The 112,948-nt window shown below is 62.6% G+C and carries 102 protein-coding genes and 3 pseudogenes; 53 read left to right on the forward strand and 52 right to left on the reverse strand.

Features of this window, described 5'->3' with window-relative positions:
• A partial coding sequence (locus Q3C01_RS18290) for an AAA family ATPase (protein WP_458146700.1) occupies positions 1-830 on the reverse strand: 830 nt, incomplete at its 3' end.
• 404 nt (positions 831-1,234) lie between these two features.
• On the opposite strand from Q3C01_RS18290, the gene Q3C01_RS18295 reads away from it, so the two are divergent.
• The 3 genes from Q3C01_RS18295 to Q3C01_RS18305 all read left to right on the forward strand — a co-directional run bounded on the left by Q3C01_RS18295 (position 1,235) and on the right by Q3C01_RS18305 (position 3,189).
• Positions 1,235-1,669: an ABC transporter substrate binding protein gene (locus Q3C01_RS18295; RefSeq protein ID WP_458146701.1), complete on the forward strand. Its 435-nt coding sequence runs from the start codon at positions 1,235-1,237 to the stop codon at positions 1,667-1,669.
• Between the two features lie 272 nt (positions 1,670-1,941).
• Entirely contained in the window at positions 1,942-2,919 is a 978-nt protein-coding gene (locus tag Q3C01_RS18300; RefSeq protein ID WP_458146702.1) for an ABC transporter substrate-binding protein, read from the forward strand.
• A gap of 27 nt (positions 2,920-2,946) precedes the next feature.
• Positions 2,947-3,189 (forward strand): DUF992 domain-containing protein, encoded by a 243-nt coding sequence (locus Q3C01_RS18305; protein ID WP_458146703.1) that lies wholly within the window; start codon positions 2,947-2,949, stop codon positions 3,187-3,189.
• A 352-nt stretch (positions 3,190-3,541) separates the two neighbouring features.
• On the opposite strand, the gene Q3C01_RS18310 is transcribed toward Q3C01_RS18305, so the two are convergent.
• The 3 genes from Q3C01_RS18310 to Q3C01_RS18320 form a co-directional block, all read right to left on the reverse strand.
• Entirely contained in the window at positions 3,542-4,300 is a 759-nt protein-coding gene (locus Q3C01_RS18310; RefSeq protein WP_458146803.1) for a COG4705 family protein, read from the reverse strand.
• A gap of 85 nt (positions 4,301-4,385) precedes the next feature.
• Positions 4,386-4,778, reverse strand: a complete 393-nt coding sequence (locus Q3C01_RS18315; RefSeq protein ID WP_458146704.1) for a hypothetical protein — start codon at positions 4,776-4,778, stop codon at positions 4,386-4,388.
• A gap of 46 nt (positions 4,779-4,824) precedes the next feature.
• Complete coding sequence (locus Q3C01_RS18320; RefSeq protein WP_458146804.1) at positions 4,825-5,574, reverse strand: COG4705 family protein; 750 nt, start codon at positions 5,572-5,574, stop codon at positions 4,825-4,827.
• Positions 5,575-5,856: 282 nt separating this feature from the next.
• On the opposite strand from Q3C01_RS18320, the gene Q3C01_RS18325 reads away from it, so the two are divergent.
• Positions 5,857-6,519 (forward strand): response regulator transcription factor, encoded by a 663-nt coding sequence (locus Q3C01_RS18325; RefSeq protein ID WP_458146805.1) that lies wholly within the window; start codon positions 5,857-5,859, stop codon positions 6,517-6,519.
• Positions 6,516-7,841 carry an ATP-binding protein gene (locus Q3C01_RS18330; protein WP_458146705.1) on the forward strand — a complete coding sequence of 442 codons (1,326 nt, stop codon included), beginning with the start codon at positions 6,516-6,518 and terminating at the stop codon, positions 7,839-7,841. Before Q3C01_RS18325 ends, Q3C01_RS18330 begins: the two co-directional genes overlap by 4 nt.
• Before the next feature lie 12 nt (positions 7,842-7,853).
• Here Q3C01_RS18330 and Q3C01_RS18335 read toward each other — a convergent pair whose 3' ends face one another.
• Positions 7,854-8,519, reverse strand: coding sequence for a GntR family transcriptional regulator (locus Q3C01_RS18335; RefSeq protein WP_458146706.1), 666 nt, complete (start codon positions 8,517-8,519; stop codon positions 7,854-7,856).
• A 120-nt stretch (positions 8,520-8,639) separates the two neighbouring features.
• On the opposite strand from Q3C01_RS18335, the gene Q3C01_RS18340 reads away from it, so the two are divergent.
• From Q3C01_RS18340 to Q3C01_RS18370, 7 genes are all read left to right on the forward strand, one after another.
• Complete coding sequence (locus Q3C01_RS18340; RefSeq protein WP_458146707.1) at positions 8,640-9,437, forward strand: enoyl-CoA hydratase/isomerase family protein; 798 nt, start codon at positions 8,640-8,642, stop codon at positions 9,435-9,437.
• A gap of 10 nt (positions 9,438-9,447) precedes the next feature.
• Positions 9,448-10,707: a CaiB/BaiF CoA transferase family protein gene (locus Q3C01_RS18345; protein WP_458146708.1), complete on the forward strand. Its 1,260-nt coding sequence runs from the start codon at positions 9,448-9,450 to the stop codon at positions 10,705-10,707.
• A gap of 63 nt (positions 10,708-10,770) precedes the next feature.
• Entirely contained in the window at positions 10,771-11,763 is a 993-nt protein-coding gene (locus Q3C01_RS18350; RefSeq protein ID WP_458146709.1) for a Bug family tripartite tricarboxylate transporter substrate binding protein, read from the forward strand.
• A 47-nt stretch (positions 11,764-11,810) separates the two neighbouring features.
• Positions 11,811-12,293 (forward strand): tripartite tricarboxylate transporter TctB family protein, encoded by a 483-nt coding sequence (locus Q3C01_RS18355; protein WP_458146710.1) that lies wholly within the window; start codon positions 11,811-11,813, stop codon positions 12,291-12,293.
• Positions 12,294-12,304: 11 nt separating this feature from the next.
• On the forward strand, positions 12,305-13,843 hold the full coding sequence (locus tag Q3C01_RS18360) for a tripartite tricarboxylate transporter permease (protein WP_458146711.1): 1,539 nt from the start codon (positions 12,305-12,307) through the stop codon (positions 13,841-13,843).
• Positions 13,840-14,844: a 4-hydroxythreonine-4-phosphate dehydrogenase PdxA gene (locus Q3C01_RS18365; protein WP_458146712.1), complete on the forward strand. Its 1,005-nt coding sequence runs from the start codon at positions 13,840-13,842 to the stop codon at positions 14,842-14,844. Before Q3C01_RS18360 ends, Q3C01_RS18365 begins: the two co-directional genes overlap by 4 nt.
• A 562-nt stretch (positions 14,845-15,406) precedes the next feature.
• A complete protein-coding gene (locus Q3C01_RS18370; RefSeq protein ID WP_458146713.1) occupies positions 15,407-15,646 on the forward strand; it encodes a zinc-binding dehydrogenase in 240 nt (79 codons plus the stop codon).
• Positions 15,647-16,605: 959 nt separating this feature from the next.
• Here the strand turns inward: Q3C01_RS18370 and Q3C01_RS18375 are convergent.
• Positions 16,606-16,866 (reverse strand): hypothetical protein, encoded by a 261-nt coding sequence (locus Q3C01_RS18375; protein WP_458146714.1) that lies wholly within the window; start codon positions 16,864-16,866, stop codon positions 16,606-16,608.
• A gap of 392 nt (positions 16,867-17,258) precedes the next feature.
• Between Q3C01_RS18375 and Q3C01_RS18380 the strand changes: the two genes are divergently transcribed.
• Positions 17,259-17,495 carry a hypothetical protein gene (locus Q3C01_RS18380; protein ID WP_458146715.1) on the forward strand — a complete coding sequence of 79 codons (237 nt, stop codon included), beginning with the start codon at positions 17,259-17,261 and terminating at the stop codon, positions 17,493-17,495.
• Positions 17,496-18,865: 1,370 nt separating this feature from the next.
• Positions 18,866-19,059: pseudogene (locus tag Q3C01_RS18385) on the forward strand (hypothetical protein); the annotation flags it as partial.
• A gap of 897 nt (positions 19,060-19,956) precedes the next feature.
• Here the strand turns inward: Q3C01_RS18385 and Q3C01_RS18390 are convergent.
• Positions 19,957-21,384 (reverse strand): annotated as a pseudogene (locus Q3C01_RS18390) (KUP/HAK/KT family potassium transporter); the annotation flags it as partial.
• Between Q3C01_RS18390 and Q3C01_RS18395 the strand changes: the two are divergent.
• Entirely contained in the window at positions 21,293-21,670 is a 378-nt protein-coding gene (locus tag Q3C01_RS18395) for a hypothetical protein (RefSeq protein ID WP_458146813.1), read from the forward strand. The pseudogene Q3C01_RS18390 and the gene Q3C01_RS18395 overlap by 92 nt on opposite strands.
• Positions 21,671-21,814: 144 nt before the next feature.
• Here the strand turns inward: Q3C01_RS18395 and Q3C01_RS18400 are convergent, their stop codons facing one another.
• Positions 21,815-23,056, reverse strand: coding sequence for an ROK family transcriptional regulator (locus tag Q3C01_RS18400; RefSeq protein ID WP_458146716.1), 1,242 nt, complete (start codon positions 23,054-23,056; stop codon positions 21,815-21,817).
• 193 nt (positions 23,057-23,249) lie between these two features.
• On the opposite strand from Q3C01_RS18400, the gene Q3C01_RS18405 reads away from it, so the two are divergent.
• The 3 genes from Q3C01_RS18405 (at position 23,250) to Q3C01_RS18415 (ending at position 26,270) form a co-directional block, all read left to right on the forward strand.
• Positions 23,250-24,269: a sugar ABC transporter substrate-binding protein gene (locus Q3C01_RS18405; protein WP_458146717.1), complete on the forward strand. Its 1,020-nt coding sequence runs from the start codon at positions 23,250-23,252 to the stop codon at positions 24,267-24,269.
• Positions 24,270-24,393: 124 nt separating this feature from the next.
• The gene (locus Q3C01_RS18410; RefSeq protein ID WP_458146718.1) at positions 24,394-25,476 is read left to right on the forward strand and encodes an ABC transporter permease; all 1,083 of its coding nucleotides are present in this window, start codon (positions 24,394-24,396) and stop codon (positions 25,474-25,476) included.
• Positions 25,452-26,270 carry an ATP-binding cassette domain-containing protein gene (locus Q3C01_RS18415; protein ID WP_449382771.1) on the forward strand — a complete coding sequence of 273 codons (819 nt, stop codon included), beginning with the start codon at positions 25,452-25,454 and terminating at the stop codon, positions 26,268-26,270. The genes Q3C01_RS18410 and Q3C01_RS18415 overlap by 25 nt, the downstream gene beginning before the upstream one ends.
• A gap of 82 nt (positions 26,271-26,352) precedes the next feature.
• On the opposite strand, the gene Q3C01_RS18420 is transcribed toward Q3C01_RS18415, so the two are convergent.
• Both Q3C01_RS18420 and Q3C01_RS18425 read right to left on the reverse strand, forming a co-directional pair.
• The gene (locus Q3C01_RS18420) at positions 26,353-27,303 is read right to left on the reverse strand and encodes a carbohydrate kinase family protein (protein WP_458146719.1); all 951 of its coding nucleotides are present in this window, start codon (positions 27,301-27,303) and stop codon (positions 26,353-26,355) included.
• Positions 27,304-27,355: 52 nt separating this feature from the next.
• Positions 27,356-28,585 (reverse strand): ROK family transcriptional regulator, encoded by a 1,230-nt coding sequence (locus Q3C01_RS18425; protein ID WP_458146720.1) that lies wholly within the window; start codon positions 28,583-28,585, stop codon positions 27,356-27,358.
• Positions 28,586-29,010: 425 nt separating this feature from the next.
• Here Q3C01_RS18425 and zwf point away from each other — a divergent pair, with 425 nt between their 5' ends.
• The 3 genes from zwf to eda all read left to right on the forward strand — a co-directional run bounded on the left by zwf (position 29,011) and on the right by eda (position 33,091).
• Positions 29,011-30,495 carry a glucose-6-phosphate dehydrogenase gene (gene zwf, locus Q3C01_RS18430; protein WP_458146721.1) on the forward strand — a complete coding sequence of 495 codons (1,485 nt, stop codon included), beginning with the start codon at positions 29,011-29,013 and terminating at the stop codon, positions 30,493-30,495.
• Positions 30,496-30,587: 92 nt separating this feature from the next.
• On the forward strand, positions 30,588-32,420 hold the full coding sequence (edd, locus tag Q3C01_RS18435) for a phosphogluconate dehydratase (RefSeq protein WP_458146722.1): 1,833 nt from the start codon (positions 30,588-30,590) through the stop codon (positions 32,418-32,420).
• A complete protein-coding gene (eda, locus tag Q3C01_RS18440) occupies positions 32,417-33,091 on the forward strand; it encodes a bifunctional 4-hydroxy-2-oxoglutarate aldolase/2-dehydro-3-deoxy-phosphogluconate aldolase (protein ID WP_458146723.1) in 675 nt (224 codons plus the stop codon). The genes edd and eda overlap by 4 nt, the downstream gene beginning before the upstream one ends.
• A gap of 67 nt (positions 33,092-33,158) precedes the next feature.
• On the opposite strand, the gene Q3C01_RS18445 is transcribed toward eda, so the two are convergent.
• Complete coding sequence (locus Q3C01_RS18445; protein ID WP_458146724.1) at positions 33,159-34,349, reverse strand: hypothetical protein; 1,191 nt, start codon at positions 34,347-34,349, stop codon at positions 33,159-33,161.
• Between the two features lie 146 nt (positions 34,350-34,495).
• Positions 34,496-34,840: a RidA family protein gene (locus Q3C01_RS18450; RefSeq protein WP_458146725.1), complete on the reverse strand. Its 345-nt coding sequence runs from the start codon at positions 34,838-34,840 to the stop codon at positions 34,496-34,498.
• A gap of 86 nt (positions 34,841-34,926) precedes the next feature.
• Between Q3C01_RS18450 and Q3C01_RS18455 the strand changes: the two genes are divergently transcribed.
• On the forward strand, positions 34,927-35,868 hold the full coding sequence (locus Q3C01_RS18455; protein ID WP_458146726.1) for an amidohydrolase family protein: 942 nt from the start codon (positions 34,927-34,929) through the stop codon (positions 35,866-35,868).
• Here Q3C01_RS18455 and Q3C01_RS18460 read toward each other — a convergent pair.
• The 6 genes from Q3C01_RS18460 to Q3C01_RS18485 form a co-directional block, all read right to left on the reverse strand.
• Positions 35,842-36,816, reverse strand: a complete 975-nt coding sequence (locus Q3C01_RS18460) for an ABC transporter permease (RefSeq protein ID WP_458146727.1) — start codon at positions 36,814-36,816, stop codon at positions 35,842-35,844. The two genes, Q3C01_RS18455 and Q3C01_RS18460, sit on opposite strands and share 27 nt — an antisense overlap.
• Positions 36,813-37,775, reverse strand: a complete 963-nt coding sequence (locus Q3C01_RS18465; RefSeq protein WP_458146728.1) for an ABC transporter permease — start codon at positions 37,773-37,775, stop codon at positions 36,813-36,815. Before Q3C01_RS18465 ends, Q3C01_RS18460 begins: the two co-directional genes overlap by 4 nt.
• Positions 37,772-39,277, reverse strand: a complete 1,506-nt coding sequence (locus tag Q3C01_RS18470; protein WP_458146729.1) for a sugar ABC transporter ATP-binding protein — start codon at positions 39,275-39,277, stop codon at positions 37,772-37,774. The genes Q3C01_RS18465 and Q3C01_RS18470 overlap by 4 nt, the downstream gene beginning before the upstream one ends.
• A gap of 25 nt (positions 39,278-39,302) precedes the next feature.
• Positions 39,303-40,352: an ABC transporter substrate-binding protein gene (locus Q3C01_RS18475; protein WP_458146730.1), complete on the reverse strand. Its 1,050-nt coding sequence runs from the start codon at positions 40,350-40,352 to the stop codon at positions 39,303-39,305.
• A gap of 645 nt (positions 40,353-40,997) precedes the next feature.
• Positions 40,998-41,432 (reverse strand): hypothetical protein, encoded by a 435-nt coding sequence (locus tag Q3C01_RS18480; protein WP_458146731.1) that lies wholly within the window; start codon positions 41,430-41,432, stop codon positions 40,998-41,000.
• A 446-nt stretch (positions 41,433-41,878) separates the two neighbouring features.
• A complete protein-coding gene (locus Q3C01_RS18485) occupies positions 41,879-42,163 on the reverse strand; it encodes a DUF6894 family protein (RefSeq protein WP_458146732.1) in 285 nt (94 codons plus the stop codon).
• A 1,113-nt stretch (positions 42,164-43,276) separates the two neighbouring features.
• On the opposite strand from Q3C01_RS18485, the gene Q3C01_RS18490 reads away from it, so the two are divergent.
• Positions 43,277-45,607, forward strand: a complete 2,331-nt coding sequence (locus tag Q3C01_RS18490; RefSeq protein ID WP_458146733.1) for a bifunctional salicylyl-CoA 5-hydroxylase/oxidoreductase — start codon at positions 43,277-43,279, stop codon at positions 45,605-45,607.
• Complete coding sequence (locus Q3C01_RS18495) at positions 45,604-46,782, forward strand: acyl-CoA dehydrogenase family protein (protein WP_458146734.1); 1,179 nt, start codon at positions 45,604-45,606, stop codon at positions 46,780-46,782. Before Q3C01_RS18490 ends, Q3C01_RS18495 begins: the two co-directional genes overlap by 4 nt.
• Before the next feature lie 19 nt (positions 46,783-46,801).
• Here the strand turns inward: Q3C01_RS18495 and Q3C01_RS18500 are convergent, their stop codons facing one another.
• Together Q3C01_RS18500 and Q3C01_RS18505 are read right to left on the reverse strand one after the other, a co-directional pair.
• Entirely contained in the window at positions 46,802-48,811 is a 2,010-nt protein-coding gene (locus Q3C01_RS18500; RefSeq protein ID WP_458146735.1) for a putative bifunctional diguanylate cyclase/phosphodiesterase, read from the reverse strand.
• Between the two features lie 303 nt (positions 48,812-49,114).
• On the reverse strand, positions 49,115-50,263 hold the full coding sequence (locus tag Q3C01_RS18505) for a caspase family protein (RefSeq protein ID WP_458146736.1): 1,149 nt from the start codon (positions 50,261-50,263) through the stop codon (positions 49,115-49,117).
• A gap of 245 nt (positions 50,264-50,508) precedes the next feature.
• Between Q3C01_RS18505 and Q3C01_RS18510 the strand changes: the two genes are divergently transcribed.
• On the forward strand, positions 50,509-50,742 hold the full coding sequence (locus Q3C01_RS18510) for a hypothetical protein (RefSeq protein ID WP_458146737.1): 234 nt from the start codon (positions 50,509-50,511) through the stop codon (positions 50,740-50,742).
• A 265-nt stretch (positions 50,743-51,007) separates the two neighbouring features.
• Here the strand turns inward: Q3C01_RS18510 and Q3C01_RS18515 are convergent, their stop codons facing one another.
• Positions 51,008-52,105, reverse strand: coding sequence for a cyclase family protein (locus Q3C01_RS18515; protein ID WP_458146738.1), 1,098 nt, complete (start codon positions 52,103-52,105; stop codon positions 51,008-51,010).
• Between the two features lie 117 nt (positions 52,106-52,222).
• On the opposite strand from Q3C01_RS18515, the gene Q3C01_RS18520 reads away from it, so the two are divergent.
• Together Q3C01_RS18520 and Q3C01_RS18525 are read left to right on the forward strand one after the other, a co-directional pair.
• Positions 52,223-53,266, forward strand: coding sequence for a CobW family GTP-binding protein (locus Q3C01_RS18520; protein WP_458146739.1), 1,044 nt, complete (start codon positions 52,223-52,225; stop codon positions 53,264-53,266).
• 129 nt (positions 53,267-53,395) lie between these two features.
• Entirely contained in the window at positions 53,396-53,692 is a 297-nt protein-coding gene (locus Q3C01_RS18525; protein WP_458146740.1) for a hypothetical protein, read from the forward strand.
• A gap of 67 nt (positions 53,693-53,759) precedes the next feature.
• On the opposite strand, the gene hisC is transcribed toward Q3C01_RS18525, so the two are convergent.
• Positions 53,760-54,812: a histidinol-phosphate transaminase gene (hisC, locus tag Q3C01_RS18530; protein ID WP_458146741.1), complete on the reverse strand. Its 1,053-nt coding sequence runs from the start codon at positions 54,810-54,812 to the stop codon at positions 53,760-53,762.
• Positions 54,813-55,032: 220 nt separating this feature from the next.
• Here hisC and Q3C01_RS18535 point away from each other — a divergent pair, with 220 nt between their 5' ends.
• Genes Q3C01_RS18535 through Q3C01_RS18550 form a run of 4 tightly spaced genes read left to right on the forward strand, consistent with a single transcriptional unit; the run spans position 55,033 to position 60,823 of the window.
• Positions 55,033-56,508, forward strand: coding sequence for an FAD-binding oxidoreductase (locus Q3C01_RS18535; protein WP_458146742.1), 1,476 nt, complete (start codon positions 55,033-55,035; stop codon positions 56,506-56,508).
• Between the two features lie 51 nt (positions 56,509-56,559).
• On the forward strand, positions 56,560-57,222 hold the full coding sequence (locus tag Q3C01_RS18540; RefSeq protein WP_458146743.1) for a TetR/AcrR family transcriptional regulator: 663 nt from the start codon (positions 56,560-56,562) through the stop codon (positions 57,220-57,222).
• On the forward strand, positions 57,219-59,900 hold the full coding sequence (locus tag Q3C01_RS18545) for a molybdopterin-dependent oxidoreductase (protein ID WP_458146744.1): 2,682 nt from the start codon (positions 57,219-57,221) through the stop codon (positions 59,898-59,900). The genes Q3C01_RS18540 and Q3C01_RS18545 overlap by 4 nt, the downstream gene beginning before the upstream one ends.
• The gene (locus tag Q3C01_RS18550; protein WP_458146745.1) at positions 59,897-60,823 is read left to right on the forward strand and encodes an FAD binding domain-containing protein; all 927 of its coding nucleotides are present in this window, start codon (positions 59,897-59,899) and stop codon (positions 60,821-60,823) included. The genes Q3C01_RS18545 and Q3C01_RS18550 overlap by 4 nt, the downstream gene beginning before the upstream one ends.
• An 18-nt stretch (positions 60,824-60,841) precedes the next feature.
• Here Q3C01_RS18550 and Q3C01_RS18555 read toward each other — a convergent pair whose 3' ends face one another.
• Complete coding sequence (locus Q3C01_RS18555) at positions 60,842-61,624, reverse strand: IclR family transcriptional regulator (protein ID WP_458146746.1); 783 nt, start codon at positions 61,622-61,624, stop codon at positions 60,842-60,844.
• A 179-nt stretch (positions 61,625-61,803) separates the two neighbouring features.
• Between Q3C01_RS18555 and Q3C01_RS18560 the strand changes: the two genes are divergently transcribed.
• The 7 genes from Q3C01_RS18560 (at position 61,804) to Q3C01_RS18590 (ending at position 68,295) form a co-directional block, all read left to right on the forward strand.
• Positions 61,804-62,964, forward strand: a complete 1,161-nt coding sequence (locus Q3C01_RS18560; protein WP_458146747.1) for an aminotransferase class V-fold PLP-dependent enzyme — start codon at positions 61,804-61,806, stop codon at positions 62,962-62,964.
• A gap of 28 nt (positions 62,965-62,992) precedes the next feature.
• Positions 62,993-63,895, forward strand: coding sequence for an amino acid ABC transporter substrate-binding protein (locus Q3C01_RS18565; RefSeq protein ID WP_458146748.1), 903 nt, complete (start codon positions 62,993-62,995; stop codon positions 63,893-63,895).
• Between the two features lie 64 nt (positions 63,896-63,959).
• The gene (locus Q3C01_RS18570; protein ID WP_458146749.1) at positions 63,960-64,754 is read left to right on the forward strand and encodes an amino acid ABC transporter permease; all 795 of its coding nucleotides are present in this window, start codon (positions 63,960-63,962) and stop codon (positions 64,752-64,754) included.
• The gene (locus Q3C01_RS18575; protein WP_458146750.1) at positions 64,751-65,446 is read left to right on the forward strand and encodes an amino acid ABC transporter permease; all 696 of its coding nucleotides are present in this window, start codon (positions 64,751-64,753) and stop codon (positions 65,444-65,446) included. The genes Q3C01_RS18570 and Q3C01_RS18575 overlap by 4 nt, the downstream gene beginning before the upstream one ends.
• A 34-nt stretch (positions 65,447-65,480) precedes the next feature.
• Positions 65,481-66,251, forward strand: coding sequence for an amino acid ABC transporter ATP-binding protein (locus Q3C01_RS18580; protein WP_458146751.1), 771 nt, complete (start codon positions 65,481-65,483; stop codon positions 66,249-66,251).
• 228 nt (positions 66,252-66,479) lie between these two features.
• Positions 66,480-67,394, forward strand: coding sequence for a 3-hydroxybutyryl-CoA dehydrogenase (locus tag Q3C01_RS18585; RefSeq protein WP_458146806.1), 915 nt, complete (start codon positions 66,480-66,482; stop codon positions 67,392-67,394).
• A gap of 505 nt (positions 67,395-67,899) precedes the next feature.
• Positions 67,900-68,295 carry a group III truncated hemoglobin gene (locus tag Q3C01_RS18590; protein ID WP_458146807.1) on the forward strand — a complete coding sequence of 132 codons (396 nt, stop codon included), beginning with the start codon at positions 67,900-67,902 and terminating at the stop codon, positions 68,293-68,295.
• Between the two features lie 50 nt (positions 68,296-68,345).
• On the opposite strand, the gene Q3C01_RS18595 is transcribed toward Q3C01_RS18590, so the two are convergent.
• The 7 genes from Q3C01_RS18595 to xoxF5 all read right to left on the reverse strand — a co-directional run bounded on the left by Q3C01_RS18595 (position 68,346) and on the right by xoxF5 (position 76,357).
• On the reverse strand, positions 68,346-68,606 hold the full coding sequence (locus Q3C01_RS18595) for a hypothetical protein (protein ID WP_458146752.1): 261 nt from the start codon (positions 68,604-68,606) through the stop codon (positions 68,346-68,348).
• A 185-nt stretch (positions 68,607-68,791) separates the two neighbouring features.
• On the reverse strand, positions 68,792-71,104 hold the full coding sequence (locus tag Q3C01_RS18600; RefSeq protein WP_458146753.1) for a xanthine dehydrogenase family protein molybdopterin-binding subunit: 2,313 nt from the start codon (positions 71,102-71,104) through the stop codon (positions 68,792-68,794).
• Between the two features lie 2 nt (positions 71,105-71,106).
• Positions 71,107-71,559, reverse strand: coding sequence for a (2Fe-2S)-binding protein (locus tag Q3C01_RS18605; RefSeq protein ID WP_458146754.1), 453 nt, complete (start codon positions 71,557-71,559; stop codon positions 71,107-71,109).
• 621 nt (positions 71,560-72,180) lie between these two features.
• Positions 72,181-72,744 (reverse strand): S-(hydroxymethyl)glutathione synthase, encoded by a 564-nt coding sequence (gfa, locus tag Q3C01_RS18610; protein ID WP_458146755.1) that lies wholly within the window; start codon positions 72,742-72,744, stop codon positions 72,181-72,183.
• 33 nt (positions 72,745-72,777) lie between these two features.
• Entirely contained in the window at positions 72,778-73,887 is a 1,110-nt protein-coding gene (locus tag Q3C01_RS18615) for an S-(hydroxymethyl)glutathione dehydrogenase/class III alcohol dehydrogenase (protein WP_458146756.1), read from the reverse strand.
• A 61-nt stretch (positions 73,888-73,948) separates the two neighbouring features.
• On the reverse strand, positions 73,949-74,440 hold the full coding sequence (locus tag Q3C01_RS18620; protein ID WP_458146808.1) for a c-type cytochrome, methanol metabolism-related: 492 nt from the start codon (positions 74,438-74,440) through the stop codon (positions 73,949-73,951).
• Between the two features lie 114 nt (positions 74,441-74,554).
• The gene (gene xoxF5 / locus Q3C01_RS18625; protein ID WP_458146757.1) at positions 74,555-76,357 is read right to left on the reverse strand and encodes a lanthanide-dependent methanol dehydrogenase XoxF5; all 1,803 of its coding nucleotides are present in this window, start codon (positions 76,355-76,357) and stop codon (positions 74,555-74,557) included.
• A 501-nt stretch (positions 76,358-76,858) separates the two neighbouring features.
• Here xoxF5 and Q3C01_RS18630 point away from each other — a divergent pair.
• On the forward strand, positions 76,859-77,827 hold the full coding sequence (locus tag Q3C01_RS18630) for a helix-turn-helix domain-containing protein (protein WP_458146758.1): 969 nt from the start codon (positions 76,859-76,861) through the stop codon (positions 77,825-77,827).
• Between the two features lie 225 nt (positions 77,828-78,052).
• Here Q3C01_RS18630 and Q3C01_RS18635 read toward each other — a convergent pair.
• Positions 78,053-78,226: pseudogene (locus Q3C01_RS18635) on the reverse strand (helix-turn-helix domain-containing protein); the annotation flags it as partial.
• Positions 78,227-78,443: 217 nt separating this feature from the next.
• Complete coding sequence (locus Q3C01_RS18640; RefSeq protein WP_458146759.1) at positions 78,444-78,575, reverse strand: hypothetical protein; 132 nt, start codon at positions 78,573-78,575, stop codon at positions 78,444-78,446.
• Positions 78,576-78,743: 168 nt separating this feature from the next.
• Here Q3C01_RS18640 and Q3C01_RS18645 point away from each other — a divergent pair, with 168 nt between their 5' ends.
• Complete coding sequence (locus tag Q3C01_RS18645) at positions 78,744-79,136, forward strand: EF-hand domain-containing protein (protein WP_458146760.1); 393 nt, start codon at positions 78,744-78,746, stop codon at positions 79,134-79,136.
• Positions 79,137-79,163: 27 nt separating this feature from the next.
• Here the strand turns inward: Q3C01_RS18645 and Q3C01_RS18650 are convergent, their stop codons facing one another.
• Positions 79,164-79,430 (reverse strand): hypothetical protein, encoded by a 267-nt coding sequence (locus Q3C01_RS18650; RefSeq protein WP_458146761.1) that lies wholly within the window; start codon positions 79,428-79,430, stop codon positions 79,164-79,166.
• Positions 79,431-79,775: 345 nt separating this feature from the next.
• Between Q3C01_RS18650 and pqqA the strand changes: the two genes are divergently transcribed.
• Entirely contained in the window at positions 79,776-79,856 is an 81-nt protein-coding gene (pqqA, locus tag Q3C01_RS18655) for a pyrroloquinoline quinone precursor peptide PqqA (RefSeq protein ID WP_035663753.1), read from the forward strand.
• Positions 79,857-79,996: 140 nt separating this feature from the next.
• On the opposite strand, the gene Q3C01_RS18660 is transcribed toward pqqA, so the two are convergent.
• Together Q3C01_RS18660 and Q3C01_RS18665 are read right to left on the reverse strand one after the other, a co-directional pair.
• Positions 79,997-83,152, reverse strand: coding sequence for an efflux RND transporter permease subunit (locus Q3C01_RS18660; RefSeq protein WP_458146762.1), 3,156 nt, complete (start codon positions 83,150-83,152; stop codon positions 79,997-79,999).
• Complete coding sequence (locus Q3C01_RS18665; protein ID WP_458146809.1) at positions 83,145-84,215, reverse strand: efflux RND transporter periplasmic adaptor subunit; 1,071 nt, start codon at positions 84,213-84,215, stop codon at positions 83,145-83,147. The genes Q3C01_RS18660 and Q3C01_RS18665 overlap by 8 nt, the downstream gene beginning before the upstream one ends.
• Before the next feature lie 218 nt (positions 84,216-84,433).
• Here Q3C01_RS18665 and Q3C01_RS18670 point away from each other — a divergent pair, with 218 nt between their 5' ends.
• Positions 84,434-84,670 (forward strand): hypothetical protein, encoded by a 237-nt coding sequence (locus Q3C01_RS18670; protein ID WP_458146763.1) that lies wholly within the window; start codon positions 84,434-84,436, stop codon positions 84,668-84,670.
• Positions 84,671-84,679: 9 nt separating this feature from the next.
• Here the strand turns inward: Q3C01_RS18670 and Q3C01_RS18675 are convergent, their stop codons facing one another.
• Genes Q3C01_RS18675 through Q3C01_RS18695 form a run of 5 tightly spaced genes read right to left on the reverse strand, consistent with a single transcriptional unit; the run spans position 84,680 to position 88,334 of the window.
• Positions 84,680-85,030 carry a hypothetical protein gene (locus Q3C01_RS18675; RefSeq protein ID WP_458146764.1) on the reverse strand — a complete coding sequence of 117 codons (351 nt, stop codon included), beginning with the start codon at positions 85,028-85,030 and terminating at the stop codon, positions 84,680-84,682.
• Between the two features lie 21 nt (positions 85,031-85,051).
• Positions 85,052-85,846: a pentapeptide repeat-containing protein gene (locus Q3C01_RS18680; RefSeq protein ID WP_458146765.1), complete on the reverse strand. Its 795-nt coding sequence runs from the start codon at positions 85,844-85,846 to the stop codon at positions 85,052-85,054.
• 49 nt (positions 85,847-85,895) lie between these two features.
• Positions 85,896-86,624: an ABC transporter ATP-binding protein gene (locus Q3C01_RS18685; RefSeq protein WP_458146766.1), complete on the reverse strand. Its 729-nt coding sequence runs from the start codon at positions 86,622-86,624 to the stop codon at positions 85,896-85,898.
• On the reverse strand, positions 86,614-87,351 hold the full coding sequence (locus Q3C01_RS18690) for an ABC transporter permease (RefSeq protein WP_458146767.1): 738 nt from the start codon (positions 87,349-87,351) through the stop codon (positions 86,614-86,616). Before Q3C01_RS18690 ends, Q3C01_RS18685 begins: the two co-directional genes overlap by 11 nt.
• A gap of 2 nt (positions 87,352-87,353) precedes the next feature.
• On the reverse strand, positions 87,354-88,334 hold the full coding sequence (locus Q3C01_RS18695; RefSeq protein ID WP_458146768.1) for an ABC transporter substrate-binding protein: 981 nt from the start codon (positions 88,332-88,334) through the stop codon (positions 87,354-87,356).
• A gap of 149 nt (positions 88,335-88,483) precedes the next feature.
• Here Q3C01_RS18695 and Q3C01_RS18700 point away from each other — a divergent pair, with 149 nt between their 5' ends.
• Positions 88,484-88,780 (forward strand): hypothetical protein, encoded by a 297-nt coding sequence (locus Q3C01_RS18700; protein WP_458146810.1) that lies wholly within the window; start codon positions 88,484-88,486, stop codon positions 88,778-88,780.
• 144 nt (positions 88,781-88,924) lie between these two features.
• Here the strand turns inward: Q3C01_RS18700 and Q3C01_RS18705 are convergent, their stop codons facing one another.
• Together Q3C01_RS18705 and Q3C01_RS18710 are read right to left on the reverse strand one after the other, a co-directional pair.
• The gene (locus Q3C01_RS18705) at positions 88,925-89,749 is read right to left on the reverse strand and encodes a quinoprotein dehydrogenase-associated SoxYZ-like carrier (RefSeq protein ID WP_458146769.1); all 825 of its coding nucleotides are present in this window, start codon (positions 89,747-89,749) and stop codon (positions 88,925-88,927) included.
• Positions 89,750-89,798: 49 nt separating this feature from the next.
• Complete coding sequence (locus Q3C01_RS18710; RefSeq protein ID WP_458146770.1) at positions 89,799-90,725, reverse strand: quinoprotein relay system zinc metallohydrolase 2; 927 nt, start codon at positions 90,723-90,725, stop codon at positions 89,799-89,801.
• 143 nt (positions 90,726-90,868) lie between these two features.
• Here Q3C01_RS18710 and Q3C01_RS18715 point away from each other — a divergent pair, with 143 nt between their 5' ends.
• Entirely contained in the window at positions 90,869-91,753 is an 885-nt protein-coding gene (locus tag Q3C01_RS18715) for a substrate-binding domain-containing protein (protein ID WP_458146771.1), read from the forward strand.
• Between the two features lie 52 nt (positions 91,754-91,805).
• Positions 91,806-92,369: a PQQ-dependent catabolism-associated CXXCW motif protein gene (locus tag Q3C01_RS18720; RefSeq protein WP_458146772.1), complete on the forward strand. Its 564-nt coding sequence runs from the start codon at positions 91,806-91,808 to the stop codon at positions 92,367-92,369.
• Positions 92,370-92,387: 18 nt separating this feature from the next.
• On the opposite strand, the gene Q3C01_RS18725 is transcribed toward Q3C01_RS18720, so the two are convergent.
• The 6 genes from Q3C01_RS18725 to Q3C01_RS18750 all read right to left on the reverse strand — a co-directional run bounded on the left by Q3C01_RS18725 (position 92,388) and on the right by Q3C01_RS18750 (position 97,267).
• The gene (locus Q3C01_RS18725; protein WP_458146773.1) at positions 92,388-92,690 is read right to left on the reverse strand and encodes a copper-binding protein; all 303 of its coding nucleotides are present in this window, start codon (positions 92,688-92,690) and stop codon (positions 92,388-92,390) included.
• 138 nt (positions 92,691-92,828) lie between these two features.
• The gene (locus Q3C01_RS18730) at positions 92,829-93,443 is read right to left on the reverse strand and encodes a hypothetical protein (protein ID WP_458146774.1); all 615 of its coding nucleotides are present in this window, start codon (positions 93,441-93,443) and stop codon (positions 92,829-92,831) included.
• Positions 93,440-94,291: an ABC transporter permease gene (locus tag Q3C01_RS18735; protein ID WP_458146775.1), complete on the reverse strand. Its 852-nt coding sequence runs from the start codon at positions 94,289-94,291 to the stop codon at positions 93,440-93,442. The genes Q3C01_RS18730 and Q3C01_RS18735 overlap by 4 nt, the downstream gene beginning before the upstream one ends.
• Positions 94,288-95,097, reverse strand: coding sequence for an ABC transporter ATP-binding protein (locus tag Q3C01_RS18740; RefSeq protein ID WP_458146776.1), 810 nt, complete (start codon positions 95,095-95,097; stop codon positions 94,288-94,290). The genes Q3C01_RS18735 and Q3C01_RS18740 overlap by 4 nt, the downstream gene beginning before the upstream one ends.
• On the reverse strand, positions 95,094-96,059 hold the full coding sequence (locus Q3C01_RS18745; RefSeq protein WP_458146777.1) for a YVTN family beta-propeller repeat protein: 966 nt from the start codon (positions 96,057-96,059) through the stop codon (positions 95,094-95,096). Before Q3C01_RS18745 ends, Q3C01_RS18740 begins: the two co-directional genes overlap by 4 nt.
• Before the next feature lie 11 nt (positions 96,060-96,070).
• Positions 96,071-97,267, reverse strand: coding sequence for an ABC transporter substrate-binding protein (locus Q3C01_RS18750; protein WP_458146778.1), 1,197 nt, complete (start codon positions 97,265-97,267; stop codon positions 96,071-96,073).
• A 129-nt stretch (positions 97,268-97,396) separates the two neighbouring features.
• Here Q3C01_RS18750 and Q3C01_RS18755 point away from each other — a divergent pair, with 129 nt between their 5' ends.
• Positions 97,397-97,900, forward strand: a complete 504-nt coding sequence (locus Q3C01_RS18755) for a DUF3280 domain-containing protein (RefSeq protein WP_458146779.1) — start codon at positions 97,397-97,399, stop codon at positions 97,898-97,900.
• A 42-nt stretch (positions 97,901-97,942) separates the two neighbouring features.
• A complete protein-coding gene (locus tag Q3C01_RS18760; protein ID WP_458146780.1) occupies positions 97,943-98,089 on the forward strand; it encodes a hypothetical protein in 147 nt (48 codons plus the stop codon).
• Between the two features lie 30 nt (positions 98,090-98,119).
• Here the strand turns inward: Q3C01_RS18760 and fghA are convergent, their stop codons facing one another.
• Positions 98,120-98,965 carry an S-formylglutathione hydrolase gene (gene fghA, locus Q3C01_RS18765; protein ID WP_458146781.1) on the reverse strand — a complete coding sequence of 282 codons (846 nt, stop codon included), beginning with the start codon at positions 98,963-98,965 and terminating at the stop codon, positions 98,120-98,122.
• Between the two features lie 78 nt (positions 98,966-99,043).
• On the reverse strand, positions 99,044-99,664 hold the full coding sequence (locus tag Q3C01_RS18770; RefSeq protein WP_458146782.1) for a response regulator: 621 nt from the start codon (positions 99,662-99,664) through the stop codon (positions 99,044-99,046).
• 200 nt (positions 99,665-99,864) lie between these two features.
• Between Q3C01_RS18770 and Q3C01_RS18775 the strand changes: the two genes are divergently transcribed.
• The 6 genes from Q3C01_RS18775 to Q3C01_RS18800 all read left to right on the forward strand — a co-directional run bounded on the left by Q3C01_RS18775 (position 99,865) and on the right by Q3C01_RS18800 (position 111,045).
• Positions 99,865-101,232, forward strand: coding sequence for a histidine kinase (locus Q3C01_RS18775; protein WP_458146783.1), 1,368 nt, complete (start codon positions 99,865-99,867; stop codon positions 101,230-101,232).
• 156 nt (positions 101,233-101,388) lie between these two features.
• Positions 101,389-103,842 (forward strand): TonB-dependent receptor, encoded by a 2,454-nt coding sequence (locus Q3C01_RS18780; RefSeq protein ID WP_458146784.1) that lies wholly within the window; start codon positions 101,389-101,391, stop codon positions 103,840-103,842.
• 376 nt (positions 103,843-104,218) lie between these two features.
• Positions 104,219-104,818 (forward strand): hypothetical protein, encoded by a 600-nt coding sequence (locus Q3C01_RS18785; RefSeq protein WP_458146785.1) that lies wholly within the window; start codon positions 104,219-104,221, stop codon positions 104,816-104,818.
• Between the two features lie 47 nt (positions 104,819-104,865).
• Positions 104,866-107,574 (forward strand): AAA family ATPase, encoded by a 2,709-nt coding sequence (locus tag Q3C01_RS18790; RefSeq protein ID WP_458146786.1) that lies wholly within the window; start codon positions 104,866-104,868, stop codon positions 107,572-107,574.
• Positions 107,575-107,618: 44 nt separating this feature from the next.
• On the forward strand, positions 107,619-109,007 hold the full coding sequence (locus Q3C01_RS18795) for a tetratricopeptide repeat protein (protein ID WP_458146787.1): 1,389 nt from the start codon (positions 107,619-107,621) through the stop codon (positions 109,005-109,007).
• Between the two features lie 502 nt (positions 109,008-109,509).
• Positions 109,510-111,045 (forward strand): PAS domain-containing sensor histidine kinase, encoded by a 1,536-nt coding sequence (locus Q3C01_RS18800; protein WP_458146788.1) that lies wholly within the window; start codon positions 109,510-109,512, stop codon positions 111,043-111,045.
• Positions 111,046-111,259: 214 nt separating this feature from the next.
• Here Q3C01_RS18800 and Q3C01_RS18805 read toward each other — a convergent pair whose 3' ends face one another.
• Both Q3C01_RS18805 and Q3C01_RS18810 read right to left on the reverse strand, forming a co-directional pair.
• Complete coding sequence (locus Q3C01_RS18805) at positions 111,260-111,781, reverse strand: hypothetical protein (RefSeq protein ID WP_458146789.1); 522 nt, start codon at positions 111,779-111,781, stop codon at positions 111,260-111,262.
• A gap of 240 nt (positions 111,782-112,021) precedes the next feature.
• Positions 112,022-112,552, reverse strand: a complete 531-nt coding sequence (locus tag Q3C01_RS18810) for a Spy/CpxP family protein refolding chaperone (protein ID WP_458146790.1) — start codon at positions 112,550-112,552, stop codon at positions 112,022-112,024.
• Between the last annotated feature and the right edge of the window lie 396 nt (positions 112,553-112,948).

Below are 112,948 nucleotides of genomic sequence, written 5' to 3' on the forward strand. Positions count from 1 at the left end.
TCACCCAGTACCGCTTCACCGGCGTGCAGGGTTTCGTGGAGTGACGTTCCATCGTTTTCCGCCGCCACGAACAATAGAGTACGGGTCGTATCAGGAAGATCGGACACGCGATTTGAGAAGGCGCGCTCCAGGCGCTCCGTCAGCGGAAGCCACGGGGTGCCTTGGGCATCCGCTGCCCGCTCGCCACGCGGCAGTTCCACGAGCGCCAGTGGGTTGCCGGCAGCCTCTTTGAGGAAGCGGTGCCGCAGGCCGACAGAAAGGCCTGGTGCGTGGAAGTCCAGCAGGCGCTCGGCGTCGGCATCGTCAAGTCCCGACAGTCGGTGCCGAATGGTAGAAGCATCTCCGAAGGAGCGACTGAACCCGTCGCGCATAGCCACGAGGAGAACGATGGGATCCGAACTCAGCCTGCGCGATACAAAGGCGAGCACGTCAAAGGTTGCCTGGTCCAGCCATTGCGCATCGTCGGCGATAAGAAGGATAGGCTTGTGTATCGCGCTTTCGGTCAAAAGATTCAACATGGCGAGCGCCACGAGAAAGATGTCGGGCGAGCCTAGGTCATCATGCATGCCGAAGGCGGTCAGCAATGCGGATCGCTGGCGAGGAGCCAAATCCGAAGCGCGCTCCATAAGGGGGCGCAGTGCTTGTTCGAGGGCTGCATACGGCAGGTGGACTTCGGCGAGAACGCCGGTCATGCTCAGCACCGAGACACCGCGTTCTCTGGCCTGGTGCCTAGCCCTTTCGAGGAGCGCAGATTTGCCAATTCCCGGCTCGCCGGTGATAACAAGTGTCGATCCGGCTCGATTGATCCGTTCAATCAGCCCATCGATCATGGTGATGTCTTGCTCTCGGCCCTGCAACACATTGAACGCCGATCGGGCGGTAACAGTGCGCCCCCTCGGGCCCCGCAAGTCGGCTTTTTTCCCCCGCTTTGCCATCCGACAACCGTTAAAGATGTGGCAGTAACAATCTCTTAGCTGCCTGGTCATCTTACCATGCGCCCGGGACCACTGCAGGACCAAATCCGGCGCATGCTTGAACTCGACGTCAACTTGTTGCCCATCAGCGAAGTGGCGGCCGTGCTCATTGAGGTCCGCTCAGTGGGGCATCGCTGACTGAATTTGCTCCCGCTGAGTTCTTCGCATTTTGCCCCAACTGCGACGAGGGGATGCCAGTTCGGTTCTATCAAGGTGCTCGGGAGCCGCTATAATGTCGTTTCTTGAACGATGGGACGAATATGAGGCGGCGGGAATTCATCACTCTTCTCGCGAGTTTCGCCATTGCGATTGCGTTGTCGCGCGCCATCGAAACGGCGATTGCGATGCGTGGATGGGAGCCCGGCGGAGGTCTCGTCGTTCAATCGGATGGATTTATGTTTGTCCATCGTGCAAAGGTCATATCGCTGGCAACGCAACACCATGTTCCTTCGGTTTCAGATCGAACGCTTCCTACCGAACAGGGCGGGCTACTCTCGTATGGCCCAGTAGACGATGACCTGTTTGTTGGGGCCGCCCTCTACGTCGATCGCATCCTCCACGGCATGAACCCGGCAGAGCTTCCGGTTCAGGTGCCGACTAAATTCGAGCTGAGATTAAATCTCAAGACTGCAAAGATGCTCGGCCTTACGATCCCGCCGTCAATCATGACCCGCGGCGACGAGGTTATTGAATGATCCTGCGCTGCATGAGTTCGATGTTGCCCTAAGCTCAACCGCGCTCAAGCCATTGTCACGGCGGCGATCGGCGGTTAGCCGGACGCCGAGTGCGCTTGCCTTGACCGCCGCTTGTGACCTGGGGCGGCGGAACATTCCGCGTCGACGCATGCCGCCATACGCTTGATCAAGTGAAAATGCACATAACCCAAAGATATCCTTTTTGCTCCCACAGGCCCGCCGCCACGGTGGTAATCTCGTATCCATTAGCGTGGTCCTTAGAAGAGCGATATATGCGGCGGCGGGAGTTCACTAAGCTTGTAGTATCAAGCGTCGTCACATTGTCGCAGATCGACGCGCGCGCACAGCAGTCGCCCCCGGTTATCGGCATCCTAGGAAGCTCAACGGCCGACGACTATAGTCCAATGATAGCCGCCTTCCGGAAAGGGCTGAGCGAAACCGGCTATTTCGAGGGAAAGAGCGTTGGCTTCGAATACGCATGGGCTGACGATCACTATGATCGGCTCCCCGCGCTGGCCGCCAAGCTAGCCGATCGACGGGTTAGCCTGATCTTAGCAGCAGCAACACCGTCGGCGGTGGCGGCAAAGTCGGCGACCTCAATTATCCCTATCGTATTCGCGATCGGCGGCGACCCGGTTAGGACCGGGCTGGTGGCTAGCCTCAATAGCCCGGGCGGAAATGTAACTGGCGCGGCGCATATCAACGTCGATACAGCGCCGAAACGGCTGGAACTTCTGCACGAGCTGTTGCCGAGCAGGACTTCGCTTGGACTACTGACGAACCCGACTAATCCGCTCACGTCCTCAGTTGAGAGCGAAGTAAGAGCCGCGGCCGAAGCCTTGGGTATCAAGCTGACTACATTTCACGCGAACACGGACGAGGAGATCGAGGCAACCTTCCAGAACGCTGCCGGGCTCGTCGCCGGCATAGTGATTGGCACAGACCCGCTGTTTACGAGCCGCGCCATGGTGTTGGGCGCGAAGTCCCTCGAATTCAAGCTTCCGGCCGTCTATCAGTACCGAGACTTTGTGGCAGCTGGCGGCATAATGAGCTTCGGCGGCGACATCAAGGATTCCTATTATCATGCGGGAATCTACGCCGGACGAATACTCAACGGCGAGAAGCCGGCCAATCTTGCCGTGCAACTTTCGACACGGGTGGAACTCTTCATAAACCTAAAGACTGCCAAGGCTCTCGGATTAGAGCCACCCGTGGCGTTGATTGTACGCGCCGATGAGGTGATCGAATAAGGGGCAGGATTACTCGCCTGGGTTTGGATGTCGGCGTCACGGGAGGGGGGAGGCTATTCTGGGGGGCTTGCGCCGACGAGCCATATCGGGCCAGGCGCGCTGCGTGGGACTTTCGTAGGTGCAAGCGGCAACGCGTCGCTGGGTTTGGGACTTGGCGCCAATGTGCTTGTAGGAGGATCCCACCGTACGATCTCGCTGCAACCGTTGTCGGTCGAGGGACAATTTGGTGTCAATCTGGCGGTAGGGGTAGCGGGCCTGAGGCTCTACTAGCCGGCAGGCTCGCTACGTCTTAAGCGCGTCGACCTTCGGCACTTGGCGCACGCGGGAGTCTGATCCGCGGCGATGGGCGGGATCGGTGCCCGAGCGCAGGTCACACGGATCAGATATCGGTTCGTTTTGATGTGCAGATGACCGACACGCGGGGAAAACTGGCAGGGCCGGCTTCACGCCGACCGGACATGCAACTTCGTTGGGTGATTTTACTTAGTCGATTACCCCACGAGCCGCAGCCGACCGTGGTCGGTCTGCTTGTGAGGGTAGCATTCGCTGGCCCAAAGCGGCTTCGGTTGGGAAGGCCACAGCCGGAGCAAATCGAAAAAGATCCCCTTAGACCAACTGAGAATTAGGCGTGCTGTCCTGCTCGCTGCGGCAGGGCAAATACAAGCGCTGCAATCGCGAACGCCAGGGCAATGGAGGCCGTGTAGCGACTGAGAGCCATGCCGCCGTGATCCAGCGGCTTGTCCAGGAAATCGCCGACGGTCGCGCCGAGCGGCCTGGTCAGCACGAACGCGATCCAGAATAACAGAGTGCGGGACGTTCTGGTCCACAAGTAAGCGGCGGCAACGATCGCAATGCCGGCGGCGAAGACGATGGCACCGCCGCGATAGCCGAGCCCCGTCGAATCCGCCATCCAGTCGCCAAGGGCCGTTCCAAGCGTCTGCGAGAATAGGATCGTGATCCAATAGAAGGTCTCAGCCGTCTTGCTGTTGATCGATGCGATCGAGACCGACCCCATCGTTCGGTACCAGATTGCGAGTGATGCAACGAGCAGACCCGCGAGTAGAGACGAGCCACCGAGATAACCGATGCCGAGCGATCGATCGACGAAGTCGGCGAATGTCGTGCCGACGGTCGTGGTGGCGACAATGACGGCCCAATATAGAAATGGATGGAACCGCTTGGCTGCCATCTGTGCGGCGACAGCGACAGCGAACGCGATGGCGAATATTGCGGTGCCGACGAGATAACCGAGATCCATCGACATGGTCACGGCATCGCCACCGGTTTCGCCGAGTGTCGTTGCCAGAATCTTGATGATCCAAAAACCCAGCGTGACCGCAGGGACTTTGCCGACGTCATTGGCGACAGCGTTGTCGTTCATTAAATTCATGAGGACCTTACTCCAGGAAGAGGTCGGCGACGGTCGGAACCATCACCGGATGATGTTCGAGATGACGGGAGAGGCCTCAGGCCTTCATCGAATCCATGACCGACAGCAGGTCGGCGAGCGCCTTTTTGCATTTTTCGGTGTCAGGATTGCTTTCGCGAAGCGCCTCGAGAGCCCGATCGATAGCCTTGTCGACGGTGTGCCAGTCAGCTGCCGCGCGTGGCTTCAGTCCCGCTTCCGCCTCGTCCCATCGGGTCTCCAGGTCCTTGATGCGCGTTTTTGCGCCAGCGAGGTCGCCCTTGTCGACGAGAGCCGCCACGTCGGCGGCGATGCTGCGGAATGGAATCAGGTCACCAAGCTTAGGTTGAGCAGCTTCCGCCCGGGGGAGGAGGGAGACTGCGCTCTCACCGTAAGGAAAGGATTGAGCGAGGGTGACTGCAAAGATTGCCGTGGCGCATTTGGATATTGTCATGGTTGCACTCCTTGGATGGTGGATTTGCAGCGTCCGGATGGGGAATTCATTCGCCGACGAAGGCGCTGCGGCTCCGGGCGCGCTCAAACGTCAGCCACGCGACCAGCGCAAAGATGATCGCGAGGAAAACGAGGCTGGTGTAGATCGTGCCGAGACCAAGCCCGCCATAGTCGCGGGACTGGGACAGAAGATCGCCGAGCGAAGCGCCGAGCGGGCGCGTCAGGATGTAGGCGAGCCAGAAGGTCAGTACTGCGTTGGCGCCGAGCGCATAAGCGGCGCCGATCGCCGCAATCAGCGCAGCGAACGCCGCGACGCCGACATTGAAGCCCAGCCCCAGTGCTTCGGTCGCAAGATCTCCAGCGGCGGTGCCGAGGGCGAAAGTGAAGAGGATGGCCGCCCAGTAGAAGAGTTCACGCCGCATTGTGACGATGGTGTGGATCGACAATGTCCGTTCCACCGCGTACCAGACGGCGAAGATCGCTGTCAGGGTCGTCGCGAACGCCGCGGTGCTAACGTAGAGGCTGATCTCGAGCTTGTCAGTGAGCGCATCGGTGATCTGCGTGCCGACGATGCTGAGCAGAACGACCGTCAGCCAGTAAATCCAAGGGACGTTGCGGTTCATCCTCAGTTGCACCACCAGCGCTGCGAGCAGGAAGCCGGCCATGAGAAGTCCGGTTACTGTCGTCCCAAGGCCGACATGAACGGTGAGATAGTCCGCTCCCGTCTCGCCGACGGTGGTCGACATGATCTTGATCGCCCAGAAGACGAGGGTGACCTCGGGGACCTTGTTCAGCATTCCACTATCGATGCGCAAATCATAAGGCACGTCGCTAGGCTCCTGTGCGGGAGAATGGGAGATCGATCCGAAGCGAATGTGCATAGGCAGACTTAGCTCCGCCTTAGGAGGTCTCGGAGGCGGGGCAGGACTTGCGGAACATCCTAAGTCTCTCCTAAGTTTGGGCCGCCACAGTCCGGCGGGGAACAGGAGAGGATTGATGTTCCGTTCACTCCACGCCGCGAGCCCTGCGCTGCTGCCGATAACCGCAGTTGCCTCGGCAGAGGGCCGGCTCGCCGCGTGATGCGCGTCCTCCTCGCAGAAGACGACAAGATGATCGGCGCCGCCGTCGTAGAGGCGCTACGGGATGCCGCCTACGCGGTCGACTGGGTGCGGGACGGCAACCTCGCGATCGAGGCGACTCGCAACGAGACGTATGACATTGTGCTGCTTGATCTCGGGCTGCCGGCCGTCGACGGTCTCGACGTCCTGAAGATCGTGCGCGCCCGCAACGCGCGCTTGCCGGTGATCATCCTCACGGCGCGGGATGCCCTAGACGATCGCATTCGCGGCCTCGATCTCGGCGCCGACGATTATCTCATCAAGCCTTTCGAAATCAGGGAACTGTTGGCGCGCATGCGGGCCGTGATCAGGCGCGAGGGCAGTGGAGCCGCGCCGATCCTGACCAACGGGAAGCTTCAGCTCGACCCGGTGACGCGCGAGGCTACCTTTCTCGGCGAGAAGGCAATTCTCAGCGCTCGCGAATTCGCCCTGCTTCAGGCTCTTCTTCTGCGTCCGGGAATCATCCTTTCCCGGGGCGAGCTTGAACGTCACATCTACGGCTGGAGCGAAGAGGTGGAAAGCAACGCTGTCGAGTTCCTGATCCATGCCGTTCGCAAGAAGGTCGGCGTCACGGCGATCAGGAACGTTCGCGGCGTCGGCTGGATGGTGGACCGTTCAAAATGATCGAGTCGCTGCGCGGTCGCCTTCTCATCGGACTTGCGGCGATCATCATTGTGACCAGCGCGGTCGGTGGCACATTTGCGTACATGTGGGCCTATAGCGAAGCAATTGAGATTCAGGATTCCGTCCTGATGCAGATCGGAACATTTGCGCTGAGTGCGCCGCTCAGGCAGAGCGCGCCCGTACGTGGGGTCGATGCGGACTCCGAGGTTGCGGTCGTCGAGCTGGGAGACGCGCCGCGCGGTCCCGTCGACAACCGTCGACTCTGGAGTCTCAAAGACGGATTGCACAACGATGTCTATCAGGGTCAGCCAGTCCGCGCTCTGCTGCGAACGCGGCCGGACGGCAGCCGGTTTGCGGTGACGCAAGGTACCGAAATCCGCACCGAGCTCGCGGCCGACATGGCAGTGCGCAGCTTGCTGCCAATCGCAGCGCTTGTGCCATGCCTGATGCTGGTGATTGCGGTCGTCATCGCACGATCCCTACGGCCGATGGTTCGCCTCGCGGACGAGCTCGACGCGAGGAGGGCCGATGATACGGGTCAACTCAAAGTGACGGGTGCGCCGAGTGAGCTTCAGCCGTTTCTTGCCTCGATCAACGGATTGCTTGTGCGGAGCCACGCGACGATGGAGCAGCAGCGACGTTTTATTGCGGATGCTGCCCACGAGCTGCGGACGCCCATCACCGCGCTCAGCTTGCAGGCCGAAAATCTCGATCCTCTCGACATGCCGGCGGGGGCGCGCGATCGCCTCGATACCCTGAAGAGCGGCATGCGGCGGGTGAAGCATTTGCTGGAGCAACTCCTGGCGCTCGCCCGCCAGGATTTGGCGCCGGCGGAAGCCAGCGAGACGGTCGATCTGGACAAGATTACCAAGGATGTCGTTGCCGATCTATTGCCGGAAGCAGCGGCGCACCGGATCGATCTCGGCTTTACGCTGGTCCAAGCCGTCGCCGTGCACGGCGATTCATTGGCTCTCGCGTCGGTCATCCGAAACCTGGTCGAAAATGCGGTGAAGTTCACGCCCGACGGTGGCAGGGTCGATATCGGCGTTTTTAGCGAGGCCGGATCGGCCGTCGTCCAGATCGAAGACACGGGGCCCGGGATTGCACCGCCGGATCTCGAGCGAATATTCGAGCCGTTCTTACGCGGCCGGCAAGCGAGCGGCGAAGGGGCCGGGCTCGGTCTTTCGATCGTGAAAGGGATTGTCGACCGGTTAGGCGGCTCGATCGCGCTCGAGAATATGGTTGGTGCCGAACAGTCGGGGCTGCGCGTCACGGTCAAGATGCGGGCGCTTGATGAAACGGGGGGGCGGCTCGGAACGTGAGGCGGCAAGTCCTCACGCAATGCACTGCGTGCGATCGCCGTTATTCGTCTCGGCAAATCCCGCTTGCAAAACCTCGTCGCGCTTGTGGCGGAGATGGGCGCGCAGGATGTGGGAGAGGCCGACGCCGTCGCGCCGCTGCAGCGCGTTGAGGATTGCTTCGTGCTCCTGGACGGCGCGGGCCCAACGTTGCGGCGTCATCGGCGTGACGTAGCGGGCGCGGCGAATGCGCGCCGTGACCGAAGCATAGAGTCCCGCGAGCACGGGATTGCCGGCCGCGGCGACGATCGCTTCGTGGATGGCGCGATTGCCGCGATAGTATCGGATCAAATCGCCTTCGCGATAGTTCTGCACCATCGCCGCATGCGCGGCGGCAATCTCGTCGATCTCGCTATCGGTGATGCGCTCGCTGGCGAGCTCGCCGGCAAGCGCCTCAAGGCCCTGGCAGACCTCGAAGAGGTCGCGCATGTCCCTGTCAGTCAGCTTCGCCGCGCGCGAGCCGCGATGAGGCAGCAGTTGCACGAGACCCTCGGCGGCGAGCACCTTGAGCGCCTCGCGCAGCGGCGTGCGCGAGATCTGGAGCCGCTCGCACAGCTCGCGCTCGGGTATTCGTGCGCCCGGCGGTATTTCGCCGTCGAGCAGAATGGCGCGGATGCGGCTGACGACGTCCTCATGAAGCATAGGACAAGGCTCAAGTTTGCATGCAAAAATGAGACTATAGACTAAAATACAGAAGTTCCAGCTTGAAAATGTCAAATTTTGCATTCAAAAAATGGAAAAGGACAAAAGGGACAAGAGGAAATGGACCTCCAGGTCGCAGAGGCGGAAGGCCTCGTTTTCGAGCGTGAGGACGGCATCGGGTGGATCACTTTCAACCGCCCGCAGGCCCGGAATGCCTTCACCTTCGCGATGTATGAGCGGCTCGCCGCAATTTGCCAGGAAGCCAACAGCGATCATTCCATCAAGGTGCTGTTGCTGCGAGGAGCGGGCGACAAGGCCTTCGCCTCGGGCACGGACATCAATCAGTTCCGCGAATTCAGGACGCCGCAGGACGCGCTCGATTACGAGAACCGGATCGATCGCGTGCTCACCACGCTCGAGCAATGCCGGGTGCCGACGATCGCGGCGATCAACGGCTTCTGCACCGGCGGAGGGGCGGGGATCGCCGCGGCCTGCGATCTGCGCATCGGCACGAAGAGCGCGCGTATCGGATTTCCCATCGCGCGAACCCTCGGCAACTGCCTGTCGATGTCCAATGTCAGCCGTCTCACTGCGCTCATTGGTGCCGCGCGCGTCAAGGATCTGATCTTCACCGCGCGCCTCATTGATTCCGTGGAAGCTGCAAGCGTCGGCCTGCTCAGCGAGGTCGTTGAGGACATTGCGGCACTCGACAAGCGTGCCGGCGAGGTCGCCCGCCTGCTCGCCAGCCACGCGCCGCTGACGCTGAACGCGACGAAGCAGGCGGTGGCCCGCTTGCAAAAGCGGCTGCCCCGGGAGGAGGGCGAGGACCTCATCCTGATGTGCTACACGAGCCAGGATTTTCGCGAAGGGCTCGATGCCTTCCTCAACAAGCGCGCCCCGCAATGGCGCGGCCAATAGGACGAGCCGAATGAAAAAGGATCAATCGCACTCCACCGCTCGCCCCATGGGACCGTTGGCCGGCCTCAAGGTCATCGATCTCACCCATGTCATGGCCGGGCCGACTTGCACCTTGATGCTCGCCGACATGGGCGCTGACGTCATCAAGATCGAGAAATGGCCGAACGGCGATGACACCCGTCATTCGGTGCCGCCAAAGATCGGTGACGAGGCCGCCTCTTTCCTGATGATGAATCGGAACAAGCGCGGCATCGTGCTGGATCTGAAGACCGCCGGCGGCAAGGAGGTGCTGCGACGGCTGATCGCGAGCGCCGACGTGCTGGTCGAGAATTTTGCGCCGGGTGCGATGGAGCGTCTCGGTTTTGGTTACGAGGACCTGCACAGAGAGTATCCAGCGCTGATCTATTGCTCGCTCTCGGGCTTTGGCCGCACGGGTCCCTATAAAGACCGTCGTGGCTTCGATCTCGTCGCGCAGGCGATGAGCGGTATCATGAGTTTTACCGGCGAGCGCCCCGATGGTCCGCCGGTGAAATGCGGCCCGCCGCTGTCCGATATCACCGCCGGCCTGCTCGCGAGCATGGGCATCCTTGCGGCCTACGCGCATCGCCTGAAGACCGGCGAAGGGCAGTGGGTCGAGACCTCGCTCTATGAAGCGGCCCTGGTGCAGACCTATTGGCAATCGACGATTGCGCTCGCCGCGGGCACGGCGCCGCGTGCGATGGGCTCGGCGCATCCGCTCAATGCGCCGTATCAAGCCTTCGAAGCTTCCGACGGCTGGCTGGTGGTCGGCGGCGCCAACAAGAAGCATTGGCTGTTGATGCTGGCGGCCCTCGGCGCGAGCGAGCTCGCATCCGATCCCCGCTTCGTCACCGGCGCCGACCGCATGGCGCATCTGAAGGAGCTCGAGGAGGTTTTGAGCGAACGCTTCCGCACCAGGACGCGAGCGCATTGGCTTGCGGCCCTGGATAACAAGGGCGTGCCGTGCGGACCCGTGCACGACATGCTGCAAGCCCTGAGCGATCCGCAGACGCTGGCGCGCGAGATGGTCGTCGAGGTCGAGCATTCGACCCTCGGCCCGGTAAAGACCATCGGGCTTCCGGTCAAATTCTCGGAGACGCCCGGCAAGGTCCGTTCCGGTGCCCCCGTCTATGGCGAGCATACGCGCGAGGTGCTGACGGAATACGGATTCGATGAAGAGCAGATCGAAGCGCTCGAAAAACAGGGCGCAATCGTTTCGGCGTCCACGAGGCGCGAGGAACGAGTCGCCTGACCGCGCGTCGATACGACAGACAAGAACAACAGACAAAAAGCAAAAAATCAGCCGGAGGATATCATGCGCAGCACGTCGACACTTCTGCTTTCCGCAGCCGCGGTCATCCTCGCAGGCACGATGCCGGCTTTTCCGGCCTGGCAACCGCAGAAGCCGATCGAGTTCGTCGCCACGGCAGGGCCGGGTGGCGGCACCGACAATCTTGCGCGCGCGGTGCAGAACATCATCACCAAGTACAAGTTGACCGAGCAGCCGATCGTCGTCGTCAACAAGGGCGGTGGCAGCGGCGCCGAAGGCTATGTCTATGGCAAGGCCTCGGCGGGCGATCCCTACAAGCTGATCTTCGGCACGTCGAATGCCTGGCAGCAGCCTCTCGTCTCCAAGGTCGCCTTCAACTACACCGACCTCACCCCCATTGCGGCAATGGCGCAGGACGAGTTTTTGCTCTGGGTCAAGCAGGACGCGCCCTACAAGACGGCAGGCGACTATCTGAAGGCGGCGGCATCGAGCGAATTCAAGATGGGCGGCGCACAGTCAAAAGACACCGACGAGGTGCTGACCCGAATGATCGAGAAGGCCGGTCACGTCAAACTGACCTACATCCCCTTCAAGAGCGGCGCCGAGGCCGCCGTGCAGCTCGCCGGGGGGCACATCGATTCCCACGTCAACAATCCCAGCGAAAGCCTGGGACAATGGCGTGGCGGAACACAGCGCCCGCTCTGCGCCTTCAGCCCGAAACGGTTGCCGCAGGGCCCGAAGATCACCGCGACCGAAGGCTGGAGCGACGTTCCGACCTGCGTCGAGCAAGGCCTCGACATCAGGCAATATGAGCAGCCGCGCACGGTGTGGCTGCCCGGCAAGGTCACACCGGACCAGACTGCGTTCTATGTCGACCTCATGAAGAAGGTGCAGGCGACACCGGAATGGAAGGACTACATCGAGAAGACCTCCCAGGTCGACACGTTCCTGATCGGCAGCGACTTCGACAAGTTCATCAAGGAGGACCTCGAGCACCTCAAGCAGGTGGCGAGCGAGCAGGGCTGGCTCATCAAGTGAAAGCCTAAGCTGCAATCCTGATGTCTCCTGTCGGACTGGAGCCCTCGATGATATCGCGCCGCGCCCTTGAACTTTCGACCGCCGTGCTCACCGGCAGCTTTGGTGTTGCGGTGGTCGTCTCCAGCCTCGACAACGGGATCGGATGGTCGAGCGCGGGCGTGGACGCGGGCACGTTCCCGTTCCTGACAGGTGTCATCATCGTTCTTGGCAGCCTCTACAATCTCGTGCGCGGCGCGTTGCCGGCCGTGACTCTCGCGAGCGTTCCCGTGGCGATCACACCGACCGAGCTGCGTCGGCTCGCAAGCCTGTTCGTTCCGGCCGCGATCTTCGTTGCGGCCATTCCGCTGCTCGGGATGTATCTCGCCTCCGCCATCTATATCTTTGCGGTGCTCGCGATCCCCGGCCATCAATCCGTGCCGCGAGCGCTGGCGATGGCGGGGGCGACAGCGCTCGCGCTCTACGTCGTGTTCGAGCGCGTGTTCCAGGTGACGCTGCCGCATGGCGCGCTCGCCGTCGCGTTCGGGTTCTGACGGAGAGGCCGATGGATAATCTCCAAGAGCTCCTGCACGGCTTCACCATCGCGGTCACGGTGCCGCATCTGGCGCTGATGGTGATCGGCGTGCTGCTCGGCATTCTCGTCGGCGTGCTGCCGGGGCTGGGCGCGCCGAATGGCGTGTCGCTGCTCTTGCCGCTGACCTTCGGCATGCAGCCGGTCTCGGCGATCATCCTGCTCTCCAGCATGTATTGGGGCGCGTTGTTCGGCGGCTCCGTGACCTCGATCCTGTTCAACATCCCCGGCGAGCCGTCGTCGGTTGCAACCACCTTCGACGGTTACCCGATGGCGCGCGACGGCCGACCGACGACCGCGCTCGCCACCGCCTTCGGCTCGGCCGCGTTCGGCGCGCTGGTCGGCGTCATCCTGATCACCTTCCTGGCCTCATGGGTGGCGCAGGTCGCGCTTGCCTTCGGGCCGCCGGAATATTTTGCGGTCTATTTCCTCGCCTTTGCGAGCTTCGTCGGCATGGGTGGCGCGGCGCCGATCAAGACGGTCGTGGCGCTCGCGATCGGATTTGCGATCGCCGCGATCGGCATCGACACCGTCTCGGGCAGCGTACGCCTCACGATGGGCATCGACGAACTCGTCAAGGGCGTGAGCTTCGTCGTTGCAGTAATGGGCCTGTTCGGCATCGGCGAGCTCCTGGTCGCCGTCGAGGAGGAGGTTCATGCCCGCGCAGTCTCCTCGAAGATCGACTGGAGCGAGGTGTTTCGCGCGGTAGCGCGCCTGCCGCGGCATGGTGTGGCATTACTGCGCAGTGCTGCGATCGGATGCTGGATGGGGATCACGCCGGGCGGTCCAACCGCGGCGTCCTTCATGAGCTACGGCATCGCCCGGCGCTTCTCCCGCCGTGGCCGCCATTTCGGCTCCGGCGAGGTCGAAGGCATCATCTCGCCGGAGACGGCCGATCATGCCGCCGGCACCAGTGCGCTGCTGCCGATGCTCTCGCTCGGCATTCCCGGCTCCGCCACTGCTGCGGTGATGATGGGCGGGCTGATGATCTGGGGGCTCAATCCCGGGCCAATGCTGTTCGTCGACCAGAAGGATTTCGTCTGGGGCCTGATCGCCTCGATGTATGTCGGCAACATCGTCGCCGTTGCGCTGGTGTTGCTCACGGTGCCGGTGTTCGCCGCCCTGATGCGCATCCCCTTCGCCGTGATCGCGCCGCTGATCGTGATCATCTGCGTCGTCGGCGCCTATTCGGTGTCGAACTCCTATCTCGATGTGGTCATGATGCTCGGCTTCGGGATCGTCGGCTATCTCTTCAAGAAGCTGTTCTATCCGCTGGCCCCGCTGGTGCTCGCGATCGTCATCGGCGACAAGGCTGAGGATGCGTTCCGGCAATCGATGCTGATGTCCAAGGGATCGCTCGGAATCTTCTTCGCCAACAGGCTGGTGACAAGCCTGGTGGTGGCCGGCATCGCGCTGTTGCTGCTTCCGCTCGTGTTGCAGCTCACGCGTCTCTGGCGCAAGCCCACCTCGTCGGCCGCCGAGCCGACAAGCCAGGAAAAGGTGATCATATGACCGCAAAGCCGCTCATTGCATTGGCGATGGGAGATCCCGCGGGCATCAGCCCGGAGTTGACGGCGAGGCTCGTGGCGCTCGACGATCTCCGCGCCCGTGCCCGGCTGGTCGTGATCGGAGACCGCCGCATCTTCGGCGAAGGCGCGCGCGTCGCCGGCGTTACTCCGGAGCTGAGGACGGTGGAGCGGGGCGCTGATTTTCGCGCGGCTGAGTGCGACGCGCTATTTGTCGATCTCGGCCATCTCGCCCCCGCGGATGTCGAACGCGGCGTTGCGAGCCTTGCCGGCGGCCGGTTCGCGCTGGCGAACTACCGGTGCGCGCTCGAGCTTGGCCGCGATGGCCGCGTCGATGCGGTCTGCTTCACTCCGTTCAACAAGCAGGCGATGCGGCTTGCGCGCGCCGACTATGACGACGAAATCGCGTTCTCGGCGGAAGTCGTCGGGCTCAAGACTGCGGCCAGCGAGTTCAACGTGCTGGGCAAGCTCTGGAACGCGCGGGTCACCTCGCACATCGCGCTGAAGGACGTCGCGGCGCGATTGTCCGTTGAGCGCATCCATCGCGCGCTCAAGCTGACCGACAGCTGCATGCGCAACGCCGGCTTTGCGCGGCCGCGCATTGCGGTCGCAGGTCTCAATCCGCATGCCGGCGATGGCGGCAATTTCGGCCGCGAGGAGATCGACATCATCGCGCCCGCGGTCGAAGCCGGCCAGCGTCAGGGCATCGTCGTCGAGGGGCCGTTCCCGGCCGACACGGTGTTTCTCCGTGCGAAGAACGGCGCCTTCGATGCGGTGCTCACGATGTATCACGACCAGGGACAGATCGCGATGAAGCTGATGGGCTTCGATCGCGGCGTGACCCTGCTCGGCGGCTTTCCGTTTCCGATTTGCACGCCCGCGCACGGCACCGCCTACGACATCGCAGGCCAGGGGATTGCAACCACCGGCGCTAGCCGCGCTGCCTTGGTGCTCGCGGCAGAAATGGCCACTCGTCCGTTCGTCTAATTTGTACTCGTGGGAGAAAGGTGCTTGCTGGACGTCACCCGTCTAAGCGAGTTGCCACCAAACAGCATCGGCGGCATGGCGGAGGGCTGCGGGATCCTAGCGGTCCCGATGGGTTGGTGACCAGCTCGAACTTAGTCAGCTCAACCGCACAGCCATCAGAACCGTTCGACGCCCGCGAGAAGAAGCGCGAACATCAAGACGCCAGAGTGCTCTGCTCAACGCTTCGACAAGAACTCGAAGATTGCGCCGGTGAATGCTGCCGAAGCACAACCAACTGTGCCCCCGCAACGATAGGCTCCCACGCGTGAAGGTCGGCGGGCGCTCCATGCACGAAAATCATTGGTTCTCCGGAGCCCTGTTCCACTTATTTCGCGCGAAATCCGTTATTCTCGACTTCCTTGACACCGTGGGTGGCCCAAGGCGTGGTGATTGGGAAGACAAGGCACAGCAAAGGAATAAATGCTGATTAGCGGACCATCGTCTCCTCCTTGGTTGTCTGCTGATTTCCCATTCCTCCGGAATCTTATGCTTCTCTCTTCCGAACTATAACACAAGGTTCCGCGTGAGAGGCAGGACCAAGTCTGGCCGTCGAAGCGGGTTCACATTCAGACTCTTCGCCCAACAAACGATGGCAGCCGCGAACGCAACTCTGTTGGAATTTCTGAAGGAGGGGGCGCTAAGGCCTACGATCAGCAGAGGCTTTCCGCTGTCCGAGGCCGCTGAAGCGGTCTGCCATCTGATCGGTCACAGATCAAACCTCCGGCCCCGGCGGGGCCGCCATCTCTCGACGGTCGGCCCCTAACCGTGCAGGTACGCAGGTCGAGCATCAGACCATCCCGCTCGGCTGCGAGAGACGTTCCTGGAATTACAGTTGCGCGACAACACGAATCCGAAATTTGCGTAAGTGATGAAGCTTAAGGACGCGCACGGCCGCGCTCTCTGTGCCGCGGATACATCGACAAGGTGATGGATCAGATGATGATGGACGGCGAAAGCGCTCGGCGCCGATCGCAAAGAAAGCCCAACCGGAACGGTTGGCGGCACACGCCATCCGCAGAAAGGTCAGATTCACGATCCGGGCGTGATCGGTTCATCCTTGCTTGTGGATAAACGGTGCATAACCGCAGCACCAGAACGTGGCCCGCCGGTTGTTGGCAGTCTGCAAAAAGGCCGCAGCGTCAAATGCCGCTGCGGCCCCGCCGGGTCAAAAAAATAGGTGAAATATGGTCCAGCCCCGGCGCCAATAAAGCTACGCCCCGAGGTTTTGGTGGCGCAAATGAAATCGGCCTGTCGCTTAACGAACCGGACCAACTGTTGCCTGTGGACAACTGAAATCTCAGGAGCCTTGACCAAAGTGGTCGGTGACGCTGGCTGACTTCCGCCCGCCAGAGCCCAACTTGACTGCGTCAGGCTGCCGCGCCGACAAACGCTTACGCCTTCGATATCTGCCGTATGCTTGGCTTGCGCTCGGCGGGGCGTGCTTCAAGAGGGATGGAGCGGCTCCGGCGCTTGCCAGCCCCTGCCGGGGCCGCTTCTCTGGCCTGTCTTCGCGGGCCGCGAACTGGACCCCTTACCTCGACCTGGCCCAAGGCCCCTCAAGCCGACCGGGGGCCTCCTTCTTGGTTCATCTTTTGTCTTAGTGCACACGCCGGCTACGTCGCGCATCATGGCGCCGTCTGCCTCGGGGCTGGCCTGAGCGGACCCTTCGGCCCTGTGCTGCGGATTCGGTGCGGACCTCCAGCGGCACGGGGCCGATTTGGCTTACTCGGTGCGATCCTCGCCTTGGCTCAACAGTCGCATAGGTCCCGCTCTCATGCAGCTCGAGCCAGCCGCGATCGACCGCGTAGTTGATGCCGGCGCCGATCTCTGGGCCGTTGGCTTCAGCGTGTAGAGGAAGGGCGCGTTGAACTTCTCGATGTTGATGCGGCCGTTCTGCACGGGCGTGATGCCCGTGGCGATCTCGACCAGCTTGCGTGCTGCGGCTTCTGGGTTGGCGAAGGGACGTTCGGAGGTGAGCTTCATGCAGCGGATGCTCCGCGTTGGCGGGGGCCCTGGACCTGAGCCCGGGCAAGGTCCTGCCAGGCCAGAGCGACACGCAACCACTTTAAGCGGTCAACGGCGCACGTAGCGGCTACGGCGTGGCGCATCGCCTCTTCGGCTTCCAGACGCGGATCGGCATCTTGGCTCATCCTGCCCCTATAGCCGAAACAGCTTAATGGCCGACGAAAAAGCGCAGCCGGGAAACTACGGCCGGTAGGAGTTCGAGAGGAGCGCGTCCCGGCTTATCAGGCCCAGTTTGGCACGGCGTTCAATGCGCTTGCGCCGCATTGCAAACTGGCCATGGCCTCCGAATTAGACCGGGTTTGCGCCGAAACCGCACGCGTATAGGTTGTAGCCGGGCTGAGGGGGATTCGATGGCTAAGACACCGATTTCTGCCGGTGATTTGGGCTGGATCATTCTCGAAGAGTTGAGGGATTGCGGCGATTGCCCGGTAGGCGTGGCACTTGCAGTCATTCCTGACCCCGACGCTGGTGATTGGCGTGTAGTCATCCAAGCACGCAGCCGCAATGCGATGACAAGAACATGCCTGCGGCGCATTGCAAGTATCGAGAAGAGACTAAAAGTCGTCTATGCGGTGGATGAGGCGTGAAATCATGGGTCAACCCCGCTGATGGATCCTGGCCGAACTTATCAATGTGTGGCATCACGCAAGGTGACGAGCTTGCGCCCGCCAAAACGCGGTCTGGAGCCGGGCCACGATCCTATCAGCGGCGGCGATGGCAGTGGCGGGCTTTCTCCGCACTCCTCAACTTCAGCGGCGGCAATCACCGCCTGCTTTTCCTGACAGCGGCCGCGCTGCTGCTTGCGGTATTGCCGAGCGATCTAGGATATCCGCGGCGCACCGACGGCTGGATCGGGGAGCGACCGACGGATTGAGAGGTTCTCGTCCGATACACCGGCGGATTCCGAGGAAATGTGGATCAACAGTGAATTGCGCAATCAGACGCTACTCGCCCTTCACCGACGCGCTCTTTGTGTCCAAGGGAGAGGGGCTAAACGCAATCTTGGCAAAGCCACCAACAATCCTTTTTACCTCTTCCTCCGCGAGTTCGATTTTGCCGTCCTTTGTGGGTCATGAGTGCCTCCTGGTCCATGGCCAGTCTGGCCGCGCCGAATACCAGTGGAGCCTCCAATCAGCCTACATGACCTAGGTCACAAAAGCCCCACCCCTAACCCCAATCCTCTCTGCTCGCGCAACCCCCTCCGCCGCCCGCTTGCCAAAGCTAGCGCCTCGAACTGGCCGGCGGGCATTCTGCACGACCATGCAGCGCCTTAGTCTACGCCGTAAGGTGGTTACGAACCCTCCATAGAGCAGCACCCCTGTCGCCAAGGTGATTAGACTGAAAACGTGGTCCAAGTTCATCTTCGTCCTCGCCGGCTGCATCAGTGGCCATGAACCGGACAGTGAAGAAACCGGCCCGAATCTTCCGTGACGGCGCTCACAATGTCGGTCGCAGTCCGGACCTTGCCCGGCGGCAATCAAAATGGACTTTTGAACCGCAAGGCTGCTCCTCGCGACAGAACTTATGCTAGGGGCGAACGGGTCGAGTGGTAGCGTCATGCGTATCAAGACACTCGCGTCACATTTCCTCACCTGTATCGTGACCCTCGCCGCTCTCATTGGGGCGCAGCAAGCATTTTCCCGTCAGGCAGATGCCGGCGCGGGAGCTTCCATATTTGTTGATCAGATCGCGAATCGGGCCGTCAAGGGCGACAGGCTACCCTCTGTGCGAGCACTGCCTAACGACGCCCGTTGCAAGCCGCCGATTGACGTCGTGGGACGTTGTTTTGCCGACGCGAGATTGAACCCAGAGCCTAGCCTGACCTGAGTGGCACTCCTTGCCTGCTGAAGCCGCTGCTTCGCGAGGCGATTGCTTCTTATCAACGCGCCTTGATGTCAGCTTCCGGCAGCATTCAGCCTGGATTGGCTTTAGCCTCCGGTTATGCCGGTGAGCCGGAACAGCGAGTGGCGCCGGCGCCGTGTCGCGATTCAACGTGGGACTCGTGATCGCGAGCGGACTTTCGATCGGACGTTGTTTACGCTGTTCGTGGTTTCAGCGGTCTATCTGTTGATCACTACGGATCATTCACGTCAGACCGAGCAGATCGTCTCGCACGCCGTTCCGCAAGGTGATGCTGTGGGGAGGGTCTGAGATCGAAATTTGAGGTGAGGATGGTAGTTGGACCAGCATCTGAGCCGCTCCGCCTTTCTCGCTCGTGCACCTGCTTCCGCGGCTCAGGCATCAGCGCTCCGCGGAAGGAACGTATCGCGATCCATCGTCCGCCGCGGATTCTTTTCTTAGCAAGTCACACGCCTCTTAATCAGCGGGTCCCAGGTTCGAGCCCTGGTGCGCCCACCATACAGTCCGCCGAAACTCGCTGTGGAACGCGAGCCTTCGGAAAGGCCTGTTTTCGGCTGTTTTTCGCGATCGGTGATCACCGTTTTTGCGTCTCTGTCCGCAGGCCCCGTCTCCAGGGCATTTTTGAGCCGTCCGTCTCCGGCGGCGAAAATCCCGTTCCCGGCATGGCCTGTGAGAGGGGTACGGAGCGAGGGGACAGGGCTAAACCGCGCAAGGAGGATCGTGCGGCGGGCGCATCGCGGATGCGTTGGTCGAACGTTGGATGCCCACAGTTCGGCTCTGGGTTCTTGGGTCGCCGAGGCGGTGCTCGATCGAGCTCCAAATCTGATTGTTCGTGTCCGGTAATCCGGCCATGGCCACATTGTTCCCAAGTCGGCTCACCTGGAGCGAGCGCGCGGAGCTTTCCCGCCAAGCTTGGTCACAATTCTATTCTGTGGCCGTCGTGCTGACCTCGGAAGGCACCATCCGCTGGACCGGCGATGCGGTCGCGCGCCTCGTTGCCGCAGAGGAAGCGCTGCATCCGCGATTGCGCATCATTTCCGATGAGCGTCTCACCGGGCCCCCGCGAGAAAAAGTGCAGGCGCGGCTGTTGACGATCATCGGTGGCATACCCGTCCCAAGGCGCGTCAGGAATACGCCGGTCCCGGAGACGCGTGCGATGTTTTCCTTCGCGAGGCGATCGAGGAAGTCTTCAATGAGTTCGGATCGCGCGGTGTTTCGACGGTGCAGCGCGGCTATGCCGTGGTGCCACGTGATCATCACCGTAAACACCAACGCGCCGAAGCCCAGCGGTATCCATCCTCCTTCCATGACCTTCAGCAAGTTGGCTCCGAAGAATGCCAAATCGACGATCGCCAGGCTGCCGGCAACTCCGATCGATTGCCAAAGGCTCCAGTGCCAACGCACTCTCATCACCTCGAACAAGAGGACGGTAGTGAGCACCATGGTCGTGGAGACAGCGGTCCCGTAAGCACCAGCGAGCCGGTCCGAGCTGCCGAATGCAATTGCAAGAGCGACGGTAAAGATCATCATCGTCCAATTCACGAAAGGAGCGTAGATCTGGCCGTATTGATCGGCAGAGGTCTGGAAGATCTGGACGCCTGGAAACCAGCCGAGCTGCATGGCTTGCCTGGTCATCGAGAAGGAGCCGGTGATGATGGCCTGGCTCGCGATGATAGTCGCCAGAGTCGCAAGAGCCACCAAGGGATAGATCGCCAAGGCCGGCGCGAGTAAGAAAAAGGGGTTGCCATTACTGTTCGGCGCATCAACGAAATTGCCGACTTGGCCGGCATAGTTCAGGACCAGGGCCGGAAGGACTATGCCGTACCATGCCAGTCTGATGGGAGTTCGTCCGACGTGCCCCATGTCGGCGTAGAGAGCCTCACCACCAGTCAAGGCAAGAAAGACGCCGCCAAGCAGCATGAAGCCGGCGAGACCGTGACCGAATAGAAGCTTGATGCCATAGCTTGGATTCAATGCGGCCAACACGCCGATATGATGGACGATGCCGAGAAGTCCAAGCAATCCGATGGTGATGAACCAAACGATCATGATCGGGCCAAAGGCTCGGCCGACGGTTGCAGTACCGCGGCTCTGGAGTGCGAAGAGCGCGACGAGGATCGCTACGGCTATTGGCATCGTGTACGGCTTGAAGATCGATGTCGCCACATTCAAGCCTTCGACGGCGCTCAAGATCGAGATTGCCGGCGTGATGATTCCATCCCCGTAGATGAGCGCGGCGCCAAAGAGCCCGACAACGACCAGCCAGCGACCACGGCGCGAACCGTGCGCCCCCGTTATCGCCATCAGTGCCAGAATTCCGCCCTCGCCGTGATTGTCGGCGCGCATGACGAGGATGCCGTATTTGATCGAGATGGTGAGGATCAACGCCCAGACGATCAGCGACAATGAGCCAAGCGCCGCGTCGGCGGAGAAGCCCTGGCCCATGATCTGCTTGATTGCCTGCAACGTATAGAGGGGGCTCGTACCCAGATCGCCATAGACGATTCCGAGCGCGAGCAGAATCGTGGCCGGACTGGGAGACTGCCTGACGCGGGTCTGCGGCGAGCCGGTGAATCCAGTTTTGGCAGAAAGTGCCGAGATAGAGGTGTTAGGCATTGGAGCCACTGGTATCAAGCGGAGCGAGACGAACCCCTTCGTCCTGGGAATTTATCCGTACCTCTCTCTGCCCCGGACGCGATTCATGAAGCTCTTCGGCGAGCCTATCCGCGACCAGCTGAGCGAGTTCGTCGTGCTCGAGCCGCTGGCCGCCTTGATCAGAAACGGTGCTGTGATCCAGCAGGTCGAACCGATGATGAGGCATAATCGATTAACTCGCCTCGCCGAGTTTGTTCCGATCGGTGACGGCGAACTTGCCATTTTGATCAGTTGCCTGCGAAACTAGTCCTCGACACGTGCAGCCTTGACGTCACGACGAAAATCCTGGCCGAATACCGAACGGGCGTTTCCGCGGCGGGTACCAGTCACTGGCCTGCGGCGTATTCGAGCGTCCGATGGGGAGTTGCAGTCTCGGTTGTTAGACCCGCATTCATTCCTTGAATAGAACGTCGTGGTCGCGCGCAAAGGTCGCCAGCAGTGGCAGAGCTGCGCCGCCAATTGCGCGCGCATCGCGACCGACCGAGCCTTCGACCACCACGGCGTCGGTGAGTCCCTGTCGGTCCATTCGTGCCCATTGTTCGTTGGTTCTCTCGACAAGGCGTCGCCGCACGTCGGCTGGAAAGGCGCCGTCGATGACGATGGCTTCAAAGTCGATGACCGCCAGCAATGCAGCGATCGCCTGCGCCAGGGCTTCGGCGGCTTCGGCAATCCAGGCCTCGAGTGGTTCCTCGAAGCTCGACCAATCATCAGGCGAGAGCCAGATGTCAGTGCCGCGTCGACCGGCGGCGATCAGCCGACGCTCTAGTCGATAGATAGAGGCGGTGCGGATTAACTGTTGAAGGCTGGTCTCGCCGCTCTCTTCCCGTCGCATGATCGGCAACGAGCCGAGCGCTCCGGCGTTGCCGCTACGACCCGGAAACAGACTGCCGTTCAGAACGATGCCGCCGCCGACGAATGTGCCGACATAGAAATAAGCGAAGTCGCGGTAGGTTGCTCCTGCACCGAAGGTGAGTTCGGCCGCACATGCCGACGTCGCGTCGTTGTGGACGCGGATCGGCCATGGCCCGAAGCGGCGCGAGAGTTCGGTGGTAACGTTGAAGTCGCGCCACTTGCCGAGCGCGCCGGGTGGCGTTTGCAGATCAGCCTCCCAATTCCACAATTCAAACGGCATCGCGACGCCGATGCCGCTGATCCTGCCATGCAAATTCTCCGGCAGTGCGGCGAGAAGGTTTGGCATCTCGCGTTCCGCAAACGCCATGAGGTCCTCAGGCAAGGGGAAGGCATAGATCGTGCGGCGCCTGGCCCGGATGCCGGCGATGAAGTCCATCAACACCAGATCGGAACTGCGCCGGCCGATCATCAGGCCGAGCCCGAAAGCTCCGTCTGGATTGAGCGAGTAGGGGACAGATGGCTGGCCGATCCGGCCCCGCTGCGGCTCGCCGGCGAGCAGCAATCCGTCGGCTTCCAGCCGGTTGATGATGACCGTCGTAGTCTGGGTCGACAGGCCGGTCAGGCGTGCGATTTCGACCTTCGCGAGGCAGCGATGGCGCCGGATGAGGGAGAGGATCAGGCGCTCGTTGTAGAGTCTCACCCCTGTCTGGGTGGTGCCGCGGCTTCCACCCGGCAAAGTCACCGGCGGGTTGGCCCCGGTAACCGGCGCTGTTTCATCCATCCTCGGCTCCCAAACCCTTGAGCTGTCTAACATTCGCGGCAGCCTAACCGGCACAGTGAACGGAGAGAAGCCGCGCGTCAATTAATAAATCGGAATGATTTATTTATTGACTCGGGGCGTCCTGTGCTCCTAGGATCACCAAACATGCGGGGTCGAACCGCTTACCAAACAAACGTCCCACGGGAGGGGATCAATGCGTCAGTCATTCGGGCTATTCACCGCACTCGTGCTTGCTTTCGGTGCTGCCGGCGCTTCCGCCGCTGACAAGCCGATCGTCGGGCTCATCACCAAGACCAACACCAATCCGTTCTTTGTGAAGATGAAGGCGGGCGCCGACGAAGCGGCCAAGGCCAATGACGTCGAGCTGCGCTCCTTTGCCGGCAAGGTCGATGGCGACAATGAGAGCCAGGTGGCGGCCATCGAGAATCTGATCGCCGCCGGTGCCAAAGGCATCCTGATCACCCCGAACGACTCTCGCGCCATCGTGCCGGCCGTGGAGAAGGCGCGCGCGGCGGGCATTCTTGTGATTGCCCTCGATACCCCGCTCGACCCGCCGAACGCGGCCGATGCGACATTCGCCACCGACAATTTTCTGGCTGGTCAGTTGATCGGGGAGTGGGCCGCGAAAACGCTCGGCGCCAAGGCGGCATCTGCGAAGATCGCACTTCTGGACCTCAACGTGAACCAGATCTCGGTCGACGTTGCCCGGGATCAGGGCTTCCTGAAGGGCTTTGGAATCGATCTCGGCAATCCCGCCAAGATCGGCGACGAGAAGGATGCGCGCATCGTCGGTCACGATGTGACGCTCGGCAGTGAGGAAGGCGGTCGCAAGGCGATGGAAAACCTGCTGCAAAAAGACCCCGGCATCTCGCTCGTCTACACCATCAACGAGCCGGCCGCGGCGGGCGCCTACGAAGCCTTGCGTTCGGTCGGTCGCGACAAGGACGTGCTGATCGTTTCCGTCGACGGCGGTTGCCCCGGCGTGCGCAACGTGAAGGATGGGGTGATCGGTGCCACGTCGATGCAGTTTCCGCTGCTGATGGCGGCGAAAGGCGTCGAGGCGGTGAAGGCCTTCGCCGCCGATGGCGGAAAGCCTAAGGCTTCGCCCGGACTCGACTTCTTCAACACGGGCGTCGAGCTCGTCACCGACAAGCCGGCAGCGGACCTGCCATCGATCGACAGCGCCGCCGCCTTGAAGAAATGCTGGGGTTGATCCCGTCGCTGACTTTTTACCTTTGGCGAGGAGAGGCGCCCGGAATCCGGGCGCCAGACAACAGCGGAGACTTTCGCCCCGAGCGCTATGGGCGCGTCTTACGCATGCAACGAGGAAAACGGCCATGACCGATATCGGCAACAGCCGACCCGCTGCCCAGGCCTTCGAGCTTCTCGTCGACAAGAGCGAGCCGCGCGTGGCCGAATTCGAGGTGCGTGCAAGATCGCCGTTGCAGAAGCTTCAGCACTTTCTGCATGCCAATCCGACCGCGGTGCCGGCGATCGTGCTCCTGCTCGGCGTTGCGGCGTTCGGACTCATCGTCGGCCCGCGCTTTCTATCGATGTTCAATCTGTCGCTGATCATCCAGCAGGTCACGATCATCGGTGTGATTGGCGCGGCTCAGACGTTGATCGTGATCACCGCTGGCATCGATTTGTCGGTTGGGGCCATCATGGTGCTGTGCTCCGTGATCATGGGCAAGCTTGCAGTCACCATGGGACTGGCTGCTCCACTGGCGCTTGTGATCGGCATCGCCGTTGGCGCAGGCTGTGGGGCTCTCAATGGCACGCTTGTCACGCGCGTGAAGCTGCCGCCCTTCATCGTGACGCTCGGGACCTGGTCGATCTTTTTCGCCCTCAATCTCTGGTACTCCGCCTCGGAAACCATCCGTTCGCAGGAAGTGGCGAAAGTTGCCCCGCTGCTCCAGGCGCTCGGAAAACCGGTGGACGTCCTGGGGGCCCGCTTTACCTATGGTTCCTTCTTCATGATGGGGCTCATCGCCTTGATCTGGTTCGTGCTCAATCGCACAGCCTTCGGCCGCCATCTCTATGCGGTTGGCGATGATCCCGATGCCGCGCGGCTCGCCGGCATCAGGACCGACCGCATCCTGTTCTCCGTCTACGTGATTGCCGGCATGATTTGCTCGCTCGGCGCTTGGGCTCTGATCGGGCGCATCGGTTCGATCAGCCCGCAGGCCGGCCAGACGGCCAATCTCGACAGCATCACGGCGGTGGTGGTCGGCGGCGCCAGCCTGTTCGGCGGGCGCGGATCGATCATCGGGACGCTGATCGGTGCCCTGATCGTGGGCGTGTTCCGAAACGGACTCGCGCTGTCCGATGTGGACGTGCTCTGGCAGGAATTCGCCGTCGGCTGGTTGATCATCATCGCCGTGGCGCTTGATCAATGGATTCGCAAGGTGTCGGCATGAGCATAGCTGCGAACGTTCAGAACTCCGAACCGCTCGTGCAGGCGCGCGGCCTCGTCAAGCGCTATGGCCGCGTGACGGCGCTCGATCACGCCGACTTCGATCTCTATCCGGGTGAAATCCTCGCCGTGATCGGAGACAACGGCGCGGGAAAATCCTCACTCATCCGCGCACTTTCGGGCGCACTTGTTCCTGATGCCGGCGAGATCAGGCTCGATGGTAGGCCGGTCGCATTCCGCTCGCCGCTCGATGCGCAGGCCGCCGGCATCGAGACCGTCTATCAAACGCTTGCGCTGTCGCCGAGCCTTTCGATCGCCGACAACATGTTTCTCGGCCGGGAATTGCGCCGGCCGGGCCCGCTCGGTTCGATCTGCCGCATGCTCGACCGGAAGGCCATGCAGCGCATCGCACGCCAGAAGCTCACCGAGCTTGGTCTCATGACTGTGCAGAGCATTAATCAGCGTGTCGAGACTTTGTCGGGTGGTCAACGCCAGGGCGTGGCAGTCGCAAGAGCCGCCGCTTTCGGCTCGCGCGTGGTGATCATGGACGAACCGACTGCGGCGCTTGGCGTCAAGGAATCGCGTCGTGTGCTGGAGTTGATCCTCGACGTGCGGCGGAGGGGCGTTTCCGTGGTCCTGATCAGCCACAACATGCCACACGTGTTCGAGATCGCCGATCGCATCCATATTCATCGGCTTGGTCGGCGATTGACGGTGATAGATCCCAAGTCCTATACGATGTCGGATGCGGTGGCTTTCATGACCGGCGCGCGCGTACCTGCTGAGATTGCGGCCTAAGGGACTCAAGCCAAGATAGATCGCATCCCAATTTGCGATGGGGGTGCGATCCGGGCTGTCGGATGGTTATCGGTGGCCGCACTCATCCACTGATCCATGCCTCGACCTCTGCTTTTCTCGGCAGATCCGCGCCTTGTCGGGAGCAAGTGATGGCGGCCGCCGTCACGGCGAATTCGATCGCGCGAGCCAGCTCCGGCGCGGTCAAATCTGCGATGCATTCTTTGCTCAATTTGCCCGAGCTGCTCAGATGGCTCAAAATCGCGGCGTGGAACGTGTCCCCGGCGCCGACCGTGTCGACGACATTGATCGGTTTCCCCGGCACCGAGAATTTTTCGCCGCTTTTCAGGTAGCTGGTCGCGCCATTGCCGCCGTGCGTGACGAGAACAATCGAAGGACCCGACGCAAACCAGTCGGCGACGACCTCATCGGTCTTCGCATCCTCGCCGTAAGCCGCGGCGATATCTTCCTCGCTTGCCTTGACAATGTCTGCGATCGACAGGAAGGCGCCGAAGCGTCTTTTCCAATCCTCGAGGTTGGGTGTGACGGTCGGACGCAGATTGGGGTCGACGGATATCACGCGGCGGCCAGCTTCGCGCCTGGCGAGCGCGAGATAGGCATCCGCAACGGGGGCCACAGCCAGCGTATAGGATCCGAATGTGAGCGCGCAAACTTCGGCCGGCAATGAACCTGGCAATGCGTCGATGCCGACTTCCCGGTCTGCCTTGCCTTCGCCGTGGAACGAATAGCTCGGCTGCCCCGACGGGTCAGTCGTAACGATTGAAATCGTCGTCAGGCGATCCGAGTTGACGACGTAATCGAGAGCGACCCGCTCCGATTCCAGCTTTCGTCGCAGGGCCATGCCCAAACGATCGGAGGAAATCCCACCGCAAAATGCTGCTGTTTCCTCAAGTCGCGCTAGGCCAATGGCCACGTTCAGTGGGGAGCCACCCAAGGTCACTCGCGCAGTCAGACCGGAATCCGGCCTTTCAACGACGAACAGATCCGCCAGGGCTTCGCCGCAAACAAGGATCATGGGGCGATCGTCCTGGTGGCGCACCTAAGCAAGTGATTGAATCCCTTCGGCACTAGCTGTCCCCCTTGAACAGCACATTTTGGTCGAGGAGAAAGCGGGCGAAGAAGGGAAGACTCGCGGCGCCCATCGTGCGGGCATTGGCTCCAATCGACCCTTCGCCAATCTCGAAAGGTGAAAGCCCTTGCAGATCGGAAGCGCTTTTTTTCTCGCGCACGAGAGTGACGAGCCGCTGCCGGATGTGCGCTGGAAAGCCACCGTCGATGACGACCTGACTGAAGTCGAGCACCGATGCCGATGCGACAATCGCTTGCGCGAGGCTATCCGACGCTTCTTCAAGCCAGTCATCGAGAACCGGGCCGAGGCTTTCCCAGTCCTGCGATCTGAAGAATGCGACGGGGTCAAGACCGGCACCAATCAGACGCTTTTCCAGGCTGTGCAGTGACGCCGAATGAATCAGTTGCCGCCTTTCCGCAGCTCCCGTGCTTCGGTTCTTGACGAGCACCGGCATGGAGCCGAGCGCGCCGGCGTTTCCCTGACGCCCCGAATAAAGCTCGCCGTTGAGAACGACGCCGCCGCCGGCAAAATAGCCGACGAAGACATAGAGGAAGTCTTCATATTCGCCGCCGCTGCCGAAAGTCAGCTCTGCGCCGCAGGCGGCCGTTGCGTCATTTGAAATCGAAACGGGCAGACCGCTGAGAGATTCGAGCTCGGCTTGCAGATTGCAGTTGCGCCAGGCTTCGAGCGAAGCATGAGGTGCGCCGACTTCGCTGCGCCAATTCCACAATTCGAAAGGAACCGCAACGCCAAGACCGGCGATCCGTTGCTTCTGTGCGCTGCCCAACTTTCCAGTCAGCTCAACCAGGCTGTCTGCAGTGAACCTGAGGAGATCGTCGACATCCGGGTAGGCGAAGGAACAATGGATCTGATCGCGCACCGATCCGACGAAGTCCATCAGCATGAGGCTCGCGGTGCGACGGCCGATGTGGAGGCCGAGCGCGAATGCGCCGTCGGGATTCAGCTTCAGGGGCACCGAGGGCTGCCCGACGCGACCGCGATTGGGCTCCATCCGAAGCAGCAATCCGTCCGACTCCAGCGCCTTGACGATGACGGAGGCGGTCTGGGCCGAAAGGCCGGTCAACCTCGCGATCTCAGCCTTCGGTAAACTGGAAAACCGGCGCACGAGAGAGAGAACAAGCCGCTCGTTATAGGCGCGAACGCCAACCAGATTGGTGCCGCGGGATCGCTCGCCAGCCAGGGGCGTCACGGCTCCCTCAGGTGTCATCGGGGCTGTTGAAGGGATACGCAAATTCCGGAATCCGGCTCTGAAGAGACGCAAATGTCCCTTCTTGGGCTGCCTTGGCGCTTAGCATGGCGCCAGCGAGGCGTCAATTAATAAACCAAAATGATTTAGTTATTGACATAGCGCCGGGTGGATGGGAGGGTAAGTCCGCGCCGGGACTCAGGCTTTTTGGACCTTGTGCCGACGTTGAGCCGAAGTCGCTCCCACGAACCGATCGCGAAAGCCGGAGTGATGTTTGCGAGGAGGGCATGTCCGCGTCCGATCAGGTCGCGGCAGTCCCTTCATACGAAGCAGCCGCGGGCTGCTCGCCCGCCTGAGCGGCAGCGTTTCCGCGACGTCAGGCCGACGACGTCTGCCGGTAAGGGTGCAGTCTGATCGCCGCGAAACATGAGGCAGCTGTCTTGAAAATGATCACGCAAGCTCTTCAAGTCGAACCCTTCGATCTGGTGGTTTTCGGTGGGACTGGCGATCTGTCCTACCGCAAGCTCTATCCGGCGCTGTTTCGCCGTCACCATGAAGGTCAGCTTTCACCGGGAACGCGCGTCATCGCCGTGTCGCGGCAGCGGATGAGCAGGCAGGAATTCGCCGTCGCCGTCGGCGATGCCCTGAAACGCTTCGATCCGGCTCGCGCTTGCAATACTGACGCGCTCGCAAGCTTTGTCGACTTGCTGGACTATGTCATCGTGGACGCGGGCGGTGATCTCGGTTGGGCGGACCTCAAAGCTGGTCTCGGCGACGACCCCGCGCGCGTTCGGGCTTTCTACTTGGCCACGTCGCCCGACTTGTTCGGGAGGATTGCCGATCGGCTTTCGGCGCATCAATTGATCACGAACGCGACGCGTGTGATCGTCGAGAAACCCATCGGCAAGGACGGCGCGTCGGCCGCCGAGATTAACGACGCTCTCGGCGAGGTGTTTGCCGAAAGCCAGATTTTCCGCATCGATCACTATCTCGGCAAAGAAACGGTGCAGAATCTCATGGCGTTGCGTTTCGCCAACGCCTTGTTCGAGCCCCTTTGGAACTCGGGTCATATCGACCACATCCAGATTACCGTGTCCGAAAGCATCGGCGTAGAGAGTCGCGCTGGCTATTACGATAAGTCGGGTGCGCTGCGCGACATGGTGCAGAACCATCTCCTGCAATTGCTTTGTCTCGTAGCGATGGAGCCGCCGGCGTCGCTCATAGCCGACGCGGTGCGCGATGAAAAGCGCAAGGTGCTCCAGTCGCTGCTGAAGATCGACGCGAGCAATGCTGCCGAGCGGACTGTGCGGGGGCAATATCGTGCGGGCGCCGCGTTTGGCGAAGCGGTGCGCGGCTATGCCGAGGAAGTTGGCGACCCTGACAGCGCCACCGAGACCTTTGTCGCGCTGAAGCTCGAGATCGAAAACTGGCGCTGGGCGGGCGTGCCCTTCTATCTGCGGACCGGCAAGAGACTGCCCGAACGCATTTCCGAGATCGTCGTCACCTTCCGTAAGGCCCCGCACGCGCTGTTCGCGGCGAGTGCGGGTAAGGTTCATCAGACCAAGCTCGTCATCCGGCTTCAACCTGATGAAGGCATCAAGCTCTGGTTGATGATCAAGGAGCCGGGACCGGGTGGATTCCGACTTCAGCATGTATCGCTCGACATGAGCTTCTCGAAGGCTTTTGGAGGCCATGCACCCGAGGCCTATGAGCGGTTGCTGATGGACGTGATCCGCGGCAACGCCACCTTGTTCATGCGACGCGATGAGGTCGAGGCCGCCTGGGCGTTCATCGATCCGATCCGCCAAGCTTGGTCGGACTCGAAAGAGCCGCCGCGCCCCTATGTCGCCGGCAGTTGGGGACCCTCGGCCGCGATTGCCCTTATCGAGCGCGATGGTCGGACGTGGGTCGAGGACGGTGAATGGGCGTAACGGAGCCAGAGAGAGTTGCTGGCGCCTAAAGCCTTCGAAACAAGCGACACGCTGAGCTCCAAGCAGTTCACACAAGAGACAGAGGTCCAGGAATGGCTACTTTGAACGAGAGAATTGGCGAGGTCACAGAGGCAATCGTCCGGCGCAGCCGGGATGCACGGTCACGCTATCTCGATCGTATCGCCAGCGCAGCGTCCGGGGCGCCTCACCGCCGCCGTTTGGGCTGCGCCAATCAGGCGCATGGTTTTGCCGCTTGCGCGGCAAACGACAAGGATGCGTTGCGCCAGGGCGTGAAGCCAAATTTAGGCGTTGTCACCGCCTACAACGACATGCTCTCCGCCCACAAACCTTATGAGCATTATCCGGAACTGATCCGGTCCGAAGCGCGCGCGATTGGTGCGACTGCCCAGGTTGCGGGTGGTGTTCCCGCAATGTGCGATGGGATCACACAGGGCGAGGCCGGCATGGAGCTTTCCCTGTTTTCACGCGACGTCATTGCATTGTCGGTCGCGGTCGCCTTGTCGCACCAAACGTTCGATGCGGTTGCGCTCCTGGGCGTCTGCGACAAGATTGTACCCGGCCTCGTGATCGGCGCGTTGTCGTTTGGCCACTTGCCGGCGATCTTCATTCCCTCCGGGCCGATGCCGTCGGGCATTCCAAACGCCGAGAAGAATCGCGTTCGCCAGCTCTTCGCCGAGGGCAAGGTTGATCGAACCGCTCTATTAGAAGTCGAAGCGCGATCCTATCATGCGCCGGGCACCTGCACATTCTACGGCACGGCCAACACCAATCAGATGCTCCTGGAATTCATGGGCCTGCAGATGCCAGGCGCATCCTTCGTTAATCCGGACACGCTCCTGCGCGAGGCCCTGACCAGAGCGGCGGTCCGGCAGGTCATCGGGCTCAGCGCATTGGGTTCGCAGTTCTTGCCCGTCGGCCGCATGATCGACGAGCGTTCCTTCGTCAATGCAATGGCTGGCCTCGCCGCGACAGGCGGTTCGACGAACGCTGTGATCCATCTTGTTGCCATGGCGGCAGCGGCCGGACTGACGCTGCACCTGCGCGATTTCGAACAGGTTGCTGAAGTCATCCCGTTGCTGGCGCGGGTCTATCCGAATGGCCGGGCTGACGTGAATCAATTTCATGCTGCCGGCGGCACGATCTTTGTCATCCGTGAATTGCTCGACGCGGGTCTGCTGCATGCAGACGCGGCAACCACTTTTGCAGGGACATTGGCCTCGTACCGCCAGGAGCCGATCCTCAGCAATTCTGGCGCAGTCGTCTGGCGAGAAGGGCCGGCCACGAGCGCCGACGATGCGATTCTGCGCGGCGTCGAGAGGCCCTTCAGCCCCACCGGCGGCTTGCGAATTCTCGAAGGCGATCTTGGCAGGGCGGTCATCAAGACCTCCGCGGTCGCGCCTGAAAGGCATGTTATTGAGGCGCCGGCGCTGGTGTTTCATTCGCAGGAGGAGTTGCAAGCGGCCTTCAAGGCCGGGAAACTCGAGCGCGATTTCATCGCCGTGATCCGCTTTCAGGGACCGCGCGCGATCGGCATGCCGGAACTTCACAAGCTGATGCCGCCGCTCGGCGTCTTGCAGGATCGCGGCTTCAAGGTTGCGCTTGTCACCGACGGCCGGATGTCGGGCGCCTCAGGCAAGGTGCCCGCTGCGATCCATCTCACACCGGAAGCGCTCGACGGAGGCCCGATTGCCAAGATCCGCGACGGTGACTTCATCCGCCTGGATGCAGTCGCGGGAACGTTGACCGTTCGGGTGCCTGCCGACGAATGGGCGGCCCGTCCGCTTGCCAGCGAAGATCTGTCGGCCTCGCAGGTCGGAATCGGCCGCGAACTCTTCTCCCAATTGCGTGCGTCCGTCGGCCCTGCAGATGGCGGTGCCAGCATTTTCTGGGGGGTGAATGCATGACGTCTTTTCTTCCGCAGAGCGGACTCAAGGACATTTTGTGCCGCGCGCCGGTCGTTCCCGTCGTGGTGATCGAAAAGCTGGTCGACGCCATCTCATTGGCGCGTGCCTTGGTCGCTGGTGGTCTGTCCGCCATCGAAGTGACCCTGCGCACGCAGGCCGCACTCGAAGCGATTCGCATCATTGCCACTGAAGTCGAGGGCGCGATTGTCGGCGCTGGTACGGTGCTCAGCCCTCGTCAGCTGGAGGTGGCGCGTGAAGCCGGCGCCCGCTTCGCGGTGTCGCCCGGCGCGACGGATGCGTTGCTCAACGCGGCGGGCGCTTCGGGGATGCCGCTTCTGCCCGGAGTCGCCAGTGCTTCCGAGGCGATGGCGCTGATCGCGCGCGGTTATCGGTTTGCAAAATTCTTTCCAGCGGAGCCGGCCGGCGGGATGCCCTATCTGAAGGCGCTGGCTTCGCCGTTACCTCAACTGCAGTTTTGCCCAACTGGCGGGTTGACCCCGGAAACCGCCCCGAACTACTTCGCACTCCCCAACGTGATCTGCGTCGGCGGCTCCTGGATGCTCAGTCCCGAAGCGATCGCTGCGCGCGACTGGGAGGCTGTGACCGCCGCCAGCAAGCAAGCGGCAGGACTGCAGAAAATGAAACGGCAAGTCGGACCGTTGCCGTTTTGACGCGTAGTCTGCTGGCTCCATCAACTGGCGAATTTGCGCTTCAAACTACGATTTCTTGCGATGGCGTTTACTGGACGGGTAGCCCTTCGAGCGTCCTCCCGATCCAGTCCAGCCGGGGCGCTGGGACCAGACCATAGTTGTAAAAGTTCAGCCCTTTGGCGCCAGCCCTTACGCAGGCGTCGACTTGGCGTCTCAGGCCTTCGGCGCCGGCGACGTCATGTGGAAACACGCGGAGCCCGGCGCCAAGAAACTTTTCGTCCCCAAGCGCTGCTTTGCCCTGCGTCAGGGTCGCGGCGCATTCATCCGGCGAACGTCCATAAACGCAAAGAATCGCCCCGTCGCAGACCTTGCCTATCGCTTCGAGATCGCAGCCTCCGAGCCAGCCGTTGGCAACATCAATCAGGACGATGCGACTATCCGCGTGTGCGCGAGCCTTCATTTCCGCGATGAGACTTGTCACCGGCTCCGTTCGCCAAAGAAGATACTCATACAGCGCTGGAAATTGGCGGAAGCTGTCGAGACCGCGGGCAGGAAACTCCGGAAAACGCGGTTGCGGCGTCTCGCGCTCGCACGCCTCGACGATCCATTGTACGACCAGACGGCGGGCCGCCTCGGCGTCGACGCCGGCCGCCCCGGCACGTGCGCGACAGCACTCGCAGAAGCAAAGCGACAGGGCAAAATCGTCCTCGGCCGTCAGGCCGACGCCGTCCTTCTCGTGATGGAATTCATGAGCGAAGCCCATGAAGGACGGACTCTCGAGTTCGACGATGTCCGGGCGGTAGGCGTGAGTGACGTCCTCGACCAGGGCGCAGACATAGGCGCGCGCGTCGGGATGGGACGGACAGAGACTATAATGGTTCGGATCGCCGAACGCATTGCGCGTCGTAACGCCAGGGTGAAGGAGACCAAGGCGCGTATTGTGCAGGCACACTGTCCAGCAACAGACCTTCAGGCCACCGGTGTCGCGACGCCGCACGAGTTCCCGCAAGACATCTCCGCCCTGCGCGATGATATCGGCGACCTTCGGCCGGATCGCCACCCCGTCCCAACGCGACGGCGTCGGATGAAAGTAGATTGTCCCGTCTTCGGGAAAATAGGCCTTGCGGACCGGGCTGCGCGGTTGAAGGAAGCGGCCCGCGTGGTAGGACGTCGCGAGGCTCACGCTGTTCACGCCAGCGCGGTCTCGCAGTTCGTCGATGACGCGATCGAAGCCCATATCCAGCAGGTCCCAGCCGTAAGTCCACATTGAGCGATGCATTGGTGACCTTTCAGCGCGAAAGCACTTTTTTGCAGAGATAGAATTTGCATGCGTCAATATCATCGCCGCTGCAGACTGAATGATCTTTCATCATCAAGCCAGAATTGCTCGCATTGGGATCTCAAGAGAACAAGGCAAATCGCCGCCTACAGCGCTGCGATGGCGGTTATCTCGATGCGCAAGTCCGGGTCAGCGAGCCGTGCCTCGACGCAGGCCCGTGCCGGCGGCCTCTCTGGATCGACCCAGGCGTCATAGATGCGGTTCATCGCCTCGAAATCGGTGATATGCGGCAGGAAGACGTTCACCGCGACCAGTCTGGACTTGTCGGTTCCGGCTTCGGCGAGCAGAGCGTCGATCTTGGAGAGAACGTCACGCGTTTGATCCGAGATGTCCGCCTTGCGATTGTCGGCGACTTGGCCGGCGATATGAACCGCGCCGTTGTACGTCACCGCCTGCGCCATCCGTGGGCCGACCTTGTAGTATTTCATCATTGCAAGCCCTTGCCATTGTGAGATCGAACAGTTGGACGATATAGTCGAAGCGGGAGGCGCGCGACGACGCCTTTCGGGGAGCCAGAGTGACTTTGAGGTATGACGGTCCGATCATCGACGCGCATCATCACCTCTGGGACCTGAGCCTCGGTCGGCATCATTGGCTCGCGGTCAGCGCCGGCGAGCGTGGCGGTTTCGGTGATCTCGCGCCTCTCAGACGCAACTATCTCCCTGAGGACTATCGACGCGATGCGGCCCGGCAAAACGTCGTCGGCAGCGTTCACGTGGAAGCCGGTTGGGCGAGCGACGACTGCCTCGGTGAAACGCGGTGGCTCGAAACGCTCGACAAGACGAACCGGATCGCGGAGCGCTACGTCGTTCACGTTCCGCTGGCGAGCGCGCAAGCCCCGGCCTTGATCGAGGCGCAGGCGCGCTTTTCCCGCGTTGTTGGCGTCCGTGATATCTTGAGCTGGAACGAGGACCCGGCGCGCCGTTTCGCCGCTCGGGGCGATCTCATCGACGATCCGCAATGGCGCTCCGGCCTCGCACGGCTGGAGCCTCACGCGCTTGCCTTCGATCTGATGGTCTTTCCCGATCAGCTTGCCCGGGCCGAAAGATTGGCGCGGGACTTTCCGAACCAGCTTTTCGTTCTCAACCATTGCGGCAGCCCGATCGACCGCGATCCCGATGGCATGCTGCGTTGGCGGAAGGCTCTCGCGAGGTTGGGTCGCTCGCCCAATGTGTCGATCAAGATCTCGGATCTCGTGGCCTATGACCATCACTGGACACTCGAAAGTCTGGCCGAAGTGGTCCTCCACTGCCTCGAGTGCTTCGGTGCTGAGCGAGCGATGTTCGCCAGCGACTTCCCAGTCGCGGGGCTCCACGCTTCGTTCGATGAGGTGTACGAGGCCTTCAAGACCATCGCCTCCCAGCTTTCTGCCGATGAGCAAACGGCTCTGTTCTTTGCCAATGCAGCGCGCCTCTACCGGTTCGACGATTCCTCATCTTCGGCGCGACTCTCGACCTGAGACCAGGAGTAGAGCGAGGATGAGCGATCCGAAGAGAATGCTTCGCCACCCCGGCGAGGCGTTGACCACCGTAATGAGCGCTGTGATCGTCACGAGAAGTACGGCGCCGGGAATGGAGCCGGCGTATGTGCCCGAACCGCCGAGGATCGACGTTCCGCCGAGCACGACCGCTGCGATCGATGAAAGAAGGTACGGATCGCCGATCCCGACGTAACCCTGGCCGTTCATGCCGAGGAGGAGAAGCCCCGTCATCCCGGCTGTCAGGCCACTGATCGCGTATACAGCAACGGTCGTCGATCGGACGTTGACGCCGGAGAGGGTTGCTGCGAGCGAATTGGCGCCGAGCGCGAAGACGCGTGCGCCGAACGGCGTCGCGTGTAGCGCGATGAGCGAAAGGATCGACGCGACGGCCCAAACGAGGACACCGGCGGGGACGCCACCCGGCCGGGCGGATCCGAGCCACTCCAGCAATGGGCTCTGCGCGGAGACCGCGCTGCCGCCGGCGAGCAAGATCAAGAGACCTTGCAGAAAGGTCGCCATGGCCAAGGTCATGATCATGGGATGGGCACGCAAGAGAGCGACGCCGATTCCGTTGATGGCCCCAACCACGCTCGCAACGGCCAAGGTTATGAGCGCTGCAAACGCGCCACTCTCGTCGCCGGCAAATGAGACGAGAGGTACGCCGACAGCGCTGACCGTAATGATGGCACCGACCGAAAGGTCGATGCCGCCTGCAATGACGACGAACGTCTGCCCGATAGCGGCGAGACCCACGACGGCGCCGAGCTCGACGAGATAGCGGAGATGGCCAAAGGCGCCGAAACCGGGTTTCGCGAAGGAAGCAGCAATCCATAGTGCGGCGACCGTCAGGATGGTCAGGAAAGGCCGGCTCGTTACCAGCGCACGTCCCCGGAGCTTTGGAAAGCGGACCGTCTCTTTCGGCCTCATGGCGAACTCCTGCGCGCCGTAAATTCCGGCAGCGCGACGGCGCCGACGATGATCACGCCTTGCGCGATGTAGTGAGCGACCGGCGGGAAGCCGAGGAAATACATGACGTTGATCATGACGCTGAGGAGAAGGCTGCCGGCAACCGCGCCGCGCATCACCCCGCGGCCGCCGAGAAAGCCGACGCCGCCGAGAACCGCCGCCGCAATCGAGTTGAGCGTGAATGCCTCGCCGATCACCGGATCGCCCGAACCCGTTTGCGCTGCGACGAAGAGGCCCGCACAGGTCGAGAGCAGCCCGCTGAGGGCATAGGCGGCGATCCGTGCCGCGTCGACGGGCACGCCGGCGCGGTACGCCGCGACCGAATTTTCGCCGGCCGCGTAGAGGCTAAGGCCAAGGGGCGTAGCGAGATAGAGTTTCCAGAGGACGACGGTGAGGATGACGAGCAAGGTGGCCACAGGCGTGTCGCCGGCAAGCGAATCCGACAGCCATACGGGGATCGTGCCGCCCGGTCTTGGCAAGATCAGCAGAGCGGCGCCGCCAACAATGAAAGAGGCGGCAAGCGTGACGACGATGGCTGGCAGGCCAAGACGCACGACGACGATTCCGCAAGTCGCGCCGGTGACGATGCCTGCGACAATCACCAAAGCGGCGCCACCGGCGACGCCGAGCGGCCCGGCCATCGTGGTCGCGGCGATGACCGCGCCCAGACTGACCATCGCGCCGATCGCCAGGCTGACGCCGCCGGCAAGCATGAGAATTGCTTGCGCCATCGATACCAGCACGAGCGGCAGCCAGCTCTGTGAGAATTTTGCGACGCCGCTCACGCTGATGAGACCGGGAAAGAGATAGGCGTAAAGAGCGAGAAACGCCGCTACGACGATCAAGAGGCCTTTAACGCCTCGGTTGCGCTGTCGTTGTGCCGGCCAATAGAGCCGCGGTGCACTTCCGGCCGCGCTCATGCCGCCGTCCTCATGGGAGTCGCGCCCATCGAGGCGGCCACAATGGCCTCTTCGCTCAAGGCCTCGCGTTCAATGGTGGCGACGATCCGCCCCTCGCGCATCACGGCGACGCGGTCGCATAGATGAACGAGTTCGGGCGTATCGGAGCTTGAAAGCACGATCGCTTTACCTTCACCGGCGAGACGGCGCAACAGCGCATAAATTTCGCGCTTTGTTTCGACGTCCACGCCGCGTGTCGGATCGTTCAGCAACAGAACTTGGGGCTCGGCTGGCGTCCATTTCGCCAGCGCCACTTTCTGCTGGTTGCCGCCCGATAACGCCTGCACTTGCCGCGTGAGATCGCCTTTGATCGTAAAGCGGTCGGCGAGCGCTCTGGCGAGCGCGCGCTCTTTCGATCGGTCACGCAACGACAGCCCAAATGCGCGCGCGAAGCTCGGCAGCATGAGGTTCCAGTCGATGCTGTGAATGAGATGCAGACCTTCGCGTTTGCGATCAGCAGGTACATAGGCAAGTCCCAGCGCATTGGCCTGGCGAACCGACCAGGGAAGCTTCGGCCGGCCGTTGAACTCTGCGGTCCGCGCGGAGGCGGGCAGGGCGCCATAGAGACTGAGGAGCAAATCCTCTTGTCCTTGTCCGACCAGTCCGCCGACGCCGAGAACCTCGCCGCGCCGGATCGAAATGTCGATGTCGCGCAAGACGCCGGCGGAAAGACCCGCGACCGATACGATGAGATCGCGCTCGGCCGTCCGTGTCCAGGCAGGGAAGAGGTGGCCCGTATCGCGACCGACCATCAGTCGTACCAGATCAGCCGCCTCGACGCCCTCGAGTGACCGATCCGCGGTGACGACGCCGTCCTTGAGGACGGTAACGTGCTGGCACAACCGCATGATTTCGTTGAGCCGATGCGAGATGTAGAGAATGGCGACGCCTCTCGCGCGAAGGCGGTCGAGCAAGCCCGTCAGAGTCTCGACCTCGTGCGCGGACAAGGACGACGTCGGCTCATCGAGGATGAGAACGCGCGGCTCTCGAAACAAGGCCTTGGCGATCTCGACCATCTGGCGCCGGCCAAGGGGCAGGTCGCCAACCGGGATCGCCAAATCCTCGTCGAGTCCGACGAGGTCCATCGCCGCCCGCGCGCGCTTGGCGAGCGAGCGGTAGTCGATCAATCCATAGCGGCGCGGCAGCGCGCCAAGGCCGATGTTCTCGGCGATCGAGAGCTGGCTGGTGAGGCCCAGCTCCTGTTGAACCACCGCGACGCCTGCGCGATGTGCATCGCGGGGATTGAGCCCGCGAAACGGGCGGCCGTCGATTTCCACGACCCCCTCGTCGGGGAGCAACGCCCCCGACAGGATGTTGATCAGCGTCGACTTGCCTGCTCCGTTCTCGCCGAGCAGCGCGTGAATTCGGCCCGGTTGAAGCGCGATGGATACGTCGCGCAGCACGGGATTTCCGAAAAACGACTTCGACACGCCGCGAGCGGCAAGGGTCGGAGCTGGCGTCATCTTCGTGACCGTTCCCCGTTCTGGCCTATTTTTGAGCCAGAAGCTCGTCAAAGAGCTTCTGATCGTAAGGAGAGTAGATGTAGCCGTCAGCGGGGAAATCTTTCGCCTTGGCCAGATACTGATCAATGTTCGAGTTATCGATGATCGGCAGAGGAATCTTGACGAAGGCCGGGACATCCTTGCCGCTCAACGCCTGAACGGCCGTGTAGGTCGCAAACGCGCCGAGCCAATTGGGCTGCATCGTCGCCCAGGCCTTGAGGTTTTTTGCCTTCCACAGTTCGAGGAATTGGCGTGCGTTCTCCCCCGTGATCGGAACTTGTGTGCGGCCTTGCTTGTCAAAGGCGAGAACCGAGCCGGCCGAGAGAGCGCCGCCGAGCGACAAGACTCCATCGATGTCGGGATGGGCAAAGAGAAGGTTGGTTACCGCTTCCTGAGCCGGCGCAACGTTGTAGGCGGTATTCGTCTCGGCAAGAATGGTCACATTGGGATTGGCCTTGAACACCGGCTCGGCGCCCTTGCGGCGGTCATCGCTGACGGAGATGCCGGCCGGGCCGTTCAGCACGAGGATCTTGCCCTTGCCGCCGATCGCGTCGACGAGGAATTTCGCGGCGCTCGCGCCCCACTGCTCCGAATCCGTATTGATCTTGGCGGTGACCTGATCGGTGTCGACGAGGCTGTCGAAATTGATGACGGCAATGCCCTTGGCGCAGGCGTCGGCAATCACGCGGCCCGGCGCGGAAGACGAGCCGGCGATGAGGATGATCGCATCGACATTGGAATCGATCATCGACTGGATTTGCTGGATCTGGGTGTTGGCGTCGCCTCGGGCATCAGTGACGACGAGTTTCGAGACGAGACCCTGCTTCTTGAGGTCGTCGACCTCTCTCTCGATCGTCCCCTGCGTCTCCTTCATCCAGGTCGGCACCGAATAGATATCGGCCCAACCGATCGTGAACGGCGGCTTGCGGTCGCCCTTGATGCATTTGGCCGCGGCGGCGGCTTGGCTTGACGTGCCGATCAAAGCGAATAGGCCAAGGCAAATGGCGCTAACCGCCGACAACGACGACTTCATCATCCTTCTCCCTCCAATGCGCGGCGCGCGGCGGCGCCTTCAAGGCCTGGCGCTAAGCGATGGATCGGCAGGGGCCTCCACAGGCCGATCGTAACGGCTTGTTTCCTTATTCCACTATAGTGGACTAACTTTCACTATAGCGGATTTCGAAAAGCTAGCTTCGTTTTAGAAATCGCGCAATAGGCAAGGGGCTGGATGGCATGAGGACCGTGGGCTTCGGGCGAAGGGCGCTGCGGTGGCTTCGCGGGCGGCTCAGGAACGCAGGCGGTGGTCGGCACGCGAGAGAGCTCGATCGGTCCTTCGCGATTTTGGACTACCTGCGCGAATTTGGCCGGCCCGACCAAACGAGATCGCTGTCGGCGTCGACGGGATTTGCGCGGCGCCCCTCTGTTTGATAGCGCCCCGCGAAGGACGCCGTGCGCAACTACGCGCGCTACCACGACGTTCTCAGTGCCGCCGCACGGAGCCTCTCCGAAAAAGACGGACTCTTCGCCGATCTCAATGGTCAGGGCGAGCGTGGCGTAGCTTTTCCATTTTCGAGGGTCCAAAAGGCGACTCAAAAATCAAAGTCGTCAGCGCAGACCTGACATCCGGAGCGCCGTCGTATCAGAGCTACTTAGACTTCTTGATCGCGCTCGAAGGGGTAACCTAATTTTCGAGTTCGACGTACTGCCGAAGCCTGAAGATGACGTCGGGCAAAGCATGTCGCAGGCGTGCCGCGTTTTGAGATGTGGTCGAGAACGGCGCGAACCTGATCATGGCATTCCATGGCCGATACCCGTAGACGATGACCGAGACCCCTGATTTCGGGAAGCCCTCTACCTTGCGAAGCTCACCAAGGACAAGGTCGGCGATCGCCACAGCGGGCAGTCGCGCTCGTTTCTCATCGTGGCCGCCGGTGGACATAGAAGCGATTGGCTTCGTTCGAGGCGCGGACTCCTCCTGAAGCGTTGGTGGCATCTCCGGCGCGGGAGGCGCGGTCGCACTCGTGGGCGCTGATTGGGCAGCCTCAGCGGGCGGATGCGACCTGGAAGCTTGCTCGTTCGTGGACTTGCCGCCCAGAATGCCGCTGATCAGCGCCACAAGGCCTGCATCCTTTTTGTCGTCACTCATTGCTCTCTCGCAGTTGTGCCCAGCTTAACACCCCCCGGAAAGGACGCCATCACGCCTGGGCAGTATGGCCGCAGTTCCTATGTTCGCAATCGAACATTCAGGCATGCAAAGGTCCGCTAATCTCCACCTCTACGAGATACCTGAGCTCACGAAGGGACGTGCGAAAGTGTTGGATAGTTTGGTGATGCGCTGGCGGATGCGCAATTTCTTATTGGTTTGCCCATCTTGCAAAAATACCACTTCCGCGATCCGCGGACGCTACATGCTCGGTGAGGAGCGATTGACGTGCGACGGCTGCGGAGCGACTGACTCTGTGACCTTCTGGCGTTTCGAAGGGATCGCTTATCGCGCGTGTGCGGCGGAGCCACCGGCTGCGCGCGTTACTGCCCGCGCTCCATAACCGGTGGTTACGGTTCTCACCTTGATCCCAAACTTCCACTGGCCGACGCGTTAGGGATGATCGCTGTGCGCGTGACAGAAAACTGAACGACAAGGAAAGTCTGCCCACAAATCCCGGGGCCGTCAGTAACCTCGATGCGCCAGTTAAGGTCCTCCCAAAATGGTCCCTCCGGTCCTTCGTTGAGAATATTCCGGCACACTTCGATCGCTACTAATTGCGCGGCAGCGACGTCCGGAAGCTCCAGCCCGATGTCATCGAAGACGGAGATGCCGCCGTGGGCGTGGAAGAAGAAGCGGGGCATCCGCACGGCTCCACTCGAAGAGACGGCAGCGAGAGCGCGCGATCTCAGTCCGCCAACGTGAGCGACCCGATAAATAGACCGGCTGTGGAACTCGGAGGTAGGCTCTTTCGAGGGAGATGAATGCTCTTAATGGGTACGGTCCCGGTCAGAACCTGAGCTGCCGGACTTCCCCTGGTCTGAGCGCATCCGGTTTTACGCGCAGGCTGTGCCGCAGGAGCCTGGTGACATGTCCAGCGCCGATGACCCGCACAACCGCGTCGGTCGCTTTCTCCGGTTCGACCGCTGCAACCCAGTATGACCTTGCCCCATCGGGCGAGATGACCGCAACTATGGGCAAGCGGACCATCATCAAGCAATTCCATACTGAAAGTTGCAACTATGAGTATCAGGATCTATACGATCAAGAGATGGTTGTAGTTATGGTTAGCGTGCCGGCAGCCGCGGGCCAACTGCTGGGACCGTTTCTGTTCAGAAGTAAACACGCAGCCCCTGCGCCTTCGGTCAGGTGCCTACTTGCCGAATGCGCGAAGCTCCTCGCTTGACGACTGAGCAGGGGTAATCCCGTTTCTCAATTGCGGCCGTGGTGGACCGGCCCTCTAATCGCGAGGCGAGCAAAGCTGGCGTGAGCCTCCTTGCTCCTGATCCAGCCCTCGGAAGCGGGTCACCTACTTCGGAAGTACAGGCAGGTGGCCCGCGGGGGCTGGACCGATCGCGCTCGCCTCATCAGAGCGATCTGCGTCTTCCCGCCTGCTCGGATGCAGGCGTGACAAAGCCAAGGCTCAATAGGAGCCGCCGCCGTCTGACCGGTCGTCCTGCATCAGCCCGCCATCGATTCGATCAGCGTGATCGCCGCCGCGATCGCGGAGGTAAATGGTTGGGTTTCCGCCCCTCGCTGCCGGATTCATTGCCGATCGTTGGCGGACGCCTTGAGGCTTCACCGCAGAGCGAAACGTCGGCTTGCCGCCCTCGCCAGAGTCAGCTCCGCGTCGCGGCCGACAAGCACCTTGACAACCCGTGGCCCGACGAAATATTTTATACTTAAAATAATTTGCCTCTCGGGTTTGACAGAGTTTGCAGCTCTCCACACGGCGCGGCGCGCGAAAGCGAGGGATCATGCGCATAGTCTGTATCGGCGGCGGACCGGCCGGGCTCTATCTGGGCCTCCTGATGAAGCGCCGTCACCCGGAGCACATCGTCACCGTCGTCGAACGCAACAAGCCCTACGACACTTTCGGCTGGGGCGTGGTGTTTTCCGACGCCATGATGCAGGCGATGCGGATCGCCGATCCCGAAAGCGCAGCCGAGATCGAGGACGCGTTCAATCACTGGGACGACATCGAGCTCGTCTTCAAGGGGACGCGCCAACGCACGACCGGCCATGGCTTTATCGGCATCGGACGCAAGCACCTGCTCAACATCCTGCAGCGGCGCTGCGAGGCGCTGGGCGTCGAGCTCGTCTTCGAGCGCGATGTCGAGTCCGATCTCGAATTCGCCGATGCCGACCTGATCATCGCCTCCGATGGCGTCAATTCCAGGATCCGTGCCCGCTACGGCGAACAGTTCCGGCCCGACATGGTGATCCGGCCGAACCGTTATATCTGGCTGGGCACGAAGAAAGCATTCGACGCCTTCACGTTCGACTTTCGCCGGACCGAACACGGCTGGTTCCAGGCGCATATCTACAAGTTCGATAGCGAAACCTCGACCTTCATCGTCGAGACCACGGAAGAGGCCTACAACGGCCATGGGCTTGGCGACCTGGACCAGCAGGGTTCGATCGAATTCTGCGAAAAGCTCTTCGCCGAGACGCTGGACGGAGCGAAGCTGTTGACCAACGCCCGCCATCTGCGCGGCTCGGCCTGGCTCAATTTCAGTCGCCTGATCTGCGGCAAATGGAGCGTGTTCAACGGCCGGTCCCATGTCGTGCTGATGGGAGATGCCGCGCACACCGCGCATTTCGCGATCGGCTCGGGCACCAAGCTCGCGCTCGACGACGCCATCGAACTCGCCAACCAGTTCGATCGCCACGGCCACAGTCGCGACAAGATCGAGACGGTGCTGGAAGCCTACGAGGAGGTGCGCCGCGTCGACGTCGCGCGCATCCAGAATGCTGCCCGCAACGCCATGGAATGGTTCGAGGTGGTCGGCCGGCGCTATGCCGATACGCTCGAGCCGCCGCAATTCTTCTATTCGATGCTGACGCGCTCGCAGCGCATCAGCCACGAGAATCTTCGTTTGCGCGATCGAGCCTGGCTGGAAGGTTTTGAGCGCTGGTTTGCCGCGCGCTCAGGCATCGCCGTCGAGGACGGCGAACGAGTGCCGCCGCCGATGCTGACGCCGCACCGCGTGCGGGGGCTTGGCCTTGCGAACCGCATCATGGTCTCGCCGATGGCGATGTATTCGGCGCAAGATGGGCTCATCAACGACTTCCATATTGCCCATCTCGGCGCGCGCGCCATGGGCGGTGCCGGGCTGATTTTTGCCGAGATGACCTGCGTCTCGCCCGATGCGCGGATCACGCCTGGCTGTCTCGGCCTCTGGAATGACGCGCAGGCGGCGCAGTGGCGCCGCCTGGTCGATCTGATCCATGGCCTCGGACACGCCAAAGTCGGGATTCAACTTGGCCATGCCGGACGAAAGGGATCGACGAAGCTCGCATGGGATGGCATCGATGAGCCGCTGGAATCAGGCAACTGGCCGCTGATCTCTGCGTCGCCGCTGCCCTATCTGCCCCACAGCCAGCTGCCCCGGGCGATGGATCGCAGCGACATGGATCGCGTGCGCGACGATTTCGTCGCGGCAACGATTCGCGCGGCTGCGGCCGGCGTCGAGTGGCTCGAACTCCATTGCGCCCACGGGTATCTGCTGTCGAGCTTCCTGTCGCCACTGACCAACCGACGGACCGATGAGTACGGCGGTAGCCACGAGGACCGTGCGCGTTTTCCGCTGGAGGTGTTCAGCGCGATGCGCTCCGTGTGGCCTTCCGATCGTCCAACATCGGTGCGCCTGTCCTGCCATGACTGGACCGAAGGCGGCAACACGCCGGCCGATGCGGCGATCTTCGCCGCGATGTTCAAGGAAGCGGGCGCAGACGTGATCGATTGTTCGTCGGGACAGGTCTGGAAGGACGATCGGCCGATCTATGGACGCCTGTATCAGACGCCGTTCGCTGACCTGATCCGCAATGAGGTTGGTGTTGAGACCATCGCGGTCGGTGCGATCTCCGAGGCCGATCACGCCAACTCGATCCTCGCCGCCGGCCGCGCCGATCTCTGTGCTATTGCGCGGCCGCACCTGGCAGATCCAGCCTGGACGCTGCACGAAGCGGCGCGCATCGGTGTCACCGCCGTCACCTGGCCCAAGCAATATCTGTCCGCCAAGGGCCAATATGAAACCAATCTCGCCCGCGCCGCCGCGGCGGCCGCGCAGGAGATCTCAAAATGAGCTCGCTTGCCAAGGTGATCAGGCGCGACTGGCTGGACTGGCCGTTCTTTGAGCCGCGCCATCATGCGATCGGCGAGGCGCTCGACCACTTCGTGCAGTCGGGGATCCTCGACAAGATCGACCACAACGATGTCGACGGCGCCTGCCGCAGGCTCGTGCGCGCTATGGGCGAGGCGGGGTTGCTCGATTGCGCCGTCGCTGCACCTGATGGTGATGCGACAACGATCGATTCGCGCTCGATCTGCCTGTCGCGGGAGTCGCTCGCCTATGCCGACGGGCTCGCCGATTTCGCCTTCGCCATGCAGGGGCTCGGCTCCGGCGCGATCGCGCTCGGCGGCTCGGCGGAGCTGCGCAATGCCGTGCTGCCAAAGGTTCGATCGGGTGAATGGCTGTCGGCCTTCGCGCTGTCGGAGAAGGAGGCAGGGTCGGACGTTGCGGCGATGTCGTGCGCTGCGCGCGCCGACGGCGAGGACTACGTCATCGACGGCGAAAAGACCTGGATATCGAACGGCGGCATCGCCGACGTCTACACGCTGTTCGCGCGAACCGGGGAGGCGCCGGGCGCTCGCGGTATTTCGGCCTTCGTCGTCTTCCCCAGCGATCCCGGCTTTGGCATTGCCGAGCGTATCGACGTCATCGCGCCGCATCCGCTGGCGACGTTACGCTTTACGAACTGCCGGATCCCGGCGAGCCGTCGGCTTGGCGCGCCCGGCGGCGGCTTCAGGCTCGCCATGCAGACGCTCGACATCTTCCGCGCCTCGGTCGCCGCCGCGGCCCTCGGTTTTGCGCGGCGGGCGCTCGATGAGGCGCTGTCGCATGCGCAGAGCCGGCACATGTTCGGTGCGACACTCGGCGATCTCCAGTTGACCCAGGCCACGCTCGGCGAGATGGCGACAGACACCGATGCCGCAGCGCTCCTGACCTACCGCGCGGCCTGGCGCCGCGACGTTCAGAAGCTTCCAACCACCCGCGAAGCGGCGATGGCAAAGCTGACGGCGACTGAGACCGCGCAGCGCGTCATCGACCGCGCCGTGCAGATGTTCGGCGGACGCGGCGTACGCAAGGGCGAGATCGTCGAGAGCCTTTACCGCGAAATCCGCGCGCTGCGGATCTACGAGGGCGCGACCGAGGTCCAGAAACTGATCGTTGCGCGCGAGCTGTTGAAGCCGCGCTGAGGCTGCCGGCGAAGAGAGCTCAGGCACTCGCGCGCGCGACGCCGTCGCCGAGGCGCTGTTGCTCCTCGGTGAGATGGCCCGCGATCGCGTCTCTTCGCATCGGCTTTGCGAAATAGTAGCCCTGGATATAGTCGCAGCCGAGGCGACGGAGGCTCTCGAGCTGCGCGCGCGTCTCGACGCCTTCGACGACGCACGCGATCTCCATGTCCGCGCACAGGCCCGTCAGCGACTTGATGATCTTGTGGCTCACAGGATTGTCGTTGACATCGGCGACGAAGCTGCGATCGATCTTGATCTTGTCGAGTGGCAGGCGGTGGACGTGACTAAGCGAGGAATAGCCGGTGCCGAAATCGTCCAGCGAGATGCCGCAGCCCATCGCTTTCAGCGTCGCGATCGATTGCTGCGCCCGCACGAAATCGAACGTGACCGCAGTCTCCGTGATCTCGAAATCGATCCGCCGCGGCGGCAGGCCGCTCTTCTCGATCACCGAGATCAGCGGCAAAATGCCGTCGGACGAGCAGATGTCGTGGGCCGAGAGGTTGAACGACAGGCTTATATCGTCGGGCCAGGTCTTGGCCGTTGCGAGCGCGCGAACGAGCAGCGCCTGCGTCAGGCTGCGAATCAGACCAATGCGCTCGGCGGCGGGGATGAAGTCCGCCGGCGAGACGAGGCCTAGCCGCGGTGAGTGCCAGCGGGCCAGCACCTCGAAGCCGGCGGTGCGCTCGCTCATGGCATCGACGATCGGCTGGAAGACCAGTTCCATCTCCGCGTCGAAGTCGGCGGTGCGCAACAGGTTCTCGATGACGCCGCGGCTGCGAATCTCCGCTTCCAGCTCGCTCGAGAAGATCACGGCGCGGCCGCGCGCGTGGCGCTTGGCGTGGTAGAGCGCATAGTCGGCGCATTCGTAGAGGACTTCCGGATCCGTCGCCGAGCGCGGATACAACGCAAATCCGATCGAGCAGGAGAGGCCTGTATGTGCCGTGTCGAGCTGATAGGGCAGCTTGACACGGTCGCCTATCCGGGCGCCGAGTTCGACGAGATCCTCGTCGCTGGGATCGCCGCTGACCACGAGACCGAATTCGTCGCCGCCGAGCCGCGCGAACTCGACGCGATGCGAGCCGAAGTCTTCGCAGACTTCGCGGATGCGCCGGCCCGCTTCGATCAGCACGCGATCGCCGACGGTGTGGCCGTAATTGTCGTTGATTGGTTTGAAGCCGTCGAGGTCGATGATCCCGACCGCAAGTCGGATCTGCCGGCGCTCGGCATCGGCAAAGGCGTTGGCAAGTTCAGCAAAGAAGCGTCGGCGGTTCGGAAGCTCGGTCAGGGAATCGAGATTGGCGAGACGGAAATTCTCGTCCGACAGCGCTTGCGTCGCCGCCTGTTGCGCAAGTAGCGACTTGCGGGATGCGACGAGGTCGGCGAAGTCGCGGTAGTAGATGAATAGCACCGTTATCAACGCGCCCGACACCAGGAGGTCGTTGACGGCTATCGCCATCAGCGTCGGTTCGCCCGTCGCGAAGTAGAAGATGACGTAGGGAATATCGACGAGCAGTGTGACGATCAGGGCGGCAGAGCGCAGGTGCATCAGCGAGAAGATGCAGCCGATCACGGTCACCGCCATGTAGAAGGCGACATGGCTCTTGGCGAAGGGATCGCCGTATGGGTAGAGCGCGAAGGACCAGGCGGTGAATCCCACCGCGATCGGAATCGTGAGCCAATTGGTAGCGCGCAGGTTGCGCAGAATGTCCGCGTCGCTGCGCACGAGATGGCGCTGGCGCAGCCACCAGAATGTCCGCAATGCTGCGAGCACGGTCAGGACCGAGGGCACCGCCATTGTCAGCCAGGCCGGGGCGAGCGGCACATAGGTATAGGCCACAGCGAGCGTGTTGGTGATCAGGATGAAGTAGAGCAGTGGAATCTGCTTCGAGAAGGCGTCGAACTGGGCGCGCGTCAGGTCGGGGTTGTCGGCGGGCACGCGAAACAGCCGTACCGCTGCAGCGAGGTAAGATTTCAGATCCGCAATTGGCATTGAAAAGCGAGCCCCAGATTCCGCGAACGTGTCCCGGCAAAGTCCTTTGAAACGCGTGCGATCTTGCACAGGACGGGTAAAGGGCGGGTTAGACGGGTTCCATGGAGGAACCTCCGAAGATCATGCGAAACTCCGTATTTCCACTGGCGTGGCGCGCCGTTGAAGGTGACGTTAACGATAGTGGACGGAGCAGGTGGCCGTTTCGGCTGCAAATTCCGCAACATTGGGGCCGTTACGCCCTGCTAACCATGCGCATGGAGGGACGAGGTCCACTCGCGGTTTCGACGCGCGGGACCGCGCGTCTCACTGCAGGCTGCGCTTCCAGTAGCCGGTGCCAAGCTTGCCGGTGATGACGGCGGTGGCGTCGCGGACCTCATAGGAGCCGGCGTCGGAGTAGCCCGAGAGTCCTCTCAAGGCGCGCAGCGACCAGTGGCCGTTCATGGCGGCAATCGTGCCTTCATGTGCCGGCGCGGCGCGCCGGCCTTCGGCGTGGAATGCATAGGTGCCATCGCCCATGATGCGCCACGTCCAGCGCGACATACCACGAGCATTCGGCACCATGATCTCCCAGGTGCCGACCAGCGCAGGGTCGATGACGGCGATGGGCGCCGGCGCAGCCGCGGTCGATGGTGCGGCATTTGCCTGTTTCGTGCCCTCTTGCTCGGCCGCAGACGGCGCGCCCGCGAGATAGATCGCCCGGCGCGAGAGTGAGCCGTAGACGAAGGGTTGCTGCTCGTTGCGTGTTGCCTCCATGACGTCGTCGCGAACGTTGCGGAACATGAAGGTGACCTCGACGCCCGGCGTCTCGATATTGTGCAGCAGCGCCGTGGTGAACGGGCTGTTGCGGCCGTCGCCGTCGAGCGCGGTCGTGCCGTCGCGCGCGGCATAGGCGACCAGCACGTTCCCGGCCGGCTCGATGCGGCCGAGGCCGCTGGTTCCCGCCGCGCGCAGCGCCAGCGACCGCTGCATCTTCGCCGCGAACGGGTTGTTGCGGCAGGCATCGAGGATAACGAGGCCGAGGCTTGCGGTGTTCGCGACCTGCAACATCACGCTGCGCAGGCTGATTGCCTCGTTGACCGCGTCGGTGTCCTTCTTCAATTCAGCATCGACCGGGATCAGCCAGTTCTCGCCGCTGATCTCCATCCCGTGGCCGGCGAAATAGACCGCCGCCATGTCGGCACCCGCTGCATCGCGCCCGAGGGCGATCAGGCTGCGCCGCATCTCGTCGAACGAGCCGTTGGCGATGAGGGTGACCGTGAACCCGAGACGCCTGAGCGCGGTTGCGACATCGCCGGCATCGTTCGGCGGATTAGACAGGGCCGGCACACTTCGGTAGGCGCCGTTGCCGATCACCAGCGCCACGCGCTTGCCGTCGGCCGCGGCCGGCGCGTGAGCGAAGCCGGCGAGCGCAGCGGCAAGGACAAACCCGAGCAGAAGCCGGTGTCGGTTCATGGTCGCCCCGATCTAAGGTGGTAATAACACGGGGACTGAAATGACGAGAGCAGCATTCGAAATCGATGTGAAGGGGAACCGAAACTGGAACGCAGCAAGCGCGGCTACCATTCGTCTGATAGGTTAATCGAGGAGCAAAAAAATAGTTTTAGATCATAATCATGATGGCTCAGATGCAGAAATAGAAATTAAGCTGTGGGAAAACACTGCAAGAAAGTCGACCGGCAAAAAAGGGGAGGAAGTGAATGGAAACCGTGCGCCGCCTGCGTGCAATGGCCTCGCTCTGCCGACAGAGCGCTGCGTATCGTCCCGAAAGAAGCTGGAAGCTGCTTGCTGAGGCGGAATACTGGGAGCACGCCGCGGACGCTGCCGTGCAGGAGCATTTCAGGGAATGCACGGCCAGCTCGAATGAGCTGATAGAGCCACAACAAGCTGCCAATGCCAATCAGATGCGAGAGGGAAAGATCGTGGCAGCGTGAATGCTGTCGCTCCTGATGGCTGGAGTTTCTCGCTCCCAATTTCTTTGACCGAAGCAGTCAATTCCTTGGCGTCGCGGCGTTCGCATTCCTGCGTAGCCGTGGCTCGCCCCTAAAATCATCGTCTGTATCTCGCTACGAAGGCGAGCGGATCGTAGCGGCAAAACCGTGCGGAATCCGCACTCGGGCATGCTGATCCGTCGCCGCTGATGGTAGCAGGCAAGGCACGCGCGGGCGGTTCTTCCGCCCACGCGCAGATGCGTGCCCGTCACGTAATCGCGATCGGGCAGCCATTGCTTCCCGTGGCGCCCTTGATGGGGGCCGGCGCGAAGCAATAGACGAACTGGTACTTCTTGTCGGCGATCAGCTCGTCGAAGATCAGGTTCTCGTGGTTGTGGATGCCATGCTTGGTTTGCAGCTCGGCATGCACCACGAAGGCGAGCGACTTGTCGGGATTGGGCACCACCTCGACCGCCCAGGTGTCGGCCGCGGTGAGCGCGAGATCCTTGTCGATCACCCATCGCGCAGCGTCCAGCCCGATGCCCGGCTCGCCGCTGTTGAAGCGATCATTGTTCTTCATCCAGAGCGAACCCCAACCGGTGTGAAACATGATCGCATCGCCCGGCTTGATGTCGCTCTCCGACATGTTCTGCTTGGCTAGCGCTGCCTTGATGTCGGCTGAGGTGATCTCCTGGCCAGCATCCATCATCCCGCCCTTGAGCGCGACCATGTCGATGAGATGGGCACGGGTGAACAGCGGCTTGAGCTTCTCGACGCCCAGCTTCTTGAGGCCATAGGCGTCACTGATCTCTGCCGCGGTGTGACCGTTGTAGAAGCGCATCTCGCTCTTGTCGCCGTCCTTGCCGAGCTGGATGCCGATGTGGCCGAGTCCGTCGAACTGCGTGCCGGTCTGGCCAATCTCGGTGGTCAGAAACTCGTCGTGATAGACCATCTTGTTGTCGCCGAAAGGACCGCCGGTCGGACTGCCTGGAATACGCAACGTGAATACGCGCGGACCGAACAGCGGCATGCCGCCTTCGTAGACGCGGCCGATCTTGTAGATCTTGCCGTCCTTGATCCATTTTACGGCATCGAGAACTTTTTCCGGCGTGATGTGGTTGGAGGCGCCGGCCTCATCCTCCTCGCCCCATTTCGAGGGCCACCATGGCTTGTCTGTTCCCTTGGGCATGGAGGTGGGAGTCTGCGCCTGGGCTTCGCTAACCGGCGCGAGCGAGAACTTGCCGTGCATCGCGCCCGCGAGCGCTGCCCCTGCGGCACCGGCGAGGCCTGCCGTGCGGAGTACGGTCCGACGATCAGTCGTGGTCATTCCGCCTTGCAGTTCCCCGTCCTTGATTTCATTAGGCATTTTACCCTCCCAGTTGAGGCCCAGAGAAGCCGGGCTCTAAAATTGTTTTCGGCATGCTCCTCCTACGTTAGGTTGTTGTCCAGCGACAAAAATAAGACGGCAACGCGAGGGGCGCCGATGAGTCTGTTCGAGAGCGACAAATCCGCCGAGCGGCTTCCAGTGTCGTTGATTACCGGCTTTCTCGGCAGCGGGAAGACGACACTGCTCAATCATGTGCTGCACCACGACGACATGAAGGACAGCGCAGTCGTCATCAACGAATATGGTGAGGTCAGCCTCGACCATCTCCTCGTCGAGCGCATCGATGGCGAGGTGGCCGTGCTTGCGAGCGGCTGCATCTGCTGCACTGTCCGCAGCGACCTCGAGGAAACACTGCGTGGGCTCCTCGTGCGGCGCGATCGCAGCGAGGTGGCGCCATTCCGCCGCATCCTCATCGAGACCACCGGTCTCGCCGATCCCGCGCCGATCGTGCAACTCCTGCTGAACAATCCGCTGGTCTCGCATTTCCTGCGGCTCGATGCCGTCGTGGCCACGGTGGATGCCGTCAACGCGCCGCATCAGCTCGACCGTCAGTACGAGGCGGTGAAACAGGTCGCGCTCGCCGACCGGTTGCTGATCACGAAGTCTGATCTGGCCGGCGACACCGCCGCGCTCGAAGCCCGTCTGCGCCGGCTCAATCCCGGTGCCGGAATCGAACGCGTGGCGCATGGCGAGATCGATCCGGCGCGGCTGTTTGGCGCCGGCCTCATCGATCCTGAGAAGAGGACCGTCGATGTCGCGCGGTGGCTCAACGAGCAGGCCTTCGTGACACCTCGTGAGCCGCAGCACGCCCACGACCACGGCCAACACCATCACGACGTATCGATCGGAAGCTTCATGCTGGCCTTCGACGAACCGCTCGACTGGATGGCGGTCTCGAACTGGCTTGCGCATCTGCGCTCCGGGCGAGGCGAGGACCTCCTGCGCGTCAAGGGGATTCTCAACCTCCGCGACGAGCCGGCGCCGGTCGCAATCCACGGCGTACACCACGTTTTCCATCCACCGGTGGCGCTCGCAGAATGGCCCGACGCCGACCGCCGCTCGCGCATCGTGTTCATCACCCGCAACATTGCGCGCGACGAGGTGCTGGCGCTCTGGCAGGCCGTCCGCGCGGCTGCGTGAGCTCAGGCCGCTACGCTGCTCCTCCGTCTCGATCGCAAATGCGCAGGAAGTCTTCGCTGCGGTTGATCTGCATCAATCGCTGACCAGCTCGCCGTGGGAGGATGCCAACAAACTCAGTGGAGTTCGAACATGGACCGTGCAATCGGACTGGCGGAGTTGGCTGAAGCAGAGAAACGGGTTGCGCTAGGCGAGCGGCACATCGTGCAGCAGGAGCGGCGTATCGCCGAGTTGGATCGCGATGGTCATGATACCAGGGAAGCGTTCGCGCTGCTGGATACGTTTCGGCAAACGCAGGTCCAGCACGTAGCGCACCGCGATTTCATCCTCATACGGTTGGGGCAGGCGCCGCAGGTTGCACGCGGATCGATCTTTCGACCGGGGCAGTACGAAGGCGTGGACATTCTGGGGAACAGAAAGTGGCCATGATCCGGCTCATTCCTACGGCTGTTCTTGCGCTGCATCCGCCGGACGATATGCCGGATCACGCACGGGCTCAGATGAGGCCGCGCAGCACGTCGATCAGCCGGCCGCATTCCTCTTCCGTACCGACCGTGATGCGCAGGAAGTTCTCGATGCGCGGCTTCTTGAAATGCCGGACCAGAACGCCGCGTTGCCGGAGCGAAACCGCGAGATCGGCACCGCCTTGGCTCCGATGGCGCGCGAAGACGAAGTTGGCTTGCGACGGCAGCACCTCGAAGCCGAGCCCAGAGAGCTCACGCGTCAGCGTTTCGCGGTTCGCCATGATGCGTGTACGGGTCTCCTGAAACCACGCGTCGTCCGCGATGGCAGCAGTGGCGCCTGCGAGGGCGAGGCAATCGATGGGGTAGGAGTTGAAACTGTCCTTCACCCGCTCCAGCGCCTCGATCAACGGCCGCTGCCCGATCGCAAAGCCGACCCGCAGGCCGGCGAGCGCCCGCGATTTCGAGAAGGTCTGGATGACGAGCAGATTGTCGTGGCGTGCCACGAGCGGCACGGCGCTCTCGGCGCCGAAATCGACATAGGCCTCGTCGACGACTACGAGCTGGTCCGGATGCTCAGTAAGCAGCGCTGCGATCGCATCGCGCGGAAGGCCGATGCCGGTCGGCGCGTTTGGATTGGATAGCAGGATCGCGCTGCATGGCTGCCGGTAGTCGGCAATCTGCACCCGCATTGCGGCATCGAGCGGCACCTCCTCGTGAGCGATGCCATAGAGGCGGCAATAGACGGGGTAGAAGCTGTAGGTGACGTCGGGAAACAAAAGCGGCGCATCGTGCTTCAATAGCGCCTGGAAGGTATGGGCCAACACCTCGTCCGAGCCGTTGCCGACGAACACCTCTTCGGGCGCGACCTTGTAATGGGTGGCGATCGCCTCGCGCAGCTGCGATGCGCGCGGATCGGGATAGAGACGGAGCCGCTCTGCCGCCGCCGCGACCGCCGCGAGTACGTGCGGCGAGGGCAGATAGGGATTCTCGTTGGTGTTGAGCTTGACGACGCCGTCCTGCTTGGGCTGTTCGCCCGGTACGTAGGGCGACAAGGTATTGACGACGGGACTCCAGAAGCGGCTCATGATCTCTGACCTACGGGGCTGATCGGATCACAGTAGGGTATGCCGGTCGTGGGCGGAAGCCCGCTCGTGTTCGAAGCTCGAACCTGATCTGCGCAAACGTCGCAGGTCAGTACGTTCCTGCGAGCGAAGGCTTCATGATAGGGTCGGCACCCAAGGTCGAAAATGACTGACAACAAGAACGAAGGCCGGCACACGAGCCGAGCCATTGAGAGAGGAACACATGCCGGGCGCAGCCCTTCCCACCGATCCCTCCATTCCAGGCGCGCCGGTGACGGTCGCCATCCTCGACGCCTTGCGGGACATCGTGGGTGACAAGGGCCTGATCCTGGACGAGCAGGACAAGCAGCCCTTCGTGACCGAATGGCGCGGCGTGCTGGCGGGCCAGGCCGCGGCGGTCGTGCGCCCGGCCAACACCGGGGAAGTCTCAAGAGTCGTGAAGCTCTGTTACGACAACGGCATTGCCATCGTGCCGCAGGGCGGCAATACCGGCTTGATGGGCGGTGCGACGCCGTGGCCGTCGCACCGCGGCATCGTGCTGTCACTAGGCCGCATGAACCACGTGCTCAACGTCGATCCCGTCGGCTATTCCATGACAGTGGAGGCGGGCTGCATCCTCCAGACCCTTCAGGAGACCGCGGCGAGCCACGACCGGTTCTTTCCGCTCAGCCTGGGCGCGCAGGGGTCGTGCATGATCGGAGGCAATCTGTCGACCAATGCCGGCGGCGTGCAGGTGCTGCGCTATGGCAATGCGCGCAATCTCGTGCTTGGTCTCGAAGTCGTGCTGCCGAACGGCGAGGTCTGGGACGGCTTGCGCGCGCTCAAGAAGGACAACACCGGCTACGATCTCAAGCATCTCTTCATCGGCGCCGAGGGGACGCTCGGCATCATCACCAAGGCGGTGCTGAAACTCTGGCCGGCGCCGAAGGACGTGTCCACCGCATGGCTCGCGATCCGCGATCCCCGCGCGGCCGTGGAGCTTCTCTCCGAGGCGCATGCCGCTTCGGAGGACAATGTCGGCTCCTGCGAGCTCATGAGCCGCGCCGGCATCGAGATGGTGATGCGCCACATCCCCGGCATCCAGGATCCGCTCAAGGCCGAGACCGGCTGGTATCTTCTGCTCGAATGGGCCTCGTCGCGGCCGCGCGTGGACGGGGCGACGGGCATGTCGGAAAGAATGGAGCAGTTCCTCGCCGAGCAGTTCGAAGCGGGCCGCGTGCTGGACGCGGCGATCGCGCAGACCGAAGCGCAGTCGCGCAACATGTGGCGCATTCGCGAAAGCGTGGCCGAGGCCGCGCGTGCCGAGGGGCCAGGCCTGAGCTACGACGTGTCGGTCGCGATATCGAGAATTCCTGAATTCATCGACCAGGGCCTCAAGGCAGTGCTCGAGATCCTGCCGACGATCCGTCCCTATCCGCTCGGCCATATCGGAGACGGCAATCTGCACTTTTCCTTCATGGGGCCGATCGGCATGGACCGGCCGACGCTCACGCAATATTCCGCTGCGATAACGCGTAGCGTGAACGACCTCATCACCTCAATGGGCGGCTCGATCTCGGCCGAGCACGGGATCGGCATCGAGAAGATCGACGAGCTGGCGCATTACCGTTCGAGGACCGAGCTCGACGTCATGCGCACGATCAAGCGCGCGCTCGACCCGAAGACCATCATGAACCCGGGCAAGATCCTGCGGCTCTGAGCTCACCAAATCTCGATTTGACATTTCGTCTTGTTTTGTCAAAATCGACAAATGGGACCGAAAACGCGCATTCTCGATGCGACCATGCTGGTTTTCCGCCGCCACGGCTTTCGCCGCTCCTCGATCGAGCAGGTAGCCGAGGCCGCCGGCCTGACGCGGCAGGCGCTCTATCATCATTTCGAATCAAAGGAAGCGCTGTTCCGCGCAGTCATCGAGCGCGTGCACCAGACCGCCATTGCGGCCGAGGAAGCCGCAATCAGCGAAGCGGAGAAGGCGGACTGCGGGTTCGCCGACGTTCTCGTCGCCGGCATGACGGCACGGATGCGGGCCATGATCGCGTCCTTCGACGGCTCGCCGCATATCGAGGAGCTGTATTCCGAACACCTCGTACATGCACGGGACCTCTACCAGAAATATGCCGCGCTCTATGCGGATCGGCTGGTCGCGACGATCGCGCGGATCGTACGCAAGCAGAAGCTTGCGCTGCCGCAGGGTCTGTCGGCGACCGAGTTCGCGCGGCTCGTCGAGATGGCCGTGCACGGATCGAAGTCGCAGCATCCGGCGATGCAGCCGGTGGACGCCTTCCTGAAGGACATGGCGATGATGGTGCGGACGCTCTGCGCCGGCGCCGTGCCGAAGTCGCAGGAACAGCCCGCGAGCAAGGCCGGGACCAGAGAGCGATCCTCACGCAGCAAAGCCGGAGCACGTCCATGAATACGATGACCATCAACGGCCGCGTCGAGCCCCTGCCCGAGGATCCCGATGCGCTACTCATCGATGTCGTGCGCGATCAGCTCGGTCTCACCGGCACCAAGCTCGTCTGCGGTGGCGGCGTCTGCGGCGCCTGCACTCTGCTGGTCGACGGCGTCCCGGTCACGAGCTGCCTGATGCCGGCGCGTGCCGCCGCCGGAAAATCCGTGACGACGGTGGAGGGCATTGGCGCTCTGGAGCTCCATCCGGTGCAGAAGGCGTTCATGGCGCATGACGCCTTGCAATGCGGCTTCTGCACGCCGGGCTTCATCGTGGAAGCGGCTGCGTTCTGTGATCGCTGGCGTGCGGCGAAGGGGGCGGCCGTGCCCTCGCGCGAGGAGATCGGTGCTGCGCTGTCGGGCCATCTCTGCCGCTGCGGCGCCTATGATGCCATTTTTAGCGCCGTGGCGGATGCCTGTGCCGGCCGCTTCGACGGCGATCATTTCGCAAGTCCACGCATCGAGGCGCGAGACAAGGTGACGGGCGCGGCAAGATACACCGTAGATATCAGGCATGATGGCCAGCTCGAGGGCGTGATCCTGCGTTCGCGCGACGCGCATGCGCGTATCACCGCGCTCGATCTGGCCCCAGCGCGTGCGCTAGGCGGCGTCACTGTGGTGCCGCTGCTTTCCGACGATCGCATCGTGCGCTATGTCGGCGAGCCGATCGCGGCGGTCGCAGCGAAGGACCGCAGGACCGCGCTCACAGCGCTTGCCGCGATCAAGCTGACCAGCGAACCACTGCCCGTGGTGATCGGGCTTGACGCGGCGCGGAAAGATGGTGCGCCGGTGGTGTTCGACCGTGCGAACCGCAAGAAAGCGGGCAATGTTTCGGAGGCGGCCGGCGGGCCCGCGCCATGGAAGCAGAACGTCCGTGGGCCGACCTCGGTGTTTGCCAAGCGCGCCAAAAAGGCACGCAACTGGGTGAGCGAGGCGCGGCAGGCGGGCAACAAGCTTCTTGTCGAGGGAACATTCCGCACGGGAACGCAGCAGCATGCCTGTCTCGAGCCGCATGCCGCGGTTGCGCGGTTCGACGGCGAGGAATTGACGGTGCACGCCTCGTCCCAGTGGGTGGTCCATCTGAAGGAGCAGATCACAAAGCGCTTCAAGCTCGATCCTGCGCGCGTCCGCGTGGTGGCCGATCATGTCGGCGGCGGCTTCGGCTCGAAGGCGAGCATCGGTGCCGAGACGATCGCCGCGGTCGAGCTCGCGCGCGCGGCGAATGCGCCGGTAAGGGTTGCCTATGACCGGCATGAAGAATTGTCGGTCGCTGGCTATCGGCCCGCCGCGGAGATGAAGGTCGCGCTGCTGCCCTCCGATCGGGGCGAGTTAAAAGCGCTATCCGTCATGGCGCATGCCGATACGGGCGCCGCGATCAACTCGACGATCGCGGGTCTGGCGCGGCTGATGTATCCGGCCGAGGCCAAGGACCTCAGGGATTTCGACGTCATTAGCAATTTGCCGCCGGGGGCAGCGTTCCGCGGGCCCGGCGGTCCGCCGATGGCATTTGCAGTGGAGCAGGCGGTCGACGAGGCCGCCCTGCGGCTCGCCGTCGATCCGATTGCCTTGCGCAAGCGCTGGGATCCGGATCCCAATCGCCAAAGGCTCTATGATTGGGCCTTGAGCCTCGACAGCTGGCGCAATCGGACAGCGGCCGGAAGCGGTCGCTATCGCCGCGGCGTTGGCGTGGCGACCGGCTACTGGTTCTATCTCTGGCAACCCAAGGTCAAGGTCGAAGTTGCGGTCAAGGGCGGCCGTATCGTCGCATCAACTGCGACGCAGGACATCGGGACCGGAACCCGCAGCGTTCTGGCTGATACGGTCGCGCGCGAATTCGATCTCGAGGCGAGCGAAGTCGAGGTGCGCATCGGCGACTCGTCGCTCCCCGAAGGCCCCGGCTCCGGTGGCAGCCGAGTCACCGCCTCGGTGCTGCCGCCGACGCTTGCGGCGATCCAGAAGTTGAAAGCCGCGCTCCTCGAGCAAGCCACGCGCAAGCCCGCGCCGGGCTCGAATGCGCCATGGCGCGAGCTGATCGCGCGCTCGGGAGATATTGCCATCTCGGAGACACGTGGTGAGGACGGAAAGAATACGGCACCCGGCATCCGCTCGCCATTGAAGGACCTCGGGCTTCTCGGCGTCGTGTTCGGCTGGATGATGCGCCGCAACTCCAACATCGTCATCGGCGCCGGTGTGCCGAGCTCGGTGCAGGTGATCGAGGTTGAGGTCGACACCTGGCTCGGTCACGTGCGTGTGCTCAAGGTGCACACTGGAATAGCGGTCGGGAAGATCGCAGCACCTCAGCTTGCGCACAGCCAGGCCTGCGGCGCAGTGATTCAGGGGCTTGGCTACGCGCTCTACGAGGCGCGCGAGGTCGATCCGTTCAGCGGCGACGTCCTGACCGCCGGCATGGAGGATTATCGAATCCCAGGCATCGCGGATACGCCCGAGCTCGACGTGCATTTCGACGAGGGCGGTTTTGATCATGTGCTCGGCAATAGCGTTGGTATCGGTGAGGTCGCGACCGTGCCGACGTCGCCTGCCGTTGCGAACGCGATTTTCAACGCGATCGGGGTTCGCCTCACCGAAATTCCGATCCGGCCCGATCGCATCGTCGCCGCCCTGAAGGGGAGGACCGCGGCATGAACGCCTCGTCAGCAACGATTATCGCTAGCGCTCCCGAATTCCGCGCCGCCGGCACGGATCTGTCCGAGCGTCGCCGCAGTGGGGTGTCCTCAGGGCCCATCGTCGATCTCTCCGTGACGTCAGGCACGATCGGGACCGACTGGGTTGCGGACGGCTCGGCGCGCATCGGCGCATTCACCACGATCGCGGCGATCGCGTCCGATGAACGCATTCGGGGTGCCTATCCCGGCATCGCCGCCGCCGCGCAAGGCCTCGCCACACCGCAGATACGGCATCTGGCGACGCTCGGCGGCAACCTCGCTCAGCGTTCGCGCTGCTGGTATTTCCGCAATCCCCAGATCGGCTGTCTCAAGAAAGGCGGCTCCGACTGCCCGGCGAGATCGGGCAATCATCTTTATCATGCAGCATTCGATCTCGGGCCTTGCGTGGCCCCGCATCCGTCGACCATGGCCATGGCGCTGCTCGCCTATGATGCGACGATCGCGACAGACCGGCGTGGTCGATTGCCACTGCCTGATTTCATCGGCGATGGCACCAACGGGGCTGTCGACCATGCGCTCGCGCCGGGCGAAAGGATCGAGGCCATCTCACTTCCCGCGCCGCTTGCCTCCGAGCGCGCCTATTACAAGCGTGCCATCAGCCGTAGTTATGCGGAATGGCCGCTGGTCGAAGTCTGCGCACGCGCCGTGGTATCCGGCGGCATTTTCCAGTATGTCCGCATCGCCGCCGGTGGGATCGCCCCGGTGCCGCTGCAGCTGACCGCGTGCCAGGCCGCGTTGGAGGGAAAGCCGGCAAACGCGGATATCATCGCGCAAGCAGCTCAGCTCGCGACGTCAGGCGCAAAGCCGCTGCCGATGACCGGATACAAGCTCGAGCTGCTGGTTGGCCTGGTGCGGGACGTGGTGGAGCGGATTGCGAAGTAGGTTGGCTGACCTTCGCACTCATCCACCGTCGTCATCGTTCTGCAGGATCGTTTCCGACAGGAGCGCGGCGGCCTTCTGAAGCGGGGCGATAAAGCGGTCGAGTTCAGCGAAGCTCACGCGGGCCGCCGGGACGGAGACGCCCAGGCACGCGATCAGCTCACGATCCGGCGACAGAATTGGGACGGCACATCCAACCACGCCCTTGACGTACTCCTCGTTGGTCTTGGCCCAGCCACGCCTACGGGTCTCCTCGAGCACCTTCATCAAGGCGTCGTAGTCTGCGATCGTCGTGTCCGTAAATTTAGTCAGCGCGAGCGCGCGGCATAGCTTCTCGCGCGCTTTTTCCGGCAAGCGGCTCATGTAGATCTTGCCTGTCGACGTACAGTGCAGCGGCGCCGCTTCGCCCGGATTGAATTGCAGTCCCTGTGGTTGCGAGACGCGGACGCTGTCGACATAGGCCACCATGTTGTCGCGCACGACGCCGATCTCGCATTGCTCGCCGATCTCGCCGGCAACCGCGCGCAGCACGGCATGGCGGCGCGCGGTGCGGAATGCTGCTCCGATGACCTTGGCGGAGAGGGTAACGAGCTGATTGCCGACCACGTAGCGCTTGGTCCCGAGCGCCTTCTGAAGAAGGCCGCGTTCCTCGAGGTTTCCGATCAACCGGTGGGCGGTCGGAAGCGGCAGGGTGAGCGCCTGGGCTATCTCTGCGACTGACACGGCTTTGGTCTGACCGGCGACGTGCCCGACGATGGCAAAGGCGCGATCGAGTGGTCCGTCGGTTTTGGCTGGCTCAGCCATTCGCGTCTCCTTACTCGATAAATAAATTATCATTTTTCGGAATCAAAACTACCGGATTATGAAAAATATATTGGACGGTCCTCCCTCGCTGCTCATATCGTTGGCTTCGCCGGCCGGTGATCAGGAATTGTGCAACGCAAACCGGGTCCCGCGGGCCAGACGCCGAACAGGAGAGTGGGATGTCAGGTCGTTACGACGTCGATGCCGTGCGGAAGGAATTCCCCGCAGCCGAGCGGATGACCTATCTCGACTCCGGTTTCCAGGCGCCCCTTTCGCGCCCGGTCAAGGCGGCGATCGACCTTTTCCTTCGCGAAGGACTGGAGACGGCTGGCCCGAAGAGCGTGTGGCTCGACCGCGTTGAGCAGACGCGCGCCAAGGTCGCGCGCTTCCTCGGCGTGTCCGCAGACGAGATCGCCTTCACCAAGAACACCTCGGAAAGCATGAACATTGCCGCGAACGCTCTGCGGCTGCGGGCGTGCGACAATGTCCTGATGGTTCATGGCGATCATCCGAACAACGCATACGCTTTCCTCAATCTGCAGCGGCAGGGCGTCGAGGTGCGGTTCGTGCCTATGACCGATGTCGTCGATGCTGCGAGCTTTCGTCCCCATATCGATGCGAACACCCGCGCGATCTCGATGTCGCACGTGACCTTTCACGCCGGCCATCGCTTCGATGTCGAAAGCGTCGGTGCCCTCTGCGCGGAGAAGGGCCTCCACTTCATCGTCGACGTGATGCAGGCGATCGGCGTAGTGCCGATCGATGCAAAGATCATGCGCGCGAGTTTCATCGGGTCGGGCAGTCACAAGGGACTGCTCGTTCCCCAGGGCCTCGGATTGCTCTACTGGAATAGCGCGCATTCCGAGCTCGAGCCCGCTTATCTCGCCGCCGCAAGCCTTGCCGAAATCCCCGCCGACCTCATCGCACGCCCGGACAAGCTCACGCCGGCTCCGAGCGCTCGCCGCTTCGAGCTCGGCAACTTCAATCTTCCGGCGATCCACGCGCTCGGCGCTTCGCTCGACCTGATCGTGCAGATCGGCGTCGAGAACATCCAGAACCACTGTTTCGACCTCGGCGATCATCTCATAGCAGGGCTGGACGCGGTCGACATAAGGCTCGTCGGCCCGCGCGACAGAAGGCACCGCGCGCCGCACATCTACGTCATTGCGCTGCCTGCGGCCGAATGGCTCGGCTACTTCGAAGAGAATGGCGTGCGCGTTTCGCCGGAACGGGACGGCATTCGCGTGTCGTTCGGTATGTTCAACACGTCAGCGGACGTCGACCGCCTGATCGAGCTCATCCGACGGCGTGGCGTCAAGACATCATCCAGAGCCGCCTAGGCCGAGATATGAGAGGAGGGTGCAGGACATGAGGAATTTTGCACGGATGCTGGGGGCTCTGTCGGGCCTTGTAGCGGTCACCACCATGGTCGAGCCGTCGGCCGCGGCTGACAGCCCGACGCTGACCAAGATCAAGTCTAGCGGCGCGATCACGATCGGCTACCGCGAGGCGTCGATCCCGTTCTCTTACCTCGGTCCCGACCAAAAGCCGATCGGCTTCTCGCTCGATCTCTGCGCCGCCATCGTTGAGCGCATTAAGACGGAGCTCAACCTGCCCAATCTCACCGTCAACTACACGCCGGTGAATTCATCCAACCGGATTCCGCTGATTCAGAGCGGCACCGTCGATATCGAATGCGGCGGAACGGCCAACGACAAGAAGCGGCAGGAGCAGGTGTCGTTCTCGGTGACGACCTTCGTCAGCCAGCCGCGCTGGCTGGTCAAGGCCGACAGCAGCCTGAAGACCGCCGGTGATCTCAAGGGCAAGACCATCGTAGTCACGCAGGGTTCCAACGCGATCGGCTTCGCGCAAGGCGTGAACGCCAAGGAGCAGCTCGGCCTCAACATCGTCCAGGCCAAGGATCACGCGGAATCGTTCCTGATGCTGAACACCGGACGCGCGGCGGCCTTCATGGAAGATGATATCCTTCTCGCAGGCCTCAAGGCTGCAGCACCGAAGCCGGATGCGCTGATCTTCCTTCCCGAAGGTTATGCAAAGGTCTACTACGGGCTGATGTTCACGAAAGGCGACGCCGGCTTCAAGGCACTCGTCGACGACGTTCTGTCAAAACAGATGGCGTCGGGCCAGTTCGAGAAAACCTACACGAAATGGTTCACCAGGCCGATCCCGCCCAAGGGTGAGAATCTCGCTTTTCCCCTCACCGATACGCTGATGGAGCGTATCGCGCAGCCCAGCGACGCGGTCGACTGACCGGAAGCACCGCGGGACTCGACCAAGATCGCCTTCGCTCGCACCGTTAACTCAGAGGTTTGCGATGTTCGGAGTGCTTTTTGAACAGACGGCGGATGGCCAGCGCTATGTCGACTGGCTTCTCGCAGGCCTCGGTTGGACGCTGGCGCTGGCCTTTTTCGGCTGGTGGATCGCCTTCGCTGTCGGTGTCGTCGTCGGGATCGGCCGTACCATGCCGAACCGGCTCGTGGCGGCGCTTGCACGGCTGTATGTCGAGATCTTCCGGAACATCCCGGTGCTGGTGCAGATGTTTCTCTGGTATTTCGTGTTGCCGGAGATCCTTCCAACCTCGCTTGGCAACGCCATCAAGCAGATTCCACCGCCGTGGGGATCGTTCTTCCCGGCGCTGGTGTGCCTCGGTCTCTACACCGCGGCGCGCATTGCCGAGCAGGTGCGCGCGGGCATCGAGGCCTTGCCGAAGGGACAGGTCGAGGCGGCCAATGCGCTGGGCCTCACTCCCTATCTGACCTATCGCCACGTTATCGTCCCGCAGGCGCTGCGGCTGATCGTGCCGAGCCTGACCAGCGAGGTCATGGGCATCTACAAGAATACGTCGGTGGCGCTGACGATCGGTCTGATGGAGCTGACCGCGCAGGCGCGGCAGATCAGCGAAGCGACCTTCCAGACCTTCACCGCCTTCGGCGCGGCGACGCTGATCTATCTCGTGCTCGCGCTCATTGCCTATCAATCGATGATGCTCATCGACAGGGCCGTGCACATTCCGGGCTCCACGCCGGCAAAGGACACGATCGAGCCGACCCTGGCGGACGACGTGCAGCCGGTCGCCGCTTTGCCCCACGGAATGGAGGTCGTGAAATGAACAGCCTCGATTTCTCGATCCTCCTTCAGGCCTGGCCTTATCTTTGGTCGGGACTGCTGTTCTCCCTCGCGCTGACCGCCGCGGCCTTCGTCATCGGCATGATGCTAGGGACCTGCTTCGCCCTCGTGCAGCATTTCGAGGTGCCCGCCGTCAGCCAGATCGTGCGCAGCTATATCGCGTTGGTCCGCTCGATCCCGCTGATCCTCGTGCTGTTCTGGTTCTTCTTCCTGGTGCCGATCGTGCTCGGGCACCTCTCAGGCAACGGCCGTCCGATTCCGATCGGCGCCACCTGGACGGCCTTTATCACTTTTGGGTTGTTCGAGGCGGCCTACTATTCGGAGATCATCCGCGTCGGATTGCGCGCGGTGAACAAGGGCCAGTTCGAAGCCTGCCGGGCGCTCGCACTGTCCACCTTCGAGACCTATCGATGCGTGATCCTGCCGCAGGTGATCCGCGTCGCGAGCCCGATCATCCTGAGCCAGACCATCATCCTGTTCCAGGACACCTCGCTCGTTTACGTGCTCTCGCTGACTGATCTCCTCGGCGCGGCCTCGAAGCTCGCGCAGCTCAACGGTCGGCTCGTCGAAATGTATCTCGTTGTCGCGGTGGTCTATCTCGTCATCGGTTCGGCGGCGTCGCAGTGCGTCGCATCGCTCAGGCGACGCTACGCGCTCGGCGGGGCGCATCGGTAGGGAAGCGGTCTGGAAAACTGAGAGGAACACAAAGATGCGACAGGAAGGCGCGGTGAGCCCGAGCGATCATTCTTCCGCGATCGTCGTCGTGGAGAATCTGGTGAAGCGGTTCGGGGGCTTTACCGCCCTGAATGACGTCAACCTGACAGTCGCCAAGGGCGAGAAGATCGTTCTGTGTGGTCCCTCCGGTTCCGGCAAGTCGACCCTGATCCGCTGTATCAACCACATCGAGAAGCACGACGGCGGCCGGATCGTGGTCGACGGCGTGGAGCTGATGGACCGCATGGCCGACATCAACAGCGTTCGCTGCGAAGTCGGCATGGTGTTCCAGAGCTTCAACCTGTTCCCGCACCTCTCCGTCGTCGAGAACTGCATGCTGGCGCCGATGAAGGTGCGAGGGCTCTCGCGTCCTGAAGCGCACGAGCGTGCGATGAGCCTGCTCAGGAAAGTTCGCATTAACGGGCAGGCGGACAAATATCCCGCGCAGCTTTCCGGTGGCCAACAGCAGCGCGTCGCTATCGCCCGCGCGCTGTGCATGCAGCCGAAGATCATGCTGTTCGACGAGCCGACCTCCGCGCTCGATCCGGAGATGGTCAAGGAGGTGCTGGACACGATGGTGCAGCTCGCAGGCGAAGGCATGACCATGGTATGCGTGACCCACGAAATGGGCTTTGCGCGCGAGGTCGCCGACCGCGTCGTATTCATGGATCAGGGCAGCATTGTCGAGGAGGGGGAGCCGACGAGTTTCTTCCGCTCGCCTCGCACGGAGCGTGCGAAGGGCTTTCTCAACCAGATCATCCACTAGGAAAGAGTGGGAGTTCGCCGCGTGACCGGCATAGCGGACCGGGTGTGCCAGCCGGCGCCGGTACCCTCGGCAGTTTTGGGGGGCTAGGCGTACAGCTTCGGCCAAACGAGCCGAGAAAGCGGCAAATTGTGCCTCACGCAACGCAAGAGGCGGCTTTATTCCCGCCATGAATGCTTTAAGGAAGGGCCTATCAGGATCAGGTCGCGGCCCGGCTTGCGGTGCGCGACCCTGGACGCAAAAAGGGCCCGCGCCGGTTGGCGCCCCCGACAGGATGAAAAAGGATTTGAAGCAATGATCCAAACCGTTGGAATCATCGGGGCCGGCACCATGGGGAACGGCATCGCCCAGGTCTGTGCCGCGGCCGGGCTTTCGGTTGTGATGGTCGATATCTCCGACGCGGCGGTGGGGCGCGGAATTGCGACCGTCGGCGGCAGCCTCGAGCGTCTGGTCAAGAAGGAGAAGATGTCGGCGGCCGATCGCGAGGCGACGCTCAAGCGCATCACCGGCACGACCGACCGCGGCAAGCTCGCCGACTGCGACCTCGTGATCGAGGCCGCGACCGAAAACGAGGAGCTTAAGGTCAAGATCCTCAAGGACCTCTGCGCGACGCTGTCGCCGCGCACGCTGATCGCCACCAACACCTCGTCGATCTCGATCACCAAGCTCGCGGCCGCGACGGATCGTCCGGATCGCTTCATCGGCATGCATTTCTTCAACCCGGTGCCGGTGATGCAACTCCTGGAGCTGATCCGCGGCTTGCAGACCTCCGACGACACCCACGCCAAGGCGCTCGATTTCGCCCAGCGTGTCGGCAAGGTCGCGATCACGGCCAAGAACAGCCCGGGCTTCGCCGTCAACCGCATCCTCTGCCCGATGATCAACGAGGCGATCTTCGCACTTCAGGAGGGAATCGCGACGGCCGAGGAAATCGACGCCGGCATGAAGCTCGGCTGCAACCATCCGATCGGGCCGCTGGCGCTCGCCGATCTCGTCGGGCTCGATACGATGCTGTCGGTGATGGAGGTCTTCTACAAAGGTTTCAACGACCCGAAATACCGTCCGGCGCCCTTGCTCAAGGAAATGGTCGATGCCGGCCATCTCGGCCGCAAGACCGGCCAGGGCTTCTATACCTACGGCAGCTGACGGACCCGTTGTCTGAGGTCATGTTGGGGCGACGCCTGACGGCTGTCGCCCCCGTTGCCTTGCGGTCGAGCATCGATTCTTGCCGGCGACGGAAACCTGATTCATCCCGGAGTTTGCGCTCCATCAAATAGGACGGCGCAGCTTGCCTGCTACACGACCGTGATCCCTGGCTGTGATCCTCTCCGACGGCTCGGTCAGAGAAATGCCTACAACATCAAGACAAGGCAAACGGTACTCCACCACTACACTTTGGCGATAAAAGGTATAGATGCCAGCCTGAGCATCGTCGATCGCGACGATGGAACTCCCATCACCGTCAAGCCGGACGGCTCGGAATCGCGAAGGGTTCCCCCGACCATGGCGAGTCCGAAGGCCGACATGGGCAAGATTTGGAACATGAGTACTTGGAAATTCGCGAATGGATACCGAAAACGAGATGCCTGAGCGGAAAACGATCGATCGCAAAGCGGCGGCGGAGCGGCGCAGTTTGCTGGCTCAAGACGTGATGGAGAGAACCGGGATCAACGAGGCGATGATCGGGGAACTCGTCACGAGGTTTTATGGTCGCGTGCGCGACGACGCGCTGCTCGGTCCGGTGTTCGCGGTCGTGAAAAACTGGGACGAGCATCTTTCCAAGTTGAGCGATTTCTGGTCGTCGGTGGTGTTGACTACCGGTCGCTATCACGGCCAGCCGATGCGGGCGCATCTTCCGCTCAGCCTGCTCGGTGATCATTTCGATCGCTGGCTCGATCTGTTCGAGCAGACCGCGCGCGAGGTCTGCCCGCCCCTCGCAGCGGCTCTGTTCATCGACAAGGCGCGGCGTATTGCCGACAGCTTTGAAATGGCGGCGGCGACGCAAAGCGGGCGCATGTTCACGCCCCGGCACATGCTGCGCTCTTGAATACGATATGCCTGCCTGGCATCTTGAATCGAAACTTGCAAGAGGCGGGCTTACTTCCCTTCGCGCTCGACCTTGCCTTTCTCCTTCGCGTTCATCTCCTTGACCTTCGGATCCTGACTGGACTGCCCTGTGGTCTGGTTGGTCGATGCGGGGGGAGCGTTGCTCGGCAGTGAGGTCTGGTCTGGCGTGGAGGGACGCGTCGCGGTGGCCGGAGGCGTCGTGTTGCCCTGTGCCTGGCTTTGGGCCTGTGCGGTCAAAAGAAAGGCGCCCGACAGCACCAAGACTGCGAGCGCCCGTAAGGTGATGTCCATCGATCTCTCCTGTCAGATCGATGGCAACGGCGAACTGTCGCCTGACGTTCCCTAAAGCGCGATGAGATTGGGATGAATCGTCATCGCGCTTTAGGTTGTTGTTCGAGCATGATCACCGCGCAAACGCGTTCCGCGTTTGTCGCGAAGGAAAACCGCTTCGCACTTTTCCGGATCATGCTCTAGCGTTACGCCTCCAATTGCTTGCCGATCGGCAAGGAGCGGATGCGCTTGCCGGTCGCGGCGAAGATCGCGTTGATCAGCGCCGGCGCGAATGGCGGCACGCCGGGCTCGCCGACGCCGCTCGGCGGCGTGTCGGGTCCAGGCGGCACGATATGGACGTTGGTCACCAGCGGAGACTCGTCCATCCGGATCACCGGGAAGTCGTCATAGTTCTTCTGCTGGACCTTGCCATCCTTGAAGGTGATCTCGCCATATCTGGCGAGGCTCAGGCCCATGATCGCAGCGCCCTCGATCTGGGACCGGATGCGCTCGGGATTGACGAAGGTTCCGCAGTCGATGGCGGTATCGACCCGCGGGATCGTCAGTTTGCCCTTGTCGTCGACGGCCACTTCCACGATCGTCGCGATGTAGCTGACGAAGCTGCGGTGCGCGGCGATGCCGAGGCCATGGCCCTTCGGCACCTGGCGACCCCATTCGCCCTTGTCGGCCACCAGCTCGACCACCTTGCGCAAACGCGCGGTGTCGATCGGGTAGCTCTCGTAAGGCTCGCCATAGTTCCAAAGGTCCTTCACCGAAGCGAGCTTGACGATGCGGGGCGAGCCGATCAGCTCGAGCAGCATGTCCTTCTGGTCGCGGCCGGTGGCCTGCGCGATTTCGCCGACCATCGACTGCACGGCGAAGGCGCGCGGGATATTGGAGACCGAGCGGAACCAGCCGATCCTGGTATGGGCGGCCGCTTCCGGATTCTCGCACGAGATGTTGGCGATCTCGAAGGGCATGTCGACGAGACCCATGCCGAGCTCGAACGAGGCCTGATGCACGGTTCCCGCAGCAAACGTCGAGGCGATGCTGGGCGCGACGCTGCGATGGCGCCAGGCGATTACCTTGCCACTCTTGTCGAGACCCGCCTCGATCCGCTCGACCGAGACGGTGTGCAGGAAGCCGTGGTGGAGGTCGTCCTCGCGGGTCCACTGCACCTTCACGGGCGCGCCGAGCTCCTTGGAGAGCAGGGCGGCCTCGAGCGCATAGTCGCATTTCGACTTGCGGCCAAAGCCACCGCCGAGCAGCGTCACGTTCACGGTCACGTTCTGCTCGGGGATACCGAGCGTCTTGGCGACGTCCTCGCGGGTGCCGCCGGGACTTTGCACTGGTGCCCAGATCTCCGCCTTGTCGCCCTTGACGTCGGCAACCGCCACCGGTGGCTCCATGCTGACATGGGCGAGGTGAGGGATGTAGTACTCACCGACGATCACCTTGTCGGCGCTCTTGAGCGCGGCATCCGCATCGCCCTCCTTGCGCACGACGAGACCGGGCTGGCGCGAGGCCTCCTCGAGCTCCTTGCGGTAGGCGGCCGACTCGTACTTGCCGTTTGGCCCGTCGTCCCAGACGATCTTCAGCGCATCGCGCCCCTTGATCGCGGCACCCGTATTGCGGGCGATCACGGCCACGCCGCCGAGCGGCTGGAATTTCGAGGGCCACGGCCAGCCACGCACCTGCATCACCTTCTCGACGCCCGAGACCTTCATCGCGTCGGCTGGGTCGAACGAGACCAGCTTGCCGCCGGTCACCGGCGGGCGCGCGATGACGGCGTATTTCATGCCGGGCAGCCGCACGTCGGCGCCGTAGCCTGCCTTCCCAGTGGTGATGTCGTGGAGGTCAACGATGCTGATCTCGCCCTTGGTGAGATAGCGGAAATCCTTGGGGTCCTTCAGCTTCAGGCTGTCGACGCTCGGCAAGGATTCCTTGGCTGCGTCGGCTGCGAGCTCGCCGAAGCCGAGCTTGCGACCGCTGGCACCGTGAACGACCTCGTGATTGACCGCCTTCACCTCCGTCGCCGGCACGCCCCAGCGCTTGGCTGCGGCCTGCTCCAGCATGATGCGCGCCGAGGCGCCGATCTGGCGCATCGGGATCAAATAGTGCCGCGTGCTGCGGGAGCCGTCGGTGTCCTGGTTGCCGAACTTGACCTCATCGCCATGCGCCTGCTGGACCTTGACCCTCGTCCAGTCGGCTTCCATCTCCTCGGCGACGACCAGCGGCAGGCTGGTGCGCACGCCTGTGCCCATCTCGGAGCGGTGCGCGACGATGGTGACGATGCCGTCGGGAGCGACCGCGACGAACACGCGCGGGTCGACCACGACGCCGTGCGGCATCTTCCCGGCGCCGGTCTCATAGGCGAAGGCCTGGCGCGACATGACCGGCGCAGCGAGCACGAAGCCGCCGGTGACGCCCAGTCCCTTCAGGATACTGCGGCGGGAAATCTTCTCGATCCTGATGTGCTTCTCGAAGCCACGAAGCTTTGGGTTGTCGATGAAATTCATGATCACGCCCCCGTCGATGCGAGATGGACGGCGTTCTCGATGCGCTGGTAGCAGCCGCAGCGGCAGATGTTGCCCGCCATCGCCTCGCGGATCTGGTCATGCGACGGCTTTGGATTGTCCATCAGCAGCGCCGCGGCCTGCATGATCTGGCCGGCCTGGCAGAAGCCGCATTGGGGAACGTTGACCTCGCGCCACGCTTTCTGCACGGGATGATCGCCGTTCGGATGCAGGCCTTCGATGGTCGTGACCTCGCGACCTGCAACGTCATTGACCGAAGTGATGCAGGAGCGCACCGCTTCCTTGTCGACGATGACGGTGCAGGCGCCGCACAGCGCCTGGCCGCAGCCGAATTTGGTGCCAGTGAGCCCGACCTCGTCGCGGAGAAACCAGAGCAGCGGAAGATCCGGGTCGCCATCCCAGCTTTGTTCATGGCCGTTGATTTTTATCTTGATCATGATCGTTTCTCGCTCTTCTTAAGCCGATGATCCGATGGGCGTGACTGATTGGCGGGGCAGCCTCCGCATCCCCTGCTTCCGCAAGCCCAGGCAACTCCCGGGGCGGAGGGAATGAAGACGGGCGATGTCTGGAATGTGCTCGATGCCTCCCGGTTGATTCTTGTTTGATGATTTTCGCGCGGCATCGTGACGATTGTGATGCTAGCAGAAACCGGACACGACGGGCATCACAGCCGCTTGTGTTCGCGACCAGATTGCCTCCGCGATTTGTCAAAAGCTGGGCGCGATCCATCGCTCGCCCATTGCGGAGTGCTGCAGAGCATCATTGCAACCGACATAAAAAAGCTTCGTCCGGCGGGACTGCGCGGACGAAGCAGGAGACCTCAGTCGAGGGAGGGAGAACGCAGGGACGCAAGCTTTGCGGGCTGGCGACGCTGCGGAGTGAGTACGACTCTCGATGCTGAGGGAACCGGCCGCCTCACGAGCAAATGAGGCGGCAATGCTGCCATCCGGTTCGCGCCCAATCCTGGAGGGCCCGACCGGCTCGCTGGTCAGACCAGCGAGCCGAGAGCGCGCAAGGACGGATGCGTTGCCTCAGGCCTCCGTCGAGCAGCCTTGTGCCTAAGCAGCTTTGGCCTTCGCGACATGGGTCGCGATCGCGTCCATCAGCGCCGGCGACAGGCAGTCATAGGGCTCGAGCCCGATCTCCTTCAGCCTTGCGCGGACACCGGCCATCTGCTCCGGCTTCACGCCCGATTCGATCACGGAAGAGACGAAGGCGGCGAATTGCGGCGCCTGCGAGCCTTGTTCCTGGAACAGCTCGGGATGGATGAAGTCGAGGCCGTAGAACGGATGGCCCTTGTTCTCGATGCGGCCGAACATATGCGTGCCGCAGGCCTTGCAGGCATGGCGCTGGATCACCGCCGACGGATCGACGATCTGCAGCTTGTCGCCGTTCTCGAGCACGGTGACGTTCTGGCGCGGCACCACGGCGACGACGGAGAACATCGCACCTTGCGGCTTCCAGCACTTGGTGCAGCCGCAGGCGTGGTTGTGCGCCACGTCGCCCTTGATGCCGACCTTGACCTGATGATCGTTGCATTTGCAGACCAGCGTGCCGCCGGAAAAGCTGCCGCTGCCATGTTTGAGGCCATTGTCGATCGAGGGATGGAGAGCAACAGTCATGGGACGATCCTCCTTGTGGGTGATGGTTCTGGTTTAGTAGACGACGACCGAGCGGATCGATTTGCCCTCATGCATCAGGTCGAAGCCCTTGTTGATGTCTTCGAGCTTCAGCACGTGGGTGATCATGGGATCGATCTGGATCTTTCCGTTCATGTACCAGTCGACGATCTTGGGCACGTCTGTGCGGCCACGCGCACCGCCGAACGCGGTGCCGCGCCAGTTGCGCCCGGTGACGAGCTGGAACGGACGGGTAGCGATCTCCTTGCCGGCTTCCGCAACGCCGATGATGATCGATGTTCCCCAGCCGCGATGGCAGCATTCCAGGGCCTGGCGCATCACCGTGGTGTTGCCGGTACAGTCGAAGGTGTAGTCGGCGCCGCCATCGGTCAGCGTTACAAGATGCTGGACGATGTCGCCGGTCACCTTCTTGGGGTTGACGAAGTGCGTCATGCCGAACTTGCGGCCCCAATCCTCTTTGGAGTCGTTGATGTCGACGCCGATGATCTTGTCGGCGCCGGCCATCTTGGCGCCCTGGATGACATTGAGTCCTATGCCGCCGAGGCCGAACACCACGACGTTGGAACCCGGCGTGACCTTGGCGGTGTTCACGACGGCGCCGACGCCGGTCGTGACGCCGCAGCCGATGTAGCAGCTCTTGTCGAAGGGGGCATCCTCGCGGATCTTGGCGACCGCGATCTCCGGCAGCACCGTGAAGTTCGAGAAGGTCGAGCAGCCCATATAGTGATAGATCGGCTTGCCCTTGTAGGAGAAGCGACTGGTGCCGTCGGGCATCACGCCCTTGCCCTGCGTCGCCCGGATCGCGGTGCAGAGGTTGGTCTTCCCGCTCAGGCAGCTTTTGCACTGCCGGCATTCGGGCGTGTAGAGCGGGATGACGTGATCGCCAGGCTTCACCGAACTCACGCCTGCGCCGATCTCGCGGATGATGCCGGCGCCCTCGTGGCCGAGGATCGAGGGGAAGATTCCTTCGCTGTCGAAACCGTCGAGCGTGTAGGCGTCGGTGTGGCAGATTCCGGTCGCCTTGATCTCGACCAGAACTTCGCCGGTCTTCGGCCCTTCCAGGTCGACCTCGACGATTTCAAGCGGCTTTTTCGCTTCGAAAGCGACCGCGGCACGTGTCTTCATCGTAAGCTCCTCAAATTCTCCCGGAGACGCCAAGAAGTAGTCTCGGCCGTGCTCCAATCGTTCATTTCCTGCCCATGCAGGAGTCTTCGGCCTTTGTATAGGCCTGCGTCTTGTCCTCATGCTTGCCCGGCCGCGCGCGGCCCCAGGCTTCGTTGGAGCGGGCGCGCAGATAGACGTAGAGATCGTCCATGTAGCAGGCCACGTTCGGATTATCGCCGAAGGCCGGCATCACGTTCTCCTGCGCGGTCGAGACGTTCTTGCGGCCTGAGGCGACGACGCCGAGGAAGTCGGCGTAGCTCATCGTCTTCAGGGAGTCCTTCAACGCCGGAGCGTAGGTCGATCCCATTCCATCCGGGCCATGACAGACGTGGCAGTCCGAGTGATAGCGGCGGTATCCGGAATAGGTGTACCAGTCCACGGTCCCGTCGGCTGAAATCTTGTAGGTCGGGTTTCCTTCCTTATCGAGCCACTCACCATTTTCGTTTTGCTTGACGGCGCCCGGATCGCCCGAGCCATCCGCGAATGCAATTCCTCCGGACGCGACGAAGATCATCGCAGCTATGACAAAGCAGATTCTACGCAAGAGATTTTTTCCTCGACAGCGCGCGGTGGAGACGAGCCCGGCGCGTGGGGGTTATCCACGCGCCGGGACGATACGAGGTTGAGGCTAGTTCGGCAGCGAGAACACGGTCAGCGTGCCGCCGAGTGCCGTGTAGTTCGACAGTGCCGCGTAGCCGCCGACTGCGCCGAGACCGGCGGTCGGATCGGTCAGGCCTGCCGCCAGACCGATGCCGGCCCAGCCGCCCACGCCGGAGAGTACTGCGACGTACTGCTTGCCGCCGTTCTCATAGGTCGTGACGTTGCCGATGATGCCGGATGGAGTCTTGAACTTGTAGAGCTCCTTGCCGGTCTTGGCGTCGACCGCCTTCAGGTAGCCTTCGAGCGTGCCGTAGAACACCACGCCGCCGGCAGTTGCGAGCGCACCCGACCAGACCGAGAACTGCTCCTTGTTCGACCACACGATCTTGCCGGTCTTGCCGTCCCAGGCGATGAAGTTGCCCATGTTGGTCTCGCCCTGCGGCGGATACATCGAGAGCGTCGCGCCCACATAGGGCTGGCCCGCGGTGTAGCTGACCTTGAACGGTTCGTAGTCCATACAGACGTGGTTGGTCGGAACGTAGAACAGCTGCGTGTCCGGCGAGTAGGCTGCCGGCTGCTCGTCCTTGGTGCCGAGCGCGGCCGGGCAGATGCCCTTCACGTTGACGTCCTCGCCGGCCTTGTCGGTCGACGCGGCGTCGAGAACCTTCGGACGACCGTAGGTCGGCGAGTTCTTGTCCATGTCGACGCCGGAGGTCCAGTTCACCTTCGGATCGTACTTTTCGGCGACCAGCAATTCGCCGGTGACGCGATCGAGCGTATAGCCGAGACCGTTGCGATCGAAATGCGTCAGCAGCTTGCGCGGCTGGCCGTTGACCTGTTGATCCGAGAGGATCATCTCGTTGACGCCGTCATAGTCCCACTCGTCGTGAGGCGTCATCTGGTAGACCCACTTGGCAACGCCCGTATCTGGGTTACGCGCCCAGATCGTCATCGACCATTTGTTGTCGCCGGGCCGCTGCTTCGGGTTCCAGGTCGAGGGATTGCCTGATCCGTAATAGATCAGGTTGAGTTCGGGGTCGTAGGAGATCCAGCCCCAGGTGGCGCCACCGCCGATCTTCCACTGATCGCCTTGCCAGGTCTTGAGGCTGGAGTCCTTGCCGACTGGCTTGCCCAGAGCCGTGGTCTTGTCGTCGACCAAGATCTGTTCATCCGGCCCTTCCGAATATCCGCGCCAGGCCAGCTTGCCGGTCTTGATGTCGTAGGCGGTCATATGGGCTTGAACGCCGAACTCGCCGCCGGAGATGCCGATCAGCACCTTGTCCTTGACGACCATCGGCGCCGAGGTGCCTGTCTCGCCCTTGCTGGGATCGCCATTCTTGGCGGTCCACGCGACCTGACCGGTCTTGGCATCGAGCGCGACGAGCGTGGTGTCGGCCTGATGCAGGAAGATCTTGCCGTCGCCATAGGCCAGGCCGCGGTTAACGGTGTCGCAGCACATCACCGGGATGACGTTCGGATCCTGCTTCGGCTCGTACTTCCAGATAATCTTGTTCTCGTTGGAAAGGTCAAGGGCATAGACCTTGTTCGGGAACGGCGTGTGGACGTACATCACGTTGCCGATGATGAGTGGTCCACCTTCATGGCCGCGCAGCACGCCCGTGGAGAAGGTCCACGCGACCTGCAGCTTGCCGACGTTCTGTGCATTGATCTGGTTGAGCTTGGAGTAACGGGAATTGGCGTAGTCGCCCGTGGGCATCACCCAGTCTTTCGGGTTTTGCGACATCTTGTTCAGCTCGTCATTGGCCGAAGCGCTGCCGACGGCCAGAGCCGCGGCAGAGCCAAGAAACGTCGCTAGTAGCACCTTGCGCATAGTCATTCCTCCTAGGTCTCGTTTATTGTTTCCGAAGCATTGCGTGCCGCTGGGCACTGAGGTCCAGCGTCTGCTCGTGCAGGGCGGTCACGATTGGGACCAGAAACGATGCTGTGGCTGTTTCCTCCTCCAGGTATGAGCCACGGGTCCGCTTGCAGGGTGCGGCCCGTTTCTTGTTGTTCCTGGCACAATCCGTAACCGGTTCGTAAACGGGAAACTTGCCCAAGAGAGAAGGGCATTTGCTTGACAGCGCAAAGGCGCGAACTTTTTGATTTTGCAGTAGCGAATTCAGCAGCTTCTGTGCTGCCGGGCCGCGCCGCTGGATTCAGGTTCCCCTTGACGGCGCTGCAACTAAGGCGGAGGATCGAACGCAAGGATGGCAGACGGAGCACTGGCGCTTGCTCCAAAGACCGCCCTAATTTGAGGTAAACGTCGCTTCATCGTGACAGGGGGCCTCTGGCGGCACCCATCACGATTTGAATCAAATCAGTGGCTGGGATCATGTCCGACACAATACACACACTCAGCACGACCGGCCTCACGCCGAGGAGGCAGATCCAGAGCTGGGTCGACGGGCTGACAAGCCTCTGCGGACATTTCGATGTCGATCCACTTGAAGCGACCGCGCTGGAAGGCCGCATCGACTACACCACCGTATCGCGACTGAAACTTTGCCAGATCGAGGTGAGCCAGCATCGCATCGCGCATACGCATGCGCGCGCAAAGGCCAATGAGCACCCCTACATCAAGATCCATTTCCAGACCTACGGCATCTCCTATTTCGAGCAGGAAGGCCGCCACATCGAGCTGATGCCCGGCGACATCATCGCCTATGACGTGTCCTGTCCGCACTCGATCATCAGCCCCGCCTTCACGCGGCATGACGTGGTGATCGTGCCGAAGTCTCTGCTGCGCGACCGCGGCTTCCCGTCCCAGCGGATGCCGGCCTGCAAGCTGTCGGCCCGCACCGGCACGGGACGAATCGCCCACGACTTCGTCCACGCCACTTTCGACGAGGCCGCAAAACTCTCGGCGAACAGCGCGGTCGGCGTCGCTGATTCGCTGATCGACCTCCTGCTGTTGCCGCTGCGCGAGGCCGACACGATGTTCGATCGGGTCGGGCCGGAGGCGATGTATGTGCGTGCCCAATTTTTCATCCGCGAGCATCTGCGTGATCCAGATTTGTGCATCGACCAGATTTCCGCCGAGCTCGGCTGCTCCAAGCGCTATCTGCACATGCTGTTCTCCGAGCGCGGCACGACGGTGAGCGATTACATCTGGCAGGCGCGTCTTCAGAACTGCCGCCAGGAGCTCGAGGCCCACGCCGGCAAGACCATCACCGACGTCGCCTTCTCCTGGGGCTTTTCGAGCTCGTCACATTTCAGCCGCGTGTTCCGGAAGTATTTTGGCGTCGTGCCGTCGTCGATCCACAAGGCGCAGCAGAACAACCTCGCCTCCGAAGAGCATTAGGCCGGCCTCACGAGGATGCTTGCGACGGCCCGCCGCCCTTTTGCCTGACACGTCGCCAGACGATCTCCGTCAGACCCACCGCAATGAGGCCGAACGCGCCACCCGTGATCACGTTGACCACGCGCTCCTCGGCAATTCCGCTTGCCCCTCCTGCGAACGATGCCGCAAGGGGGATGAAGAAGCAGCGCAGGCCGAAGCCCAGGACATAGCGGGAGAATGCGATCAGCGTGAGCGGTCGTCAACATCCCGGTCGGCCTGCCATCGTGCAAGCCATTTGTAGCCTGTGTCAGGATGGATATTGAAGCGCCGGCAAAGCTCCCGCCGGTTCGCTCCTTCCTGCATCGCAAGCCGAACGAACTCCCGCCGCTGATCCATCACCGACACCTCTCGCCACGGCATGGACTTGGCCTCCCACATTGCCAAATCCATGCACTATGATGTGTCGGCTATGTCCCCGAACACCCGTCGGTCATGTCCCCGGGCTGAACACTCGACCGGGCGATCCAGTATTCCAGAGGCGGTGAATGATACGGAGAAGCCGCGGCGTACTAGATGCCCCGGTCAAGCCAGGGCATGACAGCGGAGAACCGAGGAGCTGCCGTTTTCATGATGAGTCTCACCTCTGGATAATCTGCTTCCAGACGTCGCCGAGGATCGCGGGCTCGTGCGGTGGCAGGTAGGTGAGCCCGGCCTGCTTGCCGAACTCGGCGATCCAGTTACCCCTGGTAAACCGCTTGCCATTCCGCACTGCATACAGGGAGGCTAGCGAGAAATTCCGCGGCGCGAAGATTGCCCGCTATGTCGTTGCCAGCTTTGCGTGTGCACCACGAGCCGCGTAGACTTCGAACCATGGCCCCGGCTGGAGGCTTATTCGATTCCATTGACGAGCCGGGACGCTCGAGTCGGGAGGTTTTCAATGATATCGCGAAGATCCATTGCATTCGTAGTTGCTGCCACAGTGCTCGGTGGTCCGGCCTGGTCGGCATCCCCAAACGCGGTCAAGATGTTCGACACGGACAATGACGGCACTCTCGATCTCGCCGAGGTGAAGAAGGCCGCGACTGCGGTGTTCGCCAGGCTCGATCCTGATCATGACGGCACGCTCGACGCGCGCGAGCTGCGCGGACGGTTGACCGCCAAGGAGCTCGCAGCGGCCGATCCGGACCACGACGGAACGCTGACGCTTGACGAATATCTCGCCGTCGTGGAGCAGCGCTTCAACGCCGCCAATCCCGACAAGGATGGCACGCTCGACGCCAAGGAGCTGAGGTCGCCCGCGGGACGTGCTCTGCTGCGGCTGCTCAAATGAGCGCCTGACCGCGCCTTCAGGCTGCGTCTAGTTGGTCAGCGCGTTGGCGCAGGTGATCGGACGCAGCCTTGCGCCGCGCTTGTCCGGCGGCACGTTGCAATTATCGATCCGCTGTTCATCCGTCCATTTCGGGCCGAGCCGTTCCTTGCCAGTGAGAGTTGCCTTGCCGGCCAGCGCTGCTGTCGCGCTCGATGGCGGCGCGGCCCGCTCATCGCGGCGCTCGCCGGCGATTGCCGGATATGCAAGACCTGCAACGAGCAGTGAAATCAGGAATCGTCCGCCAAACGTGGTCATGAATCTCTCCAAGATTCCGTGAATTGGTACGACTACATCGCAATCAATTCCGTCCCGCCACCCGGAACCTGGGACGCGCCGATTGTTAAGGAAGTGCTGACGTCAGTCGACATCGCTGTCGGGAAAACCTCCCGGTACATCGTATTCGGGAAAGCCTCCCGATGCATCGCACAAGGCTACGCGCGCGTTTGCCCAAAAGTGAAGATGCTTTGCCCGAGAGAGAACTAGGTTTGCAAAGAATCGAACAAGAAACGTTCGACACGTGATTACAGGCTTGCGTGATGGGCGGTGCAGCCCTAGGTTTTGGCTCGCGCGATGTCGCGCTCAATACCTTGGGAGACCCCGATGGCCTGGAAAGCTCCGAAGATCGTCGAAGTGTCGGTTGGCATGGAAATCAACATGTACGCCTGCGCTTCGCGCAAGTAAGACGATCAAGACGACCTGCCGCGGCTTCAACGGTGAGACCGTTGGAGCCGCGGTGGTGTTTGTGGCGTGGGCTACGCCGGGCCGCGCCGATGCGTCCAATCCCGGATATCACTTCGTGCGGTCGCCACGCCAGCCATCCACTAGATCGCGGCGCTTCCAGTTTTCAGCTCAGGCCTCACCTTGAAACGCGCGTAACGAAGCGCAAGCGTCGGCAGCAGCAGCAGATTGAGTGCCATCGACGTCACGAGGCCTCCAACAATGACGATCGCCATCGGACCCTCGATCTCTCGTCCTGGTTCACCCGCGCCGAGTGCCAGCGGCAGCAGGCCGAGACCCGTCACCAGCGACGTCATCAGGATCGGAACAAGACGGTCGGCCGCACCCTCGATTGCGGTGTCGGGTCCCCACACTCGGCCATCGATCAGAACGAGGTGCTCATAGTGGGAGATCATCAGGATGGAGTTGCGTAGCGTGATCCCGAACAGGGTCACGAAGCCGACCATCGAACCGAGCGAGAGCAGGCCGCCGGTAAGGGCCAGTGCAAATACGCCTCCGACGAACGCGAAGGGCAAGTTGATCAGCACCAGCAGCAGGTTTCGCCAATGGCCGGTGACCATCGCAAGCAGAAGGATAATACCGGTCCCGGCGAGGAGCGAGTTGACGATGAGATCGCGCCGCGAGCGCGCCTGCGCCTCGGCCGCTCCCGCAAATTCGATATGTGCACCGGGTGGCAGAGTGACCTCGCGCGCCATCTTGCGCTTGACTGCGACGACGAAGGATTCGAGATCGCGTCCGCTGACATTTGCCGTGACGGTCTGAACGCGCTGGGCGTTCTGATGCAGGATCTGATAGCGGCCGGAGGTTTCGTAGACGTCGGCGATTTGCTTCAGCAGAATGTAGGCTCCGCTCGGCGTGCGCAGCGGCATGTCCCCGAGCTGGGTGATTCGTGCACGGGCGGGCGTGTCGAGGACCACGATGACATTGAACACCGCGTTGCCTTCATAGCCCTGTCCGACGACGTCGCCCTGATAGGCGGTGCGGATCAGTTCAAGCACATCGACCGCATCGAGCCCCCAGCGCTGCAGATCGGCCGGACGCAGCGTCACATTGACCTGCGGCATCCCCGGCGGGGATCGTTGCTGCACGTCGATCGCGCCCCGGACTTCGTCGAGCTCCCGCGCGACGTCGCGCGCGGCGATCTCGAGTGAGTCGAGGTCGGGTCCGTAGATGTTGATGGCGAGTGCCGCGCTGAATCCGGAAACGGTTTCCTCGACCCGCTCCGTCAGGTAGGTCTTGCTCGAGAAAGAGATGCCGGGGAAGTCGGCCAAAGCGGCTCTGATGCGCGTCTCTGCCGCCGATTGCTCCTGGCCGGACAGTCCCGCCTGCAAGTCGACCTCAAATTCGCTGGAATGCGTCCCTACCGTATCGATGCCGGCTTCGGCACGGCCCGTGTGCTGCGCCACGCTGCGTATGCCGGGAATCTGCTTGAGCGTATCCGTGATCAGCTTGCCGATACGCAGCGATTCATCGAGCGAGGTGCCGGGAAGCGCGGAGACGTGCAGGATGAGATGGCCCTCGCGTAAGTCCGGCAGGAACGTCCCGCCGAAGAACGGCAGCATGGCCGCAGCGGCGATTGTCAGAACCACGGCCGCCGTCATCACGAGCTTCGGGAAACGGCCGATGCGACGCAGCAATGCCTGGTAATAGCGGCGGGACCATCGCACGGTGGGCGATTCATGCAGGCGCTGGCCGTCGACCCTCCCGGTGAGCAACAGCATCGAGAGCGCCGGCGTCACCGTAAGGGCGACCGCGAGCGAGGCCAGCACCGCAAAGATGTAGGCAATGCCGAGGGGGGCGAAGAGGCGGCCGGCGATACCCGACAGGGCGAGGATCGGAAAGAACACCAGCAGCACCGCAAACGTTGCGTAGGCAACTGCGGTGCGCACTTCGAGGAAGGCGTCAAGCACCACGCGGGCTTCGGCTCGAGGTTCCCTTGCCCTGCGATTTTCGCGCAATCGGCGAACCACATTCTCGACGCCGATCACGGCATCATCGACGACTTCGCCGATGGCGATCGCAAGGCCGCCCAATGTCATTGTGTTGAGGGTTTCGCCCATCCATTGCAGGGCGAGCACTGCCACGATCAATGACAGGGGAATAGCCGTGCAACTGATGACCGACGTGCGCCAATCGAACAGAAACAGGAACAGCACGATGATCACGAGCGCCCCGCCGATCAGCAAGGCGTAGAGCACGTTCTCTGTCGCCGTGTCGATGAAGTTGGCGGGACGAAACAGATCGGCGTGGAGCTGAATCCCATCAGCTTCAAGCGCCGGGCGAAGCTCCTGCAGCGCGGCTTCCGCCCGCGTGGTGACTTCCCTTGTATTTGCGCCGTATTGCTGATTCACCATCAGCATGATGCCGGGCGCACCGTTGATCAGGGCGGCCCCGATCGGTGGTTCGGGGGCGATCACGACGGTGGCGACGTCACCAAGCACCACGCTGGCACCGCCCTCGTGCAGAAGCACCGTGCGGGCAAGCTGGTCGGGCGTCAATGACTGCCCCTGGGTTTGCAGCGTAATGCGCTGATTGGCCGTATCGACGAAGCCGGCGCCACGTACTCCGGTGGCCTTGCGCGCGGCAGCGAGGACGTCATTCATGCCTATCCGGAAGCGGATCAGATCGTCCGGTCGAACCTGCACCTGCAACGACCTGACATCTTTGCCATATGTGGACACTTGTGCCACGCCCGGGACGGCCAAAAGGCGCTTGGCCACGGTCCAGTCTGCAACCGTGCGCAAGTCCATCAGAGAGCGCTGGTCGGAGGTCAGGCCGATGACCAGAACCGTACCGGCCAGCGGAGTCAAAGGCGTCATCGATGGTGACTGCACCCCTTGTGGCAGCCGCGAGGCCACGACTGCGAGGCGCTCGGTCACCAACTGGCGCCCGCGGTAGATGTCTCTACCCGCCTGGAAGATGACGGTGACCACGGAGAGGCCCTGGATCGATGACGAGCGCAGGCTCTCGACGCCGGCGAGTCCGTTGATCGAGGTCTCGATCGGCTGCGTCACGAGAATCTCGACCTGCTCCGGGCTGAGGCCAGGCGCTTCGGTCTGGATCGTCACCTGTGGCGGCGCGAATTCGGGAAAAACCCCGTACTTGGCTTCACCAAGCGCGAACAGTCCGTAGCCGAGCAGCGCACATGAAAGCGCCAGTACGACGCCCCGGAAGCGAATGGCGAAAGATACGAGAGCGACTTGTGGCCCTGACCTGCCTGAGCCAATGCCGTCAGTCATTGTCGCTGTCGCCCCGAAGCTCGCTCTTTGCCTCCTCGGACAACAAGACCTGCGCTCCTCGCATCACGATCTCTGAGCCCGACGGAATGTCCCGGACGACGTAGTCATCATCCGAGACGGGTTGATCCGTGTTGATCGGATGACGTCTGAAGCCATCGGCGTTCACGCGCAGGTAAACCCACGATCGACCCTGCCATCGCACGATTGCGGTATCCTCAACGAACACGCCCTCGTATGTGTTGCCTGACGGCACGTAAACCGTAGTGTTCATGCCGGGCAGCAGTCCGCTGTCGCCTGGTGCCGAGAAGAAATAGCTCAATCCCTGAATACGCGGGTCAGTACGCGTCGCCGGGGAGACATACTGCAGATCGATATTCGCGTTCCGCGTCGGTGCCTGTGCGAGAGCCGTCCCAGGGGTCCCGACGACAGTTACGCCGGGCGGCAGCGTCACCTGGACGAGAAATTGATCGCGTTCGATCAGCCGGACCACCGCGGGTGACCTCTCGACGATTCCCCGGCCGATCACCGATCCCCATTCCTGCTGCGCCGTTGCGGCGAGAGTCCTGAGCTGCGACTCCGCAGCCGCGAGCGCGGCCTTGTCCGTCCGGAATGTCCCCTCTGCTGTCTCGGCTTCCTTTTTGGGGAGCGCCGCGGACTCGACGAGATTTTTGGTCCGGTCGAATGCGCTCTTTGCGACCTCGAGTCGGGCCTGGGCCGTCTGGAGCTGAGCCTGCGCATTGGCGTAACTGTTGGTCAGCTCGGTGATGCGGGAGATGTCCAGCACTGCGCCGTATGCCCGAAATTGCTCGGGGTGCGGAGCTGCTTCCACGACCGCCGTTTCAAGTCCAATCTGCTTCTGCTGGCTGGGCGTGAGTTTGACGACGGCCTGCTCGGTGTTTGCAGTGCGGGAGGGCTCGTCGCGGCTCGCATTCGGGCTGTCCGATTGCGACGGCTGCGAAACAGCTTGAGGGGTTTGACCGGCGAAGGTCGAGATGCCGGCGACCAGCGCCAGCAAACGCACAGCGACTGCAACGCCGCGCCATCGGGTTTCTGCGAGAGCCATTAGCCTGTTAGCAGTTGTTGGGAACCAGCTTATTGGCGAAATCAACTGGCGGCAAGGCGCGGGTTTCGTCTCACGACCCCTTTGGAGGGTCTGGTGGCTATCAACGCGAGGGCCTGGGCCCGCCGGTTCCTGCGCCGTTTTCACGCCGGTTTGAAACTTCCCGCCGAGTGCAGCGTAGCCCCTTATGCTATCTCTTGGTCACTATAAGGGATTTCAGCATGAATCCGATTGATCTGATTGTGACTGTCTGCGCAGTGCTTTCGCCGACCACCTGCGAGGAGCAGCATCTGGTGTTCGCCTACGGTGGCTCGCCGGCGCAATGTGCCATGGCGGCGCCGCCCTATATCGCGCAATGGGTCGGCGAGCATCCGAAGTGGCAGGCCGTGCGATGGCGCTGCGAATATCCGCATAGCAACGACAAGGCGGATGGGGGCGGAGCAAAGCCCGCCGCCTGAGCCACCACGCTATTTGGTGCAGTCCTTCAGGTCCTTGTCTGCGATCGAGAATACTGCGTCCGCCCTTATCTCGATATCGCGCACGACACACTGCCGTGAGTTGGGATAGCTGACCTTGGCATCGTAGCGACCCGGCTCGACGCCGGTGATGCGCAGGCGCTCGTCATGGTCGACCTCCTTGTCCTTGTCGTTCAAGGTCTGGTTCGGCCCCCATTCGGTCTTGCCGACGGGTGAGAGCTGGAAGCCGGAGATGGTCTCCGACGTCAGATTCCAGAGCCGGATGCCTTTGCTCTTGCCTTGCGCGGCGGCTTCGCCCGCACATGTCACCACCACGATCAAAACCAGACACCAACGCGTCATCAGCCGCTCCTCCTCATGCCGTCATTCTCTGATGACGCGCTCGACGTTCCTTGCCTTGTCGAAATTTTTCGCGCGGTCAAGTCCGATCGGTGCGATCAGCCTGGTCGAGACGAGATCGGCGCCCTCGAAATCGGTACCGATGACGGTCGCGCCGCTGAGATCCGCGCCGCCGAGCTGGGCGCCTTTGAGCGAAGCGCCGGTGAGGTCGGCGCCCTTGAGTACGGCGAATTCGAGATCGGCGCGCGAGAGGTCGGCGCCGCGTGCGTTCAGCCCCGAAAGCTTCGCCGAGCGCAGCACCGTCCGCATCAGTCCCATCGATTGGTTGCGCATATCGGCGCCGAGCTGCGCGTCCGCGATGGTCGCGCCAATCAGGCTTGCACCGGACAGGTCGGCGGCGATGCGCGCCCCGGTCAGATCAGCACCATCGACACGGGCGCGTGCCATCTGCGAGGCGAACAGGTTGGCGCCCTTCAGGCTTGCGCCGGTGAGGTCGGCCTCCAGCAGCCAGGCCTGATCGAGAATGGCGCGATCGAGCCGCGTGCCGGCGAGTTTTGTCTTGTTGAGCCGTGCCGCGCGGAAGATGGCGCCGGAGAGGTCCAGCCCGGAGAGGTCGAGGCCCGACAGCCGCTTGCCGGAGAAATCGGCCGGCGCGGCCGCGCTCGCCTTGGCCAGCACTGCTTCGACCTCCGGCCTCGTCATTTCGGCCGAGACCATCGCGGGCGAGGTGAGGTCGACGTCGCGCATCATGTCCTGCGCGCTTGCCGCAGACGCGACGAGTGCGAAGCCGAGCATCGCGAGGGCGACCGTTCGCTTCATGATCAAACTCCGCCACTGGCGTATTTTACCACGCTCTTGCTGCGTCCGCCTATGAGACATCGCGCCCGGCGCGCTCGCCTTGCGTTCGCCGCACGAGGCCGGCCTTGATCGCGGCGATCTCGGCTTCGCCCCGCGCGCCGCGGGGGATGCCGATGGGCACCTCGGCCAGCATCCGCGCAGGCCGCGGCGACAGAAAGAACAGGCGGTCGCCGAGGCGCACCGCATCGTCCAGGCTGTGCGTCACCAGGAGCGTCATCACCGGCCGGCTCGCGACCAGTGTTGCGATCTCCTCGCGCAAGCGGCCGGCCAGCGCGTCGTCGAGCGAGGCAAGGGGTTCGTCGAGCACCAGCAGGTCGGGCTCGACGGCGAAAGCGCGGGCGAGCGCGACGCGGCGGGCAAGCCCGAGCGACAATTCGCCGGGATAGTGGCTGCGATGGGCTTCCAGCTCGAGAATCTTGAACAGCTCGGAAAGCTTGACGTCGTCGACCTCGGGCGCCGCCAGCCGAACGTTCTGCTCGACCGAGCGCCACGGCAACAGCCGCGGCTCCTGGAACACCATGCCGATGCGCGCGTTCGGCGGGCGCCTGATCTCGCCCCGGAAATCGCGGTCGAGACCCAGGATGATGCGCAGCATCGTGCTCTTGCCGCAGCCGGACGGACCGATGAGGACGCCGATCTCACCGGCGCCGAGCGAGAACTTGACCGGCGCGAGGACCTCGTGCGTGCCGCCCGCCGCGCTCGTGAAGGTCTTGCCCAAAATGTCGACTTCAAGCCGCACGGGGCCGCCATCGGGTTGAGCGGGTTTCAAACGGCTGCACCAGCAGGGTTTCGATGACGAGCACGACGGCCGCAAAGGTCAGCGAATAGGCGAGCAGGCGCGGGGTGTCGAAAAGCTGGAACGCGACGCCGATCTCGAAGCCGACGCCGTTCGGCCGTCCCAGGAGTTCGGCGACCAGCACGATCTTCCAGACCAGCGACAGGCCGGAGCGCGCGGCTGCGGCGACATAGGGCGCAAGCTGCGGCAGCACGACGTGGCGGAAGGTTCGCCAGCGCGACATCGCAAACACCTTCGCCATCTCGTCCAACGAGCGGTCGAGCGCGCGGGTGCCCTCGCGCAAGGTGACGACCGCGGTCGGCAGCTTGTTGATGGCGATCGCCCCGATGGCCGCGGCTTCGGTGAGGCCAGCCCAGATATAGGCGAGCACGATCACGACCAGCGCCGGCAGGTTGAGCAGCAGGATCAGCCAGGGATCGCCGAGCCGGTCAGCGAGCCTGTTGCGGCCCATGAGATAACCGATCGCGCTGCCGAGCGACATCGCCAGCACGAAGGACAGCGTAACGCGCACCAGTGTTGCGCCGAGATGCAGGAACAGCGCGCCGGAGGCTGCGTCCGCGATCATCACGTTGAGCACGGCAGGCGGCGAGGGCAGCTTTGCGCCGCCAACGAACAGCGCGGCGATCCACCAGATCGCGAGAAACAGGGCAAACGAGACGAGACGCAGCAACCTCAGTCTCCGACGGGTGCGTGATAGAAGGTGCCGGGATCGAGCTCCGGCGCCGGGCCGACCAGCCCACGGCCGCCGACCTCGGCCAGCACGCGGTAGAGCACGCGCGCATCGGCCTCTTCGTCGTCGATGCTCCGTTGCGGAATGCCCTCGCGATAACGGTTGCGATAGGCCTGGAGCAGGGCGGGATCGCTGGTGCCGGTCAGCGGCGCGACCTTCTCCCATGCCGCATCCGAGGTCGTCAGCAGCTCCTTGGCCTTGCGCGTCATCGCGATGAAGCGCGCCACGACGTCGCGGTGGCTCGCCGCCCAGTCTTCATCGAAGACGTAGCCGACTGCGGCGACTGGTCCCTTGGCGCCGAGCTTCGGCAAGATCTCCTCGATGCCGGCGAGGCGGCGAAAGCCCTTGGCCTCGAGCTGGGCGCAGAAATTCCAGAAATTCAGGCTCGCATCCATCTCGCCGTCGAGCGCCTTGGCGGCGAGCAGCGGCGGGGCGCCATAGACGATGCTCGCGTCGGACTTGAGGTCGATGCCGTCCTGCTTCATCCGCGCCTGTAGCAGCAGCCAGCTCTTGTCGATGGCACCGCCGGCGACGCCGAGCTTGCGGCCCTTTAGGTCCGCGAGCGTCTTGATCGGCGAAGAGGCAGGCACCATCACCGCGCCGAGCGCGCTGGAATAGGGATAGAAGGTCAGCTTGGCGCCAAGCGCGCGCTCGCGCGACACCCACAGCCAGTCCGACAGCATGACGTCGGCATTGCCGGCACGCATCGCGATCTTGCCGGCCTCGGTGCTCGCGAGTTCGGTGACCTCGAGCGAGAGATTGGCGGCCTTGTCGAGGCCCTGGTCGCGGATCGCCGCCAGTTCCCAAGAGAATGTCCCGGTTTTCTGCACCGCGAGGCGGATTGTGTCCGCAGCGCGGCTCGTCCCGCCTTGCGTCAGCGCGAGAGCAATCGATACGGCCAATGTTCGAACCAGGCGTCCCATCACTTCCAGGCCATTTCCTTAAGACGTGTGCTTTTCAGAACATTAGGCATAGCATAGTTTCCATCGCAACCAGCGGGAGGACGGCCATGATCTCAGTACGACAGCTACGACCGATTGTCGCCGCGTTGGCCGTGCTCGCCGGCACCGCGATGGCAGCGCGGGCCGAGGAGGCCAATGATTATCCGACCGCGGCGCGTGCCGAATACGTTTATGGTTGTATGAAGGCCAATGGCGAGACCCGGCAGGCAATCGAGCAATGCTCCTGCTCGATCGACGTCGTCGCCTCGATCGTGCCCTATGAACGATATGTCACTGCAGAAACCGCGCTTAGTATGTCGCAGGTACGTGGAAACCTCGGCACCCAGTTTCGCACTTCCGAGCAGGCGACCTCAGCCGTCAACGATCTCCGGCGCGCACAGGCCGAGGCTGAGGTGAGGTGTTTTTAGTTCCGGAGCGGATGTATGCCGTAGTCGTCATGCCCGGGCTTGTCCCGGGCATCTACGTTCTCTGTGCCGTGAGATAAGGCGTGGATGGCCGGGACAAGCCCGGCCCTGACGAGAGGCGGGTTCGACGTCCGGTAATGCGCCGCGTCACATCCCCGGCTTCTCGACATCCCACTCGTTCCGGAATACGTGTCCCTCCGTATCCGTCGCCTCCGCGCGAAAATGCTTTGCGCCGTTGGAGACGTAGGTGAAGCGGATGTTGGGATCTTCCGAGATCGAGATGCCGCCTTCCACCGCCAGCACGAGGCTGTCGTCCTGCCAGAGCTTGAGCTGGTTGACGAAGAAGGCGGGAATATAGAGCTGCGTGACCTGATCCATCTGCAAGCCGGAATTGTTGGGATGGCCAATCATGATCTGTGCCTCGCGGATCCGGCTGGCGGGCGCTTCGTCCACGCGAGCGAATTGGCGGTAGCGCATCTGGCCGAGCCGATTTTTGGCTTCCTCGGCGTTCTTCACCGCCGGTGCGGAGCAGCCGCCGGCCGCTTTCACATAGGTCTTGCTCACATAGAGCTGCCCGTCGCTGAGCTCGGCGACGGCGTGGACGTCGGTATAGTTGTTGACCCGCACGCGCGTTGAGATCTCCGACACGTTGGCATCGAGCCCGAGCTCGAACCTCGCTGCCATCGGCGCGGGGTTGCGGTCGATCACCAGCGTGATCGCGCGGATGCGCCTGTTGTCGCCGGGCGAAAGCTTTGCGCGCAGCGTGACCGGCACGATGGCCGCATCTTCCGCGCGATAAGGCATCTCGATGCCGATCACGTCATTGCCGTCGTTCATCGGGCGGCTGTTGAAGATGTCCTGCACGAGGCCCGGCCAGGGATCATAGGCCTCCTCCGTGCGCGCAGGCGGTGCCGCGAGCGCCACGGCGAGCAGCGCGGCCGCAAAGGTCAGGCGAAGCGAATGTTTGATCATGCGCGCTGTTCTCGCGGTGACGAAGCAGGGCAGCAGCGTAGCGCTCCTGCTACTCCCATTCAATTTCTGAAAATGCTGCGGTTGCGTTGCGGGCATTGTAGTCGTCGAACAATTGCCAGCGCCCGCGCTCGCTCGCGCCCGCCTTGTCCGCGGCCGCCCTGATCGGCTCGCCCTTCTGATTGAGCGCGCGGACGTCAGCGAGCAGGGTTTCGAGATAACGACGCTCATCAGTGAGCGCTGCGGGCCAATCGCTCACGGGACCGTGACCGGGAACGACGCGCTGCGCCGGCAAGCCTTCGATCTGCCCAAGCACCGCGAGCCAACCGCGGATGCTGCCGTCCACTACGGGAACATGGCGGAGGAAGACGAGATCGCCGGCAAACAGCGTTTTGCTCGCCTCGTCCAACACCGTCAGGTCGCTATCGCTGTGCGCGGCCGGCCACGCCTTGAGGACGAGACTGCGCGATCCCAGATCGAGCCTTAACGTGTCGGTCACGAGCAGCGTCGGCGACACGATTCTGACGGGATCGACCAGCTCCGCGCCCATGGTCCGGCGGAAATTGTCCAGGTAAAACGGCCCGCGTGTCGCAAGCGCCAGCGGGAGCTTCGCATGACCGACGAAGCTCGTGCCCTCGCGCGCGAAGGCTATATTGCCAAAGATGTGGTCGGGATGGCCGTGGGTGTTGATGACGTAGCGGATCGGCTTATCGGTCCTCGTCCGCACGGCGGCGAGGAGTGCTTTGCCCTCGCGGACGCTGCCGCCGGTGTCGATCACCGCGACCGCATCCTTTCCGACGATGAAGCCGACATTGGCGATCGCCCCCTCGTTCTCGGAATTCATCAGGGCAATTGACCCCGCGTGCACGAAAATTCCGGGGGCGACTTCGCTCACAGGCAATTCAGGCGGGGTTGCGCGTGCTAGCGTCTGCAGCCCCAGCAGGGCAAGCACCGCGATCATGCGAGCGACATGCGCCATCTTTACGCCTCAGTTCCGATCGTCGCGCGGCATTGCACTGCAGCAAGACGAGTCATCAAGCGAAGTCATCCAGAAACTTCGCAGACCATGGTGCGTAAAGTGATCCATGGATAGCATTCAATCAAGAAACAGGAGGAAGCGCGATGACGGAGGCCGGACGACATCGTCGCTGGTTGTTCTCGGTGTTGGCGATTGCTGCACTATCTGTCGTTGATGGCGCTGCGCGCGCGCAGACCAATGACACCGGCGATCTCTCGTTCGAATTGGTCGATCCCAAAGTGCTGCGCGTCTGCGCCGACCCGCGCAACCTGCCTTTTTCGAATGAGAAGGGCGAAGGTTTCGAGAACAAGCTTGCGGAGTTCTTCGCCGAAAAACTCCAGAAGAAGCTCGACTACGTCTTCTTCCCGCAGGCGACAGGTTTCGTGCGCATGACGCTGGGCGCGCATCGCTGTGACGTCATCATGGGCTTTCCGCAAGGTGACGATCTCGTCCAGGGCACCAATCCCTATTATCGCACGTCCTATGCGCTGATCGCCAAGCCCGGCAGTGGGCTCGAGGACGTCGATACACTCGAGGACGAGCGGTTGAAGGGCAAGCATATCGGCATTATCGCGGGCACTCCGCCGGCGACCAACATGGCGATCGCGGGCCTGATGGCGAACGCAAAGCCATATCCGTTGATGATCGACACCCGCTTCGACAATTCGGCGCAGGCGATGGTTGACGATCTTGCTGCCGGCACGATCGATGCCGGCGTGCTGTGGGGCCCGATGGCCGGCTTCTACGCCAAGAAGGCTGCGCAGCCGCTCCATGTCACTCCGCTGGTGAAGGAAACCACTGGGCCGAAGCTCGTCTATCGCATCGGAATGGGCGTTCGCCCCGCCGACCAGAACTGGAAGCGGCAGCTTAACCGGCTGGTCCAGGAGAACCAGGCCGAGATCAACAAGATCCTGGTCGATTTCGGCGTGCCGCTGCTGGATGAGAGCGATCGCCCGCTCGGTGCGGAGACTGCCAAGAAATCGCCATGACGAAATCGCTGTGACGAGATCGCCGTGACGAGATCGACATGAGCACTGCGCCATGAGGCGGCATCTTGCCGCTGCGCTCGTTGCCGCAGCGCTTCTGGTGGCTGCGCGCGCGCAGCAGCAGGAGCCGTTCGAGCCGGAGGGCTATCGCTCCGATAATTACCGCGCGCCAGTGCCGGCGACGCTCGCCGGTGCGCGCGTGTTGACGACGGCGGAGGCCGAAGCGATCTGGCACGAGAAGAGCGGCGCCTTCATCGACGTGATGCCGCGCCCTCCGAAGCCCAAGAATCTTCCCGTGGGCACAGTCTGGCGCGATGCGCCGCGCTTTGACATCCCCGGCAGCATCTGGCTGCCGGACACCGGCTATGGCGCGCTGCCGCCCGCGATGGAGGATTATTTCCGCCGCGGCCTTGAACGCGCCTCGCACGGCAGCAAGTCGGCGTTGCTGGTCATCTACTGCCTCGCCGACTGCTGGATGTCTTGGAACGCGGCCAAGCGCGCGCTCGCCTATGGCTACGCCAACATCGCCTGGTATCCCGAGGGCACCGACGGCTGGGAACGCGCCAAGCTCATGACATCAGAGGCGCAGCCGCAGCCGCGGCCGGACGAAGGCAAATAGCTGGCGCGCGAGACGCCGCTACTTCGCCTTTTGCAGCTTGGTGATGGTTTTGGAGCCGTTGGCGTCAGTGGAGAAGCTCACGCGATCGCCAGCATGGACGCTCTCGAGCATGCCTGCATCCTTGGCCTTGAACTCCTGCACCGGGCCCGTCGCCCCGCCATTGGCGCCGACCGTGCCGCCCTGCACCTCCTGGATCGAAATGGTGCTGTTGAGTCTGTCGATCTTGGTGATCATTCCGTTCATGTTGTCTTCGGCGACAGCCGCCGACGCGAACATGCCGATGGCCGCAGCGCTGGCGAGAAGGAGTTTTGCTGTTCCCATCGAGGCCTCCCGACGTCTAGGATTCACTTCGACAAGAGATCTTAAATAGATTTGGTTCCGGCCGACAGTGTGGCAAAGGTTAACGATTCCCGCCGGGGAGCGGGAACCATGTTCGCGCAGGCGTCAGGGAGGCTGACGCTATTCCATTTCCTGCTGGATCACGCGGCCGAGCGCGAACAGGCGCTGGTCGATCGCAGTCGGCACCTCGCAGACGAATCGCACCACCTTGCGGCGATCCTCGAAGATGCGGGTTTCCCAGATCAACTGGTTGGACAGGGCGTCGACCTTGGCGTCGTCGCGTGGGGTAGCACCCTGCAACCTCTGAAGCTCTATGGTGTCGTCGCGGACCTTGTCGGCGGCCTCGCGTTGCTTGCGACTGACCCGCTCGAGCCCGTTCATTACCGAGGAGCGCTGGGCATTCAGCGTGTCGAACAGGCCGGCGAACAGGAGCTTTGCATTCGTGGTCTTGTCGGAGGCGGAGCTCGCCAAAAACTCCTTCACCGATTTCTCGGCGTCATCCAGCGGCGTCTTCCGCGCAGCCAGCCTCGACACCAGTGCGCCGATCTTGGCATTGTCCTTCCACTTGTCCTGGACGTCGTCGAGCGGCGGGCCGGCCCAGACCGCGGCGAGCGAGATTTCCGGGACTTTTGCCTGCGTGCAGGGCCAGTCGGGATAGCGCGGATCGGCCGCCCGCGAGGCCGCGGTCGATGCCGCGAGCGCCAAAGCGGCCATGGCCACGATCCGGAATCTCATCCTTCGCCTCCCGCGGGCCCACGTCGCGCCAGCCCTCGCGACGGATCATAGGCATAGATCGCGCCGATCATGAAGACGATTGTGCAGGTTGCGACCACCGCCAGCGAGATCCAGTTGATCTGCCCATAAAGTGCAAAGCGGATCAGCTCGACCGCATGGGTGAACGGGTTGGCCTGGCAGACATAGTAGAGATACGGGCTGCCTTCCTGCACCCGCCACAGCGGATAGAGGGCCGATGAGGCAAAGAACATCGGGAAGATCACGAAGTTCATCACACCGGCGAAATTTTCGAGCTGCTTGATGCCGGAGGAGATCAACATCCCCAGCGATCCCAGCATCAGGCCCGAGAGCACCAGCGCCGGCAGTACCGTGAGGTACCCGAGCGGCGGCGGCGTGATGTCCCAGGCCCAGGCGATGATCAGGAACGCGTAGACCTGCAAGAGCGACACGGCGGTGCCGGCGAGCAGCTTGCAGAACAGCAGGAACCAGCGCGGCAGTGGGCTCACCAGGAGCGTGCGCATATTCCCCATCTCGCGATCATAGACCATCGAGAGCGAGGACTGCATGCCATTGAAGAGCTGAATCATCGCCATCAGCCCGGGTGCGATATAGACCTCGTAGAGGATATAGGTCTCGTAGGGCGGGATGATCGAGATGCCGAGCACCTGGCGAAAGCCGGCGGCGAAGATGAACAGCCAGACCAGGGGCCGCACCAGCGCCGAGACGAAACGCTCGCGCTGATGCAGGAAGCGCAGGCCTTCGCGCCAGACGATGCCGCCAAGGCAAGTCATGTAGGCCGAGAGCGGGAAGCCGCGCGGGGTGGCGTCGCGTGCGGTGATGCTGCTCATGCACCGCCTCCGGGCATTGTCTGCGCGCCGGTGAGGCGCATGAAGGCGGAATTGACGTCCTGCGCGCCGGCCTCGGCGATCACGCGGCCGACCGGCCCCTTCGCCAGCACCTTGCCCTGGTGCAGCACGACGAGGTCGTCGCTGGCCGTGATCTCGTCGAACAGGTGCGTGGCCCAGAGCACGCCGATGCCTTGTTCGGTCACGAGCTGGCGGACATGACTGATGATGTCGGCGCGGGCCTTGACGTCGAGCCCGACGGTCGGCTCGTCCAGCAGCAGCAGGCGCGGCCGGTGCAGGAGCGCGCGCGCTATCTCGAGCCGCCGCATCTGCCCGCCCGAGAGATCGCGCACCTTGTTGCCGGCACGGTCGGCAAGCCCGATGCGGCCGAGCAGCTCTGCGCTCCGAGCACTGGCCTCGCGCCGGCTGATGCCATGGAGCGCAGCGTGGTAGAGCAGGTTCTGCGTCAGCGACAGGTCGAGATCGAGCGTACGCGGCTGGAACACGACGCCGAGCAGCCGCAGTGCCTCGCCGGGATTTCGGCTGATGTCATGGCCGAAAATGCCGACGTGTCCGGTTTGAATGCCGAACAGGCGGGTGACGAGCGAGAACAACGTGCTCTTGCCCGCGCCGTTGAGGCCGAGCAGCGCGGTGAAGCTCGCGGGCGCAACCGTGAAGGAGACGTCGATCAGCGCGCGGCGAGCCCCATAGGCGTGGCTGATGCCGTCGATCGACAGCGCCGGGACTGCGGCCGCCTCCAGCCGGGGCGCGCTTTCGGTTGAGGCGGCGATGGGGGCAGGTGTCGTCATGGCGCGATCGTAACGCCCCAGGGCAATTCGCCAACCTGAATGGTCTTGATGACCTTCTGCGCGGCGACATCGATCACGGATACGTCGTTGGAGATGCCATTGGTGACCAGCAGATATTTTTCGTCCGGCGTGAAGTCCATGTGCCAGACCCGCTGCCCGACCAGGAGATATTTCGTCACCTTGTGTGTGACGGCGTCGACGATCGCGACGCGGTTGGCGGGCCCGAGCGCGACGAAGGCCGTCTTGTCGTCCTTGGTGATGCCGATGCCGACCGGCTGGATCGCCTCGCGCCGCAACCCCGGAATCTCGAAGGTGACTTTGCCCGTCACCTCGTGCTTGACGGGATCGATGATCGACACCGTGCCGCCGATCTCGGAGGAGACCCAGAGCTCCGAGCCGTCGTGCTTGAACTGGGCAAATCGCGGCCGGGAATCGACCAGCACGTTGGCGACGATCTGGCGCTTCTCGGTGTCGATGAAGTGCGCCATGTTGGTCGTTTCCGACGTGTTGATCAGGGTCTTGCCATCGGGGCTCACGGTCATGCCCTCCGGCTCGACGCCGACCTGGATGTCTCCGATCCGTGCCCGCTTCTGGAGATCGATCACCGTGACGGTGTTGTCGTTCTCGTTCGCGACGTAGAGTATCTTGCCGGCGGCATCCTGCGTGAACAGCTCGGGGTCGGGGCCCGAGGGCAGTGTGTCGACGATCTCGTGGGTTTTTGCATCGATCATCTGGATGGTGTCGTCGTCCCCGACCGCGACCATCACGAATTTGCCGTCGCGCGTGAACTCGATGCCGCGCGGTCGCTGGCCGACCTTGATGGTCTTGGTCACCGTCCAGCTCTCGGTATCGATCACCGAGACGGTGTTGCTCTTCTCGTTCGAGACATAGGCGATGAACGCATGTGCGGGCGCTGCCGCGAACACCAGTCCGGAGAGCAGGCAGATACGCCACATGCGCATTGTCGTCGTCCTCACTTCAACTTGCATTTGCTCTCCGGGCGATCGTAGCCGAGCGTATCGAGCTCGGAGACCTGGTGCAAAAAGCCTTCCTGTGGCGACACCGAGACCACCATGCGGCCGTCGACCAGGAGGATTGGCTGGCGGAGCTGCAAATTCCAGTCGCGCAAGGTCAGCCGCGTTCCCTTGAAAGCGGCAACGGAAAAATCCGATCCCTTGATGAAATCGGTGACTTTCTTGACGTCGCCGGAATTGGTGCGCGAGGTCGCTTCGCCGATCATGCGCGCTGCGGTCCAGGCCTGCATGTCCAGCGCCGTCATGCGGCGCGAATTCAGCTTCATGAAACGATTCTGCATCTGTACCGCGCCCCACTGGTCCTGCGCGGCGTCCCAGCTTCGCGGCACGAGGCCGGCGGAGCCCGCGACAGGACGGGGGTCCCAAGTACGATAAGGCAGGTAGGCGCCGAACACCTCGCTCTCGTCGGCGGCGACCAGCACGTCATAGGCTGGTGCCTGCTGCGTGAACACGGGCATCTGGCGCTGGATCAGCGTCACGCCGCTATCGGTGCGGCGCGCCCCGCCAGTGTCCTCGAAGGTTCGCTCCTGCACGATCTTGGCGCCGAACCGCGTCGCGGCGCGTCGCAGCGCATCGGCATAGAGCTTGTCCTCGTCATGCGAGCCGACCACGAGCAGCCAGCGCGACCAGCGTTTCCATACCAGATATTGCCCGAGCGCATCCGCCAGCATCGACCGCGTCGGCGCGACATGGATGACATTGGCGCGGCAATCCGTCTCGCGCAGCCGCTCGTCGATGGCGCCGGCGTTGAACAGCAGCGTGCCGCGATCGCGCAAGCCGTCGGCGACCTTCAGCAATGCGTCAGCCGGCAGGTCGGCGATGATGAAACCGTTGTGCTCGGCGAGCGCGGTCGCTGCCTGGACCGGATCCTCGCCTTCCTTCAGGCGGTGCTCCTCGAGCTTGAAGTGCTGGTTGAGAAATTTGCCGGTGGTATTGTTGTCCTCGATCGCGAGCCGCACGCCGGCGATGCCGTCATTCTCCGCAGGCTGTTCGACCAGCGACAGGGTCGATCTGGTGCCGGCGACTCCGAGATATCCGATCCCGATCTCGATGGGCTCGGCCGCGAACGCCTGCGTTGCCGCAAGACCAACGCCAACAAGACTGACGCCGATCAGGCCGACCAACCATCGGATCATGTTTCCTCCTTGTGGTCCTCCCCGGCTTAGGTATCGGTGGAGGCATTTCCCACCTTGAAACATGACCGATTTGGCTTAGCTTGCAACCCCGCATTTCGTCGTCGCGATGAGAAGGAGCAGGTCACGATCATGCGAGCACTGTTGGTGGCTGTCTCATTTGTGTTGACGAGTACGGCCGCCTTTGCCGACCCGCCGAAGCTCGCAGTGTTCGATTTCGAATTGATCGACACCAGCCTGCCGGGCGAGTTCTACGGATCGAAGCCGGAGAACGAGCGCATGCTGCGGATCGGCGGTCAGTTGCGCAAGGAACTGGCACAGTCCGGCAAGTTCCAGGTCGTGGATATCGCGCCGGTGAGCGATGCGGCCCGGCACAGCAATCTCCAGGCCTGCGGCGGTTGCGACGTCAAGCTGGCGGGGCAGTTGGGTGCCGATCTCGAGATCACCGGCGTCGTGCAGAAGGTCTCGAACCTGATCCTCAATCTCAACATCTACCTGCGCGACGTGCACACCGGAAATCTCGTGACGGCGGCCAGCGCCGACATGCGCGGCAACACCGACGAATCCTGGTCCCGCACCATGAGCTACCTGATCCGCAACCGCCTGCTCGCGCCGAACTACGGCAAGCCGGAGTAGGTCGGTCTTCGCCTCTCCCCGCCTGCGGCAGGGGAATCGCATATGAGCATCGACGAAGTTGTCATGCCCGGGCTTGTCCTGGGCATCCACGTTCTTTGTGCTGCGGGTAAGGCGTGGATGGCCGGGACAAGCCCGGCCATGACGATGTGGAAGCTCAGCGCCTCAAACTCTCACATCAAAATGCGATAGCTCTGCCTGGAGAGGGAGAGGAGAGGGCCGCTACGCCGTCAATCGCGCCGCGTGCCAGTGCAGATGGTCGCTCATGAAGGTCGAGATGAAGTAGTAACTGTGGTCGTAGCCCGGTTGCCGGCGCAGCGTCAGCGGGATGTTCGCTTTGGTGCAGGCCGCCTGCAGCAGCTCCGGCCGAAGCTGCTCGGTCAAGAAGTTGTCGGCATCGCCGTAGTCGACCAGAAAGCCCGAATATTTCGCGCCGTCCTCGATCAGTGCCACCGTGTCATGCGCACGCCAGGTGTCCTTGTTGGGGCCGAGATAGCCGGTCAGCGCCTTGGTGCCCCAGGGCACTTGCGAGGGCGCGACGATCGGCGCGAAGGCGCTGGCGGCGCGATAGCGATGCGGATTGCGCAGCGCGACCGTCAGCGCGCCGTGGCCGCCCATGGAGTGACCCATCACCGATTGACGCTTGGCATCGACTGGAAACTTCTCCGCCACCAGCCTTGGCAACTCGTCGGTGACGTAGCTCCACATGTGATAGTTGCGGGCGAACGGTTCTTCCGTGGCATCGACATAGAAACCGGCGCCGAGGCCGAAATCGTAGGCGTTGTTGGGGTCACCAGGCACGTCAGCGCCGCGCGGGCTGGTGTCGGGCGCGATGAAGATCAATCCAAGCTCGGCGCAGGCGCGGCGGAACTCGCCTTTCTCGGTGACGTTGGCATGCGTGCAGGTAAGGCCGGAGAGATACCAGACCACCGGCAGCTTCGAGCCGTCCTGATGCGGCGGCACATAGACCGAGAAGGTCATGTCGGTCTTGGTGGCGCTGCTCGCATGGCGATACACGCCCTGCACGCCGCCATAGGATTTATTGGTCGAAACAGTCTGAATCGTCATGCCGAAAAACTCCGTGGCGTCTCGCCACATCAAGATTGCAACGCGTATGTGACCGAATTTTTGCGAAGGCGCGCTTCGTCAGGCGACGCCGCTGTCGATCGCCAGCCGCACCAGCTCGACCGAGGTTTTGACCCCGAGTTTCTGGCGCATGATCGACGACGTGTTGGCGACCGTCTTGTAAGAGGATTGCACCAGCCAGGCGATCTCCGAAAGGCTCTTTCCGGCGCTGAGCAGCCGCAGGATCTCCATCTCGCGCGCATTCAGCTTCGATAGCGGGTTTTGCGCAAGCTGAGGCCCGGCAAAGGCGATGCTGCGGGCGATCGCGCTCGGCAAATAGGTTTCGCCCTTGCCGACGGCGCGGATCGCCTCGACGAGGTCGTTGGGATCGCCGGTCTTGGAAACGTAGCCCTTCGCGCCGCACTCGATGGCGCGCGCGGCGAAGGCTGGATCGTCGTTCATGCTGAACATGATGATGCGGGCATCGGGCGCGCGATCCAGGATGCGGCGCGCGAGCTCGAAGCCGGAGACGGTCGGCAGGTTGATGTCGATCACGCAGATGTCGGGGCGCTCGACGATGAACACGCACTCGCCGCCTTCGGCGTCGGCGGCTTCCAGGATATCGATCTCGCCTTCGTCGGCCAGCACGGCGCGGCAGCCGGAGGCGACGATAGGATGATCGTCAACGATCAGAATGCGCATAGGCGTTCCCCGCGACAGCCATTCGAGCCTTTGCTTTTGCGTCGCATGAGGCCGCGAAGCCGACAACGCTCGTAACGAACGTCCGGCGTCGGACCATGCAACCCGGCCGAGATTGCTGTACGGTCTGGATTAGATATCGGGCGCTTTGGTCATGTCAACGCTTCCGATGAGCGAACCTTCGCGGGCAGCGGGCGAAAGCAATGTGGCAAAAATTATCCTTGCGCGGGCGCATCAATCTCCTGCTGGCGCTCGTGCTGGCGCTGGGGCTTGGCGTCAACATCGCGCGGCAGGTCGCGGAGGCCGGGCCGCGCGTCCAGGCGGAGGACCAGAGCGTGATCCGCCTGGCGCGGGAGTTCATCGAGATGATCGTCGCCGAGCTGAAGGAGGCACCGGATCCCGACGCCAAGCTCAACCAGATCGCACGCGACCTCAATCGGCAGCGCCACATCAGCATCGCCCTGCGCGATGCTAGCGGTAACGCGCTGACGCCGCCGCGCGCGGGCGAGGACGATGATGACGCGCGCGCGCCGCCGTCCTGGTTCGTCAGCCTCGTTCATCCCGAGCAGACTGCGGTCAGCGTTCCCGTCTCGATCCACGGCAATCCGGGCTCGCTGGTGATCACCTCGCATCCCAATGACGAGATCGCCGAGATCTGGGACGGCATCCTGACCCAGCTCGAGATCGGCTCGGCGATCGCGCTGGCGCTGTTCCTGGTGATCATGACGGTGGTCGGCCGCGCGCTAAGACCGCTCGAAGCGCTCTCGCAGGCCATGATCGCGCTCGAAGCCGGGCGCTACGATGCGCGCGTCGCGCCCGGCGGCGCGCCGGAGCTCGCCGCGATCTGCACCCGGCTCAACCACCTCGCGGCAACGCTGGGGGAAGCGGTCGAGGAGAAGCGCCGCCTTGCCGAGCGCGCGGTGTCGCTCCAGGACAGGGAACGCAAGGAGATCGCGCGCGAGTTGCACGACGAGTTCGGGCCCTATCTGTTCTCGTTGCGCGCACATGCGAGCGCGCTGGCGAAGCTCTCGGAAGCGCGCGAGCTGAGCGCCGAGGCCGTGCGCAAGCATGGCGGCGCGATCCTGGAGCAGGTCAACGCGCTCCAGCAGTTCAACCGCCGCGTCCTCGAGCGCCTGCGGCCCGTCGGCCTTGCCGAGCTCGGTCTGCGGCAGGCGCTCGAAGCGCTGTCGCGGCTGTGGCGGGAGTCGCATCCCGACGTGCGGATCGAAACCACGATCTCGCCTGCGCTGGGGGCGACCGGCGAGACCGCCGACCTCACCATCTACCGCATCGTGCAGGAGGCATTGACCAACGTGTTCCGTCACGCTCGCGCGACCGCGGTGAACGTCACGATCGAGCCGGCCGAGCAGCCGGGCGGCGCACGTGAGGGCCGCAGCTGCGCGCGTGTGCGGGTCTGCGACAACGGCCGCGGCATGGAGGAGGGTCAGAAGCTCGGCTTCGGCCTCGTCGGCATGCGCGAGCGGATTCTCGCGCTGGGCGGAACGCTCAACGTTGCATCCAGCGAGGGCGGCGTGACGGTGGAGGCATTGATTCCGACGGCGGCGAGTTGAGGATCGGGAATAATTCCCGATTCCGTCGGGAATTGTGTCTCGGGAAGAGGCCGACCTTTTACGGCTGGTGCTCTTCGGTCGTTGACCTGTATCGTTCCACGTCAAAACCGGCGGGGACAAAAGAGCCGGAGCATTGCGGGTGGAGATGTGTCGGCCATGGGCGTGCGTGGGCTGGTTATCGTTTCAATTTCTACGGGAATGGTCGTCGGAACTGATGCGGCTTTCGCGCAGGACGAGGAGACCAACGTCCAGAACCTGCCCGCTGTCGAGGTGACGGCACCGCCGCAGACCAGCGCCAGGCGCGCGCCCACTCGGGCGACACCCACGATCCGCGTGGCGACGCGTCCCCGAACCACCAGGGTTTACGTTTACCCGACATCGCCCGGCGCCTCCGGCAGCGTCGAGGTCGACAAGATTCCGGCTGCCATCAATGCGGTCGATGCAAACCAGATCAGGCGCACCCGTTCGCCGGATATCGCCGTTTCTCTGCAGCAATACGTGCCCGGTCTCAGCATCAACGAGGTGACCGGCAATCCATTCCAACCTGATGTGCAGTTTCGCGGCTTCGTTGCTTCACCTCTGGCCGGCACGCCGCAGGGCCTCGCCGTCTATCAGAACGGCGTGCGCATCAACGAGGCCTTTTCCGACATCGTCAACTGGGACCTGATCCCGACGGCTGCGATCCGATCGGCTGTGGTCGTGACCAACAATCCCGCGTTCGGCCTCAATGCGCTTGGCGGCGCCATCGATCTGCAGATGAAGGACGGTTTCAACTATCAAGGCGCCGAGATCGATATCATGGGCGGCTCGTTCGGCCGCATCCAGGGCTCCGCACAATGGGGCAAGCGGGTCGACAACAATTGGGCGGTCTATGGAGCGCTTGAAGGCGTTCACGACAATGGTTTCCGCAATTTCTCGGCATCGGACGTCCGGCGCTTCTATGGCGATGTCGGGTATCGCTTTGAAGGCAACGAGTTCCACCTCAATGGCGGCGTCGCCAACAATTTTCTCGGGGGACCCAGCACTGTTCCGGCGGAGCTGCTCCAGCAATATTGGGGGGCGACCTACACAACGCCGCAAACCATTTCCAACAAGGTCGGCTATCTCAACCTGACCGGCAAGGTGGAGGCGACGCCGACCTGGACCTTTGAGGGCACGGCGCACGTGCGGCGCTTCAGTCAGAACACCGTGGACGGAAACCCGACCGATACGGTGCCCTGCGACGCCGATGCGACGCTGCTTTGCTTTGGCGATGTCAACCCTTTGACTGGCTTTCAATCGCCGGCCAACGGCCTGAATGGCGTTCAGCTCGCCAATACCTTTGCGCCGGATGCCATTCTCAGCGAGATCGATCGCACCAGCACGAAATCGACCACGTTTGGCGTATCCGGGCAGGCGACAAACAGCGATCAGTTGTTCGGTCATGAGAACCGCCTGGTGATCGGCGCGACCTATGATGTCAGCAGCACCCGCTTCACCGGGAGCGCCGAATTGGGAACCATAGGCACGAACTATGTCGTCACGGGCAGCGGCACATTCCTGGGCCCCTCCGGCGATCCGACATCGGTCGGCCCCGTGTCGCTTCGCACCGTCAACCAATATCAGGGGCTCTATGCGCTCGACACGTTCAACGTGGACGATCGCTTTGCGGTCACGGCAGGCGGCCGGTACAATGCGGCCCACATCTCCCTGATGGACCAGCTCGGCACCGCGCTCAATGGCGATCATCAATTTGATCGATTCAATCCGATCATCGGTGGCACCTACAAGATCACGTCCGAAGTGACCGCCTATGCGGGCTATTCCGAAGCCAACCGGGTGCCGACCCCGCTCGAGCTCGGCTGCGCCGATCCGACGAGGCCGTGCGTCATCGGGCAGTTCCTGATCGCCGACCCGTCACTGCAGCAAGTCGTATCCAAAACCTTCGAAGCGGGCTTTCGCGGCACCAAGGAATTGAATATCGGTTCGCTCGGCTGGAAGATCGGCGCCTTCCGCGCCACCAACTACAACGACATTCTCGCGGTGCCGATTCCGGGTCTAACGGGATTCGGTTTCTTCCAGAATGTCGGCCGGACGCGCCGGCAGGGGATCGAAGCCGAGGTGAGTATCAAATCGAATGCGCTTCAGTTCCAGGCGAGCTATGCATTCCTGGATGCGCGTTTTCTCGACGCACTCTTGCTCGGCTCGAACAGCCCGTTCGCCGACGCCGACGGCAACATCCAGGTCCTGCCGGGCGACCACATTCCGCGCCTGCCGAGCCACCTTATCAAGGCCAGTGTCGAATATGCTGTTACCGACGCTTGGAAGGTCGGGGGCGACGCGCTCTTTGTCTCCAGCCAGTATTTCGTTGGCGACGAGTCCAACCAATTCCCGAAGCTGCCGTCCTACGCCGTGTTCAATCTCCACACCTCCTACCAGGTCACCAAGAACCTCCAGTTTTACGGTCGCGTCGACAACATCTTCGACAATCGCTACTCCACCCTCGGCACCTTCTTCGACACCACCGCCTTGCCCAATTTCGCCAATGGTGGTGCCGCCTTCACCGACCCGCGCTCGCTCAGCCCGGCAAGGCCGCGCGCGTTCTATGCGGGCGCAAGGGTAACGTTCTAGGGCTGCGGGCCCGCATCATCCCCAAATATCCTTCCGCTAGGCTCGCGAGCGCCATCGCCGCTCTGAGTTCATGCACCGTTGCCGTGTCCCGGCCGGCGGCCTGGAACGTCATAGGCGCCGGATTTTGCGGAAACCGTTCTCCGCGAAATGGATGAGTGACCTAACGCACGTTCCGCGTCGAAGCTTTGTGACAAAAGCTTATCCACGAGCTTCCCTCTGTCAGGAATGAAAACCGGCACGAAACACGATGGTGGGAGGAAGCGCAGTTAATGTTGTTCAGTATGCGTTTCGATCGTGATTCCCCGAGTGAGGGTTGTCGTCACGTCAGCCGTCGACCATAATCTCCTGGCCCCAGCAATGAACGAACGCCCGAAACATGAGTGAGCAAGATGCACAACACGAGGTCGCCGAGGGCGCGCCCAGCGGGCAAGACCGGCCTCCACGTCAGGAGCCGCCGCCTCGTGGCAAGAAGCCTGGCTCCTCTCGCGGCACGCTGATTGGAATTGCTGGCGCGCTCGTGACCGCAGGAATAGCCGCGGTCGTGGTGTTGCCTAGCCTCACTCGCGACAAACCGGCTGCCGTTGGTGAGGAATCCACTCTCGAAGTGCTCGTACCAGCCGACATCAATGCAGCCCTTCCCACCCTCGATCCGGGAACTTCGAAAGCAGCGGTGGATGATGCGAGGAACTGCAAGGTGCCGCTGGCGTGGGTGACGTTGACGCAACGGCCGAGTGGGCATGGTGGCATGGTGCGTGTCCGTTCGGGACAATATCTGTCGCCACCGATCAAGCTCACCACCACACCGCAGCGCATCGCCATTCCCTATCCCGCGCCTTATCCTGCGGGCCGTGGGGTTCTTACATTGGTCGGCGAGGGGGACCAGGTGGGGTTCTACCTGAGGCCCGGGGGTGTTCACGACGTGAACGGCACCTATTCCGTCAACGTGAGATGGCAGGTTCGCAACCCGTGCCAATGAATGCGAAAATTTGGTGAACTCGACACCGTGATCGGGAATTGCCGACAATGAAAAACTTCTTCCGCAACCATCCGATGGTCGGCATGTGCATCGCCATGATGGTGGCCGCGGTGTGCACCCAGTGGATCCTCAATCCGAGATCCGGTCCATTCAGCGCCTTGACATGGGCGAATTCACTCACGATCGGTGCCGTGCTTCTGATCATGGTAGCCGGGTTCGCGCTGACCTACGTGGCGATGCGGCTCGGCACCGACCCCACCGGATTCGGATTGGTCCCTGTCGGGGAGGGCTATACGCCCGGACGTCGGCTGAACGTGGATTCGCCGACGGCAACTGTCCGCAGCGCCGACGAGGTGCTCGACGAACTCGACCAGATGATAGGGCTCAGCTCCGTCAAGGAAGAAGTCAACAAGCTGCTGGCCGGCATCGAAGTCGAGCGCAAGCGCCGTGAACAGGGCTTACCCGTGGCAAGGGTGAGCCGGCACATGGTGTTCACCGGGCCGCCCGGCGTCGGCAAGACCGAGGTCGCACGCGCCCTGGGAGAGATTTATCGTTCGCTCAAAGTGCTGCGCAAAGGACATGTGGTGGAGGTGCAGCGCGCCGATCTGGTCGCAGGTTATATCGGACAGACGGCCATGAAGACGCTGGACAAGTGCAAGGAGGCACTCGACGGCATCCTCTTCGTCGACGAAGCCTACTCGCTCGCGGGCGAAGGCAAGGATTTCGGCCACGAGGCAATCGCAGCGTTGATCAAGTTCATGGAAGACAACCGCGATCGCATCATGGTGATCGCCGCCGGATACCCCAATGAAATGCGTCGTTTCATCGCCACCAATCCGGGCCTGGCGAGCCGCTTCAACAGGACCATCGAATTCCCGGCCTATGAGCCGAAAGAGCTGGCTGCGATCCTGCGATTGATGGCCAAGCGCCAACACGTGGAGTTGCCCGACGTCCTCGAGCAGAGCCTGGTCCCGTGGATCGAAACCCAGTGGAGAAGCGAGGGCTGGGGCAACGCGCGCGAGATGCGCAACCTTCTTGACAAGGCGTGTGAAGCCCAGTCCTTGCGCGTGGCTGCCGACCCGACCGCCGACATAAGCAAGATCGAGATGCTCGACTTCGAAAGCGTAGGCGTGCCTTTGGTTCGAATGCACGTCCCGCCGCCGGCACCTCCGCCCGTGCCGACCATACCAACTCCGGCTCCTATCGTCGTTGAACACTCGCTGGTGCCTTCTTCCTCGCCTGACCAATTGGCGCCGCGCTCCGGGCGCAGGCTGAAGGTTGCGGCCACGATCTCCCCCGAGCGGACGCTCGATCAGGCGCTGGACCGCCTCGAAGAGATGGTCGGGCTGGAGTCGGTCAAGGAGGAAGTGAACAGGCTCATGTCGGCGCTTGAAGTCGAGCGCTTGCGCCGCGAGCAGGGGCTCGTCGTCGCGCCCATCAGCCGGCACATGGTCTTTACCGGCCCGCCCGGAGTGGGGAAGACCGAGGTCGCGCGCGCGCTCGGCGAGATCTATCGCTCACTCAACGTGCTGCGAAAAGGTCATCTGGTCGAGACTGACCGTGCGGGTCTCGTCGCGGGCTATATTGGCCAAACCGCTCCCAGGACGCTCGACAAATGCAGGGAAGCGCTTGACGGCATCCTGTTCATCGATGAAGCGTATTCGCTTGCGCGACCGGGTAACGATTTCGGCCAGGAGGCAATCGATACGTTGCTCAAATTCATGGAGGACAACCGCGACCGCATCGTCGTCATCGTCGCGGGTTATCCGAATGAGATGCAGCGCTTCATCAACAGCAATCCGGGCCTCTCCAGCCGCTTTACCAAGACGATCGAGTTTCCGCCCTATGCCGCAAACGAGCTCGCCGCCATTCTAAGGGTAATGGCAAAACGACAAAACTTCGTATTGCCGGATGGTCTCGAGGCCAGCCTTGGTCCGTGGATGAAGGCGGGCATGCGCAACAAGTCCTGGGGGCATGCGCGCGAAATGCGAACGCTGCTCGAGCGCGCGCGCGAGGCCCAGGCCACGCGCATTGCGCACGCCCCCTCAGAGGACGTGCGTCAGATCGCCATGGCGGATATTGAGGCGGCCATCCAGATTTCCGGATATCGCGAGACCGTGCCGGAGAAGATCAGCGATACCCTCGTCAAGATTCCCGCGCTCTCTCGCTCGGTCACCCCACTGTCGGAGGGCACATCCGCTCTGCAGGCCGCCGTTGTCACGGTCAAGATTGAAGGTGCTCACGGTAGCGGCTTTTTCATCTCCAGGGACGGATATCTTCTGACCAACCACCATGTGGTAACGGAGAACAAGTTCGTGACGGTCAAGCTTACAACCGGCCGTCAGCTGCCCGGCGAAGTGGTGCGAACGAACAAGACGAGAGACATCGCCTTGGTCAAAGTAAATGAATCGGGAATGACGGCGCTACCACTGCAGCTTGACCTTCCGGAGGTCGCCTCCGAGGTTTATGCGGTGGGGACGCCGCGAGATGAGAAATATTCGACGACCATAACCAAAGGCATCGTCAGCGCTTATCGCACGGAAAACGATCTGACGCTCCTGCAAAGCGACACTGCCATTCATCCCGGCAACAGCGGGGGACCGATGGTGGACCGGTTCAGCAATGTCGTCGCTGTAAGCGTTTCCGGATTCGCCATCTCGGGGGTGAGCACAAGTATCAATTTCTTCATTCCCATCGCTGATGCGCTCAAGTTTCTCGCCGTCGAGCTGGTTAATCGGGACGCGGCACAGCCGTAAGCGAAGCAATGGCCCCCGGGATGGAACTAGAACGGACGAACCCGATGACTGCGATTGGCCGAGCAGCAGCCTTGCATATCGCCTTCTGGCAGTACGATCCCTGGTACCGTCGCGCGTGGTTCGTCTGGCCGCAAGTGACGGCAATGCTTCTCGCGAGCTGGCTTCTCGTGGGTCTGGTGGGGCCTGAAGCAGCAGTTCCGCTGGGCAACTGGGCCAAGCCTGCCGATTGCACCAACGCGTCGACCCCGGGCTGCGCAGCAACACGGCGCGCCGCGTTTGTCTGGGACGATGAGGTCGCCAGACCCAGTGTCGCCAATCAGATCACGGTCAACGTCGACCGGTCGACCTTTCGAAACTCTGCCGCAGAGGACCAGCCGAAACTCACGGCAGCGCTCGGCGCCTATTATCGCTATGATTGGGCGAAGGCGATCGACATCCTGAGATCGGCGACCGCAAGCGACCCGAACGTTCAGTTCGTCACGGCACTCGCTCTGCTGGTACCAAATTCGACCGACCAAACGCGCGACGCGGAAGCGTTGCTGCGCGAGGCGGCTGCCGGGGGACATCGTCAGGCTGGCAGCGTGCTCGGGCGCATCCTTTTCTCGGGCGTCGGCGGCTTGCCGAAGGATGAGACGGCGGGACGGAAGTTGATCGATGACGCGGTGGCGGCTGGCGAGCCCTACGCGATGCGGCTTGCTGCTGCCGGATACGTCAGCGGCGAATTTGGCGGCACGTACGATACCGTCAAGGCGGTCGATCTCTTGGGCAGAGCGGCGGATAGTGGGGAGCTCATCGCCATGGCGCAATTTGCATTCTGCATCAACACCGGGCGGGGCGGGCTTACCCGCGACGCCGCGAAGACGATCGACTATTTGCGACGTGCGGCGGATGCGGGGTTCGAAGGTGCACAGCTCACGCTCGCGCGGTGGTTCAGAGACCGATATGGCTATCGAGAAAGCGAGGATTTGCCGGAATCGATCAAGTGGTTCGAGCGGTCCTATAAGCAAGGGCACTCGGTCTACGCTCTCGGGGAGCTCGCTTACGTCCACAGATACGCGCGGGAGGCGCCGTGGTTCGACACCAAGCTCTCGTTTGAACTGCTCCAGCTTTGCGCGCCTTACAGAAATGCCTATTGCCATTATTGGCTTGCCCGGGCCTACCACGAGGGTGCCGGCACAGCGCGAGACTACACCAAGGCTTACGCTTACTACACGGTTGCGAAAGAGCTCGGGAGGCAAGATGCGGCCATCAACCTTCAGAAGCTGGATGATTTCCTCCAACCTGCCATCAAGACCAGCGCAGCGGAGCTGGCCAAGAGCATTTCGGCGGGCCTCAAGCCGGTACCACGCGTGATCCTGCTGGAAACGGCGGAGACTGAAACAGCAGGTCCATCTCCGTGGCCTGACCCCAGCCAGCGACCGGCATCACCTTAATCTGCCAACGAATGGTCTTCTGGCTCGTAACTATTCAAGCGTGTGCGAAGCATCGGATGGATCTCCAAAGGATTGGTCGGCTCCGTCCCCGAAAGCAAACCTTTGGCGTTCACGGAGAGAGGGCAGCCAAGGATCAAACTGCGACGTGGCGGGAAGGGCCGCCTTTGGCGTGCAGAGGACATTGGTCGACGCCCGCGGCAGAGGAAGCACGGCTTCGCCTCACACGCAGGCGTTGATGGAACCGGAGCTCAGCTCGCGTTGTTTGCGGACCGGACCAATTCGTCTCGCAATGTGGGCAACAGAGAAGCCCTCGTATACGTAAGTATAGTCGTCACAAGGCATATTCCTGAACGATCATTGGCCACTGCGAGGCTAGGTTCGATCCGCCATGTATCGTTGGCGATCGCCGGGGCTATCTGCCGCTCCGGGGCTAGGGACAGCCCCGCTACCCGGTGCGGGAAATTTGTCGATTTGATCCATCGCTCTTGAGCAAGAGTCGACTATGCAAGATCCGGTTCAAGTGCCGTCGGTCGCGCTCGATTCGAATCAGCGCAAGCGTTCCGAGGAGGCGCTGCGCGAGAGCGAGGAGCGCTTTCGCACCTTGGTGCAATTCTCCTTCGATGTGTACTGGGAAACCGACGCGCAGCATCGCTTCGTCCGCCAGGAGTTCGCTGAGACGCTTTCCGAGCCGCCGGTCTCCGAGATCGGCAGGACACGCTGGGAAGTACCTTATCTGGAGCCTGATGAAGCGGGCTGGCGCAAGCACCGGGAGATGCTCGATGCCCGCCTTCCGTTTCGCGATTTCGAACTCGCGCGGCCGACGCCCGACGGCGGCAAGCGCTACGTGTCCGTCTCGGGGCTGCCCGTCTATGACGAGACGGGGCGCTTCGTGGGCTACCGCGGCGTCGGACGCCACATCACGGAGCGCAAGCGCTCCGAACAGGCGCTGATCGAGAGCGAGGCCCGTTTCCGGACCTTCGTGGACCACGCGACAGACACGTTCATGCTCCACTGCGAAGACGGTCGCGTTCTCGACGTGAACCGAAATGCTTGCGATAGCCTGGGCTACAGCCGGGGCGAGCTGGTCGGGGTAACTGCATCTTTCTTCGATCTGGAGATGGATGAAGCGACCTGGCGGGTCAACCGCGGGCGCCTCAAGGCCGGCGGCATCGCTACGCTCGAGAGTCGCTATCGCCGAAAGGACGGCACCGTGTTTCCCGTCGAAGTCCGCATGCGTGAATTCTGCGAAGGTGGCCGGCGACGGATCATTTGTCTGAGCCGCGACATCACCGAACGCAAGCGAACCGCCGAGACGTTCCGCGAGATGCAGGCGGAACTGACACACGCCAATCGCGCGGCGGCAATGGGCCAGGTCACGGCTTCGGTGACACACGAACTTAGCCAACCGATCACCGCGATGCTCTGCAACGCAGAAGCCGCGCTGAACTGGCTGGGATCTCAATCTCCGAATTTTGAAAGGGCACGGCAGGCCCTCGCATCCATCGTCGCAGACGCCAAGCGAGGCGGCGAGATCATCGGTTGGATCCGTTCCCTGATCAAGAAAACGCCGGCGCCGAAGGAGAGCGTCGACGTCAATGGTGCAGTCCTGGACGTGATCACCATAGCCCGGAGCGAGTTGCTCAAACATGGTGTCTTGATCCAGACAGACCTCGCTCCGGGTTTGCCGCTCGTGGAGGGCTATCGCGTCCAGCTGCAACAGGTCATTCTCAATCTGATCCTCAACGCGATCGAGGCAATGAACTGCATCGACGCGGGGGGGCGGGAGCTGCGGATCAGCACGGCCGCGGATGCCTCGAGTCGCGTTGTTGTCACCGTGCGGGACAGCGGCCCCGGACTTGACGCAGCAATGGTCGACCGCTTGTTCGAGCCCTTCTACACCACCAAGCCGGGCGGGACCGGCATGGGCCTGTCGATCTGCCAATCGATCATCGAGGCCCACGGAGGGCGACTTTGGACCGGTGCGAATGAACCACGGGGCGCCGTGTTTCAGTTCAATCTGCCTTCGCAGCAGGGGTGATCGCGTTACTGCCAGGCAGTGGAACCGACACGCGCCTCTCGTGTCGCGAGAGCGTCGCCTAAAGCGCGATGAGATTAGGATGAATCGTCATCGCGCTTTAGGTTGTTGTTTACGCATGCTCTTTTCGGAAAACCGCTTCGCACTTTTCCGGATCATGCTTTAACCTGCCTTTGCTACGCGACACCGAGAGCCGGTCTTTTGCAACGCCTCTTCCTCACCAGCCGCCGCCGTAGTAGCGCGGAAACAATGTCGGCCGTCCGGTGATGTAGCTGCGGTTGGCGTAGCCGCCGTAATAGCCAGGGTAATCGCCAGCGGCATATGCGCCGTAAGAGCCGGGGTAGTAGCCGGCGGTCGCATCGCCGCCGTAGTAGCGAGGAAACAGCGTCGGCCGTCCAGTGACGTAGCTGCGGTTAGCGTAGCCGCCGTAATAGCCGGGGTAGCCGTTGACGGCGTAGCCATCAGTGCCATAGGCGCCATAATAGCCACCCCCGCCGTAGGAAGGCTGATTCCAGCCCCATCCGGTTGCGGCAACTGCCGCTGCGCCCGCCGCCACGGCAGCGCCGCGCGCCAGGGGATGACCATAGTAGCCGCGACCGTAATAGCCGCCAGCATAGCGCCCGCTATAGGCACCGGCCCCGCGCACGACATAGCCGCCGCCAACCGTTCGCCGGACATAGGCATCCGCCGTATCGGCGGTGACCACGAGCAGCCCGAGGACGCAGAGGATCGTTTTCATGTAGGCCTCCTTGGTTTGAATTTCCTGAGTGGCGCACCACTCGAAGTCCTGTTGAGTAACAGTGCCGACCAAGGCGGTCTCAACTCTGGAAAGCCGAGCGCGCGCACAAAAGAAGTCGACGGCGGGGGTCGGCGGGCCAATATTGCAAAACGACGCGTCGCTGGCGCAAAATCGCCCCCGCCGCAGAGTAGTCATGACTACGCAGCCAACTGGAGTTTATGGATTTGGAACGACTTTGCGTCAGTCCTCGTCGTCGTCGGACTGCATCGCCCTGCGCCGTTCCGCGACATCACTCATATCGCGAAGTACAAAGATCGCGATGGCCGCCATGCGCTGCCGCTGTTCGGGATTAAGGGTTTTGTAGAGTGGCTGCCAAGCCTCGGCGAGTTTATCCAGATCGGCTGATCGTTGAGCCAATGCTTCCGAGCGTCGCTGCAGAAAGGCGATAGGGTCACGATTGCGCAAGGCTTCGACTCGGCTTTCGTCGGCTCGTCTACCCACTGTTTCCTGGATTTTTGCGACCCGCGCTTTCCGATCCTCCGCCCTGGCACGGATAGCGCTCTCCACAGGCGGCCAAAGTTTTTCCTGCTCGGGTGTCAGTTGCAACGCCGCCTTTACCAGATCAATCCTCATGTCCGTCAGGTTATTGCGGTCCGCTGCATTTAACCGTTCCGGAGAGGCGGAAGACGAAGGCTGCGAGTTTTGGGCGTTGGCAATAGAGGATGAAATAACGAAGAGTGCGGCCGTTCCGGCCGCTACTATTTTCAACATCGGAGATCTCCTAGGTGATAGGTGGCCCCCTAAGCACCGCGCAAAATGATTGCGCACTTCGAGATCTCGTTGACCTAAATCAAGAGAACCAAGGAATTGCTCTCGCGCGCGCATCGACCTTGTGCCGGCGAACAAACATCGCGGGCCAAACATCCGCCACAAACCACAATGCGATGGCCCGCCAGTGGTACTGCGATCTTCCATCATTGAATTGCAAAGGGTTCCGCTATGGAACAGTGCGCGTGCATCCACCGCGCAACAAACGTTGCGGTTAGTTTAAGCGGCGACCATGAGTCGCTAATGGACCCCCGACGTCACAGCTCAACCATCTTCGGCCACTATTTCCGGCCTGATGCGCATCGGCGGACGTGCGCATCACATCTTCAACTTGGGTAG

Source organism: Bradyrhizobium sp. UFLA05-109, from assembly GCF_054185165.1.

Coding starts and splice junctions, on each gene's coding strand:
- Q3C01_RS18295 (WP_458146701.1), top strand. CDS start 1,235: ATGAGGCGGCGGGAATTCATCACTCTTCTCGCGAGTTTCGCCATTGCG.
- Q3C01_RS18300 (WP_458146702.1), top strand. CDS start 1,942: ATGCGGCGGCGGGAGTTCACTAAGCTTGTAGTATCAAGCGTCGTCACA.
- Q3C01_RS18305 (WP_458146703.1), top strand. CDS start 2,947: ATGTCGGCGTCACGGGAGGGGGGAGGCTATTCTGGGGGGCTTGCGCCG.
- Q3C01_RS18310 (WP_458146803.1), bottom strand. CDS start 4,300: ATGAACGACAACGCTGTCGCCAATGACGTCGGCAAAGTCCCTGCGGTC.
- Q3C01_RS18315 (WP_458146704.1), bottom strand. CDS start 4,778: ATGACAATATCCAAATGCGCCACGGCAATCTTTGCAGTCACCCTCGCT.
- Q3C01_RS18320 (WP_458146804.1), bottom strand. CDS start 5,574: ATGCTGAACAAGGTCCCCGAGGTCACCCTCGTCTTCTGGGCGATCAAG.
- Q3C01_RS18325 (WP_458146805.1), top strand. CDS start 5,857: ATGCGCGTCCTCCTCGCAGAAGACGACAAGATGATCGGCGCCGCCGTC.
- Q3C01_RS18330 (WP_458146705.1), top strand. CDS start 6,516: ATGATCGAGTCGCTGCGCGGTCGCCTTCTCATCGGACTTGCGGCGATC.
- Q3C01_RS18335 (WP_458146706.1), bottom strand. CDS start 8,519: ATGCTTCATGAGGACGTCGTCAGCCGCATCCGCGCCATTCTGCTCGAC.
- Q3C01_RS18340 (WP_458146707.1), top strand. CDS start 8,640: ATGGACCTCCAGGTCGCAGAGGCGGAAGGCCTCGTTTTCGAGCGTGAG.
- Q3C01_RS18345 (WP_458146708.1), top strand. CDS start 9,448: ATGAAAAAGGATCAATCGCACTCCACCGCTCGCCCCATGGGACCGTTG.
- Q3C01_RS18350 (WP_458146709.1), top strand. CDS start 10,771: ATGCGCAGCACGTCGACACTTCTGCTTTCCGCAGCCGCGGTCATCCTC.
- Q3C01_RS18355 (WP_458146710.1), top strand. CDS start 11,811: ATGATATCGCGCCGCGCCCTTGAACTTTCGACCGCCGTGCTCACCGGC.
- Q3C01_RS18360 (WP_458146711.1), top strand. CDS start 12,305: ATGGATAATCTCCAAGAGCTCCTGCACGGCTTCACCATCGCGGTCACG.
- Q3C01_RS18365 (WP_458146712.1), top strand. CDS start 13,840: ATGACCGCAAAGCCGCTCATTGCATTGGCGATGGGAGATCCCGCGGGC.
- Q3C01_RS18375 (WP_458146714.1), bottom strand. CDS start 16,866: ATGAAGCTCACCTCCGAACGTCCCTTCGCCAACCCAGAAGCCGCAGCA.
- Q3C01_RS18380 (WP_458146715.1), top strand. CDS start 17,259: ATGGCTAAGACACCGATTTCTGCCGGTGATTTGGGCTGGATCATTCTC.
- Q3C01_RS18400 (WP_458146716.1), bottom strand. CDS start 23,056: ATGGATGAAACAGCGCCGGTTACCGGGGCCAACCCGCCGGTGACTTTG.
- Q3C01_RS18405 (WP_458146717.1), top strand. CDS start 23,250: ATGCGTCAGTCATTCGGGCTATTCACCGCACTCGTGCTTGCTTTCGGT.
- Q3C01_RS18410 (WP_458146718.1), top strand. CDS start 24,394: ATGACCGATATCGGCAACAGCCGACCCGCTGCCCAGGCCTTCGAGCTT.
- Q3C01_RS18415 (WP_449382771.1), top strand. CDS start 25,452: ATGGATTCGCAAGGTGTCGGCATGAGCATAGCTGCGAACGTTCAGAAC.
- Q3C01_RS18420 (WP_458146719.1), bottom strand. CDS start 27,303: ATGATCCTTGTTTGCGGCGAAGCCCTGGCGGATCTGTTCGTCGTTGAA.
- Q3C01_RS18425 (WP_458146720.1), bottom strand. CDS start 28,585: ATGACACCTGAGGGAGCCGTGACGCCCCTGGCTGGCGAGCGATCCCGC.
- zwf (WP_458146721.1), top strand. CDS start 29,011: ATGATCACGCAAGCTCTTCAAGTCGAACCCTTCGATCTGGTGGTTTTC.
- edd (WP_458146722.1), top strand. CDS start 30,588: ATGGCTACTTTGAACGAGAGAATTGGCGAGGTCACAGAGGCAATCGTC.
- eda (WP_458146723.1), top strand. CDS start 32,417: ATGACGTCTTTTCTTCCGCAGAGCGGACTCAAGGACATTTTGTGCCGC.
- Q3C01_RS18445 (WP_458146724.1), bottom strand. CDS start 34,349: ATGCATCGCTCAATGTGGACTTACGGCTGGGACCTGCTGGATATGGGC.
- Q3C01_RS18450 (WP_458146725.1), bottom strand. CDS start 34,840: ATGATGAAATACTACAAGGTCGGCCCACGGATGGCGCAGGCGGTGACG.
- Q3C01_RS18460 (WP_458146727.1), bottom strand. CDS start 36,816: ATGAGGCCGAAAGAGACGGTCCGCTTTCCAAAGCTCCGGGGACGTGCG.
- Q3C01_RS18465 (WP_458146728.1), bottom strand. CDS start 37,775: ATGAGCGCGGCCGGAAGTGCACCGCGGCTCTATTGGCCGGCACAACGA.
- Q3C01_RS18470 (WP_458146729.1), bottom strand. CDS start 39,277: ATGACGCCAGCTCCGACCCTTGCCGCTCGCGGCGTGTCGAAGTCGTTT.
- Q3C01_RS18475 (WP_458146730.1), bottom strand. CDS start 40,352: ATGATGAAGTCGTCGTTGTCGGCGGTTAGCGCCATTTGCCTTGGCCTA.
- Q3C01_RS18485 (WP_458146732.1), bottom strand. CDS start 42,163: ATGCCCCGCTTCTTCTTCCACGCCCACGGCGGCATCTCCGTCTTCGAT.
- Q3C01_RS18490 (WP_458146733.1), top strand. CDS start 43,277: ATGCGCATAGTCTGTATCGGCGGCGGACCGGCCGGGCTCTATCTGGGC.
- Q3C01_RS18495 (WP_458146734.1), top strand. CDS start 45,604: ATGAGCTCGCTTGCCAAGGTGATCAGGCGCGACTGGCTGGACTGGCCG.
- Q3C01_RS18500 (WP_458146735.1), bottom strand. CDS start 48,811: ATGCCAATTGCGGATCTGAAATCTTACCTCGCTGCAGCGGTACGGCTG.
- Q3C01_RS18505 (WP_458146736.1), bottom strand. CDS start 50,263: ATGAACCGACACCGGCTTCTGCTCGGGTTTGTCCTTGCCGCTGCGCTC.
- Q3C01_RS18510 (WP_458146737.1), top strand. CDS start 50,509: ATGGAAACCGTGCGCCGCCTGCGTGCAATGGCCTCGCTCTGCCGACAG.
- Q3C01_RS18515 (WP_458146738.1), bottom strand. CDS start 52,105: ATGCCTAATGAAATCAAGGACGGGGAACTGCAAGGCGGAATGACCACG.
- Q3C01_RS18520 (WP_458146739.1), top strand. CDS start 52,223: ATGAGTCTGTTCGAGAGCGACAAATCCGCCGAGCGGCTTCCAGTGTCG.
- Q3C01_RS18525 (WP_458146740.1), top strand. CDS start 53,396: ATGGACCGTGCAATCGGACTGGCGGAGTTGGCTGAAGCAGAGAAACGG.
- hisC (WP_458146741.1), bottom strand. CDS start 54,812: ATGAGCCGCTTCTGGAGTCCCGTCGTCAATACCTTGTCGCCCTACGTA.
- Q3C01_RS18535 (WP_458146742.1), top strand. CDS start 55,033: ATGCCGGGCGCAGCCCTTCCCACCGATCCCTCCATTCCAGGCGCGCCG.
- Q3C01_RS18540 (WP_458146743.1), top strand. CDS start 56,560: ATGGGACCGAAAACGCGCATTCTCGATGCGACCATGCTGGTTTTCCGC.
- Q3C01_RS18545 (WP_458146744.1), top strand. CDS start 57,219: ATGAATACGATGACCATCAACGGCCGCGTCGAGCCCCTGCCCGAGGAT.
- Q3C01_RS18550 (WP_458146745.1), top strand. CDS start 59,897: ATGAACGCCTCGTCAGCAACGATTATCGCTAGCGCTCCCGAATTCCGC.
- Q3C01_RS18555 (WP_458146746.1), bottom strand. CDS start 61,624: ATGGCTGAGCCAGCCAAAACCGACGGACCACTCGATCGCGCCTTTGCC.
- Q3C01_RS18560 (WP_458146747.1), top strand. CDS start 61,804: ATGTCAGGTCGTTACGACGTCGATGCCGTGCGGAAGGAATTCCCCGCA.
- Q3C01_RS18565 (WP_458146748.1), top strand. CDS start 62,993: ATGAGGAATTTTGCACGGATGCTGGGGGCTCTGTCGGGCCTTGTAGCG.
- Q3C01_RS18570 (WP_458146749.1), top strand. CDS start 63,960: ATGTTCGGAGTGCTTTTTGAACAGACGGCGGATGGCCAGCGCTATGTC.
- Q3C01_RS18575 (WP_458146750.1), top strand. CDS start 64,751: ATGAACAGCCTCGATTTCTCGATCCTCCTTCAGGCCTGGCCTTATCTT.
- Q3C01_RS18580 (WP_458146751.1), top strand. CDS start 65,481: ATGCGACAGGAAGGCGCGGTGAGCCCGAGCGATCATTCTTCCGCGATC.
- Q3C01_RS18590 (WP_458146807.1), top strand. CDS start 67,900: ATGGAGAGAACCGGGATCAACGAGGCGATGATCGGGGAACTCGTCACG.
- Q3C01_RS18595 (WP_458146752.1), bottom strand. CDS start 68,606: ATGGACATCACCTTACGGGCGCTCGCAGTCTTGGTGCTGTCGGGCGCC.
- Q3C01_RS18600 (WP_458146753.1), bottom strand. CDS start 71,104: ATGAATTTCATCGACAACCCAAAGCTTCGTGGCTTCGAGAAGCACATC.
- Q3C01_RS18605 (WP_458146754.1), bottom strand. CDS start 71,559: ATGATCAAGATAAAAATCAACGGCCATGAACAAAGCTGGGATGGCGAC.
- gfa (WP_458146755.1), bottom strand. CDS start 72,744: ATGACTGTTGCTCTCCATCCCTCGATCGACAATGGCCTCAAACATGGC.
- Q3C01_RS18615 (WP_458146756.1), bottom strand. CDS start 73,887: ATGAAGACACGTGCCGCGGTCGCTTTCGAAGCGAAAAAGCCGCTTGAA.
- Q3C01_RS18620 (WP_458146808.1), bottom strand. CDS start 74,440: ATGATCTTCGTCGCGTCCGGAGGAATTGCATTCGCGGATGGCTCGGGC.
- xoxF5 (WP_458146757.1), bottom strand. CDS start 76,357: ATGCGCAAGGTGCTACTAGCGACGTTTCTTGGCTCTGCCGCGGCTCTG.
- Q3C01_RS18630 (WP_458146758.1), top strand. CDS start 76,859: ATGTCCGACACAATACACACACTCAGCACGACCGGCCTCACGCCGAGG.
- Q3C01_RS18645 (WP_458146760.1), top strand. CDS start 78,744: ATGATATCGCGAAGATCCATTGCATTCGTAGTTGCTGCCACAGTGCTC.
- Q3C01_RS18650 (WP_458146761.1), bottom strand. CDS start 79,430: ATGACCACGTTTGGCGGACGATTCCTGATTTCACTGCTCGTTGCAGGT.
- pqqA (WP_035663753.1), top strand. CDS start 79,776: ATGGCCTGGAAAGCTCCGAAGATCGTCGAAGTGTCGGTTGGCATGGAA.
- Q3C01_RS18660 (WP_458146762.1), bottom strand. CDS start 83,152: ATGACTGACGGCATTGGCTCAGGCAGGTCAGGGCCACAAGTCGCTCTC.
- Q3C01_RS18665 (WP_458146809.1), bottom strand. CDS start 84,215: ATGGCTCTCGCAGAAACCCGATGGCGCGGCGTTGCAGTCGCTGTGCGT.
- Q3C01_RS18670 (WP_458146763.1), top strand. CDS start 84,434: ATGAATCCGATTGATCTGATTGTGACTGTCTGCGCAGTGCTTTCGCCG.
- Q3C01_RS18675 (WP_458146764.1), bottom strand. CDS start 85,030: ATGACGCGTTGGTGTCTGGTTTTGATCGTGGTGGTGACATGTGCGGGC.
- Q3C01_RS18680 (WP_458146765.1), bottom strand. CDS start 85,846: ATGAAGCGAACGGTCGCCCTCGCGATGCTCGGCTTCGCACTCGTCGCG.
- Q3C01_RS18695 (WP_458146768.1), bottom strand. CDS start 88,334: ATGGGACGCCTGGTTCGAACATTGGCCGTATCGATTGCTCTCGCGCTG.
- Q3C01_RS18700 (WP_458146810.1), top strand. CDS start 88,484: ATGGCAGCGCGGGCCGAGGAGGCCAATGATTATCCGACCGCGGCGCGT.
- Q3C01_RS18705 (WP_458146769.1), bottom strand. CDS start 89,749: ATGATCAAACATTCGCTTCGCCTGACCTTTGCGGCCGCGCTGCTCGCC.
- Q3C01_RS18710 (WP_458146770.1), bottom strand. CDS start 90,725: ATGGCGCATGTCGCTCGCATGATCGCGGTGCTTGCCCTGCTGGGGCTG.
- Q3C01_RS18715 (WP_458146771.1), top strand. CDS start 90,869: ATGACGGAGGCCGGACGACATCGTCGCTGGTTGTTCTCGGTGTTGGCG.
- Q3C01_RS18720 (WP_458146772.1), top strand. CDS start 91,806: ATGAGGCGGCATCTTGCCGCTGCGCTCGTTGCCGCAGCGCTTCTGGTG.
- Q3C01_RS18725 (WP_458146773.1), bottom strand. CDS start 92,690: ATGGGAACAGCAAAACTCCTTCTCGCCAGCGCTGCGGCCATCGGCATG.
- Q3C01_RS18730 (WP_458146774.1), bottom strand. CDS start 93,443: ATGAGATTCCGGATCGTGGCCATGGCCGCTTTGGCGCTCGCGGCATCG.
- Q3C01_RS18735 (WP_458146775.1), bottom strand. CDS start 94,291: ATGAGCAGCATCACCGCACGCGACGCCACCCCGCGCGGCTTCCCGCTC.
- Q3C01_RS18740 (WP_458146776.1), bottom strand. CDS start 95,097: ATGACGACACCTGCCCCCATCGCCGCCTCAACCGAAAGCGCGCCCCGG.
- Q3C01_RS18745 (WP_458146777.1), bottom strand. CDS start 96,059: ATGCGCATGTGGCGTATCTGCCTGCTCTCCGGACTGGTGTTCGCGGCA.
- Q3C01_RS18750 (WP_458146778.1), bottom strand. CDS start 97,267: ATGATCCGATGGTTGGTCGGCCTGATCGGCGTCAGTCTTGTTGGCGTT.
- Q3C01_RS18755 (WP_458146779.1), top strand. CDS start 97,397: ATGCGAGCACTGTTGGTGGCTGTCTCATTTGTGTTGACGAGTACGGCC.
- Q3C01_RS18760 (WP_458146780.1), top strand. CDS start 97,943: ATGAGCATCGACGAAGTTGTCATGCCCGGGCTTGTCCTGGGCATCCAC.
- fghA (WP_458146781.1), bottom strand. CDS start 98,965: ATGACGATTCAGACTGTTTCGACCAATAAATCCTATGGCGGCGTGCAG.
- Q3C01_RS18770 (WP_458146782.1), bottom strand. CDS start 99,664: ATGCGCATTCTGATCGTTGACGATCATCCTATCGTCGCCTCCGGCTGC.
- Q3C01_RS18775 (WP_458146783.1), top strand. CDS start 99,865: ATGTGGCAAAAATTATCCTTGCGCGGGCGCATCAATCTCCTGCTGGCG.
- Q3C01_RS18780 (WP_458146784.1), top strand. CDS start 101,389: ATGGGCGTGCGTGGGCTGGTTATCGTTTCAATTTCTACGGGAATGGTC.
- Q3C01_RS18785 (WP_458146785.1), top strand. CDS start 104,219: ATGAGTGAGCAAGATGCACAACACGAGGTCGCCGAGGGCGCGCCCAGC.
- Q3C01_RS18790 (WP_458146786.1), top strand. CDS start 104,866: ATGAAAAACTTCTTCCGCAACCATCCGATGGTCGGCATGTGCATCGCC.
- Q3C01_RS18795 (WP_458146787.1), top strand. CDS start 107,619: ATGACTGCGATTGGCCGAGCAGCAGCCTTGCATATCGCCTTCTGGCAG.
- Q3C01_RS18800 (WP_458146788.1), top strand. CDS start 109,510: ATGCAAGATCCGGTTCAAGTGCCGTCGGTCGCGCTCGATTCGAATCAG.
- Q3C01_RS18805 (WP_458146789.1), bottom strand. CDS start 111,781: ATGAAAACGATCCTCTGCGTCCTCGGGCTGCTCGTGGTCACCGCCGAT.
- Q3C01_RS18810 (WP_458146790.1), bottom strand. CDS start 112,552: ATGTTGAAAATAGTAGCGGCCGGAACGGCCGCACTCTTCGTTATTTCA.